The organism is Paracoccus methylovorus (assembly GCF_016919705.1).
In the GTDB taxonomy this organism is placed as follows: domain Bacteria; phylum Pseudomonadota; class Alphaproteobacteria; order Rhodobacterales; family Rhodobacteraceae; genus Paracoccus; species Paracoccus methylovorus.
In genome coordinates, this window is sequence record NZ_CP070368.1 from 1,621,397 (window position 1) to 1,731,296 (window position 109,900).

The following is a 109,900-nucleotide window of genomic DNA, read 5'->3' on the forward strand; positions in this document are numbered from 1 at the left end:
CGTTGGCTCAAGGGCTTTGTCATGACTTGGGGCGTACATATGCGCGACCCGGTGGCACTGTGGCGCGATCTGGGCGCAAGGCGCTTCATCGGCTTACAAGTGCAGCTTTTCGCCTCGGTCTCGCAATATCTGCTGGCACCGGTGCTGTGGAGCTTCTGGCTGCTCAGTCTTGGCTTGCCGCATCCGATGCGGGACGTGCTTTCAGGCATGCTGGGCGGCAATGCCATCGCCATTCTGTTTACCCTGTTCGTAGCCTCGGAGCTTTTGAACATCGCCATAGGCTGCTGGGCGGTGCGTGGGCCGCGGCATCGCCACCTGCTGCCTTGGGTGCCGACACTACATCTTTATTTCCCGCTGGGCTGTCTGGCCGCCTGGAAGGCGATCTACGAGGTGGTGCTCAAGCCTTTCTATTGGGACAAGACCCAGCATGGCATCTTCGCGGCCGTGCAGGACGAAACGGCAGAGCCCGCGCTCTGGGCCGCCGGTGGGCTGATCCCTCTGAGCGATGGAGCCGGGACGTGGGACACTGCGGCTGCCATTCCTGTCTCGGGTCAGGACCGGGTGACGGCGCAGGTTCCGTTACTGGGCAAGATCGGTTGAACAACCGCGATGGTCTTAGCCCGCCTGCGCCTCCAACCCGGCCAGAACCCCGTCGATGACGGCGCCGGTGGTTTCGGCCGCTTCGGCCAGTCGCGCGGCCAGATCTTCCAGAGAGGCCATCCCGGTCTCCCGCAACAGGAATGCCTGTCCCCCCTTGCCCAGATTGGTCATGTCGAGTGGCCTTTCGGTCAGCAGCCGGCCAGAACATTGCAGGCTCCACAAAAAGCGCCGGGCCGAGGCCAGTTTTTCGGCATCTTCGCGCCCGATCAGCCCCAACCGCGGCCCGGTACGCAGTTGCGCCTGCGCCGCCCGCACGGGCGATCCAGCTCGCAATGCGAAACATTGCGCCAGCAATTCGATATCCTGCAACCTGCCCCGACCGATCTTGGCCTCCCATGCACCATCAGGGGCCTTGGCGGCAAAGATACGGGCACGCATCTCGGCCAGATCCGGCATAACACGGGGGTCGGAGCCGCGCTTTTGCAGCACTTCAACACGCAGCGCCTCGACCTCGTCGGCCAGTGCGGCAGCATCCGTGCCGCAGATGCCGATCACGCGAGCACGGGTCAGCGCCAGATGCTCCCATGTCCAGGCCTCGCTCATCTGATAGTCGCGAAAGCTTTGCACGGATGTCGCCACCGGCCCCTGCCGCCCCGAAGGACGCAGCCGCATATCGACCTCGTAAAGCCGCCCGGCAGCGGTTGGCGCCGAGACCGCCGTGATCATCGCCTGGGTCAGCCGCGCGTAATAGGCCCGCGTCGCCAGCGGCTTTCGCCCCTCAGACGCCTCTTGCCCGGCCGCGTCATAAATGACGATCAGGTCCAGATCGGACGAGGCATTCAACTGCCGCGCCCCCAGCGAGCCCATGCCCAGCACCACGGCCCCCCGGCCCGGCGCCGGCCCGTGCCGGTGTGCGAATTCCGCCGCAACCACAGGAAACAGCGCGGCCAGCGCAGCATCGGCGATATCGGCATATTGGCCGCCCGCCTCCTCGGCGCCGATCAGGCTGCGCAGGTGGTGAACGCCGATACGGAACTGCCCTTCATGCGCCCATCGCCGCGCCGCATCCAGCGCCTGCTCATAGCCGCCATCGGGCGCGCTGAGCGCCGCGGCCAACAGTTGGTCAAGCTGGCGGCGCAGTTCGGCCCCGCCCGGCCATTGCGAAAAGAAGCTGCCGGCCAGCACCGCATCCAGCACCTCGGGGTGGCGGGCAAGATAGGCGGCAAGCCCGGGCGCCGTGCCGCAGATATCAACGATCAGGTCGATCAGTTGCGGATTGGCTTCAAAAAGCGAGAAAAGCTGCACCCCAGCCGGCAACCCCGCCAGAAAGGCGTCGAATCGCGCCAGCGCCTCTTCAGCATGCGCGGCAGCGGTCAGGCGTGTCAGCAGATCTGGCTCGATCCGGGCAAAGACCTCGCGTCCGCGCGCCGAGCGCAAGGCAGGATAGCTTCGCCAGCGCGCGACGATCGCCTCGGCCTCGGGCGACAGGGCGGGGCGGGCGCATTGCTCGCCTGGGGCGAAAAAATCCCCCGTCAGGGCTTCCACCCGGCTCAGGCGGGCGGCAAGGCGCGCCGACCAGGCGGCGGTATCCCCCTCGCCCATCATGCGGGCAATGACCTCAATCCCTTCGGCCGAGTTGGGCAGGGAATGGGTCTGCGCATCGTTGACCATCTGGATGCGATGCTCGATCTCGCGATGCTCGCGGTAATGCGCAGTCAGTTCCTCGGCGACGTCCGGCGGAACCCAGCCCTTCTCGGCCAACCGCGCCAACCCCTCGACCGTGCCGCGCACCCGCAGGTCGGGGTCACGGCCGCCGGCAATCAACTGGCGGGTCTGGGTGAAAAACTCGATCTCGCGGATGCCACCCTGCCCCAGCTTCATATTGTGGCCGGGAACCTCGATCCGGCCATGCAGGCCTTTGTGCTGGCGTATGCGCAGCCGCATGTCATGCGCGTCCTGGATGGTGGCGAAATCCAGATGCCGCCGCCAGACAAAGGGCCGCAGTTCGCGCAGGAAACGCGTACCCGCCGCCAGATCACCTGCGCAGGCGCGCGCCTTGATATAGGCACTGCGCTCCCAGGTGCGGCCCTCGGCCTCATAGTAAGCCAGCGCGGCCGAGATCGACATGCAGACCGGCGTCACCGCCGCGTCGGGCCGCAACCGCAGGTCAGTGCGAAAGACATAGCCTTGATCGGTATTGTCCGAGATCGTGGCCGCCGCCTTGCGGGTGGCACGGATCAGGCTGGCACGGGCCTCATACTGGTCATCGGGGGCATAGGCGCTGTCGTCGTAAAGCACGATCAGGTCGATGTCCGAGGAGTAGTTCAGTTCCCCCGCACCCATCTTGCCCATGGCCAGCGCCACGATGCCGCCGGCATCGGCCTGGCTTGGCGGCAGTTTGCCGCGCGCCTGCTCGGCCGCGACATGGACCCGCAGTGCCAGATCGGTGGCACGGTCCGCCAGATCGGTCAGCGCCCCTGTCACCTGTTCAAGCTTCCAGACGCCGCCCAGATCGGCGAGCGCCGTCCACAGCGCCACGCGCCGCTTCGCACGACGCAGCGCCGGGCCAAGCGCCTCTGCGGAAAGCGTCTCGAACCCCGACATCTCGCGCGCCACGATGTCCTCGTGTGCCAGCGCATCGGGCAGCCAATCGGCCTCGCGTTCGATCAGACCCGCCAGATAAGGGCTGCAACCGGCAGCGCCCCGGATCAGGTCGCCCAGACGGGGATCGGCAATCGCGGTCGCCTGCAGCGCAGAAAGGCCGCGGGCGGAATCTGCGGGAATGGGCAGGCGGGTGATGTGGGAGGCGAAATCCATGGCCGCAGCCTAGCCGCAGTCCGCGCCGCGTCAATGCCATGCGGATGGACCGGCGGGTTCAATTCTTGCGGTTTTCCCTGCTTGGCGCGCCGGACAACTATTGCTAGGCTTTGCTCATCTGCAACTGACAGCAAAGCCCAAGCCGCCGCCATGAGAGTGACCCGATCGCATGCGTCCGCAAGCGCGGCGTGTCCCGGATACCGGGAGCACGGGTGATGCGGCATACCTTGCCTCATGCGCCGCAATTTTATGTGACGGCGCCGCAGCCCTGCCCCTATCTGCACGGCCGGGCCGAGCGTAAGCTGTTCACCGCGCTGGCCGGCGATTCCGCCAACGAATTGAACAATGCGCTGTCGCGTCAGGGCTTTCGCCGCTCGCAAAATGTGCTTTACCGGCCAAGCTGCGAAAGTTGCGTCGCCTGCATGTCGGCGCGTATCCGGGTCTCGGATTTCGCCCCGTCGCGCACGCAGCGCCGGGTGACGCGCAAGAATGCGCATCTGCGGCGGCTGGCCACCAGCGCCTGGGCGACCGAGGAACAATACGAATTGTTCCGCGCCTATCTGGATGAACGTCATGCGGATGGCGGCATGGCCGACATGGATATCTTTGAATTCGCCGCGATGATCGAAGAGACGCCGGTCCGCACCCGCGTCATCGAATATCGCACGCATCAGGGCGACGGCGCCGAAACCCCGCCCCCGCCGGACAACGACCGTCTGGTCGCGGTCTGCCTGACCGATGTTCTGGATGACGGGCTAAGCCTGGTCTACAGCTTTTACGACCCCGCGCTGGATAGCTTCAGCCTGGGCACGCACATCATTATGGACCATATCGAACTGGCCCGCAGCGCCGGCCTGCCCTTCGTTTACCTGGGCTATTGGGTGCCCGGCAGCCGCAAGATGGATTACAAGGCGAAATTCGCCGCGCTGGAGATCTATAAGGGCGGTGTATGGCAGCCGATTGGCGACCCGGCACAACACACGTCCGACATCCATCCCCTGTCCATCGACCCCATCGTCGAGCAGGTGGCGCGCATCAACCTGCCCTCAACCCGGAAATGATTACCGACAGGGCGAGGTTTTGGTAAGAATATTTCAATAATTTGCGACATAGAGTCATTTTATTGGAGAATCGGCATTGACCACGCTGCGCCACGCTCATAGTTTTCCGCGACGCAGCGGGGCGACAGCCCCGCCATGTTTTTGTTCAAAGATGGAGAATGGGGATGTCCCGACAAATGACGGGTGCAAGGATAGTTATCGAAGCTCTGCGCGATCAGGGCGTCGATACTGTATTCGGCTATCCGGGCGGGGCGGTACTACCCATTTACGATGAGATTTTTCAGCAAAACGACATCCGGCATATCCTGGTCCGTCATGAACAGGGTGCCGTCCACATGGCCGAGGGCTATGCCCGCTCGACCGGCAAGCCGGGGGTGGTTCTGGTCACTTCGGGGCCGGGTGCGACCAATGCAGTCACCGGGCTGACCGATGCGCTGATGGATTCCATCCCAATCGTCGTTCTGACCGGGCAGGTTCCGACCTTCCTGATCGGCACCGACGGCTTTCAAGAGGCCGACACCATCGGCATCACCCGTCCCTGCACCAAGCATAACTGGCTGGTGAAGGAAACCGACGAGTTGGGCGCGACGATTCACAAGGCTTTCCACATCGCAACCTCGGGCCGGCCGGGGCCGGTGCTGGTCGACATTCCCAAGGACGTGCAATTTGCCACCGGCGAATACGTCGGGGCGAAACAGATCGACATGCCCAGCTATCAACCAGTGAAGAAAGGCGATCTGTCGGCCATCACCCGGCTGGTCGAACTGATGGAGACGGCCGAACGGCCGATCTTTTACACCGGCGGCGGGGTCATCAACTCTGGTCCGGGCGCCAGCCAGCTCTTGCGTGAACTGGCAGATGCCACGGGCTTTCCGGTCACCTCTACATTGATGGGGCTGGGTGCCTATCCGGCATCGGGCAAGGGCTGGATCGGCATGCTGGGCATGCACGGCCTTTATGAGGCCAATATGGCGATGCACGACTGCGACCTGATGATCGCGGTCGGTTCGCGCTTCGACGACCGCATCACCGGTCGGGTCGCGGATTTCAGCCCCGGCTCGATCAAGGCGCAAATCGACATCGACCCCAGCTCGATCAACAAGGTGATCCACGTCGACCTGCCCATCGTCGGCGATGTCGGACATGTTCTGGAGGACATGCTGAAGGTCTGGAAATCCCGCGGCCGCAAGACCAATTCCGCGGGTCTGCAGACATGGTGGCGGCAGATCGAACAGTGGAAGGCGCGCAATTGCCTTGCCTACCGAAACTCGGACAAGGTCATCAAACCGCAATACGCATTGCAGCGGTTGCAGGCGCTGACAGCCGCACGCAACCCCTATTTCACGACCGAGGTCGGCCAGCACCAGATGTGGGCCGCGCAGTTCCTGCATTTCGAGGATCCGAACCACTGGATGACCTCGGGGGGGTTGGGCACGATGGGCTATGGTCTGCCCGCCTCGATCGGGGTGCAGGTGGCCCACCCCGAGGCACTGGTCATCAACGTCGCCGGCGAAGCAAGCTGGCTGATGAACATGCAGGAAATGAGCACGGCTGTGCAGTTCCGCGCCCCTGTCAAACAGTTCATCCTGAATAACGAACGCCTTGGTATGGTCCGGCAATGGCAGCAGTTGCTGCATGGCGAACGCTATAGCCAAAGCTGGTCGGAAAGCCTGCCGGATTTCGTGAAACTTGCCGAGGCTTTCGGTTGCCGCGGGCGCACGGTTTCGGACCCTGCCGAACTGGACGCCGCTATCCAGGAAATGATTGCCTACGACGGACCGTTCATTCTGGACGTGCTGGTCGAGAAACACGAAAACTGTTTCCCGATGATCCCCTCGGGCAAGCCGCATAACGAGATGCTGCTGGGCGACGCCTCGACCGACGGTGCCATTACCGGCACCGGCGCGGCGCTGGTCTGATTTAGGAAAGCGAGAAAAACATGGCGGCACTGAATATCCAGAAAGGCGCATCCAGCCATTCGGCCTATGACCTGCGCGATCCCAATTCCCAGACCATCGAAAGCCATACGCTTGCGGTGCTGGTCGATAACGAGGCCGGCGTGCTTGCGCGGGTCATCGGCCTGTTTTCAGGACGGGGCTATAACATCGACAGCCTGACCGTGGCCGAGGTGGATCATCTGGGCCACCGCTCACGCATTACCATCGTCACCCGCGGCACGCCGGCCGTGATCGAGCAGATCAAGGCGCAGCTTGGCCGCATCGTGCCCGTGCATGAGGTCCACGACCTGACCGTCGAGGGCCCCAGTGTCGAACGCGAACTGGGTCTGTTCAAGGTAACGAGCAAGGGCGACAAACGGGTCGAGGCGCTGCGGATCGCCGAGATTTTTCGGGCGAGCGTGGTCGATTCGACACTGGAAAGCTTTGTCTTTGAAATCACCGGCGCACCCGACAAATTGGACGCTTTCGCAGAGCTGATGCGTCCCTTGGGATTGTCGGATCAGGCCCGCACCGGGGTCGCCGCGCTGGCGCGCGGCGCCTGAAATTCAGCGGGCGGCCGCCAGTTTCAGCGGCCGCTCTTGCGTCTCGGCCTCGGGGTTCGAAATGACCCGCAGGACAGGACGGGCCTGGGCAGGCTTTTCGCCCATGTCGCGCAGCAAACCGGGCAGTTCAGAACGTTTGTTGCCGGCAACAAGGCTGACGAATCGCGCCTGACGCACACCGGCCGATACTTCGAACTCAAGCTCGACAAGATCGCCGGCTTCGGGCCATTCCGTTGCAATCAGAAGATGCTCCTTCCCCTGCAAATAGGCCAAAGCGCCATGATCTTCACACCAGATCACGGCTTTCTCTTTGGCCGGACTGCTCCATAAAATAACCCCGATCATGAAAGCTCCTAATAAAAGCCGCCCGGAAATGGAGGATCTAATCCAACCTACGCGGGAAACTATCGGCAATTTCTCGCCTATGAAAGTGATTTCTGAGCGGCTGTTCAGTTTGACGCAGATTATATTATAAAATTGCACGTTTTATTGTGCTGCCAGTATACCGGCAGAATTAATCCGCAGTATTATTCCAAAAAATATCATCGACATATATGCAGAAAAAGCACTGTCCCCGCCATCAACTTGCTGCCGGGTCAGCGTACCCGACCGGCCCGATAATCGGCCACGGCACGCGCTACCTGCTCCATCCGGGCGTCGCGCGAGGGGTGAGTGCCCAAAATTTTATCGCCCGGATCGGGAATACGGGCGAAAAACAGCGCGCCGTGCTCGGGATCGAAACCAGCCTTCAGCGCGATAATCGCGCCCAGATAATCCGCCTCAAGCTCCCAATCCTTGGAATAATAGCGCGCGCCGAACTGGGCGCCGAAATCCTGCGCCGCACGAATCACTTCGGGATCGCCGCCATACGCGCTTGCCAACCCACCCAGAATCACCGCGCCAACGGTTGACGCACCAGTCTTGCGGTTGATGTGACCCAGAATGTGGTGGCTTGCCTCGTGCCCGACGACGAATGCCAACTCATCGGCATTCCGCGCCTCGCCGATCAGTGAAAGGGTAAAGCCGATGATCGGCCGGCCATTGGCGTCGACGGTCTGAAATGCGTTCGGCTCCAACCCGGCGCGATCATCGACGACGAACTGGAAGTCGCAGTTGATCGGCTGGGTGCGACGCTGCAGGCATTCGCGTTCGATCACCGGTTCCATCCGGCTGACGACCGAAATGAAGGTGCGGGCCGAGGCCGAGGCATTGGCCGGCCGGTCCGGCGATGGGGTAATGGTGACGTCTGGCGCCCCTGCCCCCGGCTGCGGCGGGGGCGCGGCGACACAGCCCGCCAGCACCAGCATGATGGCCGCCACCGCCTGCCACGTTCTGACCATCCCACGCCCTCGCATCCTTGTTCGCATCACTTTAGCCGTGCCTGTCGTCTGCCGCCAAGTCCCGGGCTTGCTCAAGCCGCAATATCACGCGATTGTTGCAAAAAGCACGGGAGGACCGCCATGTTCACCATCGAGCATGATTTCGACGCGACCGTTATCACCCTGATCGACGAACTTCCCGACGCGCAGATCGGCTCGCGACCGCTGAACGAAGATGTGATCATCCACAGCTTCGATGATCGGGTGGTGGTCGAACAGTTCGATCCCGACACGGGCGACCTGGCGCAGATCGTCCTGACCATCGAGCAACTTGAGGAATTGCGCGCCGCACTGAACCTTCCCGAAGGGAACTATCGGCTGCAGCGCGGCTAATCGATGCGAAACAGCTTGTCGCGCGACGTGGCGCCGCGCACCAGCACCAGCCGCGACTTGGCAACGCCCAAGGCCTTGGCCAGCAACTTGACCACTGCGGCATTCGCCTTGCCGTCCTCGGGGACGGTGGTGACGGTGACGCGGATCACCTCTCCGTCCGCCAGCACCGCATTGCGCGAGGCACGAGGCGTGACCCGCACGGCGATTTGGGCCCCGGGCCGGACAAGATGGCTAAGATCGCTCATACCCCCTTGAAGCCGCGCCACGCAAAAAAGGCAATGCCGACTGGCGCGCAGGGGTCCGCATGGCTATCTGAGAACAAACACGCGCGAATATGACGAGGACCGAATGCAACACACCGATCCCGCCACTCTGGCTTTCCTGCGGAGCCGCCGCTCTCATCCGCCCAAACTGATGACCGGACCCGCCCCTTCGCAGGCCGAGATCATGGATCTTCTGGAGATGGCCGCCCGCGTGCCCGACCACGGCAAGCTGGAACCCTGGCGTTTCGTGGTGCTGGGGCGCGAGGTGCTGGATCGGCTGGCCCCGGTTCTGGCGGAACATGTCCGGACCAAAGGCGGGGACGAGACGGCGGTGGAAAAGGCGCGTTCGGCCTTCGCATCGCCGGTGATCGTGGCGGTGGTCTCGGCCCCGGTCGAAAGCCCGAAGGTGCCGGAGTGGGAGCAGTTCCTTTCAGCCGGGGCGGTTTGCCTTGAGCTGTTGAATGCCGCCCTCGCAGCGGGCTATGGTGCTGCCTGGCTGACCGGCCCGGCTGCCGAGCCGGATTTTGCCCATACGCATCTGGGCGTCGGCGAGGGCGAGCGTATCGTGGGGCTGGTCCATATCGGCCAACGCGGCACGACCCCGCCCGAGCGCCCGCGACCCGATGTCGCGGCCAAGACGACCTTCCTGTAATGGTGCTGCGGGCGTTGATCCTTGGCTGGGGCGACCTGCTGCGACCACGCATCTTTGGCGTAGTCGCCCTTGGCGTGGCGCTGACGCTGGTACTGTTCATCGCCCTGCAAGCCGGGACCTTCTGGGCAATCCGCGTCTTTGCGCCCCAAACGGTAAGCCTGCCCTGGATCGGCGCCGTGCCTCTGGCCCCGGCGCTGTCCTGGAGCTCGCTTCTGCTGTTTCCCCTGATGAGCATCTTTCTGATGATGCCGGTCGCCGCGGGCTTTTCCGGGCTTTTCGCCGAAAGGGTTGCCGAAGCGGTCGAGGACACGCATTACCCCGCCGCCAAGGGCCTGCCGCTCGACTTCTGGGCCGGGCTATGGGAATCCTTGGCCGTGATGGGGGCTGTGATCCTTATCACATTGATAACGCTGATGCTGACGCCCTTTATTGGTCCGCTGGCGTCGCTGCTGTTCTATGGCGGCAACGGTTGGCTTCTGGGGCGAGAGTTCTTCCAGATGGCCGCGTTGCGCCATCTGCATGAACCGCAGGCAAGCGCGCTGCGTCGCAGCATGGCCGCGCAGGTCACGACGCTGGGGGTGCTGATCGCGCTTTTACTGACCGTGCCGGTGCTGAACGTGGTCATCCCGGTACTGGCGGCGGCGGGGTTTACCCACCTTTATCATCTCAGCGCGTCCAGGCATCAAGGTCGGCGCGGGTGATGACGCCGGCGATGATGATATAGGCGATCACGCCCCAGATCACCGCGGCGATCAGCGTTGCCCACAGCGCCTTCTTTTTCAGTTTCGGCTCATGCGGTGCACCGGCGGGCGTGCCGGGTACCACATGCCCCGCCTCGGCCTGACTTTTCTGGCCGATCGGCAGCAGCACGAACAGCACCAGAAACCACAGCATGGTGTAAAGGACGATACCTCCGGTCAGGCTCATCAGACCTGCTCCAGTTCGATCAGGCAGCCGTTGAAATCCTTGGGGTGCAGGAACAGCACCGGCTTGCCGTGCGCGCCGATCTTGGGCTCGCCATTACCCAGAACGCGGGCACCTTCGGATTTCAGCTTGTCGCGCGCCGCCAGAATGTCATCGACCTCAAAGCACATGTGATGAATACCGCCCGAGGGATTTTTCTCCAAAAATCCATTGATCGGGCTGTTTTCTCCCAGCGGATACAGCAGTTCGATCTTGGTGTTCGGCAGTTCGATGAAGACGACGGTGACGCCATGGTCGGGCTCGTCCTGCGGCGCACCGACCTTGGCGCCAAGGCTGTTTTCATATTGCGCTGCCGCCGCCTTCAGGTCGGGCACGGCGATGGCGACATGGTTCAAACGTCCGATCATCACTTCCTCCGTCATTTGCGCTCTTCTAGGGCGACAAGGCCGCGGGGGGAAGGAAAAGAAATCGTCGTTAACCGCTTCTTAGAAGAATCGCGCAATTCTTGGTGCAGAAGGTGATTCCCAGTTAGGATTTTACATGATGGAACAGGAAAGGATCAGCGCGGAAGAATTCCCCCCTTGGCGCGTTACCCTGCCCAGCCGGCCCTTGACCGGCCTGACGGTCTTGGTGGTCGAGGATTCGCGCGTCGCGTCCGAGGCCGTGCGCTTGCTGTGCCTGCGCTCGGGCGCACGTATCCGCCGGGCCGACAGCATCCGCGCCGCGCTGCGGCATCTGAAGACCTATCGCCCGGGCGCGGTGATCGTGGATATGGGCCTGCCCGATGGCAACGGTGCAGACATGATCGCCGCATTCGCCCGGACGCAGCCAAGGGTGCCGGTGATCCTGGGCATCTCGGGCGATCCGGCTAACCGCGATGCGGCGCTAAGGGCGGGGGCGGATGGTTTTCTGGAAAAGCCGGTCGAGAGCCTTGCCCTGTTCCAGGAGGCGATACTGGCCGCCCTGCCCTCCGATGCACGGCCCCAAAGCCCGCGCGCCCTGCCCGACGACATGATCGGCGTCGATCACAAAGCGCTCCGCGACGACCTGGCGCATGTCCTTGATGTGCTCGCCGAGGCCGAGGACACCGCCGCCATCGACTATATTGCGCGGTTTCTGGCCGGCGTGGCCCGCTCGGCGCATGACAGGATGCTCGAAGATGCGGCAACGACACTGGCCCGCGACCATGAGCAAGGCCGACCGCTGGCCACCGATCTGACGCGGATCAGCGGTTTGGTTCAGGATCGGCTGGCCACCAAGCTGGTGCTATGAGCCTGCTACCGCACGGTCAACGCGGACAGGCTTTGCCTCTGACGCCCTTGGGCATCAAAATTCTCGGGCGCAAGCCAAGTCTCGTGAGCATGCGCCACGGCGGGCCAGTCCTGGTCGATGATGGCATACCACGCCGTGTCGCGGTTGCGGCCCTTATAAATCATGTGCTGGCGAAAAACACCTTCAAAGATAAAACCATAGCGCAGGGCAGCCCGGCGGGACGGGGCATTCAGCGCATCGCATTTCCATTCGACGCGACGGTAGCCGGCACCAAAGGCCCATCCGATCATCAGCGAAATCGCCTCGGTCGCGGCTGGGGTGCGCTGCATCAAGGGCGCGATTTCGATATGGCCGATCTCGATCACGCCGTTCGCAGGGTCGATGCGCAGAAAGGCCGCAAGCCCGCCCACCTCACCCGTCGCAGCGTCGCGCAGGGCATAAAAGAACGGATCCACCTTGGCAGCCATCCCTGCCTGCCAGTCGCGATAGCTCGGCAGATCGGCGAAGGGACCATAGCCCAGATAGTCCCAGACCCAATCCTGCCCCTGATTGGCCGCAAACATATCCTCGCTGTGACGATGGGGATCCAATCGCTCCAGAACCACATGGCGACCCTTGATCATATCCGGTCCTGGTGCAGGAGGTGGGGCGAAATCCGTAACCCGAGGGCCAGTCGGACGTCCCGACGCCTCCCCGTTATGGACAGTATCGAAATCACCACCATCGACACCTGCGCTATCCCCAGCCCAAGCATGCCCTTTTGCATAGGGGGCATCGTGAGAAGGGTCCAAGCCTTGGTTATGCTGATTGGCAGAGCGCAAGCGGGAGGGTGTGTCGGGACCGTTGGACATGGGCAAAACTCCGGTCAGGGTTCACGCCAGCATCCCCGGATCGCCCCCAAGGTCAAGCCCGGGAAAAATGGCCCGCTCCAGCGTGTCGCGCTCGATCCCGAACAGACCGTGCATCGCCCAGGCGGCATAGGCGCGGATGTCGCGCACGGGCATCAGGTCGCGGTCGGCATAAAGCTGCCCCTCGTCCAGACCCGGCCAGTCGCCAAAGGCGCGGCCACCACGGATCGCGCCCCCCGCCATCAGCAGCGCGCCGCCCGTGCCATGATCCGTCCCGCCCGAACCGTTTTCGCGCACGGTGCGGCCGAATTCCGTCATGGCCAGCACGGTGGTTCGGTCCCAGTTCGGTCCCAGCCCTTCGCGCAGCTTCAGGATCGCCGCCGCCAGCCGGTCCAGCCCCCGGCCCAGCACGGGGGGTTGGTTGGCGTGGCTGTCCCAACCGGGGATCGAAAAAGCGGCAATGCGGCTTTCCGCGTTCAGCCGGCTGGCTGTAAAGGCCGCCAGCGCCTGCGCATCGGCGGTCGGTCCGGGGATCTTGCCGATGTCCGAAGTCTCGGCACTGATCTGCACGGCACCCTGCGCCGCCTCGCGAAACAGCGGATCGTCGTGATAGACATGTTCCAGCAGCAGTTGCGCCTGCGGAGACAGGTTCAGCGAGGCGCGGGGTGCCCAACTCAGGTGTGCAGCCTCCCCGGTCAGGATCTTCATCTGCTCAACGCCCACGGAATAGGCGGTTTCGGCGATGGCGCCGGGCGTCGCTTGCAACAGCCGGTTCAGCCAGCCACCCACCCGCCGATCCACGGGCAGGTCGTTCCCGGTCCCGGCCTCCAGCACGTCCTGGCCGTCGAAATGGCTGCGCTTGTCACGGTAAGGGGTCGAGACGGCATGGGCAAAGGCCAGCTCGCCCGTCCGCCACAGCGGCAAAAGCGTCTCCAGACGCGGGTGAAGTGCAAAAAAGCCATCAAGGTCCAGCGCACCATTTTCCGGCCCGACGGACAGGCTGCTGCGCAACTTGCGCAGCATCGGGTCGCCATATGGCTGGATCGCGTCCAGCCCATCCATGGCCCCGCGCAGGATGATGACAACCAGCCGGTTCTCGCCCGGAAGCGCGGCGAAGGTCATCGAGTTCATGAAGGGATGCGCCGCTGCCGAACAGCCAATCAGCGAAGCGCCCTTCAGAAACAGGCGTCGGTCCAGTGTCAGCATCCGTTCCCTCCCTATCGCCGGCTGAAATCGCCGGAGGCGAGAATCAGCGCCACGCCCTCGGCCGCACTTTCAGCCTTGGGCACAGCCCATGTCAGTTCCGCCGATTGCGTGCCGCCAAAGGCCGAGACCAGCATGTCGCGCGGGTCCGGCAATTCATCCAGCAGCAGGCGGGGTATGCGCAGCGACCAGTTGATACGCGCGGCCAAGGTTTGCGATGCGATCCAGGCGTCGGCCTCTTCCGGCCAACCGTCGGGACCCTTGGGTCGCCCCCAGGGCTGGCCCATCGCCTCGACCGGGCCCCAGGCAATACGACGAAAAACCGGCAGGTCAAGCCGGGCGATCTGTTCGCCACGCATACCCAGTGCGCGCAGGCCCGCCACGCAAAAGTCGAAGGGCTGGCGCACCTTGCGCCGCAGTTCGGTGGCCAGATCGGGATGGCTGACAAGCACGCGATATACCTGCGCCAGATCACCGCCACTATCGCGCCAGACTGCAGCCATAGACCCGACCAGATCCTCGGAGGGTTGGTCCGAAACAAAATGCACCGCCAGTTTGCGCGACAGATGCAGCGCCGTTTCGGGACGACGGGAGATATCGCGAAAGACTGCGCGGATATCGTCCAGCCCGCCGCGCCTCCTGCCGCCATAGCTCTGTCCCAGCACCGTCTCGGACCCCGGCTCGGCCCAAAGCGGCCTGTATGCGAACCCCTGATTATGGGAAAAACTAAGCCCGGTCAGCAATTTGGCCAGCTCCCGGACGTCGTGCTGGTCATAGTCGGCATCAACGCCCAGCGAATGCAGCTCCAGCGCCTCGCGGGCGAGGTTCTCGTTCAGCCCGAAATTGCGCTCGGGCCGCTTCTTGGCAAAAGGCGAATTCGGTCCGCGGCTGGAAATCTGGTCCAGATAGATCAGCATCATCGGATGGGTATCGGCGGCAAAGAACATATCTTCGAACCGACCGTTCACATGGGGACGGATCGCCTCGTCCACGAAAGCCATGGCCAGGCCGTTGTGGACTTTGTTGACCGCGCGAATGGTGAAGTGGTCGCTCCAGAACTGCACGAGTCTTTCGCCAAACCCGATGGGATCGTCCAACGCACGGATAACCCGGCGGCGCAGATCCTCGACGGGCAGGATGCCGAGTTGCCGCGCGGCCTCCTGTGTCTCGGGCGGTTCGGGCAGCTTGTCGCGCCGGGCCCGACGACCTTCGTTGAACAGCCTGGCAAGATCGCTGGCCCGTTCGGTCGTCATCGCACCGGCGTCCGGACCGGCGCCGGCGGGGCCGGCCAGCACAGTCCTGACATCGGCGGGCGGAGACATCCGCGGCGACAGACCAAAGCCCAGACGGATTGCCGCTAGTTCGGGAAATCCAAAGCTCATGCAATCATCCTTGCAAGGGAAATCGCCCCATAGGCAAGGTTATGGCATGGACCGGGAATAAGGTCAGTTCACGCTTTCTTCAGCATGCGGCGCCGCGGCAAGACCCTGCCGATGCGCCGCTGCAAAAGGTCACTCGCGGGGCAGAACCCGCAGGCGCAATTCCCGCAACTGTTCGTTGGTGGGCTCACTGGGGGCGCCCATCATCAGGTCTTCGGCGCGTTGGTTCATCGGGAACATGATGACTTCGCGGATGTTTACCTCGTCGGCCAACAGCATGACGATGCGGTCGATTCCAGCCGCACAGCCACCGTGCGGCGGCGCGCCATACCGGAACGCCTTGACCATGCCGCCAAAGCGCTTTTCGACCTCGTCCCGGCCATAGCCGGCCAATTCGAAGGCCCGGAACATGATCTCGGGACGGTGGTTGCGGATCGCACCCGATACGAGCTCATAGCCGTTGCAAGCCAGGTCGTATTGATAGCCTTTCACCGCCAGCGGATCGCCGTCCAGCGCATCAAGCCCGCCCTGCGGCATCGAGAAGGGGTTGTGGCTGAAGTCGATCCGGTCGTCCTCGCCCTTCTCATACATCGGGAAGTCGACGATCCAGGCGAATTTGAACTGGTTTTCGTCGACCAAGCCCAATTCGCGGCCGATCTCGTTGCGGGCTCGGCCAGCAACGGCCTCGAAACTTTCGGGGCGGCCGCCAAGGAAAAAGGCCGCGTCGCCCTCGCCCAAGCCCAGTTGGGCACGGATCGCCTCGGTTTTCTCGGGGCCAAGCGCCTTGGCGATGGGTCCGGCCGCCTCGGTCGAGCCGTCCTCGGCCTTGCGCCAGAAGATATAACCCATCCCCGGAAGGCCCTGCTGCTGGGCGAATGCGTTCATGCGGTCGGCGAACTTGCGCGAGCCGCCACCCGGCGCGGGAATGGCGCGAACCTCGGTGCCGTCCTGCTCCAGAAGCTTCGCGAAGATCGCAAAGCCCGAGCCACGGAAATGTTCGCTGATCACCTGCATCTCGATAGGGTTGCGCAGGTCGGGCTTGTCAGAGCCGTATTTCAGCATCGCCTCGGCATAGGGGATGCGCGGCCAGTTCGGATCGACGCGGCGTCCCCCGCCGAACTCTTCGAACAGGCCCTGAATGACCGGCTGGATTGCGGCAAAGATGTCCTCTTGCTCGACAAAGGACATCTCCATGTCGAGCTGGTAGAAATCGGTGGGCGAGCGGTCGGCGCGCGGGTCTTCGTCGCGGAAACAGGGCGCGATCTGGAAATACTTGTCAAAGCCCGCGACCATGATCAGCTGCTTGAACTGCTGCGGGGCCTGCGGCAGGGCATAGAACTTGCCCGGATGCAGGCGCGAGGGCACCAGAAAGTCACGCGCGCCTTCGGGCGAGCTGGCGGTGATGATCGGGGTCTGGAACTCGGTAAAGCCCTGATTCCACATCGCATCACGCAGCCATTTCACCACGCGCGAACGCAGCATGATATTGCCGTGCAGGCTGTCGCGGCGCAGGTCGAGGAAACGATAGGTCAGGCGGGTTTCCTCGGGGTAATCCTGATCGCCGAAGACCGGCAGGGGCAGATCGTCCGACGGGCCAAGCACTTCCATTGCGGTGGCGTAGATTTCGATCTCGCCGGTCGGCAGCTTGGGGTTCACCAGCGAGGCGTCGCGCAGCTTTACCCGGCCGTCGATGCGGATCACGGTTTCGGCACGCAGCTTTTCCAGCGCCGCGAAAGCAGGCGAGTCGCTGTCGGCGATCACCTGAGTAATGCCGTAATGGTCGCGAAGGTCGATGAACAGAACGCCGCCGTGATCCCTGACCCGGTGGACCCAGCCGGACAAACGGACCTCGGTTCCGGCGGCAGCGGCGGTCAGTTCGCCGCAGGTATGGCTGCGATAGGCGCTCATCATTTTTCCCCTTGCGTATCGGCCCCGCATGAACCGCGCCGCGCGGGCGAAGTCAAGCAATCAGAACGGCCGCACCACATTGCCGGTATAGAAATAAGCGCCCATACCGACCGCAAACAGCACGTTCCCCGCCACCGCATGCAGGACCCAGGCCGAGGGGAAGCCGCGTTTGACATAGGCGCGGGCAAAGACCCAGCCGCCGACAAAGGTCAGGATCGCCACGATCCACGACCAATACATCAGATGCGCAAAGGAAAACACCGCGGCGTTCAGCGCGATCGCTCCGCGCCCGGGCGGCAGCAACGCGCCGTAGCGATGAAAGAACAAGGGGCGAAAGATCAGCTCTTGCGGCAAGGCCGAAAGGATGGGGTAGAATACCCAGATCACCAACAGAAACTCGGGGCGTTGCCGCACGATCTGGAAAATCGAGTTCGGGCTGCTGAACCACAGGATCGCCAACCCCGACAGCAGGGTGGCAAGCGCAATGGCAGCGATCTCGCGCCATGGCAGCAGGCTCCAGCCATGCACCAGACTATGCCAGCGAAAGCCACCGGTGCGCCACAGCAGACCCAGCCCCGCCAGGCTGAAGACCGCCAACGCCTCGAACAGAAGGTGGCCCGGCAGGAACAACGCCATGACCAGCGGCGCCCCCACATAGAGCGCCGCGAATTCGGCCCAAAGCAGGCCGCGCGCTATTGCAGCCTCTGGCTGAGCCATGCCCGCCACTGCGCGGGCGAACCCGCAAAGACGTTCAGATCCACATTGCCGCCGATCCCCGGAACGACGCCGGTCCCGGTATATTGCCAAAAGGTGTAACGCTGGCCGGGATAGACGATCCGGGGGTGACCTGCGACCGAGCGCAGCCAGAACTCCTCGGGCCAGGAACCAAGGTTGTTGTCGCGATAGAAATCGACCGTGGTGTAGATGATCGGGCGCTGACCATAGTGCTGCTGCAGGATATCCTTGAATATCTTGGCCTCGCGCAGCACCTCATGGCTGGGCGGGCGATGCGGACAGGTCTTGGAGGCGGTCCATTCCAGATCCAGCACCGGCGGCATGGCGCCGCGTTCCTTGGGCACGTTGGCGATGAACCATGCCGCCTGCTGCGCACCCGAGCGGCAGAAGTAGAAATAGTGATAGGCCCCGCGCGGGATGCGTGCCTGCGCCGCCTCGCGCCAGTAGCGGCGGAAATTCGGATCAGCATGGTCGCCGCCCTCGGTCGCCTTGATAAAGGCAAAGCTGACCCCGGAGGTGCGCACCCGGTTCCAGTCGATGTCCCCCTGCCAGCGCGAGATGTCGATGCCATGCACCGGATGATCATAGGGATGCCCGCCGACCCACGGGTGCGGCGCGCTGTCGCCGAATTGCGGACCGCTGCCCTGCCCCGCCATCACCGCCCGCCCGCCGGAAGGCCCCCGCCCGCAGGCGGCCAGCGCAACCAGCGCCAGAACCGTCAAAATCTTACCCAGGAGTTTCATCTGTGCCCTCTGCCCCGCGCCATGCTGCGCGCTCTTGCCTTGACGCCTGTCGTCGGCGCTTTGACCCCTTATCGCAAAGGTGCGGGGCTGTGTCACGATGGCGTGACAGTCACGAGTTTGTCAGCGGCAACCAAGGCGCGCCGATCAGGGGCGCAGGATTTTTCCGACGGTTCTGTGTTGAGGGCGACCATATAGCCGATATCGCTGATACGCCGCCTGCCAACCGAAGCTGGCCGGCGGAGCCACCATGCTTATGCGGCAAATCTGGTTGCGGGCGATTTCATCCCGACCTGACGCCGAAATCAGCCCGCCTCTGGCACCAGCTTGCCGGGATTCAGCACGCCCTCAGGGTCCAGCGCCTGTTTGATCGCCGCCATGACCTCGATGGCCGCGCCGTGTTGGGCAGGCATCAAGGGACGTTTGCCTATGCCCACGCCATGCTCGCCGGTGATGGTGCCGCCGACGGCCAGCGCGCGTTCAGCCATGCGCACCGCCACCCGTTTGGCAGCGGCCAGTTCGGCCTCATCGCCCGGCATCACCAGAATCTGCGCGTGGAAGTTGCCATCGCCGACATGACCCACGATGGGGCCAAGCAGCCCCTCGGCACGAATATCCTCGGCCGCGGCAGCCACGGCGGCGGGCAGGTGCGACATCGGCACGCAGACATCCGTCACCACTGCCGTCGCCCCCGGCCGCAAGGCAAGACACGAGCGATAGGCGTTGTGCCGCATTTTCCACAGCGCGGCGCGCGTCTCGGGCGTGGTGGCCCAGTCAAAGCCGGTGCCGCCGAATTCGGCCGCCAGCGCGCCGAACCCCTCGGCATCGCCCTTGACCGAGGCGGGCGAGCCGTTGAACTCGACCATCAGGTGCGGGCCTTCGTGCATCTGCGTCCCCGAGGCGCGGTTGAAGGCGCGCACAACGTCGGCATCGATGAACTCGATCCGCGCCATCGGGATGCCGGACTGGATCGTGGCGGTCACGCATTCCACCGCCTGTTCCAACGTCGGAAAGCCGCAAACGGCCGCGGCGACTTCTTCCGGCTGGCCGTGCAGGCGCAGAGTCAATTCCGTAATGATGCCCAAGGTGCCTTCTGATCCGATGAACAGCGCGGTCAGGTCATAGCCGGCGCTGGACTTCGCGGCGCGTGTGCCGGTGCGGATCACGCGGCCGTCAGCCAAAACCACCTCCAGCGCCAGCACGTTGTCGCGCATGGTGCCGTAGCGAACGGCGGTGGTGCCGGACGCCCGGGTCGCCGCCATGCCACCCAGCGAGGCATTCGCGCCCGGATCGACCGGAAAGAACAGACCCGTCGTGCGCAGTTCGGTATTCAGCGCCTCGCGCGTGCAGCCGGGTTGGACGCTGACCTGCATGTCCTCGGCCCGGATCTCCAGCACGCGGTCCATCTTGCTCAGGTCGATGACCAGCCCACCCTGCGGGGCAAGCGCCTGCCCCTCCAGCGAGGTGCCGGTGCCCCAGCCGATCATCGGCACGCGATAGGCGTGGCAGATGGCAGCAATTTTCGACACTTCTTCGGTCGAAACCGGCCAGGCGACCGCATCGGGCGGCGGAGCGCGGTGAAAGGTTTCGGACTGACCGTGCAGGTCGCGGTCGGCACCGCTGGTCGAGAAACGCGCGCCCAGAAGCGCGCCTAGCGCCTCAAGGGCCGGGGCTGGAATCGGCATGGGACATCTCCTGCTTTCGGTCTTGGCGGTTGATAATCCCGCCGCCGGTGCAAGGGCAAGCCGGGCTCAGGCTTTCTTGCCCAGCATGCCCTTGACCGCGCCGATGGCAGGCGAGACGACGTAATGCGCCACCGGAATCAGGATCATGCCCCAGACCACCCCGAAGATGCCGTCGAAGAAGGCCGTGGTGACCCAGCCTGCAAAGCCCGGCGTGGCGGGCAGGGCTTGCGCTGCGGCCCCGGCCATGTCGCGAATCCATTCATAGGGCTGGTGCTGGCCCAACTCGTGCATCCCGTGGATGACGATCTGGCCGCCGACCCAGATCATCGCCGCGGTGCCCACGATGGTCAGCAGCTTCATGAAGCCGGGCATGACATGCACGATGCCGCGACCCAGGGGCGCCAGCGCGCCGCCGCTTTCATTCAGGTGCAGGCCAAAGTCGTCCGCCTTCACGATCAGCGCGACAAAGCCATAGACCGCGACGGTGATGCCCACGGCCACCACGGCAAGAATAATCGCCTTCATCCAGATCGCATCGCCGACGGGAATCGTGGCCAGCGCGATGGTCATGATCTCGGCCGAAAGGATGAAATCGGTCTTGATTGCGCCGCGGACCCGTTCCTCTTCCAGCCCGGCCGCACCCTCCTGTGTCAGCTTCAGCTTCGGCTCATTCACCTTGTGATGGCTCAGCGCGTGCAGCAGCTTCTCGGCCCCTTCGAAACACAGGTAAGAGCCGCCGATCATCAAAAGCGGCGTGATAAGACTTGGCGCAAAGGCCGACAGGATCAGCGCCACGGGCAGCAGGATCACCAGTTTGTTGAACATCGAGCCGCGCGCGATCTTCAGAACGATCGGCACCTCTCGTGCGGCCGAGAAACCGTGGACGTATTTCGGCGTCACTGCAGCGTCGTCAATCACCGCGCCCGCAGCCTTGGCCCCGGCCTTGGCCGCCTGTCCCGCCACGTCGTCGATGGATGCCGCCGCGATCTTGGCAATCCCCGCCACGTCATCCAGCAGCGCCAGCAATCCGCTCATACTCGTTTCCTGTCCCGATGTTCCAATCCGGCAGCTTTAGGGCGCACCGTGTCCTTGCGCAATTCGCAGCCCGGCCCCCGGGTTCCACCGCCCTGCCCGACTTGCACCCGCCCGGGGAATCATTCATCAAGCAAGGGACAATCGAAAGGGCCGCCCATGCTGGATCAGAACGCCAAACCGACCGAAGAGATCGACCTGCGCGAGGTCTTTGGTCTAGACAGCGACATGAAGGTCAAGGGCTTTGCCGAAAAATCGGACCGCGTGCCCGACATTGACCAAACCTACAAGTTCGATCCTGATACGACTTTGGCGATTCTGGCGGGTTTCGCCTATAACCGCCGCGTCATGATCCAAGGCTATCACGGCACCGGGAAATCCACCCATATCGAACAGATCGCCGCGCGCCTGAACTGGCCCTGCGTGCGAGTGAACCTGGACAGCCATGTCAGCCGTATCGACCTGATCGGCAAGGACGCGATCAAGCTGGTGGACGGCAAGCAGGTGACGGTATTCCACGAAGGCATCCTGCCCTGGGCGCTGCGCAATCCGACCGCAATCGTCTTCGACGAATACGACGCCGGCCGCGCCGACGTGATGTTCGTGATCCAGCGCGTGCTGGAGGCCGACGGCAAGCTGACGCTGCTGGACCAGAACGAGGTCATCACCCCGAACCCCTATTTCCGCCTGTTCGCGACGGCAAACACGGTGGGTCTGGGCGATACCACGGGCCTTTACCACGGCACGCAGCAGATCAACCAAGGCCAGATGGACCGCTGGTCGCTTGTCTCGACGCTGAACTACCTGAGCCATGACGCCGAGGCGGCCATCGTGCTGGCCAAGAACCCGACCTACAACACCGAGAAGGGCCGCAAGATCATCAACCAGATGGTGACGCTGGCCGACCTGACCCGGACCGCCTTCATGCAGGGCGACCTGTCCACCGTCATGAGCCCGCGCACGGTGATCGCCTGGGCGCAGAACGCGCGCATCTTCGGCGACAACGTCGGCTACGCCTTCCGGCTGACCTTCCTGAACAAATGCGACGAACTGGAGCGCCAGACGGTAGCCGAGTTCTACCAACGCCTGTTCGACGAGGAACTGCCCGAAAGCGCGGCGGTCAAGGCGGGGTGATGGGGCGACTCGTCAGAACAATGTAATGAGGGCCAGATTCAACAGCATTTATGTCCATATCGGGGACATGAAAGCGGGCTCGACATCGTTGCAGCGCTTCCTGCGTTCGGGCAGCTTCCGCGGAATGAATCTGGATGTGGTTTATCCGGGTCGAGCAGAAAACCACAGCCGAGTGGCAAAGGCGCTTCGGGGCAGGCCGGATGGCGGGATCATGACGCAGATCCTGCGTGCGCAACTGGCGCTTGCCCCTCGTGCCTCAGTCTGCGTGCTTTCGGATGAGCATTTTTCGGTCCTGCGGCCCGAGGTGATGAGGCAATTCGTCAATACGGTGCTGCAGCCCTTTGCAAGTCGGGTATATCTGGTTCACTACGTCAGACCGCATCATGCACGGATGAAGTCGGTCTATGCCGAGGTGGTCAAAATCGGCGCGGATCTTAGACGGTTTCAGGATTTCGTGCAGCAAAGCACAAAACGCGGACGCTTTCTGAAAAGCGCCGCCATCGACGCATGGCGGCAGCAGTTCGGCGACGCCTATATCCCACGCCCCCTGATCCGCGAACATCTGGCCGGAGGGGATGTCGTGACCGATTTCCTGTCCATCTGCACCGAGAACACCGTTACCGTGCCCCGGACTCCCGCGGAAAACCGAAGCCTCGATCCAACCGGCCTTGCCGAGGTGCAAAGAATTCACCGCAACATTCGGGACCGGAGTGCGTCGCTCCGCCTCGCAGTCGGATACGAGTTCGACCGCCTCTATCGCAAGCATGCCGCGCAAGCCTCCGATGGTTTGAAACTGGCTCTCTCGCCCCGGAATATTGCCGGTTTCGAACGCCGATACCGCCAGGATGCAATCGGCATGGACCAAAGGCTGGGCCTTGCCGTGCACGGGTTTGCCGATGCCCTTACCCATGATATGCAGGGTGCGACGGCGGGCGTCACGGATCCGTTCGAATTGACCGCCACCCCTACGGCCGCTGCTGCCGCTGCCGCCAGCAAGGGGGTCGAGCCTTGGCTGCACCTGCCATTGCCGGATCGCGCGATCGGTAGCACACTGTCCCGCTACACCCGGTTTAGAAGGTGACCCGCCCATGAAAAAATCCGACAACCCCGCCGATCCCTTCAAGAAGGCCCTGACCGAGGCCACCCGAGCGCTGGCCGAGGATCATGAACTGAATGTGACCTTCACCGCCGATCCCTCGGGCGTGGCGGGGGATACCATGCGCCTGCCGCAGGTCAGCCGCCGCCTGACCCGCGACGAGGTTCTGCTGGCGCGTGGCACCGCCGACGCCCTGGCGATGAAATTGCGCCACCACGACGCCGCGACCCATGCGAAATATGTTCCCGCAGGGCCGATGGCGCGCGATCTTTACGAAGCGATGGAAACCGCGCGTTGCGAGGCGTTGGGCGCGCGCGACATGCCCGGCGCGCTGTCGAATATCGACGCCAAGCTGGGACAAGAAGCCGAACGCAAGGGCTATGGCCAGATCAAGGCCCCTGCCGATGCGCCATTGGCCGTCGCCGCGGGCTATATCGTGCGGCAGGCGGCGACGGGCCGTGCCCTGCCGCCCCCTGCCCAGCATGTCGCCGATCTGTGGCGGCCCTTTGTCGAGGAACAGGCCGGCGCCGATCTAGAAGAGGTCGGTCAGGTGATCGCCGATCAGGCCGCCTTTGCCCGGCTGGCCCGCAAGGTGATCGCCGATCTGGGCTATGGCGACCAGTTGGGCGAGGACCCGGACGAGCCGCAAGAGGACGAGGCCGACGAGAACGCCGAACAGGAAGAAGAAGCCGGCGACAACCAGTCCCGCGACCAGAACGAGGACGAGGACGCCGAGGCCAGCCCCGAACGCACGCAGGACCAGACGCAGGACGAACGTCAGGCGCAGGTCAGCATGGACGACCAGTCGGACGAGGAAATGGCCGACGAGGCCGAGATGTCCGAGGCCGAGACCCCTCCCGACCTGCCGCCGCAAGTCAGCGAGGCAAGCCCCGAATATCGCGTCTATACCCAGGAATTCGACGAGGAAATCAAGGCCGAGGATCTGGCCGACCCGGCGGAACTGGAACGGCTGCGCGCCTATCTGGACAAGCAGCTTGAACCTCTGCGCGGCGCGGTCTCGCGGCTGGCGAACAAGCTGCAGCGGCGCTTGCAAGCACAACAGAACCGCAGTTGGGAATTCGACAAGGAAGAGGGCGTGCTGGACGCCGGTCGCCTTGCCCGCGTGGTGGCCAACCCCACGACGCCTTTGTCGTTCAAGGTCGAAAAGGATACCGAGTTCCGCGATACCGTGGTCACGCTGCTGCTGGACAACTCCGGTTCGATGCGCGGACGGCCGATCAGCATTGCCGCGATCTGCGCCGATGTGCTGGCCCGCACGCTGGAACGGTCGCAGGTGAAGGTGGAAATCCTTGGCTTTACCACCCGTGCCTGGAAAGGCGGCCAAAGCCGCGAGCAATGGCTTGCCGCCGGCCGGCCCGCGCATCCGGGACGGCTGAACGACCTGCGCCATATCATCTACAAGGCCGCCGATGCGCCCTGGCGGCGGGTGCGGCCGAACCTGGGCCTGATGATGAAAGAAGGGTTGCTGAAAGAAAACATCGACGGCGAGGCCTTGGAATGGGCACATCGGCGGCTGACCCGCCGGGCCGAGGCGCGCCGGATCCTGATGGTGATTTCCGACGGGGCCCCGGTGGACGATTCCTCGCTTTCCGTGAACCCTGCGAATTTTCTGGAAAAGCACCTGCGCGACGTGATCGCGATGATCGAGCGCAAGAAGCAGGTCGAACTGCTGGCCATCGGCATCGGTCATGACGTGACCCGCTATTACGAACGCGCCGTAACGATCACCGATGCCGAACAGCTCGCCGGCGCCATGACCGAGCAACTGGCGGCGTTGTTCGAGGCCGACCCCAGAAAGCGTGCCCGTGCCATGAACATGCGACGGGTGGGATAAGCCTGTTTTTTCCGACTGCTTGATTTCGCGGCCCGGTCCATGCGAACAATTTCGCTGAGCCGGGCTGTTGCTGTCCCGCTGGCCAAGGGGCTTTTCAAGGGGATTTTTAGGTGCTGAAGATCGGTTTTTTCGTCCCCGAGTTTCCCGGCCAAACCCATATTTTCCTGTGGCGAGAGCGTCAGGCGCTGGCCGAACTGGGAATCGAGGCCGAACCGATCTCGACCCGCCCGCCGCCGCGCGCCGTCGCCTCGCATAGCTGGGCGGCCGAGGCGCAGGCCCGGACCCGCTATTTGCTGCCGCTGAATGGCGAAGGGCTGGGGATCATTGCCGAGTTCCTGCGCTCGGGTCCTGTGGGTTGGGCGCGCGGCCTGGGCGCGGCGCTGACAGCCCAGACGGATGGCGGGATCAAGGGCCGGCTGCGGATGCTGGGTCTGCTGGCGATGGGCGCGCGGCTGAAGCGCATCGCGCGCCAGCAGGAATGGGATCATATCCACGTCCATAGCTGCGCCGACAGCGCCAATATCGCGATGCTGGCTGAAAGGCTGGGCGGACCGGGCTATAGCCTGACCCTGCATGGCCCCACGTTGGAGGGTTACGGTCCGAACCAGCGCCAGAAATGGCGCCATGCGCGTTTCGCCACCATCATCTCGCAACTGCTGACGCAAGTGGCCGAGCGCGAGATCGGCGACGACCGTCCGGCCGTCGTCAATATCGCGCCGATGGGCGTGGATCTGGATCAGATCAAACGGCAGACCCCATGGCAGCCCCCTGCCCCGGGCGAGCCGCTGCGCATCTTTACCTGCGGTCGGCTGAATGCGGTCAAAGGACATGACCACTTGATCGCCACGGTCGAAATGCTGCGCACCCAAGGCATCGACGCGCGTCTGGAAATCGCCGGCGAGGACGAACAGGGCGGCTCGGGCTATCACCGTCATCTCGACGCGCTGATCGCGGAAAAGCGATTGGATGACGCGGTCAGGCTGCTGGGCGCGGTCAGCGAGGCCCGGGTTCGCGGGGGGCTGGAGCGCGCCCATGTCTTTGCGCTGGCCAGCCTTAACGAGGGCATATCAGTCGCGATCATGGAGGCGATGGCGATGGAAATGCCGGTCGTCGTCACCGATGTCGGCGGCAATCACGAATTGATAACCTCGGGCCGCGACGCCATCCTTGTACCGCCCGAACGACCCGGGATCATGGCCGAGGTAATCGCCCGGCTCTACGCGGATCCTGACGAGGCACGGCGGCTGGCTCAGGCATCGCGCGCCCGTGTCGCCGCCGATTTCCACCACCGCCGCAGTGCCGAGGCCGTGGCCGACGGGCTGGTCCGCACCGTGCCCGGCGCGCGCGCAGCCCTGCACCGCACCTGATCCGATAACCAAGAACCCCGAGGCGAGCATGTTCCAGACCTACGACAGCCATTCCGATCCCGCAGCCCATCCGCCCCGGCTGGCCGAATTGCGCCGCGAGCTGGCCACGCGTCGACTTGACGGTTTCCTGATCCCGCGTGCCGACGCGCATCAGGGCGAGTATGTCGCCGCCCGCGACGCGCGGCTGGCCTGGCTGACAGGCTTTACCGGCAGCGCCGGGTTCTGCATCGTCACGCCGGACCGCGCCGGAGTGTTCATCGACGGCCGCTATCGTGTGCAGGTCAAGGCCGAGGTGGAACCCGCGCATTTCACCCCCGTCCCCTGGCCCGAGACCAAGCCCGCCGACTGGCTGCGCGAAGCCCTGCCCGAAGGCGGGCGTATCGGCTATGACCCCTGGCTGCACACCCGGCACGAAATCCGCGAGATGGAAAAAGGCCTGGCCGGTTCAGGCATCGCCCTGATCGCGGTCGCGGCGAACCCCGTCGATGCGATCTGGACCGACCAGCCCGAGGCTCCGGTCGGTATCGTGCGGCTTTGGCCCGACGAGATCGCAGGCGAAACCGCCGCAGAAAAGCGAGCCCGCATCGCGGGCATGCTGCGCGCAGCCGGGCAGCAGGCTGCCGTGCTGTCCCTGCCCGACTCGGTCTCATGGCTGTTGAACATCCGCGGCGCGGACGTGCCCAAAAACCCGGTGGTGCAAGCCTTTGCCATCATCGAGGAAAACGGCCATGTCGCGATCTTCACCAACCCGGCCAAGTTCCCGGCCGAGGTGCGCAGCGCGCTTGGCAATGAGGTCGCGGTGCTGCCTCTGGACGCCCTGACCCCGGCCTTGACCAACCTTGCCGGCCCGGTGCGCATCGACCCCGCCACCGCACCCGATCAGGTGTTTTCATTGGTCGAAAGCATGAAAACACCGATTATCGAGGCGCAGGACCCGGTTATCCTGCCCAAAGCCTGCAAGAACGCCGCCGAGATCGCCGGCATGCGCGCCGCCCATCTGCAGGACGGCGCGGCGGTGACAGAACTGCTGTGCTGGCTCGACGCGCGCGCGCCGCAACTGGACGCCGAACCGCTGACCGAGATCGACGTGGCGAAAAAGCTGGAGGAACTGCGGCGCGCCCGCGGCATTCTGGATATCAGCTTCGACACCATCTCGGCCACCGGGCCACATGCCGCGATCCCACATTATCATGTCAGCGAGGCAAGCAACCTGCGCATCCTGCCCGACCATGTCCTGTTGGTGGATTCGGGGGGGCAATACGGCAATGGCACCACCGACATCACCCGCACCATGCCGATGGGGCCTTGCGACAGCGCGGTGCGGCGGCCCTATACCCGGGTGCTTCAAGGCATGATCGCGCTGTCGCAGGTGCAGTTCCCGCGCGGCCTTGCCGGCTGTCATCTGGACGCACTGGCGCGCGCGCCGCTGTGGTCCGAGGGCATGGATTACGATCATGGCACCGGACATGGCGTGGGCGCGGGCCTGTCGGTTCATGAAGGCCCCGTGCGGATTTCCCGCATCTCGGAGATCGCCTTGCAGCCCGGCATGATCCTGTCGAACGAGCCCGGCTATTACCGCGAGGGCGAGTTCGGCATCCGCATCGAGAACCTGATCGTGGTCGAGGCCAAGGGCAGTCCCGACGGGCGCGAGATGCTGGGCTTTGGCACGCTGACGCTGGCCCCGATCGACCGCCGGCTGATCCAGCCCGGCTTGCTGACGCCCGCCGAGATCGCCTGGCTGGACGCCTATCACCAGCGGGTCTGGGACGAGATCTCGCCGCTGGTCGAAGGCGAGGCGCGCGATTGGCTGTTCCTGGCGACGCGGCCCCTGGAAGGCTAGCGCCTGAAACCGTGCGGTCGTGCCGGAGGGCACGGTCGCATGGGTATTTGGGCAACGAAGAAATCGAAAGCTCGGGACGCCCGGAGGTGGCCGGGCGGGTGGGTTCGGTCCTTGGTTATTCTTGGGGGTGGCGGCGGCGCCACGCCAGCGAACTGAGAAACGCCATGCCGATGAAACAGGCACCCAAGAGACCCGTGACAACCTCGGGGATGGGGCGCAGCGTCTGCACGAACATCAGGACCGACAGCACGAAGATCGACCAGAAGGCGCCGTGCTCGAGATAGCGGAAGGCGGCGAGCGTGCCGCGCTCGACCAGCATCACGGTCATGGAGCGGACATACATGGCGCCGATGCCAAGGCCGATGGCGATCAGGAACAGGTTCTGGGTCAGGGCGAATGCCCCGATCACCCCGTCGAAGCTGAATGATGCGTCCAGCACTTCGAGATAGAGAAAGGCGCCGAAGCCGCCGCGCGCCATATCGGCGTGGCTGGGCTGCCCTCCCCAGCGATCCAGCACATGGCCGAGCATATCCACCAAGAGATAGGTGATGACCCCCCAGATCGCGGCGATGATAAAGGTATGTTCCTTTTCCATCGGCAATTGTCCCACGATCACCAACATGCAGATCAGCACGAAGCCGACCTCCATGCCGCGGATCTCGCCCAGCTTGCGCAAGGCGGCCTCGACCCCCTTGATCCAGTCCACGTCCTTGGCCTCGTCAAAGAAATAATTCAGCGCCACCAGCATCAGGAACGATCCGCCGAAAGCGGCGATGGGCAGATGCGCTTCGTGGATGATGCGCGAGTATTCCTGTGGCTGGGTTGCGGCCAGACGTATGGCCTCCCACGGGGCGAGATGGGCGGCGATAACGACGACCATCAGCGGAAAGATCACCCGCATGCCGAAGACCGCGATCAGGATGCCCCAGGTCAGAAAACGGCGCTGCCATTTCGGCGTCATCTGCTTGAGCTTGTTGGCATTGACGATGGCATTGTCGAAGGAAAGCGAGATTTCCAGCACCGCAAGGATGGCGGCGATCAGGAAAAAGGCCAGCGCCCCTGCCCCGGTGCCGCTGTATTCCCAGCCCAGAAAAGCGGCAAGCGCCAGCCCCATTCCGGTAGTGATGAAGGGCCAGGTCATGTAGCTGAAGGTGGATCTCATATCGTTCCCTTCCTGCGGCGCGTGCCTTTCGGTCTTAGGCCCTGCCGGAATGCCCGGCAAGGCGGGGGTTTTCCAGCGCCCCCCTTGGGCAGGAGGTTTGCGAAACCTTCAGGCCCGGACCAACACGGCCAGATCGGCGACATTGGTGCCCGTGGCACCGGTCACCACCAGCGCGCTGCCCGCCGCCAGCGCCGGAGTGGAATCGTTTCTCGCCAAAGCCGCCACTGGGTCGATACCGCCTGCACGAATCGCATCCGGAGTGCCGGGGCCAACCAGCCCGCCCGCCGCCTCGCCCGGACCATCGCGCCCATCGCTGCCGACAGCGGCAAAAGCCCAGTCGAAAGCCACCGGCTGCGCCTCGGCCAGCAGCGCCAGACGCAGCGCCAGTTCCTGATTGCGACCGCCCATGCCATCGCCGGTCAGTTTCACCGTCGTCTCACCGCCAAAGGCCAGCGCCTGACCGGGCTGCAGGTCGGCAGCCAGTGCCCAGATCGCTTCGGCGCAGTCCTGCACGTCGCCCTCCAGCGGGATCGGCGCGGGATCGGCCCCGTCCGCAACCATGGCGACGACCGAGATCGCGTTGGAACCGACGAGAATGTTTTTCGTCTTTGGCAAGGCCCGGTCATCTTCGGGACGCGTCAGTGCCGAGCGCGCCGCATCCGGCATCTTGTCCCAGATACCCAGCGATTTTGCCAGTTCGGCCGCCTGCGCCCGCGTGCTGACCGGCGCCACCGTGGGCCCCGAGGCGATCACGCGCAGGTCGTCTCCGGGCACGTCGGACAAGATCAGCGCCGCAACCGGTGCCCGCGACAGGCGCAGCCAGCCGCCGCCCTTGAGCTGCGACAGCCCTTGCCGGATCAGGTTCACCTGCGAAATATCCGCGCCCGAGGCCAGAAGCAGCCGGTTCACCGCCTGTTTGTCGGCGAGGTCCATACCTTCGGCCGGGGCTGGCAACATGGCCGAGCCGCCGCCCGAAATCAGCGCCAGAACCCGGTCCGGCGGTCCGGCGGCGGTAAGCCGGGCGATCACCTCGCGCGCAGCGGTCGCGCCCTCTTCATCAGGCTGGGGATGGCCCGCGCGCATCACCTGCGCCCCTGCCAGGGGCGCATCATTCCCGGCATTGGTCACCACCAGCGCCTCGGCATCAGGCAGGGCGGCCAGCGCCGCCTTGGCCATGGCGCGGGCAGCCTTGCCAAGCGCAATGATCTGCCAGCGCCCACCCTGCCCCGGCGGATCGGCCAGCACCTCGGCCATGCCGCGCGCCACCGCCGCACCCGGATCGGCGGCACCGATGCCCACGCGGATCAGCGCCATGGCGCGATCAGCCGGCGACATCAGTTCACCCGGTCGGGCAACGCATGGCCCTCGGCAAAGGCGATCAGGTTGTTCATTGCCCGCATGGCCATGGCGGTGCGCACCTCTTCTGCGGCAGTGCCCAGATGGGGCAACAGGGTTACGTTCTCCATGGCGCAAAGCTCGGGCGCCACCTTCGGCTCGAATTCATAGACGTCCAGGCCTGCCCCCGCGATCCGTCCCCGAGCCAGCGCCTCGACCAATGCCGCCTCTTCGACTACGTCGCCCCGGGCGATATTGACCAGATATGAACGCGGCCCCAGCCGCTCCAGCTCACGCGCACCGATCATGTGCCGGGTCTCGGCCCCGCCGGGTACGGCAACGACGACGAAATCCGACTGCACCAGCAACTCGTCCAGATCAGCGACCTGCCGAGCCGGGAAATCCAGCGATGAAACCACCGAGCGGTTATGGAACAGCACGTCCATGCCAAAGCCATAATGGCAGCGCCGGGCAATGGCCTTGCCGATGCGGCCCATGCCGATGATGCCGACAGTACAGCCCGCGACATGGCGGCCCAGCAGTTGCGTCGGTTCCCATCCGTTCCACTCGCCGCGGCGCAAAAGCCGCTCTCCCTCGCCCGCGCGGCGGGCGGTCATCAAGATCAGGGTCAGGGCAATATCGGCGGTTGCCTCGGTCACGGCGTCCGGCGTGTTGGTCACGGCCACGCCCGCCGCCGCCGCCGCCGCCACGTCAATATGGTTGTAGCCCGCGCCAAAATTGGCCAGCAGCTTGCAACGTGGCTGGCCGTCAAACGCTTCGGCGGTGAACCGGTCGCCCAGCGTCGGCAGGATCGCGTCGTAGTCGGCCAAGGCCTGCGCGGCTTCTTCGACGCTGAGCCCGTCCTTGCGATCCAGTATCTCGGTCTCGAACCGGGCCGACAGCGCATGTTCCGCCGCCTGCGTCATGCGGCGCGTCACCAAAAGCTTCATCAATACATCCTCCCCCCGACGGGCACCTCATGGCCGGGACCGATCAGCACGACCTCTCCCTCTGCGTCCGGCAGGCCCAGCACCAGAACCTCGGACATGAAAGGGCCGATCTGGCGCGGCGGGAAATTCACCACCGCCAGCACCTGCCGGCCGATCAACTCGTCAGGCACATAATGCCGGGTGATCTGGGCCGAGCTTTTGCGCTCGCCGATCTCGGGTCCGAAATCCAGCCACAGCTTGAACGCCGGACGCCGCGCCTGCGGGAAGGGCTCGGCGCGCGTAATGCGGCCCACCCGGATATCGACCTTCTCGAAATCCGCCCAAGAAATCTGCCCCCTCATCGTCCCAGCTCCCGCCCCCGTTCTGCGGCGGCGGCGATGGTGCGACGCATCAGGGGCGGCAACCCGCCATGCGGATCCATCAGGATCTTCAGCCCCGCCGCCGTGGTGCCGCCGGGCGAGGTCACGGCCTCGCGCAACTTCGCCGGGTCCTCATCCGCATGCACGGCCAGCGCGCCGGCGCCGGCCACGGTGGCCCGCGCCAATTCCAGCGCCAGCGCCGGCGACAAGCCCTCGGCCTCGCCAGCCGCCGCCATGGCCTCGATCATGTGAAAGACATAGGCAGGCCCCGATCCAGACAAGGCGGTCACCGCATCCATCTGCGCCTCGCTGTCCAGGGTCACGACACGGCCCACAGCGGACATAAGCGCCCGGGCCAGCGTCGTCTCGGCCTCGCCAGCCTTGGCATTGCCGACGATGGCAGTGATGCCCTGACCGATGGCGGCCGGCGTATTCGGCATGGCCCGCACGATCGGCGCGGCTGGAAAAGCCTGTTCATAAGCCGCCAGCGTCACGCCCGCGGCGACCGAAACCACCAGCGTCGAAGCCCCCACCGTAAGCCGTGGCAGCACATCCGCCATCATCTGCGGCTTGACCGCGATCACCAGAACCGCCGGATCGGCCGGCAATTCTCCGTTGATTGAAATACCCAAATCCGACAGATCGGCCCGAGGGTTAGGGTCGATCACATGCACGGCATCCGCCGCCAGCCCCTGCTTCAGCCAGCCTTGCAGCAACGCGCCGCCCATCCGGCCGCAGCCGATCAGCACGAGACCGCGCCCGTTCAATGCAGAAAGTTCCATGCCCCCCCCAATTGGCCGCGCCGCCCGGGCGGCGTTCAGGCCCTTCCGTAGGCCTCGGACATGGCGATGTCCATAGCGGCCGCGGGCGAGGCATCGCCCCAGCAGGCCAGTTGGAAACATGGATAAAATCGCTCGCAGGCCAGAATGGCATTGCCGATCATCTGGTCGATCTGCTCGGGGCTGGCGATGGCGTCGCCGGATAGCACCAGCCCGTAACGCCAGACCATCAGCTTTTGCGGCCCCCAGAAGGTGAAACCGCCATCCCAGACCTGATCGTTGGCAAGGTTCAGCACCTCGTAAAGCGCCGGCAGCTTCTCGGTCGGAGGGTCCATGTCGAAGGTGCAGATCAATCGCAGAACCTCCTCGCGCGGCGACCATGCCAGCGTGATCGAATAGGTGCGCCACTGCCCCTCGACGGCCATGGCGATCTGATCCTCGGCCAGACGGTCGAAGTCCCATTCGTGATACGTGGCGACTGTCTCGACCACGTCGATGGGATGAATGTCATCGCTATGGATAAAGTCCAGCTGTGCCATGTCCTGTCCCCCTGCCTGTCTGAGAGCGGGGCAAGGTAAAACCCCAACCCTTGGTGGCCCAGACTACACCCGGCGTAGTTTCCGGAATGTGCCTACAACATATCGTGTGACGGTTCCACGAGGGTGTAAAGCGAAAATTCCGTTACCGGCTTATGTCAGCCGAACTCAAGCCGCTTGACCGCGCAGCGCAGGCAGGCTCAAACCGCCCAAAACCTGAAGGGGGGCGGATGCGCGATCACGGCGGCGATATCGACAAGGCGGCAAACCGCTTTGGGGGGACGGACTGGATCGACCTGTCAACGGGAATCAACCGCCGAAGCTGGCAGGCCGGGCCGCTTTCAGCGCACGCCCTGACCGCCCTGCCGACACAGCAGGATCAGGCGCGGCTTTGCGCCTTGGCCGCGGTGCGATTCGGCTGCGCATCCGAACAGATCCTGCCGCTGGCGGGCGCCTCGGCGGCGATCCAGCTTGTGCCGCATGTGATCCCGGGGCAGCGGGCAGCCGTGTTTTCGCCCACCTATAACGAACATGCTGGCAGCCTGCGTTCTGCCGGTTGGCAGGTGGCGGAACCCCATGATCCGGCGGGGCTGTCCGGTGCCGATCTGGCGGTGATCGTAAACCCGAACAATCCCGACGGGCGCGAATTCACGCCGGCGCAGATCGCCGCCATCGCCGCGACGGTCGGCCATCTGGTCGTGGACGAAAGCTTTGCCGATCCGCGCCCGGATCTGTCCGTAGCGAGCGAACGACCGGACAACGTGATCGTGCTGCGCAGTTTCGGCAAGTTCTGGGGCCTCGCCGGGCTGAGGCTGGGCTTTGCCATCGCCGCGCCCGATCTGCTGACGCGGCTGGCAGAGCGTGCAGGCCCCTGGCCGGTCAGCGGGCCGGCGTTGGAAATCGGCGCGCAAGCACTGGCCGATGCGCGATGGGCCGACGATACCGTAGTCTGGCTGTCCGAGGCGACGCTGCATCTGGACCAGATCCTTACCGCGCAGGGTTGGAACCTGATCGGCGGCACGCATCTGTTCCGGCTCTACGAGGTGGCCGAGGCACGTGCCGCGCGCGATCTGCTGGCCCGCGCCGGGATCTGGAGCCGTATCTTCCCTTGGCACGACCGCTGGATCAGGCTGGGCATTCCCGGCAATCGCCGGGAATTCGACCGCTTGGCGCAGGCGTTCAAAGCACCCGGTTGATATGACCCATCTTGCGGCCGGGACGCGCCTCGCCCTTGCCATAAAGATGGATCTGGGTGCGCGGCCGCCCAAGCAGTTCGGGAATGCGCAGGATATCGTCGCCGATCAGGTTCTCCATCTCGACATCGGCATAACGCTGACCGTCCCCCAGAGGCAGGCCGGCGACCGCACGGATATGCTGTTCGAACTGATCGACAGCGCAGCCCGCCTGCGTCCAGTGCCCCGAGTTATGCACACGCGGCGCGATCTCGTTCACCACCAGCCCTTCGCGGGTCACGAAAAGCTCGACCCCCATGACACCGACATAATCCAGCGCATTGACGATCCGGGCGGCGATCAGCACCGCATCCGTCAGCAGGCCTTGCGGCAGGCCGCAGGGAACCGCTGTCGTGTGCAGGATACCGTCGCGGTGGACGTTCAGCCCCGGGTCGTAGGCTGCGACCTGCCCATCCACGCCCCGCGCGACGATGACGCTGATCTCGGCCGAAAAATCGACGAACCCCTCCAGCACCGAGGGTGCGCCGGTCCATTCCCGCTGGGCCGCGTCGGAAAACCGGATCTGACCCTTGCCGTCATAGCCCAGCCGCCGGGTTTTGAGGATCGAGGGCACGCCCAGCGCCTCCAGCGCCTCGGACAAGTCCGCTTCGGTTTCCACGTTGCGATAGGGGGCGGTCCGCAAGCCGATGCCGGTCAGGAAATCCTTTTCGCTTAGCCGGTCCTGCGACACGGCAAGCGCGCGACGGTTCGGCCGGATCGGGCGCAGCGACTCCAGCAAGTCCAGCGCCGCCGTGGGCACGTTCTCGAATTCATAGGTGATGACATCGACCGATTCGGCGAATGCGCGCAAGGCGGCCTCGTCCTCATACGGCGCGGTGGTCAGCGCATGGGCCACGTCGCCCGCCGGTGCGGCACCCGGCTCATAGATATGGCAGCGATAGCCAAGCCGGCTGGCTGCGACCGACAGCATCCGGCCCAACTGACCGCCACCCAGAATGCCGATTACCGAACCTGTGGGCAGTTCACTCATCTTTCGGCTCCTCAGGGATGGAATCCGACAGCGCCTGACGCCAGGCATCCAGCCGCCCGGCCAGCGCAGGGTCCGAGATCGCAAGAATGCCCGCCGCCATCAGCCCGGCATTGGCCGCACCGGCTGCCCCGATGGCCATGGTGGCGACGGGATAGCCCTTGGGCATCTGCAGGATGGAATAAAGCGAATCGACGCCGGACAGCGCCTTGGTCTGCACCGGCACGCCGATCACCGGCACCCGGGTCTTGCTCGCCATCATGCCCGGCAGATGCGCGGCCCCGCCGGCACCGGCGATAATGACCTTCAGCCCCCGCGCCACAGCCGTCTTGCCATAGTCCCATAACCGGTCCGGCGTGCGATGGGCGCTGACGATCCGGGCCTCGTAGCCCACGCCCAACTCGTCCAGTATGGCTGCGGCCTCGCGCATGGTGGGCCAGTCGGACTGGCTGCCCATGATGATTCCGACGGGTTTTTCCATGGCGACCCCCTTTTGCGCCCCGCCCTAACGCGACGGACGGAATCATGCAATCAGGCGATGATATCCGGGGTCAACTCATCCTCAAGCCGGGCGATGCGGTCCTTCAGCGCAAGCTTCTGCTTCTTGAGCCGTTGCAGCGTCAGCGAATGGGTCAGGCTTTGTTCCGAAAGCGCGGCGATCGCCACGTCAAGGTCCCGATGTTCGCGGCGCAGCACCTCGAGTTTGGCGCGGCCGATTTCTTCATGGGACATCTCGTGCTGGGCGTTCATCTGGGGCCTCGGGCTGGAACGCCTTGGTTATAGCGCAGCCCCCTGACGTTGTTAATGGTTTTGCATAAACGAGTTAACGCGGGACCTGCGGCCGTGAGCCACGCCGCTGCCATGCGGCAAACCCTTGTTTCCGACAGCATCCGTTCACATATTGCTTTTGCTGGATCGCCACTTCCGGGGTCCGGTCGACAGTCGCTTTGATGCAAAGGGCTTGCGAATGACCAAGATCAGTCTGGCCGCTCATCCGTTCCTGCTGGGGTTCGACCAGCTTGAGCGTCTGGCCGAAAGGGCCGCCAAGGGGGCCGAGGGCTATCCGCCCTATAACATCGAACACCAAGGCCAAAACGGCTTTCGCATCACGCTGGCCGTGGCGGGTTTTTCCGACGACGACCTGTCCATCACGCTGGAGAACCGCCAGTTGGTGATTCGCGGCAGGCAGGCAGAGGCGGATGACGAGCGCGTCTTTCTGCACCGGGGCATCGCCTCACGCGCCTTTCAGCGCAGCTTCGTGCTGGCGGATGGCGTCGAGGTGGTATCGGCCGGGCTGGAAAACGGGCTTCTGAACATCGATCTGCGTCGGGCCGAGGCCGACAGCATCGTGCAAACCATACCGATCAGCCGCAAATGAAAGGGGATCGCAAATGAACGAGAGATTCGATTTCGACCCGCAGGAAGCGGGCAATATTGTCTATATCCGCCGCGTCGCCATGGACAGCCTGCCGGATGAGGTGCGCCGTCAGGTGCCCAACGTCGATGCGCTTTATGCCGTGCACGGCCCGGATGGAGAGCGGCTGGCGCTGGTCAAGGATCGCAGCCTGGCCTTTATGCTGGCCCGCCAGAACGAGTTGACCCCGGTCAGCGTGCATTAAAGCTGCAGAAAACCGGCGCCTGCTTGCGCCCAACCCCATGACCCGCGCCGGCGCATCAATGTGCCGGCGATTTGGTCCCGTCTGCCGCTAAAGCCCCGTCGCGTCCTCGGGTTCGACCAGCACCAACCCGACCTCTTCGCGGTATTGCCGCAACAACGCTTGCGTCGCCGGATCGGCGGGCAGCAGCAGATGCGTCGCCCCGTGATTGCGGCAGACAAGCGCCTGCCAAAGCGCCGCGCGCGGACCGATATGAAAAGGCGCAATCTTGAGCGGCAGCAGCACCGCGCCAAGTTCAACAGCCAGCCGCCCGGCAGCCATCTCATCCGCCGGATCGCATGCCAGCACCCGCTTACAGTCCTGCGTACGGAAATGCGCGCGCCAGCCGTTCGGCCCATTCCGGGCATCGCCCACAGCGGGCAGCCCCTTGACCGGACCACCCAGTCGGACCGCTCCAAAGGTCGCGCCCGGTTGCGATGATTCGCCAGAGACAGCCGGGGGCCCACCCCCCTCGGGCCGCCACTTGTCGGTAACCGAGAGAATGGCCAGAACAGCGCCTTGGGGACCGCGCAGGGCGATATCCTCGCCCGGCTCGACCTGATCGGCAAATTCCGCCGCGACATCCAGCACCACGGGCACCGGCCACAGCGCGCCCGAGGTCAGCCGCATCCCCTCGGCCACCGAATCGCAATCGGCCTGCGTCAGGAAACCGCGCAGAGGAAAGAAAGCACCGCTGGTCAGCAGTTCCAGTTCGGCCAGTTGCGCCGCGGTCAGGTCCCATGCGAGCAAGCGCTCTGCCCCGGCGCGCAACTGCTGCCCGGCGTCGGGACTGACCATGAGTTCGCGGATTGGCTGGTGATGCGGCAAGGTCATCGGCGGTCTCCGCGATAGTTGGTTAAATCTGCCCGCCCTTCAGGCCGGGATCTCGGCCGCATGCGGGTTCGGCGCGCCTGCCATGTCATGCTCGGCCAGATAACGCTCGGCATCCAGCGCGGCCATGCAACCCATGCCAGCACTGGTCACCGCCTGACGATAGATGTGATCGGTCAGGTCGCCCGCTGCAAAGACGCCGGGGATCGACGTCCGCGTCGTGCCCGGCTCGACCGTGACATAGCCGCCGTGATGCAACTCCAATTGATCCTTGACCAGTTCCGAGGCCGGCGCATGGCCAATGGCGATAAAGACGCCATCCGCAGGCAGCACCTGCTCGGTCCCCTGCCGGACATGGCGGACCTTGACGCCGGTCACGCCCAAGGGCTGCTCGTCACCCTGAACCTCGACCAGTTCATGATCCCACAGGATCGAGATCTTGGGATTGCGCAACAGCCGCTCTTGCAGGATCTTTTCGGCCCGCAGACTGTCGCGGCGATGAACCAGCGTCACCTTGCTGGCGAAATTGGTCAGAAACAGCGCCTCTTCCACGGCGGTATTGCCGCCACCGATCACCACCACCTGGCGGTTGCGATAGAAAAAACCGTCGCAGGTGGCACAGGCCGAAACGCCGAAACCCTTGAATTTCTCTTCGGACGGGATGCCCAACCATTGCGCCTGCGCCCCGGTCGCAAGGATCACCGCATCCGCAGTGATGCGCGCGCCCGAATCAAGCTCGGCCACGAAGGGGCGCTGCTTCAGGTCCAGCCGCGTCACGGTATCGACAAAGATGCGGGCACCCATGGCGCGGGCATGCGCCTCCATCCGGACCATCAGGTCGGGGCCTTGGATCTCGGTTTCGCCGGGCCAATTCTCGACCTCGGTGGTGATGGTCAACTGACCTCCCGGTTGCATGCCCTGGATCAGCACCGGCGACAGCATGGCGCGCGCGGCATAGACGGCGGCGGTATAGCCGGCCGGCCCCGAGCCCACGATCAGCACGCGGCTATGCGCGGGAAGGCTGGTGTCGGCGGCAATCTCGGCGGGGACATGGGACATCGGAGGAAACCTTTCGCTTGGCGCTGCCTTAGCTAATCACCACCGGCCCGGCATGCAATCCACAAGGCCGTCTCCCGTATCGGTGGAAAGAATGTTGCGCAATCCGACCTCGCGGGATAGTTTCCGGCATGTTTTTTGCCGCATTGGCAAGACAGGAGACCTGATGACCGCCGCCAGACTTGACGAGATCGACCGCAAAATTCTGGCGGAACTGCAAGCCGACGGCCGCATGACCAATGTCGAATTGGCCCGTCGCGTCGGCATTTCCGCCCCGCCCTGCCTGCGCCGGGTCCGTGCACTGGAAGAGACGGGCTATATTCGCGGCTATCACGCCGATATCGACGCCCGCGAACTGGGCTTCGAGGTGCAGGTCTTTGCCATGGTGCGCCTGCACAGCCAGTCCGAACGCGACCTGTCCGCATTCGAGGCACTGGCCTGCGATTGGCCCTTGGTGCGCGAGTGCCACATGCTGAACGGCGAAATCGACTTTATCCTGAAATGCGTCTCGCCCGATCTGCCCAGTTTTCAACGATTCCTGACGGAAAAACTGACCTCGGCGCCGAACGTGGCTTCGGTCAAGACCTCGCTGGTGATCCGCTGCGCCAAGGATGAACCGGGCGTGCCCTTCAGCGTAGTCGAGGAACGCGTGGCGGCGCTGGGATAAGGGCGCAAGACCAACCCGGCATGATGCATGGCGCAGCCCGCCCGGGATCGCCTTTTAAAGCGCGATGACCGAGATCAGCCGGCCGTAATCCGCCTGTTTTTGATGCGTGCTGCGGCGATAAGAGAAAAAGCGGTCGGCATCGGAATAGGTGCAATGCCGGGTCCATTCCGCCTCGACCCCTGCCTCGCGCAGCCGCATCAGCCCAAAGGATGGCAGGTCGAACATCGGCCGCCCGTTTGGCCCTCCGGCGAAGAAACGGTGATAATCCGGTTCTTCGACCAGGAATTCGTCCATGAAATCCTCGCTCACCTCATAGGCGCGCTGGCTGATCGTGGGGCCGATAACAGCGCGGATGCGGGTTGCGCCCAGATCGTTCATCGCGCCCACCGCCGCCTCGATCACGCCCGAAAGCGCGCCGCGCCATCCGGCGTGAACGGCCCCGATCACCTGGGCTTCCGGGTCGGCCAGCAGGATCGGCTGGCAGTCGGCGGTCAGAACCGCCAGCGCCACGCCAGGCTGGTCTGTAATGATGCCGTCGGCGCGGATGCGGGCAAGATCAGCAGGGTCGTCGCCCTGCCGCAGCACGGCGATCTCGGCCGAATGAACCTGATGCACGGTGGCAAGCCCGCCGGAAGGCACGCCCATCGCCTTGGCGACCCGGGCGCGGTTGATGCTGACGATCTCTGCCTGATCGCTGGAGCCGTAGCCGCAGTTCAGCCCCGCGAACAGCCCGGAAGAGGCGCCCCCGCGCCGCGTGAAAAAGCCATGCCGCACCGAGGTGAGCAGCGGGTGGGTCAGAATCTCAAGCGTCGTCTGCATCTTCGTCCAGGGGCTCGAATCCAGCAGGCACGGGCGCATGGCGAGCCCATAAGGCCAGCACCTTGAACAGGTGACCCATTTCCCCGGGCGCGGTCAAGCGATGAAGCGCAGCCATCGCGCCGGCATCCCCCGCCTGCGCTAAGCGTTCCGCACGTTCCCTGATGCCCAGCCGCAACAGCCATTCGCCCTGCGTGACCATACGCGAAGCGCGGGCGCCAGCAGCACGCGCCGCCATGGCCAGCGGCGCGAAATCCACATGCGCGGTCAGGTCGGCCTCGCCCGGATTGGCCAGAGGCCCCTCGGGGGAATGGCGGCGCAGGGCCTGAAAGGTATCTCCCTGCCCGTTCCACCCACCATAGTCGATGACGATGGCACAGCCGCCATGCGCGGCGATTCGCCCGGCGACCTGCGCGGCGATCGGCACGGCATCGGGACAGAATTCATGGATCGCCCCATCGGTCAGGGACGGCAGGCGGGACCCCAGCGCCTCGTCACTCACCGGGGCCAGCCCCAGTTCCAATCCGCCCTGTGGGTCCAGAACCACGACCCGTTCGGCCCATCCCTTCCCGACTCGCTGGAACTGACGGATCGGCAGGGCATCGAAAAACTCATTGGCAACCAGAAACAGCGGGGCCTGCGGCAACTGCGAAACACCGTCCAGATGGTCGATTTCGCCAAGCTTTTCGTTCTGCACCCGGCGCAGATGCGGCGATGCCTCGACCAAGGCGACACGGGCCGCCCGGGCCATGCCGGGCACCACGCGAATGGCGCGCAGGATATCGGCCATCAGCGTGCCCCGCCCGGGGCCAATCTCGGCCAGAGTAAAGGGGCTGGGCGACCCCTGATCCAGCCACGATTGCGCCAGCGCCAGCCCCACCATCTCGCCAAACATCTGACTGATCTCGGGCGCGGTGGTGAAATCGCCCGCGGCGCCGAAAGGGTCGCGCGTCGCGTAATAGCCATGTTCGGGATGCAGCAGGCAAAGCCGCATGTATTCATCCAGAGGCATCGGGCCGGACAGCCGGATGCGCGCGGCGATCAGTCGCGCCAGCGGCGTCATGTCGCGCCGTGCGAAAGGGCCGGCCGCATCCGGGCGCGGATCAGGAAGGCCAGCCCGACCAATATCATCGGCAGCGACAACAACTGCCCCATGGTCACGCCCCAAACCGGACCGCCCAGCACATGGCCCAGCGGATTGTCCGGCGTGATGAATTGCGCATCTGCCTGCCGGAAGAACTCGACGACAAAACGCGACAGACCATAACCCATCAGGAACACCCCCAGCGCCTGCCCCGGACGACGCAAGCCCCCGGCGCGAACCAACAGGAACAAAACGGCGGCCAGCACCACGCCCTCAAGCCCGGCCTCGTAAAGCTGGCTGGGGTGCCGCGCGCAGGGGCCGACGATGCCAGGGCAATTCTGCGCCGCCTCTCCCGGAAAGATTACGCCCCAAGGGGCATCGGTCGGCCGGCCCCAAAGCTCGGCATTGATGAAATTCGACAGCCGGCCAAGGCCCAGCCCCACGGGAGTCGCCACCGATAGCGCATCCGCCAGCCGCAGCGCCAGGATGTCATGGCGGCGGCAGTACCACCAGGACGCCAGCACCACGCCCAGAAACCCGCCGTGAAAGGACATCCCGCCGCGCCATATCACCGGGATCTGCACCGGATTGGCCAGATAATAGCCGGGCTCGTAGAACAGAACGAACCCCAGCCGCCCGCCCAGCACCACGCCGGCAATGACCCAGGTCAGCAACTCCTCGACCTGCTCGGGGCGCATCGGGGGTTGATCGCCCCAGAGCGGCGGGCGCCGCATCAGCGCGACGATAATGCGCCAGCCGATCAGCAGCCCGGCCAGATAGGCCAGCGCATACCAGCGCAGCGAGAACTCCATGCCGAGCAGATGGATGGTAAAGATCTCGGGCGAAATGTCGGGAAATGGGATCATGAGCTCCTCGTTTCGGCGCGGGCAGGCTACGCGGGGGCGGTCTTGTGTCAACCGCTGCCGTCAGGCAATTGAACAGCAGCGCCACCGGGGCCATATAGGGGGTCTCGCTGAACCGAAAGGCCCGCCATGACCGCAAACAACCGCATTCTCGACGATCTCTCGAAATTGATGACCAATGCCATGGGCGTGGCCCAAGGCGCCAAGGACGAGGCACAGACCGCCTTCAACGGCTGGATCGATCGATGGCTGGCCGAGCGGGACTTCGTCACCCGCGAGGAATTCGAGGCCGTGCGCGAGATGGCGATCAAGGCCCGGACCGAGAATGCCGAACTGCGCGCACGCCTTGACGCGCTTGAGGGCAAGACGGACGCTCAGGGCTGAACCTGCTGGTGCAGCCGCCCTTGCTTGTCATACAGCAGCACCTCGCCCGTTTCGGTCACCACCACCAGCCAATCGCGGGCGAAAGTGACGGCGGCGGGGTGCGCCCCTTCGGGCAAAACGATCTGCTCGGGCAATTCCGGCAGCGGCGGCTGCGACAGGCGCAACCATAAAAGCGCCGCGATCACCAGCATGCCCAGACCCATCACCACCGCCAGCGCGGTCACCAGCATGCGCAACCAGCGCAGCATCGGCAGCGCTTCCTCTGGTCCTGCATCCAGCCTATCATCCCGTGCCATGGCCGAAATCCTTATCACCATTCCCGAAGGTCTGTCCGAGCGTCTTGATAAGGCGCTTGCCCTTGCCGCGCCAGAGCAGGCGGCGCTGTCGCGTTCGCGCCTGACGAAACTGATCGCCGAGGGCGCGGTTCTTGGCCCCTCCGGCCCGGTAACGGACGGCAAGGCCCGGGCCGAGACCGGCGACTACCGGGTCCTGATCGGTGCGCCCGAGCCGCTCGAGGCGCAGCCCGAGCCGATACCGCTGGCGATTGCCTATGAGGACGCGGACCTGATCGTCGTGGACAAGCCCGCCGGCATGGTGGTGCATCCCGCACCCGGCGCACCATCAGGCACGCTGGTGAATGCCCTGCTGGCGCATTGCGCAGGCAGTCTGTCGGGGATCGGCGGGGCCGCCCGGCCGGGCATCGTGCACCGCATTGACAAAGAAACCTCGGGCCTTCTGGTGGTGGCGAAAACCGACCGGGCTCATCAGGGGCTGGCACGGCAATTCGCCGACCACACGGCGCGGCGTCGTTATCTGGCCCTTGCCCACGGCATGATCGACGCTGCCGACGCAAGGCTGCGCGGCCTGCCGGGCATCAGCTTCGAACCGGGCAGCGTGCTGCGGATCGCCACCCTGATCGGCCGCCACCCCGGCGACCGGCAGCGTCAGGCAGTCAGCTTTCATAACGGCCGCCATGCCGTGACCCGCACCAAGGTGATCGAGGCTTTCGGCACGCCTCCGGCCGCCATGCTGGTCGAATGTCGATTGGAAACCGGGCGCACCCATCAAATCCGCGTGCATATGGCCCATGCGGGATTGGGCCTGATCGGCGACCCGGTTTATGGTGGGAACAGGCGGGCCTCGGCCAAGGTGCTGGGCACGGATGCAACCGATGCCATCGCCGCCTTTTCCCGGCAGGCCCTGCATGCGGCCGAGTTGGGGTTTGAACATCCGGTCAGCGGCCAGACGCTGACCTTTGCCAGCCCGTTGCCGCCCGACATGGCCGGATTGCTGGCGATACTGCGCGGCGAGCTGGTCTGACGGAACCCGGACCGCACCGATAGCGTTCACAATTACCCGCCAAAGTGCGGGACAGGGAATTTTCAAATGGCGAACTATCAGATCCTTCCGGCACCCAGCCCCGAACAGGGGCTGAACCGCTATTTGCAGGAAATCCGCAAGTTCCCTCTGCTGGAACCGGAAGAGGAATACATGCTGGCCAAGGCCTGGGTCGATCATGAGGACGCCGAGGCGGCACAGCGGCTGGTCACCAGCCACCTGCGGCTCGCGGCCAAGATCGCCATGGGGTATCGTGGCTATGGCCTGCCGCAGGCCGAGGTCATTTCCGAAGCGAACGTGGGCCTGATGCAGGCGGTGAAACGCTTTGACCCCGAAAAAGGCTTTCGTCTTGCGACCTATGCGATGTGGTGGATCCGCGCCTCGATCCAGGAATATATCCTGCGGTCCTGGTCGCTGGTCAAAATGGGCACCACTTCGGCGCAGAAAAAGCTGTTCTTCAACCTGCGCAAGGCCAAGTCGCGGCTGGGTGCGCTGGAGGAAGGCGACCTGCGCCCCGAGAATGTCGCCCAGATCGCCCATGACCTGAACGTGACCGAGCGCGAAGTCATCGACATGAACCGTCGTTTGTCCGGCGGCGATGCCTCGCTGAACGCGACTGTCGGGTCGGGCGACGGCGAATCGACCGCGCAATGGCAGGACTGGCTGGAGGATGAGGACGCAAACCAGGCCGAAGCCTTTGCCGAGGCTGACGAAATGTCGGCCCGGCGCGAGATGATGATCGCCGCGATGGATGTGCTGAACGACCGCGAAAAGGACATCCTGATGGAGCGTCGGCTGCGCGACAATCCAATGACGCTGGAGGATCTTTCGACACGTTACGCGGTTTCGCGCGAGCGCATCCGTCAGATCGAGGTCCGGGCCTTTGAGAAGCTGCAAAACCGCATCCGGGAACTGGCGCGCGAAAGAGGCATGACCGTGCCTGAAACCGCCTGATCCGCGATTGCTGCCGGCGCGTCCTTTCCATGGCCTGTCAGAATGGGGTCCCCTACGGCGCGGGTGTCGGGGACGGATTACGAAACCCGAGGAGTTGGCCGTCGGACGGATACGCCCCCGTAGAGCCGCCGGAAGACGGGCGAGCTTCGCAGTGCCGGAAAGCATTGCAGTGCCGTTGCGGCCCGACTTGCAGCAGCCGAAAAATCCGCGCAGTTTTCCCGGCTCCAACCGGTTTCTCTGCGGTAGCAGGTTGGAAATTATCGTGACAACGGGCAGAGTTGACCGAAGCCCGGCGTGGATTATGGTCGGGACAGGAAAGCAAAGGCCGGTGGCGCGGACATGACGGCGCTGAACCAATATCAACGGCTTGAAGCCGCAGGAATCTGGCGCGAGACGCCCAAATCGCAGCTGCGCGATGTGATCGTCTCTTTCGGGGACGCGACATTGATATTGACCGATCCGCGCTCGGAAATGCCGCTGGCGCATTGGTCGCTGCCCGCGGTAATGCGGCTTAACCCCGGCAAGCTGCCGGCGCGCTATGCCCCCGGCGGCGTCGATGCCGGCGAAGAACTGGAAATCGACGACGAGTTGATGATCTCGGCCATTTCCAAGGTTCATCAGGTCATCGAGGCAAGCAAGCCGCATCCCGGTCGACTGCGCAGCGGGTTGATGCTGGGCGCGGCAGCCGTCATGGCGCTGCTGGCGGTGTTCTGGGTGCCGCCCGCACTGGTGCGCCACGCCGCCGATATCGCGCCCCCTGCACAACGGGCCGAGATCGGGCGGATGGTCCTGGCCGAGATCGCCAAGACGACCGGTAACCCATGTTCGCGTCCGGCTGGTGATATGGTGCGGCAAAAGCTGGCGATGCGGTTGATCGGCCCGGATGCGCAGATCATCGTGGTGCCCGCAAGCTTGGGCGGCGCGCTGCGCCTGCCGGGACCATTTACCGTCATCGGCGAAGATCTGATCGAGCGACAGGTGACGCCCGAGGTCGCGGCCGGTCATATCCTGGCCGCACAGGCGGCGGCAGTGCGCGATGATCCCCTGCTGGCCGCGCTGCGCCATGCCGGACCGCGGGCGACTTTCCATCTGCTGACTGCCGGGACGCTGCCCGCGAAATCCCTGTCGGGCTATGGCGAAAAGCTTTTGGCCGATGCGGTGCCACGCCCGGATGATGAACCGCTGCTGGCCTATTTCACCCGCGCCGGAATCTCCAGCGAACCCTATGCCCGCTCGCTGGACCCAACGGGCGAAGCGGTACTGGGCCTGATCGAGGCCGACCCCTTTCGCACGGCCGAGCCCCGGCCCGTGTTGAGCGAGCGCGAGTGGGTGGCGCTGCAGGAAATCTGCGACCAATGATCGCGGGTCAGCGGGGAAAGGCATCGCCAAATCCCGCCTTGCGGATGGCGTCGAGCGCACGAACGATGGTTTCGCGGTCGGTAAAGGGCCCGGTCATGAGAAACTGCACATCGCGCCCACCAACCCGATCCTTCCCGCGCAACACTGGATAACCCATCTCCGCAACGCGCCCGGCGGCGCGTTCGGCATTTTGCGCATTGGCAAAAGTGCCGATCTGCACATAGCGCGCACCAGCCGGAATCATGCCAACCGAAGGCGTTACCGGCTTGGAAGGTGCATCAGGGCTGGCCCGAGGCGTCGCGACAGCCTTTGCCATGGCGGCAGGTTTTCCGCCTCCAGCTCGCGGTGGCCGGACTGCCATGACCTGCACAGGTTCTGACGCTTCGACAGCCCCGGCGGCAGGCAAGGTGAGAGGCGCGCTTTCGCCGGGCCCGGCACTGCTGCCCACCGGACGCATGAAACTGAGCCGCGACAGTTCGGATTTCGGCAGTGCCGCGCAATAACCCTGCGTGGGGTCGCTGAGAGCCGCCTTGCCCGGCTCGTCATCATAGCCCAGCAGACTACACAGCCGACGGTTGGGCTGCAGCGCCCCACCCATGTTCTGGCGCAAGGCGGGCGCCGCCGCCAAAGCCGCCCGCAATGTATCCGAAGGCGCAGATGAATGGGGTTCTGGGCCCAGATCCGGCAGACGCTCCATCGGGCGGGGGTCGCTGGCCAGTTCACCGGGGCGCAGGTTGGTGATGATTTTCAGCGACAGCGCCTCCTCCACCAGCTCGGCACGACTTCGTCCGGCATTCGGGTCCAGCGCCCGCAACCTGGCCTTGCCGTCCAGCCCGCGTGCCGACAGCGTGGGGGGATAGCCACAGATCAATGTGCCGTCGCGCGCGAGGCGCGCGCCCCAGCCCCCTGAATCATCGCGCAAAAAGACACAGCCGCGGCTGTCGATATACTGGCGGGATGGAAAATCGGCCGGTGGCTCTTCCGCCGGACGGAAGTCCTGCGCCACCGCAAACCCCGGCCAGAACGCCAGCATGAGCCACAGAATTGCGCGCATCGTCCCATCCCCGAATCGGTATCCTGACCCGGTGATAGGACCTAAGCGCTGAAGAGCCGGTTAACGCAGACTCATTTTGTCCCGAACATCCGGTCTCCGGCATCGCCCAGTCCCGGCCAGATATAGCCGTGATCGTCCAGCCGCTCGTCCAGCGCGGCGGTTACGATCGGCACGTCCGGATGAGCCTCGCGCATGCGCGCCACCCCTTCGGGCGTGGCGAGCAGGCACAGGAATCGCAGATTGCGCGCGCCCTTCGCCTTGAGCAGGTCGATGGCCGCAACCGAAGAGTTCCCCGTGGCCAGCATCGGATCGACCACAATGGTCATACGTGCGTCCAACTCATTGGGAACCTTGGAGTAATATTGCACTGGTTGCAGGGTCTCGGGGTCGCGGTAAAGCCCGATGAACCCCACACGCGCGGCTGGGATCAGTTCCAGAATCCCGTCCATGAGCCCATTCCCGGCCCGCAGGATCGAGATCAGCGCCAGCTTCTTGCCTTCCAGCGTCGGCGCATCCATCCCGCACAGCGGAGTTTCGATGCGCACCGTGGTCATTTCCAGCTCACGCGTGATCTCATAAGCCAAGAGCAGGCTGATTTCGCGCAATAAACGGCGGAAACCGGCAGTCGAGGTGGTCTTATCGCGCATCAGGGTCAGCTTGTGCTGAACCAGCGGATGATCGACGATGGTCAGATGCGCTTGGGTCATGTCAGTTCCTTTCGCAGGCGGGTTCTGGTGGTCTGGTCGCAAAAGGCCGCCTCGACGGCCCAAAGGTTCATCTGCCGAAACTCGGCCTCAGCCCAACCGAACGCGTCGGCAAGCCGTTGATATTCATGCGACAGCGTGGTGTGGAAAAATGGCGGATCGTCGGTCGAAACGGTGACGCACACACCGGCATCGACAAGCCGAGCGATGGGATGGGCGGGCCAGTCAGGCACCAGCCCAAGCGCCAGATTCGAGCCGGGGCAGACCTCAAGCGTGATATGTTGTTCGGCCAGATCGCGCATCAACTGCGCATCCTCGACGGCACGGATGCCGTGGCCGATACGGGTCACGCCAAGCGCCAGCGCATCGCGGATGGAATCCGGGCCGCCCCATTCGCCGGCATGGGCGGTCAGGCCCAGCCCCGCCTCGCGCGCACAGTCGAAGGCCCAGGCGAAATCGGCCAGTTCACCCACATCCTCGGCACCGGCAATGCCAAGGCCCGCGACCCACCCACCCGAGGTTTCGGCCGCGCAAATCGCCGTCTTGCGCGCGCGCTGGGGATCCAGATGGCGGATGCAGGTCAGGACGGCGCGGCTGGCGATGCCGTCACATTCGGCCTGCGCCGCGACCTCTTCCATGGCGGCCAGATAGTCGCGCCAGGCCGCCAGATCAGCGCCGCCGCAGAACTCGGGCGAGACGAAAAGCTCGGCATAGATCGCGCCCTGATCGGCACATTGCGCCAACACCTCGGAAAGCAACCGGGCATAGTCGCGCGGCGTGGTCAGGACCGACGCCGCGGCCTCATAGACGCGCAGAAAGTGCCTGAAATCCCGCCAGACATAAGCGCCGCGCTCATCGAAGATGCCATCGATGTTCTGACCCTTCTCGGCAGCGACCGAACGGATGAAAGCGGGCGGAGCCGCGCCTTCAAGATGCAGGTGCAATTCGATCTTTTTCAACGACTTCAAAGAAAAGACCTCCCCGGACCGACGGCTGGAAGGCCCAGATGCACGGCAACCGAGGCACCGATATCGGCAAAGCCCACCTTTCCAACGGCACGCGCGCCGTAGCCCCAGCCCAGCACCGGCACGCGCTCGCGCGTGTGATCCGTGCCGCCCCAGGTCGGATCGTTGCCATGATCGGCGGTAAAGATCGCCAGATCCCCCGGCCGTAGGCGCGCGATCAGCGCCCCGGCGACGCCATCGAACCACTCCAGCGCCGCCGCATAGCCGGCCACATCGCGGCGATGGCCGTAAAGACTGTCGAATTCCACGAAATTGGCGAATGTCAGGCTGCCCGGGCGGGCTTCATCGGCCAGCGCCAGCAGGTGACCGGCCAGATCGGCATCGGACTTGCCCTTGTGCAGTTGCGAGATACCGCGATGCGAGAAGATGTCGCCGATCTTGCCCACGGCATGTGTTTCGCGCCCGGCCTGTTGCGCAATGTCCAGAAGCGTCGGCCCCGGCGGGGCAATGGCATAATCGCGGCGGTTCGGAGTGCGGGCAAAGCTACCCTCGGCCCCCAGAAAGGGCCGCGCGATGACCCGGCCAACGCGCATCGGGTGGACCATGGCGGCCACGTCCTCGCAAAGCCGATAAAGCCGCTCCAGGCCAAAGACCCCTTCATGCACAGCGATCTGCAGCACACTGTCGGCCGAGGTATAGCAGATCGGCCAGCCCAAGCGCAGGTGTTCGGCCCCAAGCCGGGCGACAATCTCGGTCCCCGAGGCATGTTCATTGCCAAGGATGCCGTCGGTGCCTGCCGCGCGCGCGATGCTTTCGCTCCACTCGGCCGGAAAGGCGGGACGGGTGTTGGGGAAATAATGCCAGTCCCAAGGCACCGGCACGCCCGCGATTTCCCAGTGACCCGAGGGGGTATCCTTGCCGCGCGACACCTCGGTCGCCGCCCCCCATATCCCCTGCGGCACGGCGCCAAGGCCGGGCGCCACTGCGCCACTTGCCAGACGGATCGCCGCGCCAAGCCCAAGCGCATCCAGATGCGGCAGCGCCAGCGGGCGCGTCTGGGCAATATGCGCGACGGTATTCGCCCCCGTATCGGGCCGGTCGTCGTTGAAAAAACCGGCAGCGTCGGGGGCGCCACCTATGCCCACCGAATCCATCACGATCAGAAAGGCGCGTCTGTCGGTCATGTCACCTCGTTGCGGATCAATGGCCCGGGGTCCGGGCCATCGCCCAGCAGATAGGCGGCCGCAACGGTGGCGACTGCCGCCTCGGCCGCCGCCTCCGAGGCGGCATGGACCAGCGCCAGAGGGCGATCCGGGCCCGCCTCTTCGCCGATGCGCAAAAGTTCTGCAAGCCCCACTCGCGGGTCGATCCTGTCACCGGCATGCAGCCGCCCACCGCCAAGCGCCACGACGGCATGGCCAAGCGCCTCGGTGTCGATGGCGGCGACGCGGCCCTGACCCGGCACGACGCGCACCACGGGCGCTGTGGGCAGATGGCGGTCAGGGTGATCCAACAGATCGACGGGCCCACCCTGCGCCACCACCATGCGGGCAAATCGTTCGGCTGCTGCACCGCTTTCCAGCGCCCGCAAGGCATCGCCGGACGCACCACCCAGCGACAGGCAGGCCGAGGACAAAGCCAGCGACAGATCGCGCAGCGCCCCCTGCCCGCCCGTCAGCACGGCAATGGCCTCGCGCAGTTCCAGCGCATTGCCGGCTGCGCGGGCCAGAGGTTGATCCATGTCGGTGACATAGGCGCGGGTGCGGCAGCCAGCCCCATTCGCCGTATCGACCAGCGCATGTGCCAAGGTCAGCGCGGCCTCTGGATTGCGCAAAAAGGCACCGCTGCCCTGTTTGACGTCGAGCACCAGCGCATCCAGCCCCGCCGCCAGCTTCTTGGACAGGATCGAGGCGGTGATGAGGTCGATCGAGCCCACCGTCGCGCTTTCATCGCGGATCGCGTAAAGCCGCGCATCGGCCGGCGCAAGATCGCGCCCTGCCGCCACGATCGCACAACCCACCGTGGCCACGACGCGGCGAAAATCATTCTCGGGCAAAGCGGTGCGAAAGCCGGGGATGGCCTCCAGCTTGTCCAGCGTGCCGCCGGTATGCCCCAGCCCACGCCCTGAAATCATCGGCACATAGGCGCCGCAGCACGCCACCACCGGGGCAAGGATCAGGCTGACCGTATCGCCAATGCCGCCGGTCGAGTGCTTGTCCACCACAGGCCCCGGCAGGTCCCATGCCAATACCTGACCGGAATCGCGCATGGCCCGCGTCAAGGCCACCCGGCCCGCCTCATCCAGACCGCGCGTCAGCACCGCCATGGCAAAGGCCCCGGCCTGGGCATCACTGACCGAACCGTCGGCCAGACCGCGCGCGATCAACACGGCACCCGCCGCATCCAGACCCCGGCCGTCGCGAACGGCGGCGATGACCGGGCGCGGGTCGGCTGGGCTCATTCCGTGCCCGACATATGGCTGATGCCAAAGCGGCCGGGCAGCAGCTCGCCGATGGTGGTGGCAAGTTCGTCGCCCCGCGTCGTGGCCAACAGCACCGGAGTCTCGGGTCGGCCGAACTCGGCCAGTTTTTGCCGGCAGCCGCCGCAAGGGGGCACCGCGCCTTGCGAGTCGGCGATGACGGCGACCTCGACGATCTCGGTCTCGCCCGCCGCGACCATGGCGGCGATGGCGCCGGCCTCGGCGCAGGTTCCCTCGGGGTAGGCCACGTTTTCGACGTTGCAGCCGGCATAAATCCGGCCCGAGGCCCCGCGCACCGCCGCGCCGACCTTGAAGTTAGAATAGGGTGCATAGGCCCTTTCGCGCACCTCGCGCGCCGCGTCCAAAAGCGCCATCATTCCCGCCTTTCACCTGCCCCTGCCGACCGGAATGCAAGTTTGCGCGCGCCCCGCCCCCGATGCAAGAGCGGCACGAACCAGCGCCGGACCGCCGCTGTCTGCAATGCCCTCTGTTCCCCGCCAAAAAAATAGTTTAACGCTGAACCATATTGAGAGGAGAGGCTCTGGCATGGAAGAACGCAGGCAGGATAACGCCCGGCAGGCGGCACTGGATTATCACGAATTCCCGCGCCCGGGTAAGCTGGAGGTCCGCGCGACCAAGCCCCTTGCCAACGGCCGCGACCTGAGCCGCGCCTATTCGCCCGGCGTGGCCGAAGCCTGTCTGGAAATCAAGGCCGATCCCGCCACTGCCGCGCGCTATACCTCTCGCGGAAATCTTGTCGCCGTCGTTACCAACGGCACCGCCGTTCTGGGGCTGGGCAATATCGGCGCCCTTGCCTCGAAGCCGGTGATGGAGGGCAAGGCCGTCCTGTTCAAGAAATTCGCCGATATCGACTGTTTCGATATCGAACTGAACGAATCAAACCCCGAGAAACTGGCCGAGATCGTCTGCGCGCTGGAACCGACCTTCGGCGCCATCAATCTGGAAGACATCAAGGCCCCCGACTGCTTCATCGTGGAAAAGCTGTGCCGCGAGCGCATGAACATCCCGGTCTTTCACGATGACCAACACGGCACCGCCATCGTCGTCGGCGCGGCAGCAACCAATGCGCTGCACATCGCCCACAAACGGTTCGAGGATATCAAGGTCGTCTCGACGGGCGGCGGCGCAGCCGGCATTGCCTGCCTCAACATGCTGCTGAAGCTGGGCGTAAAACGCGAGAACGTCTGGCTTTGCGACATCGCCGGTCTTGTCTATGAGGGCCGCACCGAAGAAATGACCCCGCAAAAGGCGGAATATGCGCAGAAATCCGACCTGCGCACGCTGGATCAGGTGATCGAGGGCGCGGATCTGTTCCTGGGCCTGTCCGGTCCCGGCGTTCTGACGCCCGGGATGGTGGCCAAGATGGCCAAGCGTCCGGTCGTCTTCGCGCTGGCGAACCCCACACCCGAAATCCTGCCCGAAGACGTTCGTGCGGTCGCGCCGGATGCCATCATCGCCACCGGCCGCAGCGACTATCCCAATCAGGTCAACAACGTCCTTTGCTTCCCCTTCATCTTCCGCGGCGCGCTGGACGTGGGCGCAACCACGATCAACGATGAGATGCAGCTTGCCTGCATCGAGGGTATCGCCGCGCTGGCCCGCGCCACCACCAGCGCCGAAGCGGCCATGGCCTATCGTGGCGAGACGCTGACGTTCGGTTCGGATTACCTGATCCCCAAGCCCTTCGATCCGCGGCTGATCGGCGTCGTCTCGACCGCCGTGGCCCGGGCCGCGATGGAAACCGGCGTTGCCACCCGGCCGCTTGACGATATCGCCGGCTATAAGCGCAAGCTTGACGGCTCGGTCTTCCGCTCGGCTCTAATCATGCGCCCGGTGTTCGAGGCGGCCGCCACCGCCAAGCGCCGCATCGTCTTTGCCGAGGGCGAGGACGAGCGGGTGCTGCGCGCCGCCAACGCCATGCTGGAGGAAACCACCGACGCCCCCATCCTGATCGGCCGCCCCGAGGTCATCGAGATGCGCGCCGAACGCGCCGGCCTGCCGATCCGCCCCGGCCGCGACTTCGAGATCGTGAACCCCGAAAACGACCCGCGCTATCGCGACTATTGGGGCACCTATCACGAGTTGATGGCCCGTCGCGGCGCCACGCCCGACATCGCGCGCGCCATCATGCGCACCAACACCACCGCCATCGGCGCCGTCATGGTGCATCGGGGCGAAGCCGACAGCCTGATCTGCGGCACCTTCGGGCAATATAGCTGGCACCTGAACTATATTACCCAGATCCTTGCCCGCAACGGGCTACGCCCCCACGGCGCGCTGTCGCTGATGATCCTGCAGGACGGGCCGCTTTTCATCGCCGACACGCAGGTCACCCACGCCCCGACCCCGGAACAGGTCGCCGAGGCCGCCATCGGCGCTGCCCGCCACGTCCGCCGCTTTGGCATCACCCCAAAGGTCGCGCTGTGCAGCCATTCGCAGTTCGGCAATCTCGACACTGAATCGGGCCGCAAGATGCGCGCCGCGATGGAGATCCTTGAGGCGCGCGGCGTCGATTTCATCTTTGATGGCGAAATGCATGTCGACTCGGCGCTCGACCCCGCCATCCGCGAACGCCTGCTGCCGCATTCGCGTATTGAGGGCGCGGCCAACACGCTGGTCTTTTCCGGCACCGACTCGGCCTCGGGCGTGCGCAATGCGCTGAAGCTCAAGGCCAATGGGCTGGAGGTGGGGCCGATCCTGATGGGGATGGGCAACCGCGCCCATATCGTGACGCCCTCGATCAGCACCCGTGGCCTGCTGAACATGAGCGCGATCGCCGGGACCCCGGTCGATCATTACCGGTAATGGCCGAATACAGGGCAGGTCGCGGTGATTCTATCGCGACCTGCCACAAATTTTGCAAAATGCCCCGGGATTTTCACCCTAAAGCAAAGTTACCCGGCATTTGCAAATTGATGCGGTGAACTGCACCGAGATTCTGCAAAATATTTTGTCGCACCCCCGACTGTGGGCGTTAACATCCTTGCGCCCCGCTTTCTGCCGCGCATAACTCCGCCCCATCCACTCGGGGAGGAGTTGTTTCATGGGATATCGGGACATTTATTCCGCCTGGCAGGCTGATCCGGAGGGCTTCTGGATGCAAGCGGCCGAAGCCATCGACTGGGAGCGCAAGCCCTCGAAGGCGCTGTTTAACGACAAGGCCCCGATTTATGAATGGTTTTCGGACGGGCTGGTGAACACCTGCTGGAACGCGGTGGATCGCCATGTTCTGGCTGGTCGCGGCGACCAGGTCGCCATCCAGCACGAAAGCCCGATCACGCTTTCGACCAAGGGCATCACCTATAAGCAATTGCGGGACCGCGTCGCCTCGCTGGCCGGCGCCCTGCGGATGCGCGGTATCGAAAAGGGCGACCGCGTCATTATTTACATGCCGATGATCCCCGAGGCGCTGGAGGCGATGCTGGCATGCGCCCGCCTTGGCGCCATCCACTCCGTGGTCTTTGGCGGGTTTGCCGCGAACGAGCTTGCGGTGCGCATCGACGACTGCCAGCCCAAGGCGATCATCGCCGCCTCTTGCGGGTTGGAGCCGAACCGCGTCGTACATTACAAACCGCTGCTTGACGCCGCCATCGACATGGCCAGCCACAAGCCGGAATTCTGCGTCATCTTCCAGCGCGAGCAAGAGGTGGCGAAGCTGGTCGAGGGCCGCGATTTCAACTGGCACGGCTTCCAATACGGCGTGAAGCCCGCTGAATGTGTCCCGGTCGAGGGCAACCATCCCGCCTATATCCTTTATACCTCGGGCACGACCGGCCAGCCCAAGGGCGTGGTGCGCCACACCGCCGGCCATCTGGTGGCGCTGCAATGGTCGATGAAGAACGTCTATAATATCGAGGCCGGCGACCGCTTCTGGGCCGCCTCGGACGTGGGTTGGGTCGTCGGGCACTCCTATATCTGCTACGCGCCGCTGATCGCCGGCGCGACCACCGTGGTCTTCGAAGGCAAGCCTGTCGGCACGCCGCACCCTGGGGTTTTCTGGCGCATCATCCAGAACCTGCGCATCAAAAGCTTTTTCACCGCCCCCACCGCGCTGCGCGCCATCCGCCGCGAGGACCCGGACGGGGAATGGATCCGGCGCTATAAACTGCATGACCTGCAGGCGCTGTTTCTGGCTGGCGAGCGTGCCGATCCCGATACGGTGAAATGGGCGCAAGAGCATCTGGGGGTTCCGGTGGTCGATCACTGGTGGCAAACCGAAACCGGCTGGGCCATTGCCGCCAACCCCATTGGCGTCGAAATTCTGCCAACCAAGCTGGGCAGCCCCTCGGTCCCGATGCCCGGCTATGACGTTCAGGTGCTGGACGAAGGCGGCAATCCCGTGCCCGCCGGCACCTTGGGCGCGATCACCGTCAAGCTGCCCCTGCCCCCCGGCACCCTGCCGACGCTGTGGAATGCGGACGAGCGGTTCCGCAAGTCGTATCTTGACCACTTCCCCGGCTATTACGAGACCGGCGATGCAGGCTATATCGACGAGGACGGCTATCTTTACATCATGGCCCGCACCGATGACGTGATCAACGTCGCCGGCCACCGGCTTTCGACGGGCGCGATGGAGGAAGTGCTGGCCTCGCACCCCGATGTGGCGGAATGCGCGGTGATCGGGGTAGCGGACAGCCTGAAGGGGCAATCCCCGGTCGGGTTCCTGTGTCTCAAATCCGGGGCGACGACATCGCATGACCAGGTCGTCAAGGATGTGGTGAAGCTGGTGCGCGACAAAATCGGCCCGGTCGCCGCTTTCAAATCGGCCTGCGTAGTAGACCGCTTGCCCAAGACGCGCTCAGGCAAGATCCTGCGCGCCACCATGGCCAAGATCGCCGATGGCGAAAGCTTCAAGCCGCCGGCCACCATCGACGATCCGGTCATTCTGGATGAGATCCGCGAGGCGCTGGCCGGGATCGGATATCCCGGCGCTGCCTGAAGACGAGCCGAGGCTCATCCGGCGACCGGGGCGCGTCGTGGCGCCCTTGGTTCGGTTGCCCGGCCGGATTTGGGTATTTGGGCAACGAAGAAGCGGTGGGCGTCAAGGCCGTCGCTGCTGATTGTGGAGATGTGGTATTAGGATACGGGCGCCGCTTTTGGACGGCGCCCTTTTCTTTAGTCGATCTGCGCCCCAAGGCCACGCATCAGCGGCAGAAAGTCGGGGAAAGAGGTGGCAATCGGCCCGCCATCATCAACGCTGATCGGTCGTTCCGAGGCGAGGCCCGCCACCAGGAAGGACATGGCAATACGGTGGTCCAGATGCGAGGCGCAGGTGGCCCCACCGCCAAGCACACCCTTGCCGTGAACTGTCATGGTGTCGGCCGTATCCTCGACCTCGGCGCCATTGGCGCGCAGGCCGACCGCCATGGCGTCGATCCGGTCACTTTCCTTGACCCGCAGTTCATGCACGCCCTGCATAACGGTCGTGCCTTGGGCAAAGCATGCGATCACGGAAAGGATCGGGAATTCGTCGATCATACTGACGGCACGTTCGGGCGGAACGGTCACGCCTTTCAGCGGGCCGTGGCGAACGACGAGGTCGGCCACCGGCTCGCCCCCCTCTTCGCGGTTGTTTTCAAAGCGGATGTCGGCCCCCATCTCGATCAACGTGACGAATAGCCCGTCGCGGGTGGGGTTGCGGCTGACGCCCGGCACGCGGATTTCGGAGCCCGGCACGATCAGCGCCGCCGCCACCGGGAAGGCCGCGCTGGAAGGGTCGCAGGGCACCGCAACCGGCTGCGGATTCAGCTCGGGCCGGCCCTTGAGGGTGATCACCCGTCCCTCATCGGTGATTTCGGTGCGGATGCTGGCGCCGAAGCCGGCGAGCATGCGTTCGGTATGGTCACGGGTGGGCTCGGTTTCGATCACCACGGTTTCGCCGGGGGCGTTCAGCCCGGCCAGCAGGATCGCGGATTTGATCTGTGCGCTGGCGACCGGGGTCTTGTAACGCACCGGCACCGGCTCGGACGCGCCCCTGATGGTCACGGGCAGGCGCTTGCCTTCGCGCGCGGTGACTTCGCAGCCGAACAGCTCCAGCGGGTCGGTGATCCGGCCCATCGGGCGATGCGACAGGCTGGCATCGCCGGTGAAGGTGGCTGTGATCGGTGTCGTCGCCATCGCGCCCATGATCAGCCGCACGCCGGTGCCCGAATTGCCGCAATCGATCACGCCCTCGGGCTCGGCAAAGCCGCCAATGCCGACGCCATTCACGCGCCATTCGCCTTCGTCCAGACGCTGAACCTGCGCGCCGAAGGCCTGCATGGCCTTGGCGGTGTCCAGCACATCCTGCCCTTCCAGCAGGCCGGTGATATGGGTTTCACCAACTGACAAGGCACCGAGGATCAGCGCGCGATGGCTGATCGACTTGTCGCCCGGCACCTTGGCAGTGCCGGTCAGGGGACCCGAGCGCCGGGCGGTCATCGGAAGCGGTTCGGCAGAATGTGACATCAAGGCCCCCTCGTGCTTGTCGCGCAAGGTGATAGCGGTCACGGGCGGGGGTTGCAATCGGGGGCGATCACCCCCGCGCATTCAGGGCCGACGGCGGAAGGTGAGGTAATGCGGCGGCCGGCCTTCGCGCAGGGCCTTTTGCTCATAGCGGGTGGACAGCCAGTCGTCCCACGGCTCGGGGCTTTCGCCGATCAGATCGAACCCGGCCGGGGGCACTTCTTCCAGCGTCTGGCGGACATAGTCAGGAATGTCGGTGGCCACGCGGAATTCGGCACCCGGCTTCATCACGCGGGCAAGCGGGATCAGGTGCTCGGGCGTGACGAAGCGGCGGCGGTGATGCCGCGCCTTGGGCCATGGGTCGGGATAGTTCAGAAAAGCCTTGCTGATCGAGGCATCCGGCAGCACGTCCATCAGGTCGCGCGCGTCTCCGGGGTGCACGCTGACGTTTTCGACACCCGCCGCGCGTATCTTGCCCAAGAGCATGGCGACGCCGTTGATAAAGGGTTCGCAACCGATGATGCCCACGCCGGGACAGCGCGCGGCCATATGCACCATGTGCTCGCCCCCGCCAAAGCCGATCTCAAGCCAGACCGGACGGCCGTCGCCAAAGATCGTCGCGGGATCGACGGGCGTTCTGTCGGGGTTCTCTTGAACCGTGATGCCGCATGGGCGCAGGCTGCCCAGATCCTCGGACAGATAGCCCTTTTGGCTGTGGCGCAGGGTCTTGCCGTGGCGGCGGCCGTAGAAATTGCGGCGCGGAGGTGTGGGGTCGAATTCGCTCATGAGCCGGGGCTTTGCCCGGCCCCGGGCGCAAGGTCAAGCCATTCCGTCACTCGGCGGCAAGGCGCGAAATCACCACCGTCACTTCGGGCTTCTTGCCGATTTCCTCCATTGAGACCTGACGGGTGATCTTGCGGATCGCCTCTTCCAGCCGGTCGTCGTTCATGACCGTTCGATCATCGGCGCGTTCCAGGAATTCGGCCAGTGCCGACTCGATATTGGTGGCCAAGGGCACGCCGGCGCGGCCCAGTTCGGGCAGACCGGACAACTCGACCCAGGCATCGGGCAAGGGGGTGTCCTCCTCGTCTATGATCACCGAAACCATGGCCTGACCGTTCAGCGACATGCGAATGCGGTCGCGCACCACACCGTCCATGGCGCCGATCAGCACGTTGCCGTCCAGATAAAGCCGTCCCGTATCGATCTGATCAACCACCCGCGGCACCGGGCCCGACAGGTCCAGCATGGTGCCATTAGTCGCCACCACCGAGGAGATACCGCGCGCCTCAGCCAGTTTGGCATGTGCGCGCAGGTGCATATGTTCGCCATGCATCGGGATGACGATCTGGGGCTTCAGCAGGTCGTGCACCGCCTCGATGTCCGGGCGGTTCGCATGGCCCGAGACGTGATAGACCCCGTCGTCGGCATCATAAAGGTCGACGCCCATTTCCGACAGCGCGTTCATGATGCGGATCACGCCACGCTCATTGCCCGGAATGGTGCGCGAGCTGAACAGAAAGCTGTCGCCCTCTTTCAACTGCAGACCCAGATAGCGGCCGCGCGACAGTTGGGCACTGGCGGCCCGACGCTCGCCCTGGCTACCGGTGACGAGCAGCATCACCTTGTCCCGCGGCAGTTCCGAAGCCTCTTCAGGGCCGATCACTGCGGGAAAACGATCCAGAATGCCCGCCTCGGTCGCCACCGTCACCATGCGGCGCATGGCGCGGCCCAGCAGGCAGACCTTGCGACCCGCCGCGATACCCGCCTCGGCCAGCGTGCGCAGCCGGGCAATGTTGCTGGCGAAGGTCGTCGCCACCACCATCTGCTTTTGCGCCATGACGAAATCCAGAATCGGATTGGCCAACACCGCCTCGGACCGGCCGGGATGGGGCGAAAACACATTGGTGGAATCGCAGGTCAGCACCTTGACCCCCTGCCCTTCATTGGCGATCTCGTGCCACAGGATCGGGTCGAAGGGTTCGCCCACCACCGGGGTTCCATCCAGCTTGAAATCGCCGGTATGCACGATCCGCCCGGCCGGAGTGTCGATGATCAGCGCCGAGCTTTCGGGGATCGAGTGGCTGACCGGGACGAACTGCACCTGAAAGGCGCCCACCGTCACCACATCGGGGCGCGGTGCGTGGACATGGATCTGGTCGACGGGCTGTCCGGCCTCTTCCAGCTTCAACCGCGCCAGCGCGGCGGTAAAGCGGCGGCAATGCACCGGTTTTTGCAGCTTGGGCCAAAGCAGGCCTAGGGCACCGACATGATCTTCATGCCCGTGGGTGATGAAGATGGCGTCGATGCGGTCGCGGTTCTGTTCCAGCCAGGCGACATCCGCCATGATCAGGTCGATACCCGGCGAGGAATCCATGTCGCCGAAGGTGACGCCAAGATCAACGACGATCAGCCGTTCTCGTCCCGGCTCACCATAGCCATAGACATAGGCGTTCATGCCGATTTCGCCCGCGCCGCCCAACGGCAAATATATCAGGCGCTCAGCCATTGCCCATCTCCTTATTGTAATCATGGATCAGGCGCAGGCCATGCATGGTCAAATCGTCCTCGATCGCATCGAAAAGATCAAATCCCTGGTCGAAAAGCGGTGCCAGCCCGCCCGTAGCTATAACCTTCATCGGTCGTTCGCGTTCCTCGCGGATTTTATCCACTACGCCTTGCACCAAACCGATATAACCCCAGAAGATGCCAGATTGGATACAAGCAACCGTATTCGTGCCAATCACCTTGGCCGGCATCGTCACATCGACATGCGGCAGGCTGGCGGCACCCATGTGCAGCGCCTCAAGCGACAGGTTCACCCCCGGCGCGATGACGCCGCCGACATAGGCGCCGTCGGTGTCCACCACATCGAAGGTCGTTGCCGTGCCGAAATCCACCACGATCAGGTCCGACCCGTGCCGGTCAAAGGCGCCCAGCGTGTTCACCAACCTGTCGGGACCGACCACAGTGCCGAAATCGACGCGTGGCGCCACAGGCAGCAGGCAGTCAGGCTTGCCCACCACCAGTGGGCGGGTATCGAAATAACGGTTGCAGAGCACCCGCAGATTGAACACCACCCGCGGCGCGGTCGAGCTGATGATGCAGGCATCGATATTCAGCTCCAGCTTCTGCAAGGTGATCAGCGTGGACAGCCAGACGAAATATTCATCCGCCGTGCGCCGATGATCGGTCGAGATGCGCCATAACCCGACGAATTTCTCGCCATCCCAGACCGAAAAGACCGTGTTGGTATTGCCGGTGTCGATGCAAAGCAGCATAGGGCTAGCCTCCGAAATAGACTTCGGCGGCGGGAATGATCTGGCGCCCCGCCGGGCCGCGCAGGATCAGTGCGCCGGAATCGTCTATACCCTCGAATATGCCGTGACTTTCGGTCGTGCCCGTGCGGGCGACGATAGGCTCGCCCAGCCGGGCGGCGCGGGCCAGCCACGCGTTGCGGATCGGCGCGAAGCCATAGGTATCCAGTTGCGCCTGCCAGCGGGCAAAGGCGGGCGCCAACAGGTCCAGAAACTCCTCGGGAGCGATGACATGGCCGCATTCACCCCGGACCGATACCGGCGGAACCGCCCCCGCCGCCAGCGCGCCCGCATCGGGCGCAGCGGCCAGGTTCACCCCGATGCCGATCGCGACAGCCTGTACCCCCGGACCCGAACCCGAGCTTTCCAGCAAAATCCCCGCCACCTTGCCGCCGTTCAGCAGCACGTCATTTGGCCATTTGATCGCAAGCCGGGCTGAGGGTCCGCAGGCAAGGCCAAGCGCGTCGTAAAGCGCCAGCGCTGCGACAAAGGATAGTTGCGCGGCCGCCAATGCGCCGCCCTGCGGTCGGGTAATCAGCGTGGCGGCAAAGTTGCCGGCCGGCATGACCCATTCGCGCCCGCGACGACCACGGCCCGCGAATTGCTCGCGGGCCAGGATCCAGGCTGGACCAGAAAGACCGGGCGCCAGCCTCAGCGCCTCGGCATTGGTACTGTCGGTGCGGGCCAGGATATGACGGGCCACACCTTCGGGCCAGGTATCACTCACCTTGCACGGGCTCGGCGGGTTGCTCCGCAACGGCGACCGGCCCGACCAGGGTTTCTGCCGCGCGGCCAGCAGCCGCATCCACGCCGAACATGCTGATCGCACCCACCACCATGACCAGTGCCGGCACCATCAGTGCCAGATATTGCACCGCGCTCATCCGGCTGGTCATGCCGTCGGCCTCGGCGCCGAAATACATGTAATAGACGATACGCAGATAGTAGAAGGCACCGATGACCGAGGCGACGACGCCCAGCAGCGCCAACCAACCCATGCCGGCATCAACCGCCGCGGTCAGGACGCCGAACTTCGCAAAGAAACCCAGTGTCGGCGGCACACCCGCAAGGCTGAACATCAGCACCAGCATCGCCAGCCCCTTGACCGGATCGGTCCAAGCGAAACGATTTAGCGAGGTCAGGTCGGTCACCGGCGTGCCGTCACGCTCCATCGACAGGATGAAGGCGAAGGTGCCGATGTTCATCACCGTATAGATGGTCATGTAAAGCAGCATGTTCTGCACGCCGATAGCAGTGCCCGCGGCAAGACCGACCAGCGCAAAGCCCATATGCGCAATCGAGGAATAGGCCATCAGCCGCTTGATGTTGGTCTGGCCGATCCCGGCGATCGAGCCAAGGAACATGGACATGACCGCCAGCGCGGCAATGATCTGGCTCCAGTCGCCGATCACATGGCCGAAGGCGTCAAAGACCAGCCGGGCAATCAGCGCCATGGCCGCGACCTTGGGTGCGGTGGCAAAGAAAGCGGTGACCGGCGTCGGCGAACCTTCGTAGACGTCGGGCGTCCACATGTGGAAGGGCACGGCCGAGACTTTGAAGCTGAGACCGACCAGCAGGAACACCAGCCCGAACAGCACGCCCAGCGACAAGTGCCCTCCTTCGATGGCTTGGATGATCCCCGCAAATCCGGTGGTGCCGGCAAAGCCATAGACCAACGAGGCGCCATAGAGCAGCAGGCCCGACGAAAGCGAGCCGAGCACGAAATACTTCAAGCCGGCCTCGGCCGAGCGCCCCGAGTCGCGACGCATGGCGGCGATGACGTAAAGCGCCAGCGATTGCAGCTCCAACCCCATGTAAAGCGTCAGCAGGTCGCCTGCCGAGACCATGAACATCATGCCCAGCACTGACAGCGCGACGATGATCGGGAATTCAAAGCGCAGCATGTTGAGGCGCTGCATGTAATCGGCACTCATCGCCAGCACGCCGGCGGCGGCGACCAGAGTCACAACCTTGGCGAAACGCGAAAAGCTGTCGTCGACGAACATGCCGTAGAAGGCGGTCCCATCGGTATGATTGCCAAGGCCCACCATGGCCGCGACGATCAGGAAGGCCGCCACCGTGGCCCAGAGCAGCGTCCGGGCCAGCTTGTCCTTGCCGAGATAGGCCCCCGCCATCAGGGCGGCCAGGGCGTAGCCCGCCAGCACCACCTCGGGCAGAATGGTCGAGAAATCGAGCGAGGTCATGTCTGCCCCCTAGTGGCTGGCTTGGGCCGTGGCGACGGGTGCCGCCGGCTGGCTCTGGTTGTAGTCTTGGATAAGCGCGGAGACCGCCGGACCGGTCACATCGGTGACTAGTCGCGGATAGACGCCAAGGATCAGCGTCATGGCGATCAGTGGGATGAACACCCAACGCTCACGCGGTGTCATGTCGGTGATCGACTTCAGGCTTTCCTTGATGAGCTGGCCCAGCGTCACCCGACGATAGAGCCAGAGCGCATAGGCCGCCGACAGGATCACGCCCGAGGTCGCGACCAGCGCCACCCAGGTATTGACCCGGAAAACGCCCATCAGCGTAAGGAACTCGCCCACGAAGCCCGAGGTGCCGGGAAGGCCCACGTTCGCCATGGTAAAGAACATGAACACCGCCGCATAAGCCGGCATCCGGTTCACCAACCCGCCATAGGCGTCGATCTCGCGCGTGTGCATACGGTCGTAGATCACGCCGACGCAAAGGAACAGCGCGCCCGAGATAAAGCCATGCGACAGCATCTGGAAGATCGCGCCGTCGACGCCGATCTGGTTCGCGGCGAAGATCCCCATGGTGACGTAGCCCATGTGAGCCACCGACGAATAGGCGATGACCTTTTTCATATCCGACTGCGCCAGCGCCACCAGCGATGTATAGACGACGGCGATGGCCGACAGCCAGAACACCACCGGCTGCATAATGCCCGATGCGACCGGGAACATCGGCAGCGAAAAGCGCAGGAAGCCGTAGCCGCCCATCTTCAGCAACACGGCCGCCAGCAGGACCGAACCGGCGGTCGGCGCCTGCACGTGCGCGTCAGGCAACCAGGTATGGACCGGCCACATCGGCATCTTGACCGCGAAACTGGCAAAGAAGGCCAGGAACAGCAGCATCTGCATGCCACCCATGACCGTCATGCCCAGCAGCCGGAAGCTTTCCGAGGGGAATTCGAACTGCAACAGCGTCGGGATATCGGTGGTGCCCGCCATGCTGTACATGGCGATCATCGCCACCAGCATCAGCACCGAGCCGAGGAAGGTGTAGAGGAAGAACTTGAAGCTGGCATAGATGCGGTCCTTGCCGCCCCAGATCCCGATAATCAGGAACATCGGGATCAGCCCCGCCTCGAAGAACAAATAGAACAGCACCAGATCCAGCGCAGTGAACACGCCGATCATCAGCCCTTCCAGCACCAGAAAGGCGATCATGTATTCCTTGACTTTCACCTCGACATTCCAGGTCGAGAGAATGGTCAGCGGCATCATGAAGGTGGTCAGCAGCACGAACAGCACCGAGATGCCGTCCACGCCCATCTTGTAGCGCAGCCCCATGATCCAGGCGTGATCCTCGACGAATTGGAAGCCGGTGTTGGCCGGGTCGAAGCGGAACAGCACAAAAAGCGAGATCACGAAGGTCGCGGTGGTGGTCAGCAGCGCCAGCCATTTGGCATTGCGCGTCGCAGCCTCGTCCTGGCCGCGCAGAAACAGCGCCATGATGATTGCGGCGACGATCGGCAGGAAGGTGATGATGGAAAGAAGGTTCGTCATGTCAGTGCGCGCCTCGCATCATCACCCAGATCAGCAAGCCCACGATGCCCAGAACCATCGCGAAGGCGTAGTGGAACAGATAGCCCGTTTGCACCCGGCCCGCCGCGCGGGTCAGCCGCGGGATCAATCCCAGAGCCACCCCGTTGATGGTGCCGTCGATGATGGCTCCGTCGCCGCCCTTCCACAGGACACAGCCAAGCCATTTCGCGGGCCGGACAAAAATGAAGTCGTAAAGCTCGTCGAAGTACCATTTGTTCAGCAGGAACCGATAGAGCGCCGGTTGCACCGCAGCCAGCCGCCCCGGCAGAGAGGGGTTGGCGATATAAAAGATCCACGCGGTGATCAACCCCAGCAACATGGCGACGAAGGGCGACACTTTGACCCAAGCCGGTGCGTGGTGCGCTTCGTCCATGATGTGGTTGTCGGGATGGATATAGATCGCACCACCGACCGGCGCGGCAACTGCTGCGTGCTCGGCCTCGGCCGCCGCTTCGCCCCCGTCCGCGGCATCCGCTGCGACCTGATCGGTCGTGGCTACCGGGGCCTCGGCCGTGGCGTGTTCCACCGCAGCCTCGCCCTCGACCACCTCATGCGCCCCAGCGATGTGGAAATAGCTGGTGAACTTATTGTGGTCGCCGAAGAAGGGGCCGTACCACACCATACCCGCAAAGATCGCGCCGATGGCCAGAATGCCCAGCGGGATGGTCATGACCGGCGGGCTTTCATGCGCATGGTCATGGGCATGATGATCGCCGCGCGGCTTGCCGTAGAATGTCAGGAAGATCAACCGCCAGGAATAGAAGCTGGTGAAGCAGGCCGCGATGACCAGCATCCAGAAGGCATAGTTGCTGCCGGCCCATGCGCTTTCGATGATCGCGTCCTTGGACAGGAAGCCCGCGAAGCCGATATGGGTCAGCGGAATGCCGACGCCGGTGATGGCAAAGGTGCCGATCATCATCGCCCAGAAGGTCAGGGGGATTTTCTTGCGCAGCCCGCCATAGTTCCGCATGTCCTGCTCATGGTGCATGGCATGGATTACCGAACCGGCGCCCAGGAAGAGCATGGCTTTGAAAAAAGCGTGGGTCAGCAGGTGGAACATGGCCACCGAATAGACGCCGACGCCCGCTGCCACGAACATATAGCCAAGCTGCGAACAGGTCGAATAGGCGATGACCCGCTTGATATCGTTCTGCACCAGACCCACGGTCGCGGCGAAGAAGGCGGTGGTCGCACCGATAATGACGATGAAGTTCTTCGCATCCGGCGCAAATTCGTAAAGCGGCGACATGCGGCAGACCAGAAACACCCCTGCCGTCACCATGGTTGCGGCATGGATCAGCGCCGACACCGGGGTCGGACCCTCCATCGCGTCCGGCAACCAGGTGTGCAGCAGAAGCTGCGCCGATTTGCCCATGGCTCCGATGAACAGCAAGAAGCCCAGCAGGTTTGCCGCGTTCCACTCGCGCCACAGGAAGTGCATGTTGGTCTGCGCCAGTTCCGGCACCTGACGGAAAATCTCGTCGAACTGGACCGAGCCGGTCATCCAATAGAGACCGAAAATACCCAGAAGGAAGCCGAAATCTCCAACGCGGTTGACGATGAAAGCCTTCATCGCTGCGGCGTTGGCGCTGGCTTTCTTGTAGTAAAAACCGATCAGCAGATAAGAGGCGACGCCCACGCCTTCCCAGCCGAAGAACATCTGCAGCAGGTTGTCCGCCGTCACCAGCATCAACATGGCGAAGGTGAAGAACGACAGATAGGCAAAGAACCGTGCCTTGTAATGCTCGTCATGCGTCCAGTTGTCGTCATGGGCCATGTAGCCCAGTGAATACATATGCACGAGCGCCGACACGGTAGTCACCACGATCAGCATGATCGCCGTCAGCCGGTCCAGTCGAATGGCCCATTCAGCGTGGAAATCGCCAGTGACGATCCAGTCCACGACCGGAATATGCCGCGGCACGCCGTCAAAGGACAGCAGCAGATACCAACTGACCAGACAGCACAGGAACAGAACGCCTGTAGTCAGGTATTGCGCGGCTTTCTCGCCGATCGCGCGCCAGCCAAGGCCGGCGATCAGCGACGCGATGAGCGGCGCGAATAGGACGAATTTTTCCATGACCGCTTATCCCTTCATCACGTTGACGTCTTCCACCGCGATGGTGCCGCGGTTGCGGAAGAAGACCACCAGGATCGCCAGGCCGATGGCGGCCTCGGCCGCAGCGACGGTCAGCACGAACATGGTGAAGACCTGCCCCGTCAGATCGCCCAGATGGGTCGAGAAAGCGACAAAGTTGATGTTCACCGCCAAGAGCATCAGTTCGATCGACATCAGAATGACGATGACGTTCTTTCGGTTCACGAAGATCCCGAAAATGCCGGTGACGAAAAGTATCGCCCCCACAACAAGATAATGAGTCAATCCGATCATCGTCCTGGTCCCTCCGGGTCGTTCACCCGTTGAATATCCGTTCGCTGTATGGACCGCGCCGCGCGGTCCGCATTGGCTAGGCCGCCTAAGGGCGGGCCCTAAAGGCCCTGTCCCGGCTTCACGTCTTTCATTTCCATCGTCTTGGCCGGGTCGCGCCACATCTGCTCCAGCACATTTTGGCGCTTGATGTCCCTGCGGTGGCGCATGGTCAGCACGATCGCCCCGATCATCGCCACCAGCAGCACCAGACCGGCAAGCTGGAACATCAGCAGATAGCGATCATAAAGCACCATGCCCAATGCGACCGTGTTCTCAACCGCCGGATCCACCGGCACGGCCCGCAGGCTCTCGGCAATTTCCGAAGGCGCCCAACCCGAGAAGACGATGCCCAACTGCGCCAGCAGCACGATGCCGATCAGCAATGCCAAGGGCAGAGAGCGCGCCAACTCGCCCTTCAACTCGGCGAAGTCAACGTCGAGCATCATGACCACGAACAGGAACAGCACCGCCACGGCGCCGACGTAGACCACGACCAGCAGCATGGCGACGAATTCCGCGCCCTGAAGCACGAAAAGCCCGGCCGCCGAGAAGAAGGCGAGGATAAGCCACAGCACCGAATGCACCGGGTTGCGGCCGATCACGACCATGAAGCCCGCGACGCAGGCGCTGATCGCGAACAGGTAGAAAGCGAAGGTCATCATTCCTCGTCCTCCTCGGCATAGACGCTTTGGGCGATTTCCAGCGCCTTCTGCATCGCGGGCAGCCCGCCGAACATGCTCATCTGAAAGATCGTCTCGGCGATCTCGCGTTTGGTGGCGCCGGCCGCCAGCGCCTGACGAATGGTCAGTCGCAACTGCGGTTCGGCCAGCGCGCCCTGAACGGTGATCGCGCCAATGGTAAGAAGCAGACGTGTCTTGGCGTCCAGCCCCTCGCGGTTGAAAGTCTTGCCGAACCACATTTCCAGCATGTCGGCAGGAATCGTCGGCACCAGCTTTTCCATGGCGCGCATGTCGAAATGTTCGAGCCCCGGGTTGAAGGCGCGCGCCATTTCCTGGCCCGAGGCCATCATCTGTGCGAAAAGCTTGGTGAACGCGTCGGTCATCTGTAGGGCGCATCCATTTGCAGGTTGCGGGCAATCTCGGCCTCCCAGCGTTCGCCGTTCGCAAGCAGTTTCTGCTTGTCATAGAACAGCTCTTCGCGGGTCTCGGTGGCATATTCGAAATTCGGCCCCTCGACGATGGCATCGACCGGGCACGCCTCTTGGCAGAAGCCGCAATAGATGCATTTCGTCATGTCGATGTCGTAGCGCGTAGTGCGGCGGCTGCCGTCCTCGCGCGGTTCGGCGTCGATGGTGATGGCCTGGGCCGGGCAGATTGCCTCGCACAGCTTGCAGGCGATGCAGCGTTCCTCGCCGTTGGGATAACGGCGCAGCGCATGCTCTCCGCGGAAACGCGGCGACAGCGGGCCCTTTTCATGCGGGTAGTTCAGCGTCGGTTTGGGCGACACGAAATAGCGCATCCCCAGACCGAAGCCCTTTATGAAATCCCACATCAGGAAATACTTGGTGGCACGGGCGAAATCGAAGGCCATCAGAAATGCTCCCCTTCCCTGGGGGCCGCGAAACGGTCGAACGCGGCAACATAGTCGCGGATGCGGGCGCTGCTTTGCGCTTGGTCCGCACTGTCCAGATGATTGGCGAGGAAATGCGCCAGTTCCACCTTGTCGGTCTCACTGGCTTTGGCAAATGCCTCGGCTAGCTTATTGGAATACATGCGTCTTATCCTCCGACCGCGAAGCGGGCCCAGAAGCTGCCCAGTACTTCGTAACGGGCCAGGATCGCCACCAGCACCACCCAGCCCAGCGACAGGGGCAGGAACACTTTCCAACCGATCCGCATCAGCTGGTCATAGCGGTAGCGGGGCACGATCGCCTTGACCATTGCGAACATGTAGAACCAGAACCACATCTTGATAACCATCCACCACCAGCCATCGGCGATGAAAGGCACCGGCGACAGCCAGCCGCCAAAGAACAAAAGCGACAGCAGCGCGCACATCAGATACATGGCGATATATTCGCCCGCCATGAACAGCAGATAGGGCGTGGACGAATATTCGGTCATGAAACCGGCGACCAGTTCGGACTCGGCTTCGACCAGATCAAAGGGCGGGCGGTTGCACTCGGCCAAGGCGCTGACAAAGAACAGCACCACCATCGGCAGGTGCGGCAGCCAATACCAGTTCAGCAGGCCGTAATCGCCACGTTGCGCATCTACGATGGCCGTCAGGTTCATCGAGCCGGTCGAGATGATGACACCGATGATGATCAGGCCCAGCGACACTTCGTAAGAGATCATCTGCGCCGCCGACCGCAACGACGCCAGGAACGGGTATTTCGAGTTCGAGGCCCAGCCGCCCATGATGACGCCGTAAACCTCAAGCGAGGAGGCGGCAAAGATGAACAGGATGCCGACGTTGATGTTCGCCATCACCCAACCTTCATCGAAGGGGATCACGACAAACGAAAACAGCGCCAGCATCATCGACAGGAAGGGGGCCAGGAAATAGACGAACTTATCCGCGCCGGCCGGGATGACGATTTCCTTGACGACATATTTCAGTGCGTCGGCAAAGGTTTGCAACAGGCCCCACGGGCCGACCACGTTCGGGCCGCGGCGCATCTGCACTGCCGCCCAGATCTTGCGGTCGCCATAGACCATGAAGATCAGCGACCCCATGACAAAGGCGATGACCGCCAAACCCTGCAAGAGCATGCTGAGTGCGAAACCGTAGGGCGAGGCCCAGAATTCAGCCATGATCTTTCGTCCCTCTCATCACGCCGCGGGAATGCCGCGTGCCTTGCATTCCTGCAAGGTCTGTTTCGTTGTCATCACGGTCAGGCCCATCGGTTTTTTCTCGGACAGGGTGAAGACCGAGCCGACGACCACCTTGCCGTTGCGCTTGTCCTGAAGCGTGCGGATGTGCCGGGCATAAGATGCCCCTTTCGCATCGGCCCAGTTGGCCAGCGCGCATGTGGCATAGGCGAAGGCAGTGTCGGCGTCCACCCCGCGCCGAAGGTTTGCCGTCACTTCCACCAAGCTGTCCGAGCCTTTGCGCGAGCTGGCCAGATCGGTGACCTGCGCGCCCTGAAAATCCTTGGGATCGGCTTCGAAAGCAGCGGGCAGATTCAGCCGCAGCGGGCGGGTGCGGGCCGCGAATTCGGCCAGCGCCTTTTCCTGCGACGTAAGCTCGCGCGCCCGAACCGGGGCCATGTCCGGCAGACCGGACAGATCCAGTTCCAGATTCGCGTTCAGCGCCATAAGATCGGCCTCGGTCACGGCGAAAGCGTCGCGGCCCTCGGGGCTGTCCAGCGCCATCTGCGTTACGGCGCCATCCGGTTCCAGAATCAGGATCTCGCCCGATTTGGTCGAAATCCGACCGCGGGTCAGCACCTTCTTGTTCGGCGACCCGGCATCGCTTTGCAAAACCGCAATACCAAGCTCGGCCGGCTTGGGTTGCGGGCGTGCATCCTTGATCGCGCCGCAACCCACCAGCAGGGCCAAGGCGCCTATTCCGGTCAGCAAGGCAGGGCCGGACCGCATGCTTGTCACTCCGCCGCCATTGCCGGGGCCTTGCGGGCCGCCGCCATTGCAGAAAGCTCTCCCATCAGGGGCGAAGACCGTGCGATCGGGTTGGTCAGATAGAAATCCTTGATGACATTGCGGAAGCTGGCCTGCCCCAGATCGAACCGATCTAGCGGCTGCCACGCGTTCTGCGGCACCTGATCGACCTGCGCCAGATGCGGCACAGCCTCGATCAGCTTGCGCCGCAGCCCGGCGAGGCTGTCCCAGGGCTGGGTCATCCCCAACTCGGCCGAAAGCGCCCGCAGGATCGCCCAGTTCTCTTTCCCTTGGCCCGGAGCGAAATTGGCGCGCATGGCAAGTTGCGGCCGGCCCTCGGTATTCACGAACAGGCCGCTTTCCTCGGTATAGCAGGCACCGGGCAGGATAAGGTCGGCGCGATGCGCACCGCGGTCGCCATGGCTGCCCTGGTAGATCACGAAGGGACCTGCTGCGATATCAACCTCATCGGCGCCAAGGTTATAGATCACCTCGGCACCGTCGATGGCGGCATCCAGCCCACCCTCGGTCACCGCGCTGACATCCATGGCTCCGACACGCCCGGCGGCCGTATGCAGGATCAGCAGCTTCGAGTTGCTGTTCTCGCACAGCCTCATCGCATGGGCCAGAACCGCCTCGCCATCGGCCTCGCGAATCGCGCCCTGCCCGACGATGACAAGCGTCGGCTTGCCGCGGGTTTCGTCGGTGATCTCCATCGCAGACAGCTTTTCCAGCGCCGCGCGGTCGTCGCCCAGATGGGCGTAATCATAGGTCAGATCGACCGCCTCACCGACCAGCCCAATCCGTGCGCCATGCGTCCACGCCTTGCGAATACGGGCGTTCAGCACCGGCGCTTCGTCGCGAGGGTTGGTGCCGATCAATTGGATCATCGCCGCATTGTCGATATCCTCGATACGCGCCGTCCCGACATAGGCCGAACGATTGCCGATAGGCAGTCGCGCACCATCGGTGCGGCATTCGACCTTGCCGCGCAGCCCCTCGATCAGTTGTTTCAGACTGAAAGCAGCCTCGGCCGGGACCAGATCCCCGATAAGGCCGGCAAGCTTTTTGCCCTTCATCGCGCGGGCGGCTGCCTCAAGCGCCTCGGGCCAGTCGGCGGGGCGCAGACGACCGTTTTCGCGGATATAGGGCCGGTCGAGGCGCTGGCGGCGCAACCCGTCCCAGACGAAACGGGTCTTGTCGCTGATCCATTCCTCGTTCACGCCGTCATGGTTGCGCGGCATGATACGCATGACCTCGCGGCCCTTGGTATCGACGCGGATGCTGGACCCAAGCGCATCCATCACGTCGATGGATTCGGTCTTGGTCAGCTCCCACGGACGCGCGGTAAAGGCATAGGGCTTCGAGACCAGCGCCCCCACCGGGCAAAGGTCGATGATATTGCCCTGCATGTTCGATTCCAGCGTCTGGTTCAGATAGCTGGTGATCTCGCTGTCCTCGCCCCGACCGGTCTGGCCCATCTGGGTGATGCCCGCCACTTCGGTGGTAAAGCGCACGCAGCGGGTGCAAGAGATGCAGCGGGTCATATGCGTCTCGACCAGCGGACCCAGATTCAGGTCCTCGGATGCGCGCTTCGGCTCGCGATAGCGGCTGAAATCCACGCCATAGGCCATGGCCTGGTCCTGAAGGTCGCATTCGCCGCCCTGATCGCAGATCGGGCAATCCAACGGATGGTTGATGAGCAGGAACTCCATCACCCCTTCCCGGGCTTTCTTGACCATGGGCGAGTTGGTGCGGACTTCGGAAGGCGCACCATCCGGGCCGGGGCGCAGATCCTTGACCTGCATGGCGCAAGAGGCTGCGGGCTTGGGCGGACCGCCCACGACCTCGACCAGACACATGCGGCAGTTGCCGGCGATCGACAGCCGCTCATGATAGCAGAAACGCGGCACCTCGACCCCGGCCAACTCGCAGGCCTGGATCAGGGTCATGTTGGGATCGACCTCGATAATCCTGTCGTCGATCTTGATCTTGCGAAGATCTGCCATCTTGTCTTCCCTTATCGCTCGCACCGGAAAGCCGTGCCGGAATGACCCCCGGCAGGTTTCGCGCGATGTAAATGCTGGCCGAAGGCTGGCCCGGTTTTCTGTGCGGCTGTCGTCGGTCCCATCCGCCCCGTCCTCATGACATCGCCCCGTCGAAAGAGGCTGTCCCAATGGCGGCGCAAGGCAGCAAGCCGGCATCACGATTCGCATCGGCCGCGCAGGCGGTGTCCTGCATCAACCGCTGCGGGATTTCCCCGGCAAAGCCGTCAGCGGCGATCATCGCCGCCGCTGCCGCCGCCACCAGGGCAATGCCGATCCGGTTCATCCACGTCTTCATTTCTTCGCTACCAACAAGCTGCCGATGACTGTGTTTCGTGCAATTTCCTGCCGGCCAATGCGGCAAAAGCTCTCGGGGTCACTTTCCTTGGCGCCTTGGCGGGTCAGGTAATCCTCGGCCACGGCATAAATGCGCTGCTTTTCCGCCTTGTTATCCAGAAAAGTGTCGATCTCGGTCCGGGAATAGCCCTGCTTTTCGGCATAACGCTTGAGCTTGCGTGCCTCGCCATAGGCGTAAAGGATCCTGCCATCGATGCTGGGACAGGTGCGGCGGATCCGGTCGGCAATGCGAGCGGCGATCAGCCGGTCGTTGATGTATTTTTCCTTGCTGAGCGGTTCAAGCGCAACGGCAGGCGTCGCCAGCATAGCAGCGATCAGCGCGGCGGGAATGAGCTTCATGACGGATGTCTCCCGAGTGAAATGGAACTTGTCCATAACACGCAGGCGTCGCCCGGGTTCGACACCAAGGGGTGAAGGCGATGTTATCCGGCCTTTCCGGCACGCGCACAGGCGCGGGCTGTCCCCCTTGGGGGTCAACCATGCCGAAATGGAAAAACCGGTCGCCATTATCGCTTACTCCGCCGCCATCGCGCCCATGCGGCCGGTGCGGCGCGCCTTGATGCGATCCTCGATCTCTTCACGGAAATTGCGGATCAGGCCCTGGATCGGCCAGGCTGCTGCATCGCCAAGCGCGCAGATGGTATGGCCTTCAACCTGCTTGCTTACGTCGAAGAGCATATCGATTTCCTCGATCTCGGCTTCGCCGCGCACCAGACGCTCCATCACCCGCATCATCCAGCCGGTGCCCTCGCGGCACGGGGTGCACTGGCCGCAGCTTTCATGCTTGAAGAATTTCGACAGCCGCCAGATCGCCTTCACCACATCGGTGGACTGGTCCATGACGATCATGCAGGCGGTGCCAAAGGAGGAGCGCAGCTCGCGCATGCCGTCGTAATCCATGATGGCATTTTCACACTGTTCCGCCGTCAGCACGGGACAAGAGGCGCCGCCGGGGATCACCGCCTTGAGGTTCTTCCAGCCGCCGCGAATGCCACCGCCATGCTTTTCGATCAACTCGCGCATGGGAATGGACATGGTCTCTTCGACCACACAAGGGGCATTCACATGGCCAGTCAGGCCGAACAATTTCACGCCCGCGTTGTTGGGGCGACCAAAACCGGCGAACCATTCTGCACCGCGGCGCAGGATGGTCGGCACCACCGCGATCGACTCGACGTTGTTCACCGTGGTCGGGCAACCGTAAAGCCCCGCGCCCGCCGGGAACGGCGGCTTCATGCGCGGCATGCCTTTCTTGCCTTCCAGCGATTCCAGCAGCGCCGTTTCCTCACCGCAGATATAGGCGCCCGCGCCATGATGCAGGTAAAGGTCGAAATCCCAGCCCGAACCGGCGGCATCGCGGCCCAAAAGACCGGCGTCATAACATTCGTCGATGGCGGCTTGCAGCGCCTCGCGTTCACGGATGAATTCGCCCCGGATATAGATATAGGCCGCATGTGCGCCCATGGCGAAGCTGGCGATCAGCGCGCCCTCGATCAGCGTGTGCGGATCGTGACGCATGATCTCGCGGTCCTTGCAGGTCGCAGGCTCGGATTCGTCGGCGTTGATGACCAGATACGAGGGGCGGCCATCCGATTCCTTGGGCATGAAAGACCATTTCATGCCGGTGGGGAAACCCGCGCCGCCACGGCCGCGCAGGCCCGAGGCCTTCATCTCGTCGATGATCTTGTCCCGCCCGCGCTGGATGATCCCGGCGGTGCCGTCCCAGCAGCCGCGCATTTTCGCGCCGGACAGGCTGCGGTCGCCCATGCCGTAAAGGTTCCTAAAGATCCGGTCCTGATCGTTCAGCATCGTCTTATCCTTGTCCCTGCGAGGACGCATTGCGCCGCCGCCAGATCCGCCAGGTCACCGCGAGTGACCAGATCAAGGCCCCAATCGCCATCAGATCGGCGAGAAAGGCGTATTTCGCGGGCCAGTCCTGCTGACCCCCCAGCCATTGCACCCCAAGCCACAATGCCACGGTCGCGGCGATCACCGACGCCACCAGCCGCATCTGCCGGGCATCCGCCGCAGCGGCCCTACCCCCATGCGGCGCATCATGTCCTGCCTGGCGGGCCATCAGCCGACCTCGCCCTTGTCCACGCTCCGGGAATGGGCGGTCTCGCCCCCCGTCGCCAGAAGCCTCGCCTGACCAACCCAATCATCGGCCTCGATACGCCCGCCCAGTCGTCCCAACCGTTGCGCGAAATCGGCGACCATAGCCGCATCCCAGGCAGCTATCTGTTCATAGCGGGTGACGCCGTGTTCCTTCAGTCGGTCCGAAAGCTTGGGACCGATGCCTTTGATCCGCTTCAGATCGTCAGCCGGCAGCGGCAAATCAGGGATTACCTCTGCTTCGGGCACAGACGCAGGCTTTGGCGCAGGGGATTGCGCGGGCAGCGCCCCAGCGACAATGGGCATCTGCGCGCCCGGGGGCGGAACCTCTGGTCCCAGCGAGCCGCTGACCAGAAGCGCCTCGGGCTGACTTTCCATGGCGGCACGTTGCCAGTCGGTGCCGGTCAGGCCCTTACTCTCTTGGAAAAGCTCGGGCCGGTCATGGCAGAGCAGCCAGACCAGCAGCGCGCCCAACAGCACAAAAGTCACGATGCCCAGAAATACGCCAGCCAACCAGTGCAAATCGCCGAGGCCGGCTGTGAACAACAGCACTACCACCCCGGCGATTGCCGCCGAGATCCAGCAGTTTCTGTTGCACTCTGCCCGTTCCATCGTAACCCGACCGCTCCTGTGCGAAATTAGGCGCCGTTATGCGCGGCAAGCCAAGGCGTTGCGATCGGCAACTCGGTGCCGTCGATGCGCTTGATCGTGTCTTCCAGCCGCAACGCGCGCGCGACGCTGGCATTATGCGCCTCGCCACCCTTCAGATCGGCCAGCGCAACCGGACCGCCCAGCGGCTCGGACGAGAAGCGACCGTTCTGCGGACCCGGCACGGGCACTTCACCAGCGACAAAGCTGTCGATCAGCGCGGAAAGTTTCTCGGCCGTGAGATCTTCGTAGAAATCCTTGCCGATCTGGGCCATGGGCGCGTTGGTGCAGGCGCCGAGGCATTCGACCTCTTCCCAGCTGAAACGACCATCGGCGGAAAGCGTATGCGCATCAGGTGCGATCTTTTCCTTGCAAACCCGGATCAAATCCTCTGCGCCGCAGATCATGCAGGTGGTGGTACCGCAGATCTGGATATGGGCGACCGAGCCAACCGGATAAAGCTGGAACATGAAGTAGAAGGTCGCGACCTCCAGCACCCGGATATAGGGCATGCCCAGAAGGGTGGCGCAATATTCGATGGCGGGCCGGCTTAGCCAGCCCTCCTGCTCTTGTGCGCGCCACAACACCGGGATGATCGCCGATTGCTGGCGGCCTTCCGGGTATTTGGTCATCTGGGCGCGGGCCCATTCCAGATTGGCGGGCGTGAACTCGAACGAGTCCGGCTGGATGGGGGACAGACGGCGCAGCATCAGCGGTCAACCTCTCCGAAAACGATGTCGAGCGTGGCGATGATCGCCGGGACGTCAGCCAGCATATGGCCATGCGACATCCAGTCGATCGACTGAAGATGCGCGAAACCGGGCGCGCGCAGCTTGGCACGCCAAGGCTTGTTGGTGCCATCGGCCACCAGATAGACGCCGAATTCGCCCTTGGGCGCCTCGACGGCGGCATAGACCTCGCCCGCCGGAACCCGGAAACCTTCGGTATAAAGCTTGAAGTGATGGATCAGGCTTTCCATGTCGCGCTTCATTTCGGCGCGCTTGGGGGGCGTCAGCTTGCCACGGGCCAGAACGTCGCCCGCAGGCTCGGCACGCAGTTTTTTCACGGCCTGCTGCATGATCTTGCAGGATTCGCGCATCTCGGCCATGCGGCACAGATAGCGATCATAGCAGTCGCCGTTCTTGCCGATCGGAATCTGGAAATCGAATTCGTCATAACATTCATAGGGTTGCGCCCGCCGCAGATCCCAAGCCAAGCCCGAGCCGCGCACCATGACGCCGGTATAGCCCCAATCCAGCGCATCCTCTTCGGTGACGATGCCGATATCGACCAGCCGCTGCTTGAAGATACGGTTTTCGGTCAGCAGCGTGTCGAGATCGTCGACCAGACGCGGGAAACGCTCGCACCACTCCTCGATATCGTCCAACAGATCGGGCGGCAGATCCTGATGCACCCCGCCCGGGCGGAAATAGGCGGCATGCAGCCGCGCACCGCAGGCGCGTTCATAAAAGATCATCAGCTCTTCGCGTGCCTCGAACCCCCAAAGCGGTGGAGTCAGCGCGCCGACGTCCATGGCGCCGGTTGTGACGCCCATCAGGTGGTTCAGGATGCGGCCGATTTCGGAATAAAGCACCCGGATCAGGCTGGCGCGGCGCGGAATCTCCGTGCCGGTCAGCCGCTCGATGGCCATGCACCAAGCATGCTCCTGGTTCATCGGCGCAACATAATCCAGCCGGTCCAGGTAGGGCAGGTTTTGCAGGTAGGTGCGGCTTTCCATCAGCTTTTCGGTGCCGCGATGCAGCAGGCCGATATGCGGGTCGGCACGCTCGACGATCTCACCGTCCAGCTCCAGCACCATGCGCAGCACGCCGTGCGCGGCAGGGTGCTGCGGGCCGAAGTTGATGTTGAAGTTACGGATGCTCTGCTCGCCGGTCAGGGCGTCCATCGAGCCGTCGTCGTAGCTGTTCTTGTGGATGTCGCCGTCCATGGTCAGCCCTCAAATCCGATGCGTGGCGCGCAGATTGGCTGCGCGGCTGCGGTCACTTCTTCGCCTCCGGCGCCTTCTCGTCACCCGGAAGCACGTATTTCGCGCCCTCCCACGGGGACAGGAAGTCGAACTGGCGGTATTCTTGCACCAGATTCACCGGCTCATAGACCACACGCTTTTCGATGTCGCTCCAGCGAACCTCGACATAGCCGGTGGTCGGGAAATCCTTGCGCAGCGGGTGGCCGCGAAAACCATAGTCGGTGACGATGCGGCGCAGGTCTGCGTGGCCCGAGAACAAGATGCCGAACAGGTCGAACACCTCACGCTCATACCAGCCGGCACCGGGAAAGACCCCGGTCAGGCTGGGGACCAACTCGTCCTCGCGCACCTGGACCTTCACGCGGATGCGCTGGTTCTGATACATCGACAGCAGGTGATAGACGACGTCGAAACGCGCCGGACGTGCCGGATTGTCCACCGCGGTGATGTCGATCAGCGTGGAAAAGCGGCAGTTCGGATCGCTGCGCAGAAACTCGATCAGGCCGATCACGCCCGACAACGTGGCATTCACCGTCAATTCGCCGAACGCGATCTGGGTCGAGATCACGTCGTTTTGGCGGCGCAGCGAGATATGCTCGGCCAGTTCCAGCAGGGCTTGGTCAGAGATGATTTCGGTCATGGCTCACCTCACCAGCGTGCCGGTGCGCCGGATGCGGCGCTGAAGTTGCAGGATGCCATAAAGCAACGCCTCCGCGGTCGGCGGGCAGCCCGGCACATAGATGTCCACTGGCACGATGCGGTCGCAGCCGCGCACAACGGAATAGGAATAATGGTAATAGCCGCCGCCATTGGCACAGCTACCCATCGAGATCACATAGCGCGGCTCGGGCATCTGGTCATAGACCTTGCGCAACGCCGGCGCCATCTTGTTGGTCAGCGTCCCCGCGACGATCATCAGGTCCGATTGCCGCGGCGAGGCGCGCGGCGCGGTCCCGAAGCGTTCCAGGTCATAGCGCGGCATCGAGGCCTGCATCATCTCGACCGCGCAGCAGGCCAGACCGAAAGTCATCCAGTGCAGCGAGCCGTTGCGCGCCCAGTTGATGATATCCTCGGTCGTGGTCAGCAGGAAACCTTTGTCCTGCAACTCGCGGTTAAGCTCGGCGGTAGCGAATTCACGATCGACGCCGGCAGTGTTGGATCCGGTCATCACGCCCATTCCAGCGCCCCCTTCTTCCATTCATAGGCAAAGCCCACGGTCAGAACGGCCAGAAACACCATCATGCCCCAGAACGCCACATCCGACAGGTTGGCAAAGCTGACCGCCCAAGGAAACAGGAAAGCCACTTCAAGGTCAAAGATGATGAACAGGATCGACACCAGATAGAAGCGGACGTCGAATTTCATCCGCGCATCGTCAAAGGCGTTGAAACCGCATTCATAGGCGCTGACCTTTTCCGGGTCGGGGTTGCGCACGGCGATGACCGCCGCGGCCAGAATCAGCACGATGGCAAGAGCCGAGGCCATTCCCAGAAAAACCAGGATCGGCAGATATTCTTGCAGCAGGTATTCCACTGGGTTGGGCTCCCTTTCGCTCGCAGGAACCCGACTGGCACCCCGCGATGGGTTTGGCTGCAGTCCGTTTATCCTTGGTCGCGGATATGGTCAACGGTGCCGCCCAGCGTCATGCCCGCTTTGCGGCCACCACAACGCGACAAATGCGCGCGTTCAGGCGCTGAATTTTCGTGGTATTTTACTCAGCTATCCCAGTTAGAGTGATCGAAGTGCAGCTTGCGCCGCCCCAGGGCAACTTGGGCCCGAATCCTGCGAGCGGCAAGCCACATGCGCCGGCCAGCGCACCACCCCAAGGCGATCAGCATCCTTCAGGCGCGGGCCGGGCTCAGCACGACGGCCGCGCCTATTCTGCGGCGCGGGTGCGGGCGGATCTAAGCATCGGCTCCAGATAGCGACCGGTATGGCTTTCCGACACTTCGGCCACCTCTTCCGGTGTGCCGGTGGCGATGATACGACCCCCACCGTCGCCGCCCTCGGGGCCGATGTCGATGATCCAGTCGGCGGTCTTGATCACGTCCAGATTATGTTCGATCACCACCACCGTATTGCCCTGATCGACCAAGGAATGCAGTACTTCCAACAGCTTGCGCACATCCTCGAAATGCAACCCGGTCGTCGGCTCATCCAGGATATACAGCGTCTTGCCGGTGGCGCGCCGGGACAGTTCCTTGGACAGCTTGACACGCTGCGCCTCGCCGCCGGACAGGGTGGTCGCCTGCTGGCCAACCTTGATATAGCCCAGCCCCACCTCGACCAGCGCATCCATCTTTTCGCGGATCGAGGGCACGGCTTTGAAGAACTCCTGTGCATCCTCCACCGTCATGTCCAGCACATCGGCAATGGACTTGCCCTTGAAGGTGACCTCGAGCGTCTCGCGATTATAACGTTTGCCCTTGCAGGTCTCGCAGGTGACATAGACGTCGGGCAGGAAATGCATCTCGATCTTGATGACGCCATCGCCCTGGCAGGCTTCGCAGCGGCCGCCCTTGACGTTGAAGCTGAAGCGACCGGGCTTATAGCCCCGCGCCTTGGCCTCGGGCAGACCCGAAAACCAGTCGCGGATCGGAGTAAAGGCGCCAGTATAGGTTGCCGGGTTCGACCGCGGCGTGCGCCCGATGGGGCGCTGGTCGATGTCGATGACTTTATCCAGATATTCCAACCCCTTGATAGTCTCGCAGGGGGCCGGGGTCTGGCGTGCGCCATTTAGCCGCAGGCTGGCGGTTTTGAACAGGGTCTCGATGGTCAACGTGGATTTGCCGCCACCCGAAACACCCGTGACGCAGACGAACTTGCCCAGCGGAAACTCGGCCGTAACGTTCTTGAGGTTGTTGCCGGTCGCGCCGACCACCTTTACTGCCTTGCCGTTGCCCCTGCGCCGCTCGGCCGGGGTCGGGATTTCACGCGCACCGGACAGATATTGCCCGGTCAGGCTGCAAGGATCGGCGGCAATCTCGGCCGGTGTCCCCCTGGCGACGATCTGGCCGCCATGAACCCCCGCCCCCGGACCAATGTCAAAGACGTAATCGGCGTGGCGAATCGCGTCCTCGTCATGCTCGACCACCAGCACTGAATTGCCCTGATCCCGCAGCCCCTTCAGAGTCGCCAGCAAGCGATCATTGTCGCGCTGATGCAGCCCGATCGAAGGTTCGTCCAGCACATACAGCACCCCGGTCAGCCCCGAACCAATTTGGCTGGCCAGCCGGATGCGCTGGCTTTCCCCACCTGAAAGCGTGCCCGCCGCGCGGGAAAGCGTCAGATAATCCAGCCCCACGTTGACCAGAAAACCCAGTCTTTCGCGGATTTCCTTGAGAATCGCCGCAGCAATTTCATTCTTTTGCTTGCTCAGGTGCTTCGGCGCACCCTCGACCCAAGCCAACGCCTCTTTGATCGAAAGCTCGGTGACATTGCCAATATGCGCTCCGGCGATCTTTACCGCCAGTGCCTCGGGCTTAAGCCGGTAACCCTGACATACGCCGCAGGGGCGGTTGTTCTGGTATTTCTCGAACTCCTCCCGCACCCAGGCCGAGTCGCTTTCGCGCAGCCGCCGCTGCATATTGGGGATCACGCCCTCGAACTGGCGGGTGACCTCGTAGATGCGGCCGGCATCGTCGAAGCGGAACGGAATCTCATCCTGACCCGAGCCGCGCAGGAACATTTCGCGGACCTGTTCCGGCAGATCCTTCCACGGCGTCTTTTTGTCGAAGCCATAGAATCGGGCCAGCGCGTTGACGGTCTGGGTCAGATAGGCAGATTTCGACTTTGCCCAAGGCGCAATCGCCCCCTGCGCCACCGAAAGCGCCGAATCGGGCACGACCAGCCGGTCGTCGAAAAACAGCTCCATCCCCAGCCCGTCGCAGACCGGACAGGCTCCGAAAGGGGCGTTAAATGAAAACAGCCTCGGTTCGATCTCGGGAATGGTAAAGCCGCTGACTGGGCAGGCAAAATTCTCCGAGAAGGTGATCCGCTCACCCTCAGCCGCGCCATTTTCATCCCCTGTCTCGCCCCCGGCGGTCTCCAGCAGTGCGATGCCGTCGGCAAGGTCCAGCGCGGTGCGGAAACTGTCGGCCAGCCGCGTCTCCATGCCTTCGCGCACGACGATGCGGTCCACCACCACGTCGATATTGTGCCGGAACTTCTTGTCGAGCGCGGGCGGTTCGTCCAGTTCGTAGAACTCGCCGTTGACCTTGACCCTCTGGAAGCCCTGCTTGCGCAACTCAAGGAATTCTTTGCGATATTCCCCTTTGCGGTCGCGAACGATGGGTGCCAGCAGATAGGCGCGCGTGCCCTCGGGCATCTCCATCACCCGGTCCACCATGTCCTGCACCTGCTGCGCCTCGATGGGCAGGCCGGTCGCCGGCGAATAGGGCGTGCCTGCGCGTGCGAACAAAAGCCGCAGATAGTCATATATCTCGGTCACCGTGCCCACGGTCGAGCGTGGGTTTTTCGACGTCGTCTTCTGCTCGATGGAAATCGCCGGCGACAGGCCCGAGATATGGTCCACGTCCGGCTTGCCCATCATGTCCAGGAATTGCCGGGCATAGGCCGACAGGCTTTCGACGTAACGCCTTTGCCCCTCGGCATAAATCGTGTCGAAGGCCAGCGAGGATTTACCCGAACCGGACAGCCCGGTGATGACCACCAGCCTGTCGCGCGGAATATCCATGTCCACGTTCTTCAGATTATGCTCGCGCGCGCCGCGAACCTCGATGAACTTCTGTTCCATCGTCACGTCCTGATTCCGCCAAGCGCAAGAGATAGGCATCCACAGCCAAATGGCAACCTCAAATAGAACAACTAGGGAACATTTCTGCTTGCGACCATGGGCTGATCACGCCACCATAGGCCCGAGTCGCGAACGGAGTTTCCCATGGCCCGACAGCATTACATTGGCACCTGCCAATGCGGCAGCATCGCATACGAGGTGGATGCCGATTTGGACAAGACCTTTACCTGCAACTGCTCGCGATGCCAGCGCATGGGCTTTGTGCTGACCTTCGTGCCCATGGCGGACTTTCACCTGACCAGCGACGGGCCGGTAACGGAATACCTGTTCAATCGACAACAGATCCGCCACCGCTTTTGCCCGACCTGCGGCGTTGAATCCTATGCCTTGGGCAAGGGGCCGGACGGGGTCGAGATGGTCGCGGTGAACGTGAATTGTCTCGCGGGCGTCAATCCGCGTGATCTGGCCAGCCAGCAGGTGGACGGGGCCAGCTATTAACCGCCGGTATGGCTCATGAAACGGCTGACCTGCCCGGCGACATGACGTCGGGAGTAGTCGAAATCATGGCCTTTGGGCTTGCGGCCGATGGCATCGCGGATGGCGGCGCGCAAAGGTGCATCGCCCAGACTGCCCCGCAAGGGGCTACGCAGGTCGGCACGATCCTCCTGCCCAAGGCACATGAACAATTCGCCCGTGCAGGTGATGCGCACCCGGTTGCAGCTTTCGCAGAAATTATGCGTCAGCGGGGTGATGAAGCCGATCTTCTGACCGGTTTCCTCAAGACGGACATAGCGCGCCGGCCCACCAGTGCGCTCGGCCAAGGGCGTCAGGGTGAATCGTTCCGCCAACCGGGTACGAAGGTCGGAAAGCGCCCAATATTGGTCCAGCCTTTCGTCCTCGCCCATCTCGCCCATGGGCATGACCTCGATAAAGGTCAGATCGTGGCCCTGATCCGCACACCAGTCGATCAGGGGGAACAGTTCATCCTCGTTAAAGCCCTTGAGCGCGACGGTGTTGATCTTGACCCGCATACCGGCGGCCTTCGCAGCCTCGATCCCCTGCAACACCTGCGGCAATCTGCCCCAGCGGGTGATTTGCGCAAACCGACCCTCATCCAGCGTATCCAGCGAGATATTCACCCGCCTTACACCGCAGTCCACCAGTTCAGAGGCAAAGCGGGCCAATTGGCTGCCGTTGGTGGTCAGCGTCAGCTCGTCCAGCCCGGCGCCCAGATGGCGCGACATGGCGCGAAAAAACTCCATGATATTGCGCCGGACCAGCGGCTCGCCGCCCGTGACCCGCAGCTTGCGCACACCCAGCCCGACAAAGGCGGAGCAGAGCCGATCCAGCTCTTCCAAGGTCAGCAAGTCACGCTTTGGCAGGAATTGCATGTGCTCTGCCATGCAATAGGTGCAGCGGAAATCGCATCGATCCGTCACCGACACCCGCAGGTAGGTGATCGGTCTGGCGAATGGGTCTATCAATGGGGCATGCACGTCCATGGATCAAAGATAGGCGCAGGCCGGCATCGGCACAAGACAGCCGATTCGTTGACCATCTCGTAACCACGAATTCAAGCTGCGGTGGACAGAGGGGGCCACCGGGGTCTAGCCTCGGTCCCGACCAGAAAGATGATGATAAAAGACAAGGGAATTGCCAATGACCACGCCGATCCTGCGCCTTCTGGGCGCGCTGATGCTGTTGGCACTGGCCGCGTGCACCCCTGCGGACAAAACGTCGCAGACAGCCCCCCGCACAATCGGCAGCGATGGCGGTGCCGAAGGGGGGGCACCTGGCGGAACCGCCCCGGTCACCCCGGCCAAGACGCTGACCACAGCTGCACGCCCCTCGCCCGCCGCGCGGACTGCGGCCGAATTCGACACGACGACGCCGGCGCAAAGGGCTGCAGCAGCCGCCCAGCCCGCGACCAGCGAACGCCGGCTCGGCACGACCATCGCTTCGCTTGGCGACCCGTCGCAACCCGGATTCTGGATCAAGACCCCGCTGGTGAAATCCGAAACCGATGGGCGCATCGTAAACCCCGCGAATGGCAAATCCGCCAAGGTGCGCCTGATCCCACTGGACGGGCCGGCCAGCGGGGGCAGCCAGGTCTCGTTGCCCGCATTGCAGTTGATCGGCGTCAGCCTGACCGATTTGCCCGCAATCGAAGTCTATGGAAGCTGATCTGCCCCAGCGCCCGGATCCTTCCTATTCTCCGGCAACCAGCGCCCCGCCTCGCGCCGGGCAAAGGGTTTCAGCCGCACGCCATGTGCCATCAACCAATCACGCACACACTGCGGGTCATGCTTGGACAATTCACGCAACCACCAACCGATAGCCTTTTGAACGAACCATTCGCGGTCGTCGGCCAGCCGAACAAGCCAGGACAATATCCGCTCGCGCTGCTGCAGATCCTGCGGCTTGGGATTGCGGATATGCGTCCACGGCAGGGTTCCCACCAGCGCGGCGCGGCGCACCCAGAAACTGGGATCCTCCAGCCATAGCTCAACCTCGTCCAGCCGCTCGGGCACGGCCCGCAGACGCCGCTCACCCGCCTTCATGGCGTGATCTGCAATCGCCCAGCTATCGAATTGTGGCACCCAGGATGCGATCAGCCGCCATGCCGCCTCATCCGGCCGTATGCGTGCCTGGGTAAGCAGCTTTGCCGCGGCAATCCGGGCCTCATGCACATCGCTGTCCCATAGCCGTCGCGCCAGATCCACCCGTTCGGGCACATCCAGCCCGGCCCGCCAGCCGCGCGCAAGTTCGTCGATCACCGGCACCGCCACACCCAAATAGGAACGGTCAGCCTTATGATAGGCCGCCATTTCTACCGCTTTGCCGGCATCACCCAAGGCTTTAAGCTGATCCAGTTCCTGCATCTTCTTCGTTGTCCAAATACCCAAAGGACCGGCCGATATCCGATCTCCCGCAAGGAATAGTCCGCATCGACGGCGAAAAGAAGCAAGGAAAAGGGCGGCGCCCGAGAGAAGCGCCGCCCCAGTCGCATACGCCAAGAGGGAAAGCCTGACGATAAGGTGCAAACGCCCCAAATCCCGATCCGGTTCATCACAAATCCTCGATCCTCGGCCGAATCCGCGGCGGCTTGCGTTAACCCGGCAAAAGCGCAAGCCTGCGCCCAACAGGAATGGAAGGAGTCCCGCCATGAACAAGCATGCCACCGACTTGAAGATGTTGCTGAAAGACCCCTCGCTGTTGCAGACCCGTGCCTATGTCGCCGGCGAATGGATAGACGCCGATGACGGCAAGACCTTTTCGGTGGTGAACCCTGCGCGGGGCGACATCATCGCCGAGGTGGCGGACCTGTCCCGCGCCGAGGTCAAACGCGCCATTGCAGCAGCAGCACAGGCGATGAAGGGTTGGACCGCCCGCACTGCCAAGGAGCGCGCACAGGTCATGCGCAAATGGTTCGACTTGATGATGGAAAACCAGGACGATCTGGGCAAGATCCTGACAGCCGAGATGGGCAAGCCGCTGCCCGAAGCCAAGGGCGAGATCGCCTATGGCGCCAGCTTCATCGAATGGTTCGGCGAAGAGGCCAAGCGCATCTATGGCGAAACGATCCCCGGCCACCTGCCCGACAAAAGGCTGACGGTGATCCGCCAGCCCATCGGTGTGGTCGGATCGATCACGCCCTGGAACTTCCCCAATGCGATGATTACGCGCAAATGCGGGCCAGCCATCGCCGCGGGCTGTGGCTTTGTCGGCCGCCCCGCCGCTGAAACACCACTCTCCGCATTGGCTCTTGCCGTATTGGCCGAGCGCGCCGGCATCCCAAAGGGACTATTCAGCATCGTGACCTCGTCGCGTTCGTCGGATATCGGCAAGGAATTCTGCGAAAACCCGCTGATCCGCAAACTTACCTTTACCGGCTCGACCGAGGTGGGCCGCATCCTTTTGCGTCAGGCCGCCGATCAGGTGCTGAAATGCTCAATGGAACTGGGCGGCAATGCGCCCTTCATCGTCTTTGACGACGCAGATCTGGATGCGGCGGTCGAGGGTGCCATGGCCTCGAAATTCCGCAACAACGGCCAGACCTGTGTTTGTGCCAACCGCATCTATGTGCAAGCCGGCGTCTACGAAGAGTTTGCGAAAAAACTGGCGGCAGCGGTGGACAAGCTGCAAGTCGGAGACGGGCTCGAGGAAGGCGTCACCACCGGCCCCCTGATCAACCAAGACGCGGTCGAGAAGGTGCAGGAGCACATTCAGGACGCGGTCCAGGGCGGCGCCACCGTTGTCACCGGCGGCAAAGCGCGCGACGGGCTCTTTTTCGACCCGACCGTCGTCACCGGCATTACCGACAAGATGAAGGTAGCGACCGAAGAAACCTTCGGTCCACTTGCCCCGCTTTTCAAATTCGACACAGAAGACGAGGCGGTCGAACGCGCCAACGCGACGATCTTCGGCCTCGCCTCGTATTTCTATGCCCGCGACATCGGCCGCATCACCCGGGTGCAAGAGGCGCTGGAATACGGCATTGTCGGCGTGAACACCGGCATTATCTCGACCGAGGTCGCGCCCTTCGGCGGCGTCAAGCAGTCCGGTCTGGGCCGCGAAGGTTCGCGCCACGGCATCGAGGATTATCTGGAAATGAAATACATCTGCCTGTCGATCTGACCGACAAGAAAAAACCCCGGGGCAGATGCTCCGGGGTTTTACGATCAGCGGCCTTCTTCGTCGTCGTCGTCATCCGCATCGGGCAGGTTGAAGAAACTGTCCGCATCCAGCTTCTCTTCCGGTTCGGGCTTGTCTTCATCCCTGCTGAGGCTGAAGTTTTCCAGCCCGGCGATCGAGCTGGGCAAACGAGGCTCATCCGACATGGCAAGCGAGGTTTCGGTCGAAAGCAGCTTGCGACGTTCGTCGTCGGTCATCGCACCACCTTCGGCGGCCTTGCGTTTTGCAGCCTTTTGCACGGCGGTATCCAGCTCGGATTGGCGGCAAAGCCCCAACGCCACCGGGTCGATGGGCTGGATATTCTGGATGTTCCAATGCGTCCGATCACGAATCGAGGCGATGGTCGGCTTGGTCGTGCCCACCAGTTTCGATATCTGCGAATCGGCAAGCTCGGGGTGGAACTTGACCAGCCACAGAATGGCAGCGGGCCGATCCTGACGCTTGGAAAGCGGCGTGTAACGCGGGCCGCGGCGCTTCTCCTCGCCCTCGGCAGCGGGATTGTGCTTCAGTCTCAGCTTGTAACGCGGATCCTTCTGACCCTTCTCGATCTCGGACGCATCAAGTTGGTTCGAGGCAACGGGGTCGAATCCCTTGACGCCGACCGCCACGTCGCCGTCGGCGATGCCTTGGACCTCAAGCTCGTGCATGCCACAAAAATCGGCGATCTGCTTGAAGCTCAGTGTCGTGTTATCGACCAGCCAGACGGCGGTGGCCTTGGCCATCAGCGGCTTGTTCATGACCTTCTCCTTAACAATATCTCTTCCGGCCGGGAAAACGGCTTTCGGCGGGCGCCATTCCATTTTCGGGGGATTGACGCGTTATATACGGCCGAAAAGGGTCAAAATAAAGCCTGAATTTCATGGCAAGCCGCATAACCTGCCGCTAGGTTCGGCATCATGAGACTGCTTGCCCTGATTGCCGCCCTGCTTCTCGCCCCACCCACCCAGGCCCAGGATGCCTCGGGACGGTTCGACTATTACGTGCTGTCGCTGAGTTGGTCACCCACTTGGTGCACGGCCGAGGGTGATGCAAGCCAGGCCCGGCAGTGCGCGGCCGGCCGGCGTACCGGTTTTGTCGTTCACGGCCTCTGGCCGCAATACGAGCGCGGCTGGCCCGAGGATTGCCCAACCGATGCACGCGCACCCTTGCGCCACGAGACCCGCGGCATAGCGGATTTGATGGGTTCAGACGGGCTGGCATGGTATCAATGGAAGAAACATGGCCGCTGCTCGGGCCTGTCGGGACAGGAGTATTTCGCCCTGACCCGCGAAGCTGCCGATCGAATCGCGCTCCCCGAAGCGCTGCGTCAACTCAACCGCGACGTGATGCTACCCGCCAGGGTGGTGGAGGATGCCTTTATTGAAGCCAACCCGGACCTTACTCACGATGGCATAACCGTGACCTGCCGGGGCCACGCCCTGCAAGAGGTCCGCATCTGCCTGACCCGCGATCTGGAACCCCGCGCCTGCGCACCGGATACGCGACGTGATTGCACGGGCAGTTTCCTGATGGCCGCGCCCCGCTAGCTGAAGGGGCATGATGCCTCCGGCGGGGATATTTAGGCACGAAAGAAGCTGTTAATCTGATCTTAGGGATTTTCTGCCAGCCTGGTATCACGGAACAGGCGGGGACGCCGATGGCCGTCACGGAAGAAGCCACACCCCAGCCTTCAGCTCCGGCGGGCGGGGTGTGTGCTTTTCTTTTGTGTCTAAATATCCCCGCCGGAGGCACCGAATCGAACCAGACGCGCCAACGGATCAATTTTCGGCCGAAACCTGCAACAGGATCTTGCCGATATGGGCACTGCCCTCCATGCGGCGATGTGCATCGGCCGCCTGGCCAAGCGGGAATATGCTATCGATCAGCGGACGTACCGCCCCCGCCTCGACCAGCGGCCAGAGCCGCTCGTACAATTCCCGGGCGATGCGCGCCTTTGCCCGGTCGGATTGCGGGCGCAGGGTCGAGCCCGTCACCGATAGACGGCGCGTCATGATCTGGGCAAAATTGATCTCGGCCTTGGGACCGGCCAGGAAGGCGATCATCGCCAGCCGCCCATCATCCGCCAAGCATCTGATGTTGCGGCCGATATAGTCGCCGCCCACCATGTCCAGAATGAGGTCGGCACCGCCTGCTTTACGCAGCACGGCGACGAAATCCTCGTTACGATAATTGATCGCGATTGCACCCAGCTTTTCGCAGGAAGCGCATTTCTCTGCCGAACCGGCCGTAGCCCAAACTCGCGCCCCCAGCGCGCGGGCGATTTGGATCGCCATCGTGCCGATACCAGACGAGCCGCCATGAACAAGAAAACGCTCACCAGATTGCAGCCCACCGCGCATCACCACATTGGACCAGACCGTAAAGGCGGTTTCGGGCAATGCCGCGGCCACGCGCAAGGATAGCCCCTCGGGAATCGGCAAGGCGTGCTCTGCCGCGCAGGTCGCATATTCCGCATAACCGCCGCCAGGCAGCAACGCGCAAACCCGATCGCCGGGCTTCCAGCGCGTCACACCAGGCCCCACCCCCGCCACCACGCCGGCGCATTCCAGCCCCGGCAGGTCCGAGGCACCCGGAGGCGGCGCATAAGAACCCGCGCGCTGCAGCACGTCGGGGCGGTTCACCCCGGCCCAGGCAATATGGATCAGGATCTGACCATGTCCGGCCACCGGCACGGGCCGCGTCACTGGCCGCAGGACCTCAGCTCCGCCTGGAGAGGAAATCTCGACCGCCTGCATTACGTCGGGAATCACCCATCGCCTCCTTTGGTTCCCGCGCGCGTGTTTGCGCGCAACTCGCCGGGCAGATTGCGATTTTCCGGCCGCCTGATCCAGCCCGTTGCGAGACCGCTCAGTGTCGTCACCCCCGGAAGCGCCCTGACCCGATCCTTGAGATTTTCGAAACGCATCACCCCTTCGATGCGGCGGTCAAGGAACCGGCGCGTCTCTTCGGCATCGGGCGAATCGTCGCCGAGCCAGTACAGCACCGTCGCACCATAGACAGCGGAAAGCGTTGCGCGTTTGGAATACCAGTTCACGTCCTCGGAGCGGTCGCCGAGTCCTTCCCAAACCGCATCAGCCGTTTCCCATATCAGCCGCGCGCCCAAAGCGGCGTTCTGCGGCAGCGCCAGAATCGCCGCGCCCGCCCGTGCGAGTTCGCGGTTGCTGAGCCCGATCCGATGCATCACCGCCGAGGATATGCGATCGCGAAACCGCCCCTCGGGTGGATGCGCGGCCAGCCATTCACGCAACGCGGCATCACCCTTGCGGTGAAAGGCGGCGGCAAGATCCGCCCCGCCGCGCGGCAGATGAACCCGGGCAAGCGCAGGGTCCATGCCGATATCGCGCGCACCCTCGGCAATGGCTTTTTCACCCATACCCTCGAAGATGACATGGGACAGGGCGGCCTCGATCAGCCGCTCACGGTCATCCGTCATGGCACTCTCCTCTTTTCCTTGTGCGGCGCGGGCCCGGAAAATCTGGACAAACCCGATTCGCCTTGCTAGAAGGCCGCGTCCTGCAATCAGCTCAACTCTAACTTAGGAAGGTGGTGACAACCACATGCAGGTAAGTGTTCGCGACAACAACGTCGAACAGGCGCTTCGTGCTCTGAAGAAAAAACTTCAGCGCGAGGGGGTGTTCCGTGAAATGAAGCTCAAGCAGCATTTCGAGAAGCCCTCGGTCAAGAAGGCCCGTGAAAAGGCCGAAGCCGTCCGCCGCGCCCGCAAGCTGGCGCGCAAGAAAGCGCAACGCGAAGGCGCGCTGTAAGACGAGCGACCACATCAGTTCAGGAAACCCCCGCCTTGCCGGGGGTTTTCTTTTTGGCTGTCTCAGACCGGCAGCGCCGTAGTGAAAGCCACCGTGCGCAGCGAGAATGAGGAGTGCATCTGCGCCACCCCCGGCAGTTTTGCCAGCCGCTGGCGGTGGATGCGGGCGAAATCGTCGGTGTCCTGGGCCACGACCTTCAGCAGATAATCCGCCGAACCTGCCATCAGGTGGCATTCCAACACATCGGGAATGGTGCGCACGGCGCGCTCAAAGGCCTCCAGCAGTTCGTCGGCCTGACCTGACAAGGTAATCTCGACATAGACGGTCGTCGGGCGCTCCAGCTTGCGCGCGTCCAGCAGCGCGACATAGCCGCGAATCACCCCCGCCTCTTCCAGCCGCTGAACCCGGCGATGGCAGGCACTGGGTGAAAGCCCGACCTCATTCGCCAGATCCGCATTGGTCATGCGCCCATCGCGCTGCAAAACGGAGAGAATGCGGCGATCCGTCGCGTCAAGCTCGATCATCGGGGCGATTCCTGTCTTGCAGGCGCCGGCCGGCGCCGGTTTCTTCGACAATAGCCCCGTCAGGCACTGGACATAAACAAAAAACGGCTTTGCTAGAACAGCGACGGTGCAAACTCTGCACCGTCGCCTTGCCTAACGGCACAGGTCAGGCGTTGCGGGCACGCAATTCGTCGCGGATCTGCATCAGCAGTTCCTCTTGCGTGGGGCCTGCGGGTGCCTCGGCCTCAGCCTCGGTCTTGCGGATCGCTGCGCTTTGCACCCTGTTCACCGCCTTGACCAGCAGGAACACAGCCCATGCGACGATCAGGAAGTTGATGACCGCCGAGAGGAAGGCGCCATAGGCAAAGACCGATGCACCGGAATCGCGCGCCACCTGCAGGCTGGCGCCATCCGGAACCTCGCCCTTCAGCACGAAGTAATGGCCGCTGAAATCCGTGCCGCCGGTCAGCAACCCGATGATGGGGTTGATCAGATCGGCGACCAGCGAATTCACGATTGCGGTGAAGGCTGCGCCGATGATGATACCGACGGCAAGGTCAATGACATTGCCTCGGGCGATGAATTCCTTGAACTCCTTGAACATGAACTTACCTTTCCAAGCCTGTTGCGCGTGCTTTGGCCGAGGCTGCCACATCACGATCATCCCATGCAACATGAGACAGGACAGGAAACGACATGACGGCACTTTCCCAATTCCCGATCACGCGGCGCTGGCCGCCTCGGCGCCCCGAAGTCATCCAGCTTTACACCCTGAACACGCCCAACGGCATCAAGACCTCGATCATGCTTGAGGAATGCGGACTGGATTACGACGCCCACCGCATCAGCATCGGCGACCCCGAAGACCAGTTCACCCCCGAGTTCTTGTCGCTGAACCCCAACAACAAGATCCCGGCGATGCTCGACCCGAACGGGCCGGGGGGCGAGCCCATGGGCCTGTTCGAAACCGGCGCCATGCTGATCTATCTTGGCGACAAGACTGGTAAGTTCCTGCCGGCCGAGGGCGCGGCGCGCTATCACACCATACAGTGGCTGATGTGGCAGATGGGAGGTGTCGGGCCAATGTTCGGCCAGGTCGGTTATTTCCACCGCTACAAGGGCAGCGAGATCGAGGATCCCCGTCCCCGCACCCGCTATTACAACGAGGCGCGGCGGCTGCTGGGTGTGCTTGACCGCCAGCTTGAGGGGCGCGACTGGATCACCGGCGAATATTCCATCGCCGATATGGCGGTCGGTCCCTGGCTGCGCACGGTGCGGGTGAATTATGAGGCCGAGGCGGAAACCGGCATGGACGGGTTTGCCAATGTGCAGGCCTATCTTGACCGTTTCCTCGCCCGCCCTGCCGTGCAGCGCGGCATCGAGGTCGGCGCGGCATAAGAGATGGAAAACGCCCCGACTCGGCTCGGGGCGTTTTTCAGGGCCGACAGCATGGCATTGCCTCGCGAGACAGTGCAGCCATTCCCTAGTATCGTCGCAGCGCCCCTCTCCAGAATGGTACCCACGGCATGTATATCCCTCCGCACTTTCAGGAAATCGACCAGGCTGAGATCGCGTCCATCATCGAACACTCGCCACTGGCATGTATCGTGGCCCAAACCTCCGAAGGTCTGATTGCCAATCATGTCCCGTTACTTGCCGCACCGGACGGAACGTTGATCGGCCATGTGGCACTGGCCAACGACATGCACCGCCTGATCCTGAACGGCCAAGAGGTGATGGCGATCTTTCGCAGCGATGACGCCTATGTCTCGCCAAACTTCTATCCCACCAAGCCCGAGCATCACCGGCACGTCCCGACGTGGAACTATCAGGTTGTCCACGTCCACGGCGGCATCCACTTTCAGCATGACACCCACGCCAAACGTGCGGCGGTCGGTCTGCTGACACGCATCCATGAGCGGCGGATAAACGGAAAGGCGGCGTGGCGGATGGCGGACGCGCCCGCCGACTATATGGAGCAGATGCTGGGCGGCATCGTCGCCTTCAAGATCGATGTCAGCCGGACGCTCGCAAAATCTAAGTTGAGCCAAAACCGCGAGGAACGCGACTATCTCGGCGCCATTTCCGGCCTTCGCTCTACCGGGCACGGGGCCTTGGCGGATCGGATGGAGTACCGTCTCTCCAAACCGGAGTGAAAAAGCGAAGCCTGATGCGCCGGGGTCCGCTTACGAGGTAACCCATCCGCAATGGGTTCAAAACCCAACCATATGAAAAGGCCGGGACATCTGCCCGGCCTTTCCCCAATCCTCGACGGGCTTGAACCCGCCCTCAGCTCCGCAGCACGCCGCCGGTGGCCTTGCTTACCTTCTCGACGATCTTGGCGCTGACCGCCTCGATCTCGGCATCGGTCAGGGTCTTTTCCCGGGGCTGCAGGCGCGCAGTGATGGCGATGGACTTCTTGCCGCCCTCAAGACCGACGAACTGGTCAAAGACCGTCACCCGCTCGATCAGCGCCTTGTCCGCGCCCGCCGCGGCGTTGACCAGCGTCAACGTCTCGACACCGCTATCCACGACAAAGGCGAAATCGCGCTCGACCGCCTGCAGATCCGACAGCACCAGCGCCGGACGCGAGGGCGTCCTGACCTTGGGCAGCGGCACAGCGGCGATACGCACGGTAAAGCCGACCGCCGCGCCCTTAATGCCGAAATGCCGCAGCACGCGTGGGTGAATCTCGCCGAATGTCGCCAGCGCGTTCGGCCCCAGCGCGATATTGCCCGCACGACCCGGATGCCACCAGCCCGCCAGCTTGCGGTTGATCTGCGCCTTGGCCGGGGCGCCGACGGTTTGCAGCACCGCCTCGGCATCGGCCTTGGCGTCATAGATGTCCACCTTGCGGCGCGAACCATAGGGGTCGCGCGGGGCGGTTGCACCGACGAGGATGCCGGAAAGATGCAAATCCTGCTCTCCCGGCTCACCGCCCGAGAAAACCGGACCGCATTCGAACAGCGCCAGATCGGCAAAGCCGCGCGCCTGATTGCGCGCCGCTGCCGCCAGAAGCCCCGGCAGCAGATCGGGACGCATATGCGTCATCTCGCTGCTGATCGGGTTTTCGATCCGCACCGCATCAGCGCCGCCGCCAAAGAGTTCCGCCGCCTTTTGGTCGATGAAGCTATAGGTGACGCATTCGTTGTAACCAAGGCTGGCCGCCATGCGTCGTGCCGCCTGTTCACGGCGTTGCAGCACCGTCAGCACCGGCTGCGGCACACCGGCCTGCGGACGCGGCAGCGGCTGGCCTTGTAGCCGCGTCAAAGAGGCGATGCGGGCCACTTCCTCGATCAGATCGGCGCTGCCCTGCACGTCAGGACGCCAACTGGGCACGAAAGCCCGATCGCCCTCAAGCCGGAAGCCCAGGGCCTCCAGCGTGGCGCGCTGCTCGGCCTCGGGAATATCCATGCCGACCAGACTGCTGACGCGCGCGGGCTCCAGCAGGTAGCTGCGGGTGGTGTCGGGAACCGCACCCGCCGTCACCACCTCGGACGCCTCGCCGCCGCAAAGGTCCAGAATCATCTGCGTCGCCAGTTCCAGTCCGGGCTGGGTGAAGGCAGGATCGGCACCGCGTTCGAAGCGATAGCGCGCGTCCGAATTGATCTTCAGCGCCCGGCCCACCGTCGCGATGGCGACAGGGTCCCAATAGGCGCTTTCCAGAAACACGTTCACCGTGTCCTCGGAACAGCCGCTATGCTCACCGCCCATGACGCCGGCGATGCTTTCAGGGCCGTTCTCGTCGGCGATAATCATGGTGCCGGCAGGAAAGGCATAGGTCTTGCCGTCCAGCGCCAGGATCTCCTCGCCCTCGACCGAGGGGCGCACGATCAGGTCGCCCTTGACCTTGGCCGCGTCAAACACATGCAGCGGCCGGTTCAGGTCAAAGGTGAACAGGTTGGTGATATCGACCAGCGTATTGATCGGCCGCAGCCCGATGGCGGTCAGGCGTTTTTGCAGCCACTCCGGCGAAGGGCCGTTCCTGACCCCGCGAATCAAACGGCCCGAGAAGAACGGCGCTTTCTGAGCAACTTCCGCCGCGATCACCACCTTGATGGGCGAGGCAAAGCTGCCCGGGACCGTCGCGGTCTTTAGGGGCCGCAGGGTGCCCAGACCCCGCGCGGCCAGATCGCGGGCCACGCCGCGCACACCCAGCGCATCGGGACGGTTCGGCGTGATCTTGATCTCGATCACCGGATCGACCGCTTCGGGCCGGTTCACGGCCAGCCAGTCCACGAATTTCTCACCTACCTCGCCCGAGGGCAGTTCGATGATGCCGTTGTGTTCGTCCGAAAGCTCCAGCTCGCGCTCGGACGCCATCATGCCATGGCTCTCGATGCCGCGGATCTTGCCGACGCCCAGCGTCACGTCGATGCCGGGGACATAATCGCCCGGCTTGGCCAGCACCACGGTAATGCCGGCGCGGGCATTGGGCGCGCCGCAGACGATCTGCTTTTCTCCCTCATCCGTCAGCACGCGGCAGACCCGCAGCCGGTCGGCATCGGGATGCTGCTCGGCATGAAGCACCTTGGCCAGCGTGAAGGTCCCCAGCTTCGATGCGGGGTCGGTCACGCCCTCGACCTCGAGGCCGAGATCGGTCAGCGCCTCGGTGATCTCGTCAAGCGAGGCAGTGGTGTCGAGATGCTCCTTGAGCCAGGAGAGGGTGAATTTCATGGAGGCCGCTCCGTCACGTTTGCGCGTCCCTTAACCCATGGCGCGGCGGATTGGTAGGGTGGTGCGCGCCAGACGGCAGGACGCGGATTTCCGTAACCCGATCACGCAGGCTCTATCACATGCATCACGCGCCGATCTTGTTCCGGGCAACGGCCTTCCTATCTTTTGGGGGACGTATCAAGGACATGGGGTCGATGGACAACCACAGGGAATTGCTGATCGAACATCGGGTGGCAAATGACGCGCGATCGCCGCTGGTGGCCTATCTGCTGGCGCTGCTGCTGTGGGGCTTCGGCGCGCATCGGATGTATCTGGGCCGCTGGGTCAGCGGCCTTGTGATGCTGTTTCTTTGGGGACTTGGCTGGCTATTGACGCCGGTGCTGATCGGCTGGCCGCTCGTCGGCCTGGTCTGCCTGTGGGCACTGATCGACCTGTTCCTGATCCCCGGCATGATCCAGGACGACAAGGACGAGATCAGGCGGCGGCTAGGCTCTTCCCTTGGGTAAGCCCAGTGCAAGGCGCGGCCCAAAAGAACCGCGTGGGTTCCAACCATGCCGGTGGCCCATCAACACGCGAAGCCCGATCAGCAGCGAAGGCGCCCGTGGTCAACCGGGCACCGATCAGCCGCCAACCTGTCGCGGGTAACTATAGCTTACCTGCTCAACCCACCTGCAACGCTGGGCACATCGCCGGGAGCGAAGCCGTAATGCCGCAGCCAACGCAAGTCGCTTTCAAAGAACGCACGCAGGTCGGGAATGCCGTATTTCAGCATGGCAATGCGGTCGATGCCCATGCCGAAGGCAAACCCCTGCCATTCCTCGGGGTCGATCCCGCCGGCAGCCAGCACCGTGGGATGAACCATTCCCGAGCCGAGGATCTCCAGCCAGGATTCGCCTTGGCCGATGGTCAGCTTACCGCCCTCCCATGAGCAACGGATGTCGACCTCGGCCGAGGGCTCGGTGAAGGGGAAATGCGAGGCGCGAAACCGCAACTCAACCTCGTCCACCTCAAAAAAGGCGCGGCAGAATTCCTCCAGCGTCCATTTCAGGTTCGCCATCGAGATATCCTTGCCCAAGGCCAGCCCCTCGACCTGATGGAACATCGGCGTATGGGTCTGGTCCATGTCCATGCGATAGACGCGGCCCGGACAGATCACCCGGATCGGCGCGCCCGTGGCCTGCATGGCCCGGATCTGCACCGGCGAGGTATGGGTTCGCAGCACATGCGGCGGGCGCGGGTCATCGGCACCACGCGCCATGAAGAATGTGTCGTGTTCCTGCCGGGCGGGATGCTCGGGCGGGATGTTCAGCGCGTCGAAATTGAACCAGTCGCTTTCGATCTGCGGCCCCTCGGCCACACGAAATCCCATATCGGCAAAGATCGCGGTAACCTCCTCGGTCACCTGGCTGATGGGATGGATGGTGCCTTGGGGGCGCGGACGGCCCGGCAGGGTCACATCCAGCCATTCTTCCTTCAGCCGGGCGTCCAGCGCCGCATCCTCCAACCCCTGACGACGGGCGCGCAAGGCGGCGTCGATCTCGTCCTTCAGGCGGTTCAGGCCGGCACCGGTTGTCTGGCGCTCTTCCGGCGTCATCCGGCCCAGTTCCTTCATCATGCCGCTGATCTCGCCCTTTTTGCCAAGGGCGGCCAGACGCACCTGTTCCAGCGCCTCGGTATCGGTGGCGGCTGAGATACGGTCGAGATAGGACTGGCGAAGGGTGGTAAGGTCGGACATGGCAGGCTTCCTTGCGGTTCCCGCGCCGATTAGCACGCGGGCGCCGCAGGGAAAAGCCTCAGCGACCGAAGGTCTGCGCCACCAGCTCGGGCGGACGGCAAAGCCGCACACCGCCGGGGCCGCAAACAATGGGGCGCTCGACCAGCAAAGGGTTTTCGACCATGGCGGACAGGATATCCTCGTCGCTGGCCTGCGTCAGCCCGCGTGTCCCCGCATCCGTGCCCTTGACGCGCAGGGCCTGACGCGGGGACACGTCGGCTGCGGCAAACAGGCCCAGAAGCTGGGCGCGGGTCCAGCCGTCGCGGGCATAGTCGATAACCTCCGGCTCATGGCCAGCGTCGCGGATCATCTGCAGGACCTTGCGCGAGGTCGAGCAGGTCGGTTTGTGATAAATGGTGATCATGCCCGGACATTGACCCGCGCCGGACGGGCTTTCAAGAGCGTTCGGTGACCTTCAGCCACACCCCGCCCTGCGGCCGCAGCGTCAGGATCATGCGCGGCTGGGGTTGGCGCGCAGTCAGCTCAAAGCGGAATCGGGCAACCAGCGTCGCCAGGATGATAATTGCCTCCTGCATGGCAAAACTGGCACCGATGCAGATCCGGGGACCGGCGCCGAAGGGCAGAAAGGCAAAGCGATCGCGCACCGCGCCGGGGGCAAAACGGTCGGGATCGAAACGATCCGGGTCCTCCCAAAGCATATGGTGGCGATGCAGGGCATAGATCGGCAGCATGATCGTGTCGCCGGGCCGCACTTCGCGCCCTCCCAGAGTGTCGTGGATGCGGGCGGTGCGCGACAGAAAGGCGGCAGGAGGATAAAGCCGCAACGCCTCCTCGACCACCTGACGGATATAGGTCAGATGCGGCAGATCGGCGACAGTCGCCGCCCGGTCGCCCAGAATCGATCCGGCCTCGATGGCGGCCCGGTCCTGAACCTGCGGATCAAAGGCCAGCAGATAAAGCGCCCAGGCCAGCGTCAGCGCCGTGGTCTCATGCCCGGCCACGATGAAGGTCAGCAGGTTGTCGCGCAACTCGGCCGGGGTCATGCGGCGATGCGTCTCGGGGTCCTCGCCGGCGCGCAACAGGTCCAGCAGATCAGGGATCGGCCGCGGACCGCTACGGGCGCGGGCGCTGATCGCCTCGTCCGCGACACGCTTCATCCGCCGAAGATCGCCGCCCGAGAACAGCCGTCCCGGCCGGGGAATCCAGCCGGGCAGCCCCAATATATCCAGCACCGAAATCCGCGCGGTGCCGGCGATATAGGCGTCGATGGCCTGATGCACCGCGTCACGGTCAAAACCCTCGTCGCCGGAAAAGGTTACATCCGAAATCACCTCGAACGTGGCCGCGACCGTCTCGGCAAAGACATCGACCACGGCGCCCGAGGCAGCAAGCCGGCGGACGCTGGCTTCGGCGGCGGCAGTCATCACCGGGGCCAGCGCCTCGACATGCCGCTGGGCAAAGGCGGGCGCGGCGGCAAGGCGCTGCCAACGCCAATGCGCACCCTCGGCCACGAACATCGAACTGCCTATGGCCGGTTCCAGAATCAACCGCGTCACCAGAGATTTCGGGTAATCCGCCACGCGATCCTTCAGCACCTGGCACAGCGCTTCGGGGTCCATGACCATGTGCCAGCGCTTTCCGGTCTTGCCGGATACCATGGGCTGGCGGGTGGCGATCTCGGGGATCAGTTCCAGCACATTGCGCCGCGCCGTGACGGCACTGGCGACGATCCCCATCGGCTCGCGATGCAGGGGAACACGGGCAGGATAGCGAATGAGCGGACGATCCAAGGGCATCTCCGGCAGAACCCGCCAAGCCGGGCAAAGTTCCCGCCGACCTGATCCATTTCTTTCGTGCCAAAATATCCCGGAGGAACGCCGGGCCGGCCCCATCAAGGGGTCGACCCGGTGTGGGGGCAGAGCCCCCGTCCCTCTCCCAAAGCTCGACATGAAAAAACCCGCGCCTCTCGACGCGGGTCTTGTCGGTTCAGCCTGCTGCCCGGATCAGGCGGCGGCTTTTGCCTGGGCAACGACTGCTGCGAATGCCTCGGGCTCGTGAACGGCCAGATCAGCCAGGACCTTGCGGTCCACCTCGATCCCGGCTTTCGCCAGCGCGGCGATAAAGCGCGAATAGGTCATCTCGGCATCCACCGCGCGAACGGCCGCGTTGATGCGTTGGATCCACAGCGCGCGGAAGTTGCGCTTGCGCGTCTTGCGGTCGCGCGTCGCGTATTGGTTGGCCTTATCGACAGCCTGGGTCGCGGTGCGGAAGTTGCGCGAACGGTTGCCATAATAGCCCTTGGCCGCGTCCAGAACCTTCTTGTGACGGGCGTGGGTGATCTTACCCGATTTAACTCGTGCCATGTCCGGTTCTCCTTAGCGGTTGTAAGGCATGTATTTCTTGACGATCTTCGCGTCCGCATCGGACAGGATCATCGTCCCGGTCACGTCGCGGATGAATTTCGTCGAGCGCTTGATCATGCCATGGCGCTTGCCTGCCGGGCCGGCCTTGACCTTGCCCGTCGCCGTCATCGAGAACCGCTTCTTGGCGGCCGCTTTGGTCTTCATCTTCGGCATTTTACTCTCCTTGCGGTCAGAGTGAACACGCGACTCGGCAATGCCATCTCGGCCGGCCGCGTGGGTGGAAGCGTGCCCTATAGGCGGGCACGCGCGGATTGGCAAGTGTTATTGGCCTTCGGCCGATGCCTCGCCCTCGGTCGCGTCCGTGGTCGCATCAGGCGCGCCCTCGGCAGGGGTGTCAGCCGCACTTTCGGCGGCGGGGATATCGGCGGGCGCAACCTCGGGGGCAGGCTCTTCCGCCGCCGGGGTATCGGCCTCGGGCGCCTCGACAGCCGGCGTCTCCGCGGCGGGTTGCACATCCGCAGTCTCGGAGGCGGGCGCTGTCACCGGATCGGTACCCAGCGCAACCTGACCGTTCACCAACCGGTGCCAGCTTTCATACAGCGTCTGAAGGCCCAGTTGCCGCGGATCGCGCCAGCTGCCCACGAAAAGCAGCACCAGCCCCAGTGCCAGCGCAATAGCAGCGCCGCGCGGCGCCTGCGTGCGAACCACCGAAATGATGGCCAAAAGGACCGAAAGCGCGCAAAGCGCCACGCCGGCCAGCAGCAGGATGTCGATCATCTGATCACCTTTCCGTTGCAGATCTATCTGGAACTGCGCCTTATTCTGGATCGGTGCGATAGATCAAGCGCTCGTCGCAGGGAGCGATGCGCAGAATGTTGGTCGTACCCGGCACGTTGAAGGGCACCCCGGCCATGACGACGATCTGGTTCGATTCGTCGGCAAAGCCGAAATCCCGCGCCGCCTTGGCCGCGTTTACCACCGCTTGCTTGAACCGTTCCAGCGAGGGGGTCTGGACGCAATGCGTGCCCCAGGTCAGGCACAGCCGGCGCAGCGTGCCCTGTTCCGAGGACATGGCGACAATCGGTACCCGTGGCCGCTCGCGCGCGGTCAGGCTGGCAGTGGTCCCGGATTGGGTATAGGCACAGATGCAGGAAATATCGGTGGTTTCGGCGATCTCGCGCGCGGCGGCCACCATGGCGTCGGCAACGGTCTGACGCTTGGCGCTGCGCGAACTTTCGATGATGTCGCGATAAGTGGGATCCCCCTCGACCGAGCGGGCCACGTTGTCCATGGTGGCGACGGCCTCGACCGGATAGGCACCTGCAGCGCTTTCGGCAGAAAGCATCACCGCATCAGCACCCTCGTAAATGGCGGTGGCAACGTCCGAAACCTCAGCGCGGGTAGGCATGGGGCTTTCGATCATCGACTCCAGCATCTGGGTCGCGACGATCACCGGCTTGGCCGCCGCGCGGCAGGCGCGCACCAGCCGTTTCTGGATGGGCGGCACGGAATGCACCGGCAGTTCCACCCCCAGATCACCCCGCGCAACCATGATCCCATCCGAGACCTTGAGGATTTCACTGAATGCGCGAACGGCGGCAGGTTTCTCGATCTTGGACAGGATGGCTGCGCGACCCTTGGTCAACTCACGCGCCTCGATCACGTCCTCGGGCCGCTGCACAAAGGACAGCGCCAGCCAGTCCACCCCCATTTCGCAGGCGAACTCCAGATCGGCCCGGTCCTTTTCCGACAGCGCCGCCAGCGGCAGAACCACATCGGGTACGTTCACACCCTTGCGGTTCGAAATCGCGCCGCCGGCAGTTACCGTGCAATCGGCAAACTCTGGCCCGCAATCCCTGACACGCAGGCGGATCTTACCGTCGTTGACCAGAAGCTCGGCCCCGGGTTCCAGCGCGGCAAAAATCTCGGGGTGCGGCAATTGCACGCGGCTGGCATTACCCGGCGCCGGGTCCAGATCAAACCGAAAGGACTGCCCTTCAGCCAGATCATGCGGCCCTTCGGCAAAGGTGCCGACGCGCAGCTTTGGTCCTTGCAGGTCGGCAAGCACGGCGATGGGCCGGCCCGATTCGGCCTCGACCTTGCGGATGATGTCGTAGCGCGCGCGCTGCTCCTCATGCGTGCCATGGCTCATGTTCAGGCGGAATACGTCCGCGCCGGCCTCGAATAGAGATCGGATGGTCGCGAAATCGCTGGATGCCGGGCCCAAGGTTGCCACGATCTTGACCTTGCGATGCCGTCTCATCCGTCTCTCCATCCATGTTTGCGCTATCTTCGCCATAGTTATGGCCTATCGGGCCGGCTGCGGCAACTGGTGCTTGGTTTCGTAATTGCCTAAAGCTTTCTACACAAAAGGCGACGGACGAATGACGGCAAAGCCCTATTCCACGATCGGCGAAGACCGGCCCTCGCGCTGGCTGATCACTTGCGACCATGCGACGAACCGCGTGCCGGTCTGGATCGGCGGCGGCGATCTGGGCATCGCGCCGCGGGACATGGCCCGTCATATTGCATATGACGTGGGCGCCGCAGGGCTGACCCGTGCGCTGGCCGAGCGGTTGGACGCGCCGGCAATCCTGTCGGATTTCTCGCGTCTTGTGATCGATCCCAATCGGGGCGAGGACGACCCCACACTGGTGATGCGCATCTATGACGGCACGGTCATTCCCGCCAACCGCCACATCGACCCGGCCGAGCGCGAGCGTCGCCTTGAGCAGCTTTACCGTCCCTACCACGCCGCCTATGCCGCACTGGCGGCGACGCACCCCCACCGGGCGATCTGCGCCATCCACAGCTTTACCCGCCAGTTGCGTGGCCGTCCGCGCCGGCCTTGGGCGGTCGGGGTGCTTTATTCACATCGCGACAAGCGGCTGGGCCCGGCACTGGTGCGCGAATGCCGCGATCTTGGCTGGATCACCGGCGAGAACGAGCCCTATTCCGGCCATCTGGATGGCGATTCCATCGACCGCCACGCGTTGGCGCATGGCCGGCCGAACATATTGATCGAGGTCAGGAACGACCTGATCGCTGACGAGGCCGGCCAGCAGCTTTGGGCAGACCGTCTGGCCAGGGTGCTGGAGGGCTTTCTGACACGGCACGGCGTCTGAGCAAACCACAGCCGGCAGGACTGCCCCGCCAGAAGCGCCCGCGCCGGGCACCGCATCCGGTTTTACAGACCATGGAAAGATCAACGGAAAGGGGATGGGGTGGTAGGCCCGGAGGGCATCTAAAAATCGCGAAAAATATTACAAAATCAACGCAGTAGTGCCACCATTTTCCCGCGATAGCACCCAAATAGAAACAATCGGTTACGTTGAGGGTGCCCCCACTTACCAATCCATTCCGGCAAGCTTTTGCATCGCCTGATCCGCCAGCCTCGCGCGATCCGCGCCTTGGGTATAGATCTCGCTGGTCTTAGCGCTGGCGTGGCCGTGGACAGCCATGATGTGGTATTGGCTGGCACCATTCAGCGCCAGTAGTTCCCCCGCCGCCTTCCTGATCCCATGAGAGGAGAGCCCCTCAAGTCCAGCCTTCCCCGTCCAGTCCGCGAACTTGTTGCCAAATGAGTTCTTCGAGCTGAATGGCTGCCCCTGTTCGGTCAGGAGATAGGTGGGACCTACGACCGACTGAGCCCGTATTGCCTTAAGCAACGGGGGCAAGATCGGGATTTGCACGCGGGTCGATCCCTTCTTTTCTGGCTGCCAGTCAAGCCAAACGGCCCCATCCCGCTTCACCTCATTTTTCCGGCCGAGGTTGACCACGTCCCCAATCCGGCAAGCTGTGAACATGAACAGTGTGAGGGCAAGGTGAGCCATCGTGCCGAGAGGATAGCGTTTGCGGAAGGCCTGCAAGTCGTCAAGCGTCCATGGTTTGGCCCCGGTGCCTTGGTTTATTTTCTTTATGCCTGCCGCGGGATTGCTGCGAGCGTGCTTGCGGCGCTCCCCCCAATCATACATCGCGCGAACCGCTTTGATAAAATTGTCGGCGGCGCCCGGTGTATCAGCCTTCTTATCGCGTAGCAGGATCAACTGGCTTTGTGGCATCGCCAAGCTATATTCCCCGACCTCCGACCGCAGCCACGTCAGGAACGTGCTGCGTTGATGACAAGTCGAAGGGTGCATCTGTTCCGCCGCGACCGCGCGATCCATCTCTGCAATATAGAGGTCGACCAGCCAACCGACCGAGCCACGTATTGCGGCTACGCCATCTGGTTCGGCGTCTAGTCTGACCCCTGCCCTCGCGGCATGGTAATGCTCCATGAATTTCGGGTGCCCCGGCGCGACTGCGAGCGTGGTTTTCTTGGTCTTGTCACCCTCTTTCCTCACGACATATCGAATTCGCGAGCCTCTTTTCTCGGCATACAGGCCCGGAAACTCAACCTTCATCGCATCACTCATCTGGCCATTCCTTCGGCTGGAGAGTGTCCTGTGCCTTGGGTGGATCGACAAGAACAAATGGCACGATGCGCACCCTGCCCGGCTCAACAATGATCTCGACCCGATCGGGCGCCACACCTGCCTTGGCAAGAGCGTCCAGCGCGCGCGTCATATCAGTGCCCGAAACCGCTCTTGGCCGTGCCATCACGCCCTCCTCCTGATCTGGTCGAGGGCGTATCCGCCCCATTGCTCGGCGCAGGCCCGGGCGATCCCGTCAAAAGTCCTGCTGCGGATTTTCCATCGGTCGCGGCCCGGGCTGGCGCGGTGGATCCCCGACCATGCCTTGTGCCGCTCGGGCTCGGTTGTCGCTTTCGGCGGGATCAGCCGCTTGGTGGCGGTCAGTTGCGGCAGGCCGCGCAGATAGAACCCGGTCGCCTTGAACGCCGTCTCGCCGAACCACCATGGCTGGACAATCTGGGGCTTGGGCAGATCTACCGGCATGCGCTCACGGCCGTGCTTGTGCATGACCGGGTTTTCAACGGCTACGCGAGGGACGGGCGCCTTCCAGCAAGCTGAAAATAGCTCTGCGCCCTCGTCCAGAAGTCGCCACATGATGGCGAGCCGCGTCTCGCGCGACAGGATCGGCCATACTGCCTTCTCGGCGGGGGTCGCATCATTAGGCGGGTTCTTGGGCGGATCGATCAGCCACCGGACGCCGCTGTTGCATAGGCGCGTGCAGGGTGGATGGCAAACAACCAGCAGGTCCCAGCCATAGTCCAGATAATCCTGCACATTGCCGACGATGTGATGATTGCTGCCGTCCTCTGCCGGTAGAAGATCGATCGAGGTGGCATCGTGCCCGAGGGCGGCAAAGGCCCGGCGCATTACGCCCGAGGTCTCGCACAAGATGCCGACGCGAAGGGGACGGGTCATTCTGCCTCCATCCGGTCGATGTTGATTTCCCGGGCCTCGAATGAGACGGCGCAAACCCATGGGTTGCTGGCCCATGGGGCGCGCTCGGCGTTCAGACTATCCCAAAGGTCACGGAACGCGGATTTCCCCGTGGCGCGGCCGTTCTCGGTCCCGAACCACCATGTTTCAGCCGGCTGCCCAATGTCATAAACCGGCCGTATCTGGCGTGTCTCAACACCCTCGGCCCTCGCATCTTCCTCGCTAATGTCCTGCAACCGCTGCACGCACACATCGGTGACGTGCAGGGTCAAGCGGCTAGCCCAGCGGGGCATGTGGATCGAGGGTCGCCATGGATAGCCGCGGACGGACTTGTCGGCGTCCGCAAGCGTATCGGCAGCAGCATAGCGTAGATCGCAGGTCCTGCTTTTGGTGGGCTGGTAATCCCCGAACGAAAGTCCCTGCCATTTCTCACGCACCCACAGGCGGTCACCGACCCGATAGGCTCCGATCCAGTCTGACCAGTCCAATCTTCCCTTGTCGCCTTCACCGCGTTTCAGCAGCCAATAATCTCCGCGCTCGCTGTCCTCCCAGCCCCAGCATGACGGGTCATGCGTGCAACCGCGTGGGCCGATATAATCGGGTTTGCATCCGGCGAGTTTGATCACCCGCCGCGTCTGCGTCTTACGGCCTTCGAGGATCGCGCGGACCATGGGGCCGCTGAAAAGGATGGGGCGATCAGCCATCACCGTTCCCCCGCCAAAACAGCTCGGTCGTGTTCCGCCTGCCGGTCAGCTGCCGACGGAAAGAAGACAGCAGCGTGCCGGTTCAACACATGGGCCACTTTCAGCATCGTCTCATCGGGATCGGACCACATATCCTGCGGCATCAGCAGCAGCGGTGCCCGCAGCGGAATAGACGTGCAGCCGTCCGCCCTGCGGCGCGGCTTGTCGCCGCAGTAAACCGCCAGGGCGCCGCGCGTCGGGATCGTGCAGGACGTGGGCAGCACTGTGAAATATTCGTCATCAGCCATGGCGCACCTCGCATCCCTCGGGCTTTTCGCCCTCGGCCGTCGGCAGAAACCCTTTGCCCCGAAGGACGGCCGGCGCTTCCAGTGCCGGGTCCATCGCGCGGGCTTCATGGACGATCCCGATGGCAAGAGTGTCCACGGCGTCGTGCAGGTCGAGGCGATGGTGGAAAATGGTTAAGGGCTTGGACGAGGTTCAGGCTGACCTGATCCGGCGCCTCTACAACGTGCGACTGGCGGCGAAGCAGGAGGCGCGCACGCAGGGAGAGGGGGTCGCGGCGGCCGCCCGGTATCTTGCCCCTCACGATGATGGCGATCTGATTAGATCCATCCGTGTCGAAGATGTGGATTCGGTTACGACCAGCAAGGGCGAGCGCGATTTTATCGGCGTCTCGATAAAGGCAGGCGACGAAAAAACGGTCGTCACCAATAGCAGCGGCGGCCGGTTCCAGAACGCGAGGATTCAGGAGTTCGGGACGAAGGCACGGGCCGCAAATCCGTTCTTCTTCCCGGCGTGGAAAGCAAACCGTCGCCGGGTTCGATCTGCTATCAGCCGGGCTGTTCGGAAGGCCTGGACGAGCTAACCAGTGTCTCGCAGTAGCTTAGGCGGTCGCGCGTTGCGAAGGTGGGTGCGCTGTTGCTCTTACCCCACGCGACAATCAGTGCTGCGCAGTCCTCAGCCTCTTCTGCCGTATCAGCGAGGGTATTAACGCAAGCCGACAAATCCCCTTCCGTGCCTGCTAGCTGCAACGCTCCGGGGGAATACCAGTCTCCGACTGCAGCACGACAATCCGAAAATCGCTGCGCATCCCGGATTTGCTCGCGCAACTCAGCGTCAGCCTTCGCGGCTTGCCGCATTTGGTTGCGGTCATACAGCCAGAAAGATCCGGCGGCGATTACGACGATGCAGGCAGCGGCAACAAGGAATTGGACAGTTTTACTCAAGGCATCCTCCACGGTTAGCGAAGGATAGTTCCATGCCAAGACAAAGGAAATGGCGTGTCCTTCGCACTTTCGAGTGGGCGCCCAAACGCAACATCATCATGATTTACCGTGCCGGAGAAGTCCACGCTGGCCTGACGCGGGCCTGCCGCCAGAAGGCAGGCGACCGCATCGAAGAAATCCGGGGCTGATCCCGGCCGCCCATTCCGTCGCACCCTTGGGCAAGGTGCTACATCATCAGGAGCCTACCATGGCGAAACCAGTCACTTATGCTGGGTCGATGGTCGCGATCTATCTGGAAAGCACGACCCCCGGCCAGTTCACCCGCCCTTGCGGCCTGACAAGCCACACGGCCACTTTTACGAAGAATACAACCGAAGTGAACGTGCCTGATTGCGATGACCCAGAATTGGCTTCGTGGATCGAGCGCGGTGTTGAAAGTCTCGATTTCAACGCGTCAGGGAATGGCGTTCTCGCTGCCGAGGCGGTCGAGGTGTGGTGGGATGCCTTCAACACGACCGAAAGTATCAATGCCCGGATCTATATCGGCGCCCCGGACAACGTGACGGATGGAAAATACTGGGCCGGGAAGGTCCACGTTACCAGCTTCGAGGTGTCTGGCGAACGTGGCGGCAAGGCGCAGGCAAGTATCGCCATCGTGTCGGATGGTGAGATGACCCTGAACGATGTGACGGCCCCCTGATGGAGCCGTTGCGCTGGAACTGGCCGAGCGGGGAAGATGAATTTCTTCTGCGCATCGGTGAACTTGAGGCGCTTGACGACCAAACCGCTCAGGGCGTTCTCGATCTTCGCTATCGCCTAATCCAAGGCCATGAACGAGGCGGCTTCGAGAATGCGCCGGTCAGGGTTCGGGAAATCCTAGCTTGTCTGCGGCTGGGCCTTATCGGCGCTGGCATGGATCGGCATATCGCGGAGCGGAAGGTCAAGCAGGCATTTGACGAGGCTGATATTGCCAGCCTGAACCTGCTGGCTTTCACGATCATCAGCCGTGCTTTCGCCGCGAAGGATCATGACCCGTTGGGGGAGGCCGAGGGGGAAACGGAGAAAGCCGAATCCGCTTCTCCCGCGTCTACGGTAACGGCGCAGCCATCGGCTTCACCCCGGCCCAAGTCAAAGAAATGACATTCTGGGAGTTCCAGGCCTGCATGCAGGGATGGAACAAGTCTCAGGGCGGCGGGCACCATTACAACGGCGATCCTTTGACC

The 109,900-nt window shown here is 63.6% G+C and carries 117 protein-coding genes and 1 pseudogene (1 of these 118 only partly in view); 35 read left to right on the forward strand and 83 right to left on the reverse strand.

The annotated features are described in order from the left end of the window. Positions 1-600: the 3' portion of a glycosyltransferase gene (locus JWJ88_RS08045; RefSeq protein ID WP_205293593.1), read on the forward strand. Its footprint begins 1,485 nt before the window's first position; the window shows 600 of its 2,085 coding nt (coding positions 1,486-2,085); its start codon lies beyond the left edge, outside the window; its stop codon occupies positions 598-600. Between the two features lie 15 nt (positions 601-615). On the opposite strand, the gene JWJ88_RS08050 is transcribed toward JWJ88_RS08045, so the two are convergent. Further along, positions 616-3,417 (reverse strand): [protein-PII] uridylyltransferase family protein, encoded by a 2,802-nt coding sequence (locus JWJ88_RS08050; protein ID WP_205293594.1) that lies wholly within the window; start codon positions 3,415-3,417, stop codon positions 616-618. Between the two features lie 215 nt (positions 3,418-3,632). On the opposite strand from JWJ88_RS08050, the gene JWJ88_RS08055 reads away from it, so the two are divergent. The 3 genes from JWJ88_RS08055 (at position 3,633) to ilvN (ending at position 6,978) form a co-directional block, all read left to right on the forward strand. Continuing rightward, positions 3,633-4,478 (forward strand): arginyltransferase, encoded by an 846-nt coding sequence (locus tag JWJ88_RS08055; RefSeq protein WP_205293595.1) that lies wholly within the window; start codon positions 3,633-3,635, stop codon positions 4,476-4,478. Positions 4,479-4,642: 164 nt separating this feature from the next. Beyond that, complete coding sequence (locus tag JWJ88_RS08060) at positions 4,643-6,397, forward strand: acetolactate synthase 3 large subunit (protein WP_205293596.1); 1,755 nt, start codon at positions 4,643-4,645, stop codon at positions 6,395-6,397. Positions 6,398-6,417: 20 nt separating this feature from the next. Further along, positions 6,418-6,978 (forward strand): acetolactate synthase small subunit, encoded by a 561-nt coding sequence (gene ilvN, locus JWJ88_RS08065; protein WP_205293597.1) that lies wholly within the window; start codon positions 6,418-6,420, stop codon positions 6,976-6,978. A 3-nt stretch (positions 6,979-6,981) separates the two neighbouring features. Here ilvN and JWJ88_RS08070 read toward each other — a convergent pair whose 3' ends face one another. Both JWJ88_RS08070 and JWJ88_RS08075 read right to left on the reverse strand, forming a co-directional pair. Then, entirely contained in the window at positions 6,982-7,323 is a 342-nt protein-coding gene (locus tag JWJ88_RS08070; RefSeq protein WP_205293598.1) for a hypothetical protein, read from the reverse strand. A 251-nt stretch (positions 7,324-7,574) separates the two neighbouring features. Beyond that, entirely contained in the window at positions 7,575-8,318 is a 744-nt protein-coding gene (locus tag JWJ88_RS08075) for a M48 family metalloprotease (RefSeq protein WP_205293599.1), read from the reverse strand. 120 nt (positions 8,319-8,438) lie between these two features. Here JWJ88_RS08075 and JWJ88_RS08080 point away from each other — a divergent pair, with 120 nt between their 5' ends. Continuing rightward, on the forward strand, positions 8,439-8,690 hold the full coding sequence (locus tag JWJ88_RS08080) for a hypothetical protein (RefSeq protein ID WP_205293600.1): 252 nt from the start codon (positions 8,439-8,441) through the stop codon (positions 8,688-8,690). Here JWJ88_RS08080 and JWJ88_RS08085 read toward each other — a convergent pair. Further along, positions 8,687-8,935, reverse strand: a complete 249-nt coding sequence (locus JWJ88_RS08085; RefSeq protein WP_205293601.1) for a DUF167 domain-containing protein — start codon at positions 8,933-8,935, stop codon at positions 8,687-8,689. The genes JWJ88_RS08080 and JWJ88_RS08085 overlap by 4 nt on opposite strands. A gap of 103 nt (positions 8,936-9,038) precedes the next feature. On the opposite strand from JWJ88_RS08085, the gene JWJ88_RS08090 reads away from it, so the two are divergent. Both JWJ88_RS08090 and JWJ88_RS08095 read left to right on the forward strand, forming a co-directional pair. Continuing rightward, positions 9,039-9,605: a nitroreductase family protein gene (locus tag JWJ88_RS08090; protein ID WP_205293602.1), complete on the forward strand. Its 567-nt coding sequence runs from the start codon at positions 9,039-9,041 to the stop codon at positions 9,603-9,605. Beyond that, positions 9,605-10,306 (forward strand): EI24 domain-containing protein, encoded by a 702-nt coding sequence (locus JWJ88_RS08095; protein WP_205293603.1) that lies wholly within the window; start codon positions 9,605-9,607, stop codon positions 10,304-10,306. The genes JWJ88_RS08090 and JWJ88_RS08095 overlap by 1 nt, the downstream gene beginning before the upstream one ends. On the opposite strand, the gene JWJ88_RS08100 is transcribed toward JWJ88_RS08095, so the two are convergent. Beyond that, on the reverse strand, positions 10,272-10,532 hold the full coding sequence (locus JWJ88_RS08100; RefSeq protein WP_205293604.1) for a DUF1467 family protein: 261 nt from the start codon (positions 10,530-10,532) through the stop codon (positions 10,272-10,274). The genes JWJ88_RS08095 and JWJ88_RS08100 overlap by 35 nt on opposite strands. Next, positions 10,532-10,936, reverse strand: coding sequence for a methylmalonyl-CoA epimerase (gene mce / locus JWJ88_RS08105; protein ID WP_205293605.1), 405 nt, complete (start codon positions 10,934-10,936; stop codon positions 10,532-10,534). The genes JWJ88_RS08100 and mce overlap by 1 nt, the downstream gene beginning before the upstream one ends. 136 nt (positions 10,937-11,072) lie before the next feature. Between mce and JWJ88_RS08110 the strand changes: the two genes are divergently transcribed. After that, positions 11,073-11,801 carry a response regulator gene (locus JWJ88_RS08110; protein WP_240200222.1) on the forward strand — a complete coding sequence of 243 codons (729 nt, stop codon included), beginning with the start codon at positions 11,073-11,075 and terminating at the stop codon, positions 11,799-11,801. 5 nt (positions 11,802-11,806) lie between these two features. Here the strand turns inward: JWJ88_RS08110 and JWJ88_RS08115 are convergent, their stop codons facing one another. The 8 genes from JWJ88_RS08115 to JWJ88_RS08150 form a co-directional block, all read right to left on the reverse strand. Then, on the reverse strand, positions 11,807-12,424 hold the full coding sequence (locus JWJ88_RS08115) for a GNAT family N-acetyltransferase (RefSeq protein WP_240200134.1): 618 nt from the start codon (positions 12,422-12,424) through the stop codon (positions 11,807-11,809). A gap of 249 nt (positions 12,425-12,673) precedes the next feature. Further along, positions 12,674-13,855 (reverse strand): DUF1501 domain-containing protein, encoded by a 1,182-nt coding sequence (locus JWJ88_RS08120; RefSeq protein WP_205293608.1) that lies wholly within the window; start codon positions 13,853-13,855, stop codon positions 12,674-12,676. An 11-nt stretch (positions 13,856-13,866) separates the two neighbouring features. Beyond that, positions 13,867-15,234 (reverse strand): DUF1800 domain-containing protein, encoded by a 1,368-nt coding sequence (locus JWJ88_RS08125; protein ID WP_205293609.1) that lies wholly within the window; start codon positions 15,232-15,234, stop codon positions 13,867-13,869. A 129-nt stretch (positions 15,235-15,363) separates the two neighbouring features. Then, complete coding sequence (aspS, locus tag JWJ88_RS08130; protein ID WP_205293610.1) at positions 15,364-17,139, reverse strand: aspartate--tRNA ligase; 1,776 nt, start codon at positions 17,137-17,139, stop codon at positions 15,364-15,366. Between the two features lie 60 nt (positions 17,140-17,199). After that, positions 17,200-17,856: a CPBP family glutamic-type intramembrane protease gene (locus JWJ88_RS08135; RefSeq protein WP_205293611.1), complete on the reverse strand. Its 657-nt coding sequence runs from the start codon at positions 17,854-17,856 to the stop codon at positions 17,200-17,202. Beyond that, positions 17,832-18,617 carry a glycoside hydrolase family 25 protein gene (locus JWJ88_RS08140; protein ID WP_205293612.1) on the reverse strand — a complete coding sequence of 262 codons (786 nt, stop codon included), beginning with the start codon at positions 18,615-18,617 and terminating at the stop codon, positions 17,832-17,834. Before JWJ88_RS08140 ends, JWJ88_RS08135 begins: the two co-directional genes overlap by 25 nt. Positions 18,618-18,919: 302 nt before the next feature. Next, a complete protein-coding gene (locus JWJ88_RS08145; protein ID WP_205293613.1) occupies positions 18,920-20,299 on the reverse strand; it encodes an FAD-binding oxidoreductase in 1,380 nt (459 codons plus the stop codon). A 66-nt stretch (positions 20,300-20,365) separates the two neighbouring features. Continuing rightward, a complete protein-coding gene (locus JWJ88_RS08150) occupies positions 20,366-21,334 on the reverse strand; it encodes a DUF808 domain-containing protein (RefSeq protein ID WP_205293614.1) in 969 nt (322 codons plus the stop codon). Positions 21,335-21,490: 156 nt separating this feature from the next. Between JWJ88_RS08150 and cobS the strand changes: the two genes are divergently transcribed. From cobS to JWJ88_RS08175, 5 genes are all read left to right on the forward strand, one after another. Further along, complete coding sequence (gene cobS / locus JWJ88_RS08155) at positions 21,491-22,465, forward strand: cobaltochelatase subunit CobS (protein WP_205293615.1); 975 nt, start codon at positions 21,491-21,493, stop codon at positions 22,463-22,465. Positions 22,466-22,676: 211 nt separating this feature from the next. Continuing rightward, positions 22,677-23,546, forward strand: coding sequence for a hypothetical protein (locus tag JWJ88_RS08160; protein WP_205293616.1), 870 nt, complete (start codon positions 22,677-22,679; stop codon positions 23,544-23,546). A 7-nt stretch (positions 23,547-23,553) separates the two neighbouring features. After that, entirely contained in the window at positions 23,554-25,416 is a 1,863-nt protein-coding gene (gene cobT, locus JWJ88_RS08165; protein WP_205293617.1) for a cobaltochelatase subunit CobT, read from the forward strand. Between the two features lie 110 nt (positions 25,417-25,526). Further along, positions 25,527-26,783, forward strand: a complete 1,257-nt coding sequence (epsE, locus tag JWJ88_RS08170; protein WP_205293618.1) for an exopolysaccharide biosynthesis GT4 family glycosyltransferase EpsE — start codon at positions 25,527-25,529, stop codon at positions 26,781-26,783. A gap of 28 nt (positions 26,784-26,811) precedes the next feature. Continuing rightward, complete coding sequence (locus JWJ88_RS08175; RefSeq protein WP_205293619.1) at positions 26,812-28,623, forward strand: aminopeptidase P family protein; 1,812 nt, start codon at positions 26,812-26,814, stop codon at positions 28,621-28,623. Between the two features lie 115 nt (positions 28,624-28,738). Here JWJ88_RS08175 and JWJ88_RS08180 read toward each other — a convergent pair whose 3' ends face one another. The 6 genes from JWJ88_RS08180 to JWJ88_RS08205 all read right to left on the reverse strand — a co-directional run bounded on the left by JWJ88_RS08180 (position 28,739) and on the right by JWJ88_RS08205 (position 33,747). Then, positions 28,739-29,785: a DUF475 domain-containing protein gene (locus tag JWJ88_RS08180; RefSeq protein WP_205293620.1), complete on the reverse strand. Its 1,047-nt coding sequence runs from the start codon at positions 29,783-29,785 to the stop codon at positions 28,739-28,741. A gap of 108 nt (positions 29,786-29,893) precedes the next feature. After that, positions 29,894-31,120 (reverse strand): glycerate kinase type-2 family protein, encoded by a 1,227-nt coding sequence (locus tag JWJ88_RS08185; protein WP_205293621.1) that lies wholly within the window; start codon positions 31,118-31,120, stop codon positions 29,894-29,896. Then, entirely contained in the window at positions 31,120-32,070 is a 951-nt protein-coding gene (locus JWJ88_RS08190; RefSeq protein ID WP_205293622.1) for a 2-hydroxyacid dehydrogenase, read from the reverse strand. Before JWJ88_RS08190 ends, JWJ88_RS08185 begins: the two co-directional genes overlap by 1 nt. Continuing rightward, positions 32,070-32,411 (reverse strand): tRNA-binding protein, encoded by a 342-nt coding sequence (locus JWJ88_RS08195; RefSeq protein WP_205293623.1) that lies wholly within the window; start codon positions 32,409-32,411, stop codon positions 32,070-32,072. The genes JWJ88_RS08190 and JWJ88_RS08195 overlap by 1 nt, the downstream gene beginning before the upstream one ends. Further along, positions 32,408-33,211: a pyrroline-5-carboxylate reductase gene (proC, locus tag JWJ88_RS08200; RefSeq protein WP_205293624.1), complete on the reverse strand. Its 804-nt coding sequence runs from the start codon at positions 33,209-33,211 to the stop codon at positions 32,408-32,410. The genes JWJ88_RS08195 and proC overlap by 4 nt, the downstream gene beginning before the upstream one ends. Positions 33,212-33,246: 35 nt before the next feature. Further along, complete coding sequence (locus JWJ88_RS08205) at positions 33,247-33,747, reverse strand: type III secretion system chaperone family protein (protein WP_205293625.1); 501 nt, start codon at positions 33,745-33,747, stop codon at positions 33,247-33,249. A gap of 227 nt (positions 33,748-33,974) precedes the next feature. On the opposite strand from JWJ88_RS08205, the gene cobD reads away from it, so the two are divergent. After that, on the forward strand, positions 33,975-34,940 hold the full coding sequence (gene cobD, locus JWJ88_RS08210; protein WP_205293626.1) for a threonine-phosphate decarboxylase CobD: 966 nt from the start codon (positions 33,975-33,977) through the stop codon (positions 34,938-34,940). Here the strand turns inward: cobD and JWJ88_RS08215 are convergent. Genes JWJ88_RS08215 through JWJ88_RS08225 form a run of 3 tightly spaced genes read right to left on the reverse strand, consistent with a single transcriptional unit; the run spans position 34,924 to position 36,714 of the window. Beyond that, entirely contained in the window at positions 34,924-35,967 is a 1,044-nt protein-coding gene (locus JWJ88_RS08215) for a 5-(carboxyamino)imidazole ribonucleotide synthase (protein ID WP_205293627.1), read from the reverse strand. The genes cobD and JWJ88_RS08215 overlap by 17 nt on opposite strands. Beyond that, the gene (purE, locus tag JWJ88_RS08220) at positions 35,960-36,445 is read right to left on the reverse strand and encodes a 5-(carboxyamino)imidazole ribonucleotide mutase (RefSeq protein ID WP_205293628.1); all 486 of its coding nucleotides are present in this window, start codon (positions 36,443-36,445) and stop codon (positions 35,960-35,962) included. Before purE ends, JWJ88_RS08215 begins: the two co-directional genes overlap by 8 nt. Positions 36,446-36,495: 50 nt before the next feature. Beyond that, entirely contained in the window at positions 36,496-36,714 is a 219-nt protein-coding gene (locus JWJ88_RS08225) for a YdcH family protein (RefSeq protein WP_205293629.1), read from the reverse strand. A gap of 217 nt (positions 36,715-36,931) precedes the next feature. Here JWJ88_RS08225 and JWJ88_RS08230 point away from each other — a divergent pair, with 217 nt between their 5' ends. Then, positions 36,932-37,342 (forward strand): Hsp20 family protein, encoded by a 411-nt coding sequence (locus tag JWJ88_RS08230; protein WP_205293630.1) that lies wholly within the window; start codon positions 36,932-36,934, stop codon positions 37,340-37,342. 13 nt (positions 37,343-37,355) lie between these two features. Further along, positions 37,356-37,583 (forward strand): DUF1150 family protein, encoded by a 228-nt coding sequence (locus JWJ88_RS08235; RefSeq protein ID WP_205293631.1) that lies wholly within the window; start codon positions 37,356-37,358, stop codon positions 37,581-37,583. Positions 37,584-37,670: 87 nt separating this feature from the next. Here the strand turns inward: JWJ88_RS08235 and JWJ88_RS08240 are convergent, their stop codons facing one another. After that, positions 37,671-38,453: a bifunctional sulfate adenylyltransferase/adenylylsulfate kinase gene (locus JWJ88_RS08240; protein ID WP_205293632.1), complete on the reverse strand. Its 783-nt coding sequence runs from the start codon at positions 38,451-38,453 to the stop codon at positions 37,671-37,673. 39 nt (positions 38,454-38,492) lie between these two features. After that, complete coding sequence (gene trxB / locus JWJ88_RS08245; protein WP_205293633.1) at positions 38,493-39,509, reverse strand: thioredoxin-disulfide reductase; 1,017 nt, start codon at positions 39,507-39,509, stop codon at positions 38,493-38,495. Between the two features lie 163 nt (positions 39,510-39,672). On the opposite strand from trxB, the gene JWJ88_RS08250 reads away from it, so the two are divergent. Then, on the forward strand, positions 39,673-40,173 hold the full coding sequence (locus tag JWJ88_RS08250) for an Lrp/AsnC family transcriptional regulator (protein ID WP_205293634.1): 501 nt from the start codon (positions 39,673-39,675) through the stop codon (positions 40,171-40,173). A 54-nt stretch (positions 40,174-40,227) separates the two neighbouring features. Here the strand turns inward: JWJ88_RS08250 and pgeF are convergent, their stop codons facing one another. Genes pgeF through lgt form a run of 3 tightly spaced genes read right to left on the reverse strand, consistent with a single transcriptional unit; the run spans position 40,228 to position 42,939 of the window. Next, positions 40,228-40,992, reverse strand: a complete 765-nt coding sequence (pgeF, locus tag JWJ88_RS08255) for a peptidoglycan editing factor PgeF (RefSeq protein ID WP_205293635.1) — start codon at positions 40,990-40,992, stop codon at positions 40,228-40,230. Beyond that, positions 40,976-42,052 carry a class I SAM-dependent methyltransferase gene (locus JWJ88_RS08260; RefSeq protein WP_205293636.1) on the reverse strand — a complete coding sequence of 359 codons (1,077 nt, stop codon included), beginning with the start codon at positions 42,050-42,052 and terminating at the stop codon, positions 40,976-40,978. The genes pgeF and JWJ88_RS08260 overlap by 17 nt, the downstream gene beginning before the upstream one ends. After that, positions 42,049-42,939: a prolipoprotein diacylglyceryl transferase gene (gene lgt / locus JWJ88_RS08265; RefSeq protein ID WP_205293637.1), complete on the reverse strand. Its 891-nt coding sequence runs from the start codon at positions 42,937-42,939 to the stop codon at positions 42,049-42,051. The genes JWJ88_RS08260 and lgt overlap by 4 nt, the downstream gene beginning before the upstream one ends. A 126-nt stretch (positions 42,940-43,065) precedes the next feature. Here lgt and JWJ88_RS08270 point away from each other — a divergent pair, with 126 nt between their 5' ends. After that, positions 43,066-43,320 carry an accessory factor UbiK family protein gene (locus JWJ88_RS08270; RefSeq protein ID WP_205293638.1) on the forward strand — a complete coding sequence of 85 codons (255 nt, stop codon included), beginning with the start codon at positions 43,066-43,068 and terminating at the stop codon, positions 43,318-43,320. Here JWJ88_RS08270 and JWJ88_RS08275 read toward each other — a convergent pair. After that, the gene (locus JWJ88_RS08275; protein ID WP_322984001.1) at positions 43,311-43,616 is read right to left on the reverse strand and encodes a DUF6476 family protein; all 306 of its coding nucleotides are present in this window, start codon (positions 43,614-43,616) and stop codon (positions 43,311-43,313) included. The genes JWJ88_RS08270 and JWJ88_RS08275 overlap by 10 nt on opposite strands. Between JWJ88_RS08275 and JWJ88_RS08280 the strand changes: the two genes are divergently transcribed. From JWJ88_RS08280 to JWJ88_RS08290, 3 genes are all read left to right on the forward strand, one after another. Beyond that, entirely contained in the window at positions 43,615-44,640 is a 1,026-nt protein-coding gene (locus tag JWJ88_RS08280) for an RluA family pseudouridine synthase (protein ID WP_205293639.1), read from the forward strand. The genes JWJ88_RS08275 and JWJ88_RS08280 overlap by 2 nt on opposite strands. 66 nt (positions 44,641-44,706) lie before the next feature. After that, positions 44,707-45,612: an RNA polymerase sigma factor RpoH gene (rpoH, locus tag JWJ88_RS08285; protein WP_205293640.1), complete on the forward strand. Its 906-nt coding sequence runs from the start codon at positions 44,707-44,709 to the stop codon at positions 45,610-45,612. Between the two features lie 339 nt (positions 45,613-45,951). Next, positions 45,952-46,971 (forward strand): hypothetical protein, encoded by a 1,020-nt coding sequence (locus JWJ88_RS08290; protein WP_205293641.1) that lies wholly within the window; start codon positions 45,952-45,954, stop codon positions 46,969-46,971. A 7-nt stretch (positions 46,972-46,978) separates the two neighbouring features. On the opposite strand, the gene JWJ88_RS08295 is transcribed toward JWJ88_RS08290, so the two are convergent. From JWJ88_RS08295 to JWJ88_RS08320, 6 genes are all read right to left on the reverse strand, one after another. Continuing rightward, on the reverse strand, positions 46,979-48,025 hold the full coding sequence (locus JWJ88_RS08295; RefSeq protein ID WP_205293642.1) for an SPOR domain-containing protein: 1,047 nt from the start codon (positions 48,023-48,025) through the stop codon (positions 46,979-46,981). Positions 48,026-48,096: 71 nt separating this feature from the next. Then, positions 48,097-48,732, reverse strand: coding sequence for a uracil phosphoribosyltransferase (gene upp, locus JWJ88_RS08300; protein ID WP_205293643.1), 636 nt, complete (start codon positions 48,730-48,732; stop codon positions 48,097-48,099). After that, positions 48,729-49,697 carry an adenosine deaminase gene (locus tag JWJ88_RS08305; RefSeq protein WP_205293644.1) on the reverse strand — a complete coding sequence of 323 codons (969 nt, stop codon included), beginning with the start codon at positions 49,695-49,697 and terminating at the stop codon, positions 48,729-48,731. Before JWJ88_RS08305 ends, upp begins: the two co-directional genes overlap by 4 nt. Then, a complete protein-coding gene (locus tag JWJ88_RS08310; RefSeq protein WP_205293645.1) occupies positions 49,694-50,878 on the reverse strand; it encodes a phosphopentomutase in 1,185 nt (394 codons plus the stop codon). Before JWJ88_RS08310 ends, JWJ88_RS08305 begins: the two co-directional genes overlap by 4 nt. Beyond that, entirely contained in the window at positions 50,875-52,155 is a 1,281-nt protein-coding gene (locus JWJ88_RS08315; RefSeq protein ID WP_205293646.1) for a thymidine phosphorylase, read from the reverse strand. The genes JWJ88_RS08310 and JWJ88_RS08315 overlap by 4 nt, the downstream gene beginning before the upstream one ends. Next, complete coding sequence (locus tag JWJ88_RS08320; protein WP_205293647.1) at positions 52,152-52,547, reverse strand: cytidine deaminase; 396 nt, start codon at positions 52,545-52,547, stop codon at positions 52,152-52,154. The genes JWJ88_RS08315 and JWJ88_RS08320 overlap by 4 nt, the downstream gene beginning before the upstream one ends. 172 nt (positions 52,548-52,719) lie before the next feature. On the opposite strand from JWJ88_RS08320, the gene JWJ88_RS08325 reads away from it, so the two are divergent. After that, positions 52,720-54,999 (forward strand): NADP-dependent malic enzyme, encoded by a 2,280-nt coding sequence (locus tag JWJ88_RS08325; RefSeq protein WP_205293648.1) that lies wholly within the window; start codon positions 52,720-52,722, stop codon positions 54,997-54,999. Between the two features lie 238 nt (positions 55,000-55,237). Next, entirely contained in the window at positions 55,238-57,133 is a 1,896-nt protein-coding gene (locus tag JWJ88_RS08330; RefSeq protein WP_205293649.1) for a propionyl-CoA synthetase, read from the forward strand. A 176-nt stretch (positions 57,134-57,309) separates the two neighbouring features. Here JWJ88_RS08330 and aroA read toward each other — a convergent pair whose 3' ends face one another. From aroA to uvrA, 27 genes and pseudogenes are all read right to left on the reverse strand, one after another. After that, positions 57,310-58,641 (reverse strand): 3-phosphoshikimate 1-carboxyvinyltransferase, encoded by a 1,332-nt coding sequence (gene aroA, locus JWJ88_RS08335; RefSeq protein WP_205293650.1) that lies wholly within the window; start codon positions 58,639-58,641, stop codon positions 57,310-57,312. A gap of 81 nt (positions 58,642-58,722) precedes the next feature. Then, positions 58,723-59,424, reverse strand: coding sequence for a tRNA (guanine(46)-N(7))-methyltransferase TrmB (gene trmB / locus JWJ88_RS08340; protein WP_205293651.1), 702 nt, complete (start codon positions 59,422-59,424; stop codon positions 58,723-58,725). A 46-nt stretch (positions 59,425-59,470) separates the two neighbouring features. Beyond that, positions 59,471-61,147: a ribonuclease J gene (locus tag JWJ88_RS08345; RefSeq protein ID WP_205293652.1), complete on the reverse strand. Its 1,677-nt coding sequence runs from the start codon at positions 61,145-61,147 to the stop codon at positions 59,471-59,473. Beyond that, positions 61,140-61,919 carry a type III pantothenate kinase gene (locus tag JWJ88_RS08350; protein WP_205293653.1) on the reverse strand — a complete coding sequence of 260 codons (780 nt, stop codon included), beginning with the start codon at positions 61,917-61,919 and terminating at the stop codon, positions 61,140-61,142. Before JWJ88_RS08350 ends, JWJ88_RS08345 begins: the two co-directional genes overlap by 8 nt. A gap of 4 nt (positions 61,920-61,923) precedes the next feature. Then, the gene (locus JWJ88_RS08355) at positions 61,924-62,682 is read right to left on the reverse strand and encodes a biotin--[acetyl-CoA-carboxylase] ligase (RefSeq protein WP_205293654.1); all 759 of its coding nucleotides are present in this window, start codon (positions 62,680-62,682) and stop codon (positions 61,924-61,926) included. Next, positions 62,675-64,159, reverse strand: a complete 1,485-nt coding sequence (gene nuoN, locus JWJ88_RS08360; RefSeq protein ID WP_205293655.1) for an NADH-quinone oxidoreductase subunit NuoN — start codon at positions 64,157-64,159, stop codon at positions 62,675-62,677. Before nuoN ends, JWJ88_RS08355 begins: the two co-directional genes overlap by 8 nt. Positions 64,160-64,168: 9 nt before the next feature. Continuing rightward, positions 64,169-65,710 (reverse strand): NADH-quinone oxidoreductase subunit M, encoded by a 1,542-nt coding sequence (locus JWJ88_RS08365; protein ID WP_205293656.1) that lies wholly within the window; start codon positions 65,708-65,710, stop codon positions 64,169-64,171. Position 65,711: 1 nt separating this feature from the next. Continuing rightward, on the reverse strand, positions 65,712-67,829 hold the full coding sequence (gene nuoL / locus JWJ88_RS08370; RefSeq protein ID WP_205293657.1) for an NADH-quinone oxidoreductase subunit L: 2,118 nt from the start codon (positions 67,827-67,829) through the stop codon (positions 65,712-65,714). A 6-nt stretch (positions 67,830-67,835) separates the two neighbouring features. Further along, positions 67,836-68,141, reverse strand: a complete 306-nt coding sequence (nuoK, locus tag JWJ88_RS08375) for an NADH-quinone oxidoreductase subunit NuoK (protein ID WP_205293658.1) — start codon at positions 68,139-68,141, stop codon at positions 67,836-67,838. A gap of 98 nt (positions 68,142-68,239) precedes the next feature. Then, complete coding sequence (locus JWJ88_RS08380) at positions 68,240-68,842, reverse strand: NADH-quinone oxidoreductase subunit J (RefSeq protein WP_205293659.1); 603 nt, start codon at positions 68,840-68,842, stop codon at positions 68,240-68,242. Next, entirely contained in the window at positions 68,839-69,243 is a 405-nt protein-coding gene (locus JWJ88_RS08385) for a carboxymuconolactone decarboxylase family protein (RefSeq protein ID WP_205293660.1), read from the reverse strand. The genes JWJ88_RS08380 and JWJ88_RS08385 overlap by 4 nt, the downstream gene beginning before the upstream one ends. Then, positions 69,240-69,731, reverse strand: coding sequence for an NADH-quinone oxidoreductase subunit NuoI (gene nuoI / locus JWJ88_RS08390; RefSeq protein WP_018000820.1), 492 nt, complete (start codon positions 69,729-69,731; stop codon positions 69,240-69,242). Before nuoI ends, JWJ88_RS08385 begins: the two co-directional genes overlap by 4 nt. Further along, positions 69,731-69,913, reverse strand: a complete 183-nt coding sequence (locus JWJ88_RS08395) for a hypothetical protein (protein WP_205293661.1) — start codon at positions 69,911-69,913, stop codon at positions 69,731-69,733. Before JWJ88_RS08395 ends, nuoI begins: the two co-directional genes overlap by 1 nt. A 5-nt stretch (positions 69,914-69,918) precedes the next feature. Beyond that, positions 69,919-70,956 (reverse strand): NADH-quinone oxidoreductase subunit NuoH, encoded by a 1,038-nt coding sequence (gene nuoH / locus JWJ88_RS08400; RefSeq protein WP_205293662.1) that lies wholly within the window; start codon positions 70,954-70,956, stop codon positions 69,919-69,921. Positions 70,957-70,974: 18 nt separating this feature from the next. After that, positions 70,975-71,742: a hypothetical protein gene (locus JWJ88_RS08405; RefSeq protein WP_205293663.1), complete on the reverse strand. Its 768-nt coding sequence runs from the start codon at positions 71,740-71,742 to the stop codon at positions 70,975-70,977. Positions 71,743-71,747: 5 nt separating this feature from the next. Beyond that, positions 71,748-73,769: an NADH-quinone oxidoreductase subunit NuoG gene (gene nuoG, locus JWJ88_RS08410; protein ID WP_205293664.1), complete on the reverse strand. Its 2,022-nt coding sequence runs from the start codon at positions 73,767-73,769 to the stop codon at positions 71,748-71,750. Between the two features lie 133 nt (positions 73,770-73,902). Beyond that, positions 73,903-74,091: a hypothetical protein gene (locus JWJ88_RS08415; RefSeq protein ID WP_205293665.1), complete on the reverse strand. Its 189-nt coding sequence runs from the start codon at positions 74,089-74,091 to the stop codon at positions 73,903-73,905. Between the two features lie 8 nt (positions 74,092-74,099). Then, on the reverse strand, positions 74,100-74,501 hold the full coding sequence (locus JWJ88_RS08420) for a DUF5333 domain-containing protein (RefSeq protein WP_205293666.1): 402 nt from the start codon (positions 74,499-74,501) through the stop codon (positions 74,100-74,102). A 174-nt stretch (positions 74,502-74,675) separates the two neighbouring features. Beyond that, on the reverse strand, positions 74,676-75,971 hold the full coding sequence (gene nuoF, locus JWJ88_RS08425; RefSeq protein ID WP_205293667.1) for an NADH-quinone oxidoreductase subunit NuoF: 1,296 nt from the start codon (positions 75,969-75,971) through the stop codon (positions 74,676-74,678). A gap of 4 nt (positions 75,972-75,975) precedes the next feature. Further along, positions 75,976-76,239: a DUF5337 domain-containing protein gene (locus JWJ88_RS08430; RefSeq protein ID WP_205293668.1), complete on the reverse strand. Its 264-nt coding sequence runs from the start codon at positions 76,237-76,239 to the stop codon at positions 75,976-75,978. Then, a complete protein-coding gene (locus JWJ88_RS08435) occupies positions 76,239-76,886 on the reverse strand; it encodes a hypothetical protein (protein ID WP_205293669.1) in 648 nt (215 codons plus the stop codon). Before JWJ88_RS08435 ends, JWJ88_RS08430 begins: the two co-directional genes overlap by 1 nt. A 47-nt stretch (positions 76,887-76,933) precedes the next feature. Beyond that, positions 76,934-77,632: pseudogene (gene nuoE / locus JWJ88_RS08440) on the reverse strand (NADH-quinone oxidoreductase subunit NuoE); the annotation flags it as partial. Beyond that, complete coding sequence (locus JWJ88_RS08445) at positions 77,632-78,870, reverse strand: NADH-quinone oxidoreductase subunit D (protein WP_205293671.1); 1,239 nt, start codon at positions 78,868-78,870, stop codon at positions 77,632-77,634. The gene JWJ88_RS08445 and the pseudogene nuoE, both read right to left, overlap by 1 nt. A gap of 52 nt (positions 78,871-78,922) precedes the next feature. Next, a complete protein-coding gene (locus JWJ88_RS08450; RefSeq protein ID WP_205293672.1) occupies positions 78,923-79,549 on the reverse strand; it encodes an NADH-quinone oxidoreductase subunit C in 627 nt (208 codons plus the stop codon). A gap of 3 nt (positions 79,550-79,552) precedes the next feature. Then, complete coding sequence (locus tag JWJ88_RS08455; protein ID WP_205293673.1) at positions 79,553-80,086, reverse strand: NuoB/complex I 20 kDa subunit family protein; 534 nt, start codon at positions 80,084-80,086, stop codon at positions 79,553-79,555. Next, positions 80,077-80,442: an NADH-quinone oxidoreductase subunit A gene (locus JWJ88_RS08460; protein WP_205293674.1), complete on the reverse strand. Its 366-nt coding sequence runs from the start codon at positions 80,440-80,442 to the stop codon at positions 80,077-80,079. The genes JWJ88_RS08455 and JWJ88_RS08460 overlap by 10 nt, the downstream gene beginning before the upstream one ends. Before the next feature lie 343 nt (positions 80,443-80,785). Then, a complete protein-coding gene (uvrA, locus tag JWJ88_RS08465; RefSeq protein ID WP_205293675.1) occupies positions 80,786-83,665 on the reverse strand; it encodes an excinuclease ABC subunit UvrA in 2,880 nt (959 codons plus the stop codon). A gap of 144 nt (positions 83,666-83,809) precedes the next feature. Here uvrA and JWJ88_RS08470 point away from each other — a divergent pair, with 144 nt between their 5' ends. Beyond that, positions 83,810-84,163, forward strand: a complete 354-nt coding sequence (locus JWJ88_RS08470; protein WP_205293676.1) for a GFA family protein — start codon at positions 83,810-83,812, stop codon at positions 84,161-84,163. On the opposite strand, the gene moaA is transcribed toward JWJ88_RS08470, so the two are convergent. Further along, complete coding sequence (gene moaA / locus JWJ88_RS08475; protein ID WP_205293677.1) at positions 84,160-85,167, reverse strand: GTP 3',8-cyclase MoaA; 1,008 nt, start codon at positions 85,165-85,167, stop codon at positions 84,160-84,162. The genes JWJ88_RS08470 and moaA overlap by 4 nt on opposite strands. A gap of 157 nt (positions 85,168-85,324) precedes the next feature. On the opposite strand from moaA, the gene JWJ88_RS08480 reads away from it, so the two are divergent. Next, a complete protein-coding gene (locus JWJ88_RS08480) occupies positions 85,325-85,849 on the forward strand; it encodes a hypothetical protein (protein WP_205293678.1) in 525 nt (174 codons plus the stop codon). Here JWJ88_RS08480 and JWJ88_RS08485 read toward each other — a convergent pair. Next, positions 85,837-86,547: a DNA alkylation repair protein gene (locus tag JWJ88_RS08485; RefSeq protein WP_205293679.1), complete on the reverse strand. Its 711-nt coding sequence runs from the start codon at positions 86,545-86,547 to the stop codon at positions 85,837-85,839. The genes JWJ88_RS08480 and JWJ88_RS08485 overlap by 13 nt on opposite strands. Before the next feature lie 283 nt (positions 86,548-86,830). Here JWJ88_RS08485 and JWJ88_RS08490 point away from each other — a divergent pair, with 283 nt between their 5' ends. Further along, positions 86,831-88,303, forward strand: a complete 1,473-nt coding sequence (locus tag JWJ88_RS08490; RefSeq protein ID WP_205293680.1) for an NAD-dependent succinate-semialdehyde dehydrogenase — start codon at positions 86,831-86,833, stop codon at positions 88,301-88,303. A 44-nt stretch (positions 88,304-88,347) separates the two neighbouring features. Here JWJ88_RS08490 and JWJ88_RS08495 read toward each other — a convergent pair whose 3' ends face one another. Further along, entirely contained in the window at positions 88,348-89,097 is a 750-nt protein-coding gene (locus JWJ88_RS08495) for a DUF1013 domain-containing protein (RefSeq protein WP_205293681.1), read from the reverse strand. Positions 89,098-89,256: 159 nt separating this feature from the next. Here JWJ88_RS08495 and JWJ88_RS08500 point away from each other — a divergent pair, with 159 nt between their 5' ends. Then, the gene (locus tag JWJ88_RS08500) at positions 89,257-89,886 is read left to right on the forward strand and encodes a ribonuclease T2 family protein (RefSeq protein ID WP_205293682.1); all 630 of its coding nucleotides are present in this window, start codon (positions 89,257-89,259) and stop codon (positions 89,884-89,886) included. A 231-nt stretch (positions 89,887-90,117) separates the two neighbouring features. Here the strand turns inward: JWJ88_RS08500 and JWJ88_RS08505 are convergent, their stop codons facing one another. Both JWJ88_RS08505 and JWJ88_RS08510 read right to left on the reverse strand, forming a co-directional pair. Beyond that, on the reverse strand, positions 90,118-91,095 hold the full coding sequence (locus JWJ88_RS08505) for an NAD(P)H-quinone oxidoreductase (RefSeq protein ID WP_205295165.1): 978 nt from the start codon (positions 91,093-91,095) through the stop codon (positions 90,118-90,120). Positions 91,096-91,106: 11 nt separating this feature from the next. After that, positions 91,107-91,793, reverse strand: a complete 687-nt coding sequence (locus JWJ88_RS08510; protein ID WP_205293683.1) for a COQ9 family protein — start codon at positions 91,791-91,793, stop codon at positions 91,107-91,109. Positions 91,794-91,917: 124 nt separating this feature from the next. Here JWJ88_RS08510 and rpsU point away from each other — a divergent pair, with 124 nt between their 5' ends. Continuing rightward, entirely contained in the window at positions 91,918-92,124 is a 207-nt protein-coding gene (gene rpsU / locus JWJ88_RS08515; RefSeq protein ID WP_011748553.1) for a 30S ribosomal protein S21, read from the forward strand. A gap of 62 nt (positions 92,125-92,186) precedes the next feature. On the opposite strand, the gene JWJ88_RS08520 is transcribed toward rpsU, so the two are convergent. After that, entirely contained in the window at positions 92,187-92,645 is a 459-nt protein-coding gene (locus JWJ88_RS08520; protein ID WP_205295166.1) for an Lrp/AsnC family transcriptional regulator, read from the reverse strand. A gap of 148 nt (positions 92,646-92,793) precedes the next feature. Further along, positions 92,794-93,231 (reverse strand): large conductance mechanosensitive channel protein MscL, encoded by a 438-nt coding sequence (gene mscL / locus JWJ88_RS08525; protein WP_205293684.1) that lies wholly within the window; start codon positions 93,229-93,231, stop codon positions 92,794-92,796. A 92-nt stretch (positions 93,232-93,323) separates the two neighbouring features. Here mscL and JWJ88_RS08530 point away from each other — a divergent pair, with 92 nt between their 5' ends. Next, positions 93,324-94,025, forward strand: a complete 702-nt coding sequence (locus tag JWJ88_RS08530) for a glutathione S-transferase C-terminal domain-containing protein (RefSeq protein WP_205293685.1) — start codon at positions 93,324-93,326, stop codon at positions 94,023-94,025. 128 nt (positions 94,026-94,153) lie between these two features. Then, positions 94,154-94,783 carry an FMN-binding negative transcriptional regulator gene (locus JWJ88_RS08535; RefSeq protein WP_205293686.1) on the forward strand — a complete coding sequence of 210 codons (630 nt, stop codon included), beginning with the start codon at positions 94,154-94,156 and terminating at the stop codon, positions 94,781-94,783. Between the two features lie 133 nt (positions 94,784-94,916). Here the strand turns inward: JWJ88_RS08535 and pheT are convergent, their stop codons facing one another. After that, complete coding sequence (gene pheT, locus JWJ88_RS08540; RefSeq protein ID WP_205293687.1) at positions 94,917-97,304, reverse strand: phenylalanine--tRNA ligase subunit beta; 2,388 nt, start codon at positions 97,302-97,304, stop codon at positions 94,917-94,919. Between the two features lie 194 nt (positions 97,305-97,498). Here pheT and JWJ88_RS08545 point away from each other — a divergent pair, with 194 nt between their 5' ends. Continuing rightward, positions 97,499-97,810: a TM2 domain-containing protein gene (locus tag JWJ88_RS08545; protein ID WP_205293688.1), complete on the forward strand. Its 312-nt coding sequence runs from the start codon at positions 97,499-97,501 to the stop codon at positions 97,808-97,810. Positions 97,811-97,956: 146 nt separating this feature from the next. Here JWJ88_RS08545 and pheS read toward each other — a convergent pair whose 3' ends face one another. From pheS to pyk, 7 genes are all read right to left on the reverse strand, one after another. Beyond that, entirely contained in the window at positions 97,957-99,039 is a 1,083-nt protein-coding gene (gene pheS / locus JWJ88_RS08550) for a phenylalanine--tRNA ligase subunit alpha (RefSeq protein WP_205293689.1), read from the reverse strand. Positions 99,040-99,097: 58 nt separating this feature from the next. After that, on the reverse strand, positions 99,098-99,442 hold the full coding sequence (locus tag JWJ88_RS08555) for an arsenate reductase family protein (protein ID WP_205293690.1): 345 nt from the start codon (positions 99,440-99,442) through the stop codon (positions 99,098-99,100). A 31-nt stretch (positions 99,443-99,473) separates the two neighbouring features. Then, the gene (locus JWJ88_RS08560) at positions 99,474-100,835 is read right to left on the reverse strand and encodes a cytochrome P450 (RefSeq protein WP_205293691.1); all 1,362 of its coding nucleotides are present in this window, start codon (positions 100,833-100,835) and stop codon (positions 99,474-99,476) included. A gap of 207 nt (positions 100,836-101,042) precedes the next feature. Continuing rightward, complete coding sequence (rplT, locus tag JWJ88_RS08565) at positions 101,043-101,402, reverse strand: 50S ribosomal protein L20 (protein ID WP_011748559.1); 360 nt, start codon at positions 101,400-101,402, stop codon at positions 101,043-101,045. 12 nt (positions 101,403-101,414) lie between these two features. Then, positions 101,415-101,615, reverse strand: a complete 201-nt coding sequence (gene rpmI, locus JWJ88_RS08570) for a 50S ribosomal protein L35 (protein WP_115754184.1) — start codon at positions 101,613-101,615, stop codon at positions 101,415-101,417. A gap of 108 nt (positions 101,616-101,723) precedes the next feature. Continuing rightward, complete coding sequence (locus JWJ88_RS08575; RefSeq protein WP_205293692.1) at positions 101,724-102,179, reverse strand: hypothetical protein; 456 nt, start codon at positions 102,177-102,179, stop codon at positions 101,724-101,726. 40 nt (positions 102,180-102,219) lie between these two features. Beyond that, on the reverse strand, positions 102,220-103,665 hold the full coding sequence (pyk, locus tag JWJ88_RS08580) for a pyruvate kinase (protein WP_205293693.1): 1,446 nt from the start codon (positions 103,663-103,665) through the stop codon (positions 102,220-102,222). A 121-nt stretch (positions 103,666-103,786) separates the two neighbouring features. On the opposite strand from pyk, the gene JWJ88_RS08585 reads away from it, so the two are divergent. Next, positions 103,787-104,527: an N-formylglutamate amidohydrolase gene (locus tag JWJ88_RS08585; protein ID WP_205293694.1), complete on the forward strand. Its 741-nt coding sequence runs from the start codon at positions 103,787-103,789 to the stop codon at positions 104,525-104,527. A gap of 222 nt (positions 104,528-104,749) precedes the next feature. On the opposite strand, the gene JWJ88_RS08590 is transcribed toward JWJ88_RS08585, so the two are convergent. Genes JWJ88_RS08590 through JWJ88_RS08615 form a run of 6 tightly spaced genes read right to left on the reverse strand, consistent with a single transcriptional unit; the run spans position 104,750 to position 107,874 of the window. Continuing rightward, positions 104,750-105,817 carry a tyrosine-type recombinase/integrase gene (locus JWJ88_RS08590; RefSeq protein WP_240200135.1) on the reverse strand — a complete coding sequence of 356 codons (1,068 nt, stop codon included), beginning with the start codon at positions 105,815-105,817 and terminating at the stop codon, positions 104,750-104,752. Continuing rightward, positions 105,810-106,001 (reverse strand): hypothetical protein, encoded by a 192-nt coding sequence (locus JWJ88_RS08595; RefSeq protein ID WP_205293695.1) that lies wholly within the window; start codon positions 105,999-106,001, stop codon positions 105,810-105,812. Before JWJ88_RS08595 ends, JWJ88_RS08590 begins: the two co-directional genes overlap by 8 nt. Continuing rightward, a complete protein-coding gene (locus tag JWJ88_RS08600; protein ID WP_205293696.1) occupies positions 106,001-106,729 on the reverse strand; it encodes a hypothetical protein in 729 nt (242 codons plus the stop codon). Before JWJ88_RS08600 ends, JWJ88_RS08595 begins: the two co-directional genes overlap by 1 nt. Further along, positions 106,726-107,451 (reverse strand): hypothetical protein, encoded by a 726-nt coding sequence (locus JWJ88_RS08605; RefSeq protein WP_205293697.1) that lies wholly within the window; start codon positions 107,449-107,451, stop codon positions 106,726-106,728. The genes JWJ88_RS08600 and JWJ88_RS08605 overlap by 4 nt, the downstream gene beginning before the upstream one ends. Further along, on the reverse strand, positions 107,451-107,738 hold the full coding sequence (locus JWJ88_RS08610; protein WP_205293698.1) for a hypothetical protein: 288 nt from the start codon (positions 107,736-107,738) through the stop codon (positions 107,451-107,453). Before JWJ88_RS08610 ends, JWJ88_RS08605 begins: the two co-directional genes overlap by 1 nt. Continuing rightward, the gene (locus JWJ88_RS08615; protein ID WP_205293699.1) at positions 107,731-107,874 is read right to left on the reverse strand and encodes a hypothetical protein; all 144 of its coding nucleotides are present in this window, start codon (positions 107,872-107,874) and stop codon (positions 107,731-107,733) included. Before JWJ88_RS08615 ends, JWJ88_RS08610 begins: the two co-directional genes overlap by 8 nt. Positions 107,875-107,917: 43 nt before the next feature. On the opposite strand from JWJ88_RS08615, the gene JWJ88_RS08620 reads away from it, so the two are divergent. The 3 genes from JWJ88_RS08620 (at position 107,918) to JWJ88_RS08630 (ending at position 109,817) form a co-directional block, all read left to right on the forward strand. After that, entirely contained in the window at positions 107,918-108,316 is a 399-nt protein-coding gene (locus tag JWJ88_RS08620; protein WP_240200136.1) for an HK97-gp10 family putative phage morphogenesis protein, read from the forward strand. A 608-nt stretch (positions 108,317-108,924) separates the two neighbouring features. Next, positions 108,925-109,377, forward strand: coding sequence for a phage tail tube protein (locus JWJ88_RS08625; RefSeq protein WP_205293701.1), 453 nt, complete (start codon positions 108,925-108,927; stop codon positions 109,375-109,377). Next, complete coding sequence (locus JWJ88_RS08630) at positions 109,377-109,817, forward strand: GTA-gp10 family protein (RefSeq protein WP_205293702.1); 441 nt, start codon at positions 109,377-109,379, stop codon at positions 109,815-109,817. Before JWJ88_RS08625 ends, JWJ88_RS08630 begins: the two co-directional genes overlap by 1 nt. The last annotated feature ends 83 nt before the right edge of the window (positions 109,818-109,900 follow it).

Bases quoted from the DNA above. Each gene is read 5' to 3' on its own strand.
- JWJ88_RS08050 (WP_205293594.1), bottom strand. From the start codon at position 3,417: ATGGATTTCGCCTCCCACATCACCCGCCTGCCCATTCCCGCAGATTCC.
- JWJ88_RS08055 (WP_205293595.1), top strand. From the start codon at position 3,633: ATGCGGCATACCTTGCCTCATGCGCCGCAATTTTATGTGACGGCGCCG.
- JWJ88_RS08060 (WP_205293596.1), top strand. From the start codon at position 4,643: ATGTCCCGACAAATGACGGGTGCAAGGATAGTTATCGAAGCTCTGCGC.
- ilvN (WP_205293597.1), top strand. From the start codon at position 6,418: ATGGCGGCACTGAATATCCAGAAAGGCGCATCCAGCCATTCGGCCTAT.
- JWJ88_RS08070 (WP_205293598.1), bottom strand. From the start codon at position 7,323: ATGATCGGGGTTATTTTATGGAGCAGTCCGGCCAAAGAGAAAGCCGTG.
- JWJ88_RS08075 (WP_205293599.1), bottom strand. From the start codon at position 8,318: ATGGTCAGAACGTGGCAGGCGGTGGCGGCCATCATGCTGGTGCTGGCG.
- JWJ88_RS08080 (WP_205293600.1), top strand. From the start codon at position 8,439: ATGTTCACCATCGAGCATGATTTCGACGCGACCGTTATCACCCTGATC.
- JWJ88_RS08085 (WP_205293601.1), bottom strand. From the start codon at position 8,935: ATGAGCGATCTTAGCCATCTTGTCCGGCCCGGGGCCCAAATCGCCGTG.
- JWJ88_RS08090 (WP_205293602.1), top strand. From the start codon at position 9,039: ATGCAACACACCGATCCCGCCACTCTGGCTTTCCTGCGGAGCCGCCGC.
- JWJ88_RS08095 (WP_205293603.1), top strand. From the start codon at position 9,605: ATGGTGCTGCGGGCGTTGATCCTTGGCTGGGGCGACCTGCTGCGACCA.
- JWJ88_RS08100 (WP_205293604.1), bottom strand. From the start codon at position 10,532: ATGAGCCTGACCGGAGGTATCGTCCTTTACACCATGCTGTGGTTTCTG.
- mce (WP_205293605.1), bottom strand. From the start codon at position 10,936: ATGATCGGACGTTTGAACCATGTCGCCATCGCCGTGCCCGACCTGAAG.
- JWJ88_RS08110 (WP_240200222.1), top strand. From the start codon at position 11,073: ATGGAACAGGAAAGGATCAGCGCGGAAGAATTCCCCCCTTGGCGCGTT.
- JWJ88_RS08115 (WP_240200134.1), bottom strand. From the start codon at position 12,424: ATGATCAAGGGTCGCCATGTGGTTCTGGAGCGATTGGATCCCCATCGT.
- JWJ88_RS08120 (WP_205293608.1), bottom strand. From the start codon at position 13,855: ATGCTGACACTGGACCGACGCCTGTTTCTGAAGGGCGCTTCGCTGATT.
- JWJ88_RS08125 (WP_205293609.1), bottom strand. From the start codon at position 15,234: ATGAGCTTTGGATTTCCCGAACTAGCGGCAATCCGTCTGGGCTTTGGT.
- aspS (WP_205293610.1), bottom strand. From the start codon at position 17,139: ATGAGCGCCTATCGCAGCCATACCTGCGGCGAACTGACCGCCGCTGCC.
- JWJ88_RS08135 (WP_205293611.1), bottom strand. From the start codon at position 17,856: ATGGCTCAGCCAGAGGCTGCAATAGCGCGCGGCCTGCTTTGGGCCGAA.
- JWJ88_RS08140 (WP_205293612.1), bottom strand. From the start codon at position 18,617: ATGAAACTCCTGGGTAAGATTTTGACGGTTCTGGCGCTGGTTGCGCTG.
- JWJ88_RS08145 (WP_205293613.1), bottom strand. From the start codon at position 20,299: ATGCCGATTCCAGCCCCGGCCCTTGAGGCGCTAGGCGCGCTTCTGGGC.
- JWJ88_RS08150 (WP_205293614.1), bottom strand. From the start codon at position 21,334: ATGAGCGGATTGCTGGCGCTGCTGGATGACGTGGCGGGGATTGCCAAG.
- cobS (WP_205293615.1), top strand. From the start codon at position 21,491: ATGCTGGATCAGAACGCCAAACCGACCGAAGAGATCGACCTGCGCGAG.
- JWJ88_RS08160 (WP_205293616.1), top strand. From the start codon at position 22,677: ATGACGCAGATCCTGCGTGCGCAACTGGCGCTTGCCCCTCGTGCCTCA.
- cobT (WP_205293617.1), top strand. From the start codon at position 23,554: ATGAAAAAATCCGACAACCCCGCCGATCCCTTCAAGAAGGCCCTGACC.
- JWJ88_RS08175 (WP_205293619.1), top strand. From the start codon at position 26,812: ATGTTCCAGACCTACGACAGCCATTCCGATCCCGCAGCCCATCCGCCC.
- JWJ88_RS08180 (WP_205293620.1), bottom strand. From the start codon at position 29,785: ATGAGATCCACCTTCAGCTACATGACCTGGCCCTTCATCACTACCGGA.
- JWJ88_RS08185 (WP_205293621.1), bottom strand. From the start codon at position 31,120: ATGTCGCCGGCTGATCGCGCCATGGCGCTGATCCGCGTGGGCATCGGT.
- JWJ88_RS08190 (WP_205293622.1), bottom strand. From the start codon at position 32,070: ATGAAGCTTTTGGTGACGCGCCGCATGACGCAGGCGGCGGAACATGCG.
- JWJ88_RS08195 (WP_205293623.1), bottom strand. From the start codon at position 32,411: ATGAGGGGGCAGATTTCTTGGGCGGATTTCGAGAAGGTCGATATCCGG.
- proC (WP_205293624.1), bottom strand. From the start codon at position 33,211: ATGGAACTTTCTGCATTGAACGGGCGCGGTCTCGTGCTGATCGGCTGC.
- JWJ88_RS08205 (WP_205293625.1), bottom strand. From the start codon at position 33,747: ATGGCACAGCTGGACTTTATCCATAGCGATGACATTCATCCCATCGAC.
- cobD (WP_205293626.1), top strand. From the start codon at position 33,975: ATGCGCGATCACGGCGGCGATATCGACAAGGCGGCAAACCGCTTTGGG.
- JWJ88_RS08215 (WP_205293627.1), bottom strand. From the start codon at position 35,967: ATGAGTGAACTGCCCACAGGTTCGGTAATCGGCATTCTGGGTGGCGGT.
- purE (WP_205293628.1), bottom strand. From the start codon at position 36,445: ATGGAAAAACCCGTCGGAATCATCATGGGCAGCCAGTCCGACTGGCCC.
- JWJ88_RS08225 (WP_205293629.1), bottom strand. From the start codon at position 36,714: ATGAACGCCCAGCACGAGATGTCCCATGAAGAAATCGGCCGCGCCAAA.
- JWJ88_RS08230 (WP_205293630.1), top strand. From the start codon at position 36,932: ATGACCAAGATCAGTCTGGCCGCTCATCCGTTCCTGCTGGGGTTCGAC.
- JWJ88_RS08235 (WP_205293631.1), top strand. From the start codon at position 37,356: ATGAACGAGAGATTCGATTTCGACCCGCAGGAAGCGGGCAATATTGTC.
- JWJ88_RS08240 (WP_205293632.1), bottom strand. From the start codon at position 38,453: ATGACCTTGCCGCATCACCAGCCAATCCGCGAACTCATGGTCAGTCCC.
- trxB (WP_205293633.1), bottom strand. From the start codon at position 39,509: ATGTCCCATGTCCCCGCCGAGATTGCCGCCGACACCAGCCTTCCCGCG.
- JWJ88_RS08250 (WP_205293634.1), top strand. From the start codon at position 39,673: ATGACCGCCGCCAGACTTGACGAGATCGACCGCAAAATTCTGGCGGAA.
- pgeF (WP_205293635.1), bottom strand. From the start codon at position 40,992: ATGCAGACGACGCTTGAGATTCTGACCCACCCGCTGCTCACCTCGGTG.
- JWJ88_RS08260 (WP_205293636.1), bottom strand. From the start codon at position 42,052: ATGACGCCGCTGGCGCGACTGATCGCCGCGCGCATCCGGCTGTCCGGC.
- lgt (WP_205293637.1), bottom strand. From the start codon at position 42,939: ATGATCCCATTTCCCGACATTTCGCCCGAGATCTTTACCATCCATCTG.
- JWJ88_RS08270 (WP_205293638.1), top strand. From the start codon at position 43,066: ATGACCGCAAACAACCGCATTCTCGACGATCTCTCGAAATTGATGACC.
- JWJ88_RS08280 (WP_205293639.1), top strand. From the start codon at position 43,615: ATGGCCGAAATCCTTATCACCATTCCCGAAGGTCTGTCCGAGCGTCTT.
- JWJ88_RS08275 (WP_322984001.1), bottom strand. From the start codon at position 43,616: ATGGCACGGGATGATAGGCTGGATGCAGGACCAGAGGAAGCGCTGCCG.
- rpoH (WP_205293640.1), top strand. From the start codon at position 44,707: ATGGCGAACTATCAGATCCTTCCGGCACCCAGCCCCGAACAGGGGCTG.
- JWJ88_RS08290 (WP_205293641.1), top strand. From the start codon at position 45,952: ATGACGGCGCTGAACCAATATCAACGGCTTGAAGCCGCAGGAATCTGG.
- JWJ88_RS08295 (WP_205293642.1), bottom strand. From the start codon at position 48,025: ATGCGCGCAATTCTGTGGCTCATGCTGGCGTTCTGGCCGGGGTTTGCG.
- upp (WP_205293643.1), bottom strand. From the start codon at position 48,732: ATGACCCAAGCGCATCTGACCATCGTCGATCATCCGCTGGTTCAGCAC.
- JWJ88_RS08310 (WP_205293645.1), bottom strand. From the start codon at position 50,878: ATGACCGACAGACGCGCCTTTCTGATCGTGATGGATTCGGTGGGCATA.
- JWJ88_RS08315 (WP_205293646.1), bottom strand. From the start codon at position 52,155: ATGAGCCCAGCCGACCCGCGCCCGGTCATCGCCGCCGTTCGCGACGGC.
- JWJ88_RS08320 (WP_205293647.1), bottom strand. From the start codon at position 52,547: ATGGCGCTTTTGGACGCGGCGCGCGAGGTGCGCGAAAGGGCCTATGCA.
- JWJ88_RS08325 (WP_205293648.1), top strand. From the start codon at position 52,720: ATGGAAGAACGCAGGCAGGATAACGCCCGGCAGGCGGCACTGGATTAT.
- JWJ88_RS08330 (WP_205293649.1), top strand. From the start codon at position 55,238: ATGGGATATCGGGACATTTATTCCGCCTGGCAGGCTGATCCGGAGGGC.
- aroA (WP_205293650.1), bottom strand. From the start codon at position 58,641: ATGTCACATTCTGCCGAACCGCTTCCGATGACCGCCCGGCGCTCGGGT.
- trmB (WP_205293651.1), bottom strand. From the start codon at position 59,424: ATGAGCGAATTCGACCCCACACCTCCGCGCCGCAATTTCTACGGCCGC.
- JWJ88_RS08345 (WP_205293652.1), bottom strand. From the start codon at position 61,147: ATGGCTGAGCGCCTGATATATTTGCCGTTGGGCGGCGCGGGCGAAATC.
- JWJ88_RS08350 (WP_205293653.1), bottom strand. From the start codon at position 61,919: ATGCTGCTTTGCATCGACACCGGCAATACCAACACGGTCTTTTCGGTC.
- nuoN (WP_205293655.1), bottom strand. From the start codon at position 64,159: ATGACCTCGCTCGATTTCTCGACCATTCTGCCCGAGGTGGTGCTGGCG.
- JWJ88_RS08365 (WP_205293656.1), bottom strand. From the start codon at position 65,710: ATGACGAACCTTCTTTCCATCATCACCTTCCTGCCGATCGTCGCCGCA.
- nuoL (WP_205293657.1), bottom strand. From the start codon at position 67,829: ATGGAAAAATTCGTCCTATTCGCGCCGCTCATCGCGTCGCTGATCGCC.
- nuoK (WP_205293658.1), bottom strand. From the start codon at position 68,141: ATGATCGGATTGACTCATTATCTTGTTGTGGGGGCGATACTTTTCGTC.
- JWJ88_RS08380 (WP_205293659.1), bottom strand. From the start codon at position 68,842: ATGATGACCTTCGCTTTCTACCTGTTCGCGATCAGCGCCTGCGTCGCG.
- JWJ88_RS08385 (WP_205293660.1), bottom strand. From the start codon at position 69,243: ATGACCGACGCGTTCACCAAGCTTTTCGCACAGATGATGGCCTCGGGC.
- nuoI (WP_018000820.1), bottom strand. From the start codon at position 69,731: ATGGCCTTCGATTTCGCCCGTGCCACCAAGTATTTCCTGATGTGGGAT.
- JWJ88_RS08395 (WP_205293661.1), bottom strand. From the start codon at position 69,913: ATGTATTCCAATAAGCTAGCCGAGGCATTTGCCAAAGCCAGTGAGACC.
- nuoH (WP_205293662.1), bottom strand. From the start codon at position 70,956: ATGGCTGAATTCTGGGCCTCGCCCTACGGTTTCGCACTCAGCATGCTC.
- JWJ88_RS08405 (WP_205293663.1), bottom strand. From the start codon at position 71,742: ATGCGGTCCGGCCCTGCCTTGCTGACCGGAATAGGCGCCTTGGCCCTG.
- nuoG (WP_205293664.1), bottom strand. From the start codon at position 73,769: ATGGCAGATCTTCGCAAGATCAAGATCGACGACAGGATTATCGAGGTC.
- JWJ88_RS08415 (WP_205293665.1), bottom strand. From the start codon at position 74,091: ATGAACCGGATCGGCATTGCCCTGGTGGCGGCGGCAGCGGCGGCGATG.
- JWJ88_RS08420 (WP_205293666.1), bottom strand. From the start codon at position 74,501: ATGAAGCTCATTCCCGCCGCGCTGATCGCTGCTATGCTGGCGACGCCT.
- nuoF (WP_205293667.1), bottom strand. From the start codon at position 75,971: ATGCTGAACGATCAGGACCGGATCTTTAGGAACCTTTACGGCATGGGC.
- JWJ88_RS08430 (WP_205293668.1), bottom strand. From the start codon at position 76,239: ATGGCCCGCCAGGCAGGACATGATGCGCCGCATGGGGGTAGGGCCGCT.
- JWJ88_RS08435 (WP_205293669.1), bottom strand. From the start codon at position 76,886: ATGGAACGGGCAGAGTGCAACAGAAACTGCTGGATCTCGGCGGCAATC.
- JWJ88_RS08445 (WP_205293671.1), bottom strand. From the start codon at position 78,870: ATGGACGGCGACATCCACAAGAACAGCTACGACGACGGCTCGATGGAC.
- JWJ88_RS08450 (WP_205293672.1), bottom strand. From the start codon at position 79,549: ATGACCGAAATCATCTCTGACCAAGCCCTGCTGGAACTGGCCGAGCAT.
- JWJ88_RS08455 (WP_205293673.1), bottom strand. From the start codon at position 80,086: ATGGGCGTGATGACCGGATCCAACACTGCCGGCGTCGATCGTGAATTC.
- uvrA (WP_205293675.1), bottom strand. From the start codon at position 83,665: ATGGAACAGAAGTTCATCGAGGTTCGCGGCGCGCGCGAGCATAATCTG.
- JWJ88_RS08470 (WP_205293676.1), top strand. From the start codon at position 83,810: ATGGCCCGACAGCATTACATTGGCACCTGCCAATGCGGCAGCATCGCA.
- moaA (WP_205293677.1), bottom strand. From the start codon at position 85,167: ATGGACGTGCATGCCCCATTGATAGACCCATTCGCCAGACCGATCACC.
- JWJ88_RS08480 (WP_205293678.1), top strand. From the start codon at position 85,325: ATGACCACGCCGATCCTGCGCCTTCTGGGCGCGCTGATGCTGTTGGCA.
- JWJ88_RS08485 (WP_205293679.1), bottom strand. From the start codon at position 86,547: ATGCAGGAACTGGATCAGCTTAAAGCCTTGGGTGATGCCGGCAAAGCG.
- JWJ88_RS08490 (WP_205293680.1), top strand. From the start codon at position 86,831: ATGAACAAGCATGCCACCGACTTGAAGATGTTGCTGAAAGACCCCTCG.
- JWJ88_RS08495 (WP_205293681.1), bottom strand. From the start codon at position 89,097: ATGAACAAGCCGCTGATGGCCAAGGCCACCGCCGTCTGGCTGGTCGAT.
- JWJ88_RS08500 (WP_205293682.1), top strand. From the start codon at position 89,257: ATGAGACTGCTTGCCCTGATTGCCGCCCTGCTTCTCGCCCCACCCACC.
- JWJ88_RS08505 (WP_205295165.1), bottom strand. From the start codon at position 91,095: ATGCAGGCGGTCGAGATTTCCTCTCCAGGCGGAGCTGAGGTCCTGCGG.
- JWJ88_RS08510 (WP_205293683.1), bottom strand. From the start codon at position 91,793: ATGACGGATGACCGTGAGCGGCTGATCGAGGCCGCCCTGTCCCATGTC.
- rpsU (WP_011748553.1), top strand. From the start codon at position 91,918: ATGCAGGTAAGTGTTCGCGACAACAACGTCGAACAGGCGCTTCGTGCT.
- mscL (WP_205293684.1), bottom strand. From the start codon at position 93,231: ATGTTCAAGGAGTTCAAGGAATTCATCGCCCGAGGCAATGTCATTGAC.
- JWJ88_RS08530 (WP_205293685.1), top strand. From the start codon at position 93,324: ATGACGGCACTTTCCCAATTCCCGATCACGCGGCGCTGGCCGCCTCGG.
- JWJ88_RS08535 (WP_205293686.1), top strand. From the start codon at position 94,154: ATGTATATCCCTCCGCACTTTCAGGAAATCGACCAGGCTGAGATCGCG.
- pheT (WP_205293687.1), bottom strand. From the start codon at position 97,304: ATGAAATTCACCCTCTCCTGGCTCAAGGAGCATCTCGACACCACTGCC.
- JWJ88_RS08545 (WP_205293688.1), top strand. From the start codon at position 97,499: ATGGACAACCACAGGGAATTGCTGATCGAACATCGGGTGGCAAATGAC.
- pheS (WP_205293689.1), bottom strand. From the start codon at position 99,039: ATGTCCGACCTTACCACCCTTCGCCAGTCCTATCTCGACCGTATCTCA.
- JWJ88_RS08555 (WP_205293690.1), bottom strand. From the start codon at position 99,442: ATGATCACCATTTATCACAAACCGACCTGCTCGACCTCGCGCAAGGTC.
- JWJ88_RS08560 (WP_205293691.1), bottom strand. From the start codon at position 100,835: ATGCCCTTGGATCGTCCGCTCATTCGCTATCCTGCCCGTGTTCCCCTG.
- rplT (WP_011748559.1), bottom strand. From the start codon at position 101,402: ATGGCACGAGTTAAATCGGGTAAGATCACCCACGCCCGTCACAAGAAG.
- rpmI (WP_115754184.1), bottom strand. From the start codon at position 101,615: ATGCCGAAGATGAAGACCAAAGCGGCCGCCAAGAAGCGGTTCTCGATG.
- JWJ88_RS08575 (WP_205293692.1), bottom strand. From the start codon at position 102,179: ATGATCGACATCCTGCTGCTGGCCGGCGTGGCGCTTTGCGCGCTTTCG.
- pyk (WP_205293693.1), bottom strand. From the start codon at position 103,665: ATGAGACGGCATCGCAAGGTCAAGATCGTGGCAACCTTGGGCCCGGCA.
- JWJ88_RS08585 (WP_205293694.1), top strand. From the start codon at position 103,787: ATGACGGCAAAGCCCTATTCCACGATCGGCGAAGACCGGCCCTCGCGC.
- JWJ88_RS08590 (WP_240200135.1), bottom strand. From the start codon at position 105,817: ATGAGTGATGCGATGAAGGTTGAGTTTCCGGGCCTGTATGCCGAGAAA.
- JWJ88_RS08595 (WP_205293695.1), bottom strand. From the start codon at position 106,001: ATGGCACGGCCAAGAGCGGTTTCGGGCACTGATATGACGCGCGCGCTG.
- JWJ88_RS08600 (WP_205293696.1), bottom strand. From the start codon at position 106,729: ATGACCCGTCCCCTTCGCGTCGGCATCTTGTGCGAGACCTCGGGCGTA.
- JWJ88_RS08605 (WP_205293697.1), bottom strand. From the start codon at position 107,451: ATGGCTGATCGCCCCATCCTTTTCAGCGGCCCCATGGTCCGCGCGATC.
- JWJ88_RS08610 (WP_205293698.1), bottom strand. From the start codon at position 107,738: ATGGCTGATGACGAATATTTCACAGTGCTGCCCACGTCCTGCACGATC.
- JWJ88_RS08625 (WP_205293701.1), top strand. From the start codon at position 108,925: ATGGCGAAACCAGTCACTTATGCTGGGTCGATGGTCGCGATCTATCTG.
- JWJ88_RS08630 (WP_205293702.1), top strand. From the start codon at position 109,377: ATGGAGCCGTTGCGCTGGAACTGGCCGAGCGGGGAAGATGAATTTCTT.